Source organism: Stieleria varia (assembly GCF_038443385.1).
Taxonomy (GTDB): domain Bacteria; phylum Planctomycetota; class Planctomycetia; order Pirellulales; family Pirellulaceae; genus Stieleria; species Stieleria varia.
Map to the genome: position 1 here is coordinate 1 of NZ_CP151726.1, position 115,343 is coordinate 115,343.

The window sequence follows — 115,343 nt, forward strand, 5'->3', positions numbered from 1 at the left end:
GTGTCCACCGCAAGTCTGTCAAACGCGAGATCTTCGTCCGAGTTATCGGTCAAGACGTTTCCGCTGGAGCGTCCCGCGCTGCGGGTGCGTCATCGCGGTACGCGTTCGCGTTCGACACCAACCAACCTTGCGACTCAGCAGACTTCGGAATCACTGCTTCCTTATTTCGTCGCCGGTGACGAGAACCGTTTGGCCGCGTTCGTTTGCCAGAGTGACTCCGCTTTTTCCTACGGTCAGCCGTTGTTGTTGATAGGCGACACCGGGACGGGCAAGTCAGCATTGGCGTTGCACTTGGCTGCCCGTGAGTGTTCCGCCAAAGATTTAGGGGACTCGATCGGATCGGTGAAATACTACACCGCAGCGGACTTTGCCCGTGACTACGCCAGCGCCGTGGATGCTGACGATCTGATGCCGCTAAGGGCGATCGTTGATGGGGCACCGATCCTGATCATCGACGATTTACAAGGGTTAGCGGGCAAGGCTGCGGCTCAAGAAGAGCTAGCGATTCGCATCGATGGTCGCCTCGCCAGTGGCAAGCCGACCATTCTGACCTGTCGACGCTTGCCATCGGAAACCGCTGGGATCAGACCCCGTTTGGCCAGTCGGACCCTGATGGGCCTGACGGTGCCCCTGCGTCCTCCTGCGGGCGATACCCGGATCACGTTGCTCAGAGAGATCTCTGTGATGCGTGGACTGCAGATTTCGGACGACCTGTTGCGTCTGTTGGACGCCGGATTGCCGATGGATTTGCCCGTTCGTTCACTCGATGCGGTCGTCAAACAAATCGATTTGCTTTGTCGAATGAACGAGTGCCAAGTCGATGCCAAGACCGTCTCTGGGGCGATCGAGTCGCTTCGACAGGGTGACGAAGTTGAGATTTCCAAGATCGTTCGTGTCGTCGCTCGGTTGCTGGGACTTCGATCCAACGACCTCCGCAGCAGCACTCGCAAGCAGTCCGTTGTGCGTGCTCGTTCGCTGGCGATGTATTTGAGTCGTCGGATGACGACCAAGAGCTTGGACCAGATCGGCAAGTACTTCGGCGGTCGCGATCACTCGACCGTTCTGCACGCCATTCGCAAGACAGAATCTTTGCTCGCTACCGACGCCGAGTTGTCTCGTGCCGCCGCCGATGCGGCCGACAAGCTCTCCGGCTAGGTATTTTTCCTCACTATTTCCGACACTTCTCGCTGATCGCCACCCCGCTAAACGCTTTCACCACTGGTTCCCAGGCTCCTGCCTGGGAACCCTATGATTAGTAGGCTCCTGCCTGCCGATCTGCTGACAATTTCCAGGCTACGCTGATTTTCGCGAGGCAGAGCCTCCATGGCAGTGCGTTCCCTGGGGTGAGCCTGGGAGCGAGTGTTCTGCGGGGTGCCTATCAGCGAGAAGTGTCCTATTTCCACCTTTTTTTTCGGTGGAAAACCTGTCCGCTACCTGTTCATCTGGCGTCAGACTTTCTTCGTTGGACCTGTCGTTTTCTCCTCAAGGTCTGTCAATGAATGTTGGTAAGTGGCGTTTTGACGAACCTTCAATCAACGCCGCACTGACATGTTTTCCACTCTCCCGACTTTTTCCCAACTTGTTTCTCCGTCTTGACTTCCAGCCGCCAAAGTCGAGTTACTGACACGATTCGCCACGTCATTAAGACGACGAAGATAAAAAGAAATATCTTTATCATCATGCTGTCCCTGATCGCTTTGACTGCTGGCAAACAAACACGTCGTTCGGGAGGTGCGAGAAAGCCTGGCAGGCGTTAAAACATGCGTCGAACGTTCATCAACAATGCCGACCGATCGTAGGATCGTTTCTCGCTTCTGTGTTGCTCCATGAAAATCACTTGTTCTCGCGAACCGCTCACCGCTGCTTTCTCGTTGGCCGCCAGCATCGCTCCCACACGGTCTCCCAAGGAGATCCTACAGAACGTCAAGATCACTGCGTCGGGAGGCAAGTTGACGCTCACAGCGACCGACATGGAGGTCGGGATCCGGCTTGATATCGAGGAGGGTGTGGAGATCGAGGTCGAAGGCACCGCGTTGCTGCCGGTCGGCCGAACCAACGCCATTTTGCGAGAAAGCAATGACGAGACGTTGACGCTGGAGACCGACGACTCCGGTGTGATCGTTCGCGGCAGCCGCAGCAAGTTTCGTCTACCGGGAAACAACCCAGACGAATTTCCACCGGTGGGAGCGTTCGAGGAGGACAAGTACCACGTCATCTCGACGCGATTGTTTCGGACGATGGTCAAGCGGACTGTTTTCGCGACCGACACCGAGAACAGCCGCTTTGCACTCGGTGGGGTGCTGTTGGAACTCACCGGAGACGAAGTCATCGCAGTCGGCACCGACGGGCGTCGGTTGGCTCGGATGGAAGGCAAGGGCGAGTCAGTCGGTGGTCATGAGACCACCGGGACCAGCACCATCGTACCGACGCGAGCCATTCAGTTGATGGAGCGTGCCTTGGATGAAAAGCAAGACACCGTCGACGTGGCGGCCCGAGCGAGCGACTTGTTGCTCAGAACCAACAACGCGGTGATCCATTCGCGGTTGGTCGAAGGCCGATATCCCAATTGGAGACAGGTGTTTCCCAAAAGAGACGACGCGGTGATTTTGGACATGACCGTGGGTCCATTGTTCGCAGCTTTGCGACAAGCTGCGATCGTGACCGATCACGAGAGCCGCGGAATCGATTTCACGTTCGCCGATGGAACGCTGAAACTGGAGGCCAACACCAAGGATATCGGTGAGTCGCAGATCGAATTGCCGATCGCCTATGACGGAGACCCGATCACGCTGACGATGGACCATCGTTACGTGGCGGATTTCTGCAAGGTGCTGGATGCCGAAGCGAGCTTTCAGTTGGAAGTCGAGTCGTCAGCTGCACCAGCCTTGTTGAGTACCGACGATGGCTATGGTTACGTGATCATGCCGATGGCCCGAGACCGATAGTGTGTGAACGATCGTGGCCAAAAAACGCAAGCCGGTCGAGAAAAAGGAACGACAACCGATCCAAAAGATCGGAGCGTTGGTCAACCAACTGCTCGCCCGCAGGGGCTACGCGGCGATCGAAGTCAACGAGCAGTTGCACGCAGCGATAGCATCAGCAGTCCCCGGTGAATTGGGCGATCAAATCATCGTCGGGCGAATCAGCCGCGGCGTGTTGCAGGTTTTCGCGACCGACTCGGTGGTCTTGCAGGAAATCACCTTTCAGAAGCGGGCGATCCTGAAACGGATTCAAAAGGAATTGCCGCAGTCACAAATCACCGACCTGCGTTTTCGAATCCAAACCGCATGAAACACAGCAACGTGATCCGATGTGATGACGGAGTCAAACGGTGCTGGTGGTGCGTCAGCGACCCGCAGTACATCGACTATCACGATCAGGAATGGGGCCGACCGGTCACTGACGAGATCCGTTTGTTCGAGAAACTTTGTTTGGAGGGATTTCAATCGGGTTTGAGTTGGCTGACCATTCTCAAAAAACGAGAGAACTTTAGAAAGGCATTCGCCGGGTTTGATTTCGAAAAAGTGTCACGATACGGGGACAAAGACGTGACGCGTTTGATGGCCGATGCGGGCATCGTTCGCAATCGAGCGAAGATCGAGGCAACGATCAACAACGCACAGCGGGCGTCGGAGTTGGCAAACAGTGGTCGCTCGTTGGCGGGTCAACTGTGGCAGTTTCGACCGGCCCGATCACCGGTTTTGCGCAGTCGCGATCAAGTCCAGGCAACGACACCGGAATCGATAGCGATGAGCAAAACGCTTCGCAAACAAGGTTGGAAATTCATCGGTCCGACGACCTGTTATGCATTGATGCAAGCGATGGGAATGGTCAATGATCATCTGCGAACCTGTGATCATTGGCAGCAGGTCGAGCAAGAACGCAAGGCATTTGAACAGCCGTCATAGCATGGGCGGCAAAAAGTCGATACCGAATTTCTCGCCGATAGCAGCCATAGCGATCGGATCCGGTGGAGCATCGACCGGTATCTTGGCAAACTCAAGGACGAAATCTTCGAAACCGGCCGGGTGACATGTGATCAAGAGCTTGCCCGGTCGATCGGACGTGTTTCGAAACTGATGAGCGATCCCCGGAGGCGCGATCAAGAAAGAACCGGGACCGGCATGCACGGTGTCGTCGCCGATCGCAAAAACGAAGTCACCGTCAATCACATAGAACGTTTCGGACTCCCTGTGGTGTCGGTGACAGGGCGGACCGGCACCGGCGGGAACCACGGTTTCCAGAATCGTGCAAACACCATTGGTGTCCGCTGCAGTGGCTTTGATCGTGATTTGATCGCCGCCCAAGACCACGTAGTGATCGCCTTGCCCAGAGTCGACAACCAATTTTCGAGAAATCATGACCCGCTCACTCTAGATTGTTTTGTGGTTGGTGAGAGACCGTAGTACGGTAAAGGAATCATCGTAGCGGAACATGACAAGAAAGATTTGGATTCCCCATGAAAATCGAATCGATCACCTGGACGTTTGTCTGCCAAGCAGGGCGTTTGGAGAGGGAAGCCAGCGTGTTGGCAGCTAGTCTTCGTCAGTTCCTCGGTCCGCGGGCTCATTTGATCGCGACGCTGCCGCATTCGTCATCCGTGACACACGATGACGCATTTGAGTCGATCACCCCGGCGGTGCGAGCTTTCTTGCAAGAGTTGGGTGTGCGGTTGACACCTCAACTCAATCCGCTGCTCAAATCACCGGGCACACTGCCAGACCTGCTGATGAACAAAGCCTATGCGTTGAAAGCGGACCCAGCGGCAAAGGTCGTTGTTTTCTTGGACAGCGACCAGTTGTGTCACGGCGTGCCACAGTGGACTGATTTTGCTGTGCCGTTCTATGGGCGAGCGGTTTTTTTTTCAGGAGCCGCTGCGATGCAGGGACTGTGGGAACAAGCCTACGAAGCATGCGAGGTGACCATGCCGAATCATCGCATCGTGGTTCGCAAGCGAGACGGCACTCATCCACCGATCGTTTGTCCGGCATATTTCAACAGCGGATTTCAAGCCGTCCACCAACCATGGATTGAGCCGTTTGTACAGCAGTACGTGGATTGTTATCAGCGTCTCAAAGTGATCGATCTCTTGGGCGAGGCGAGATATTTCACTGAACAGGTAGCGATGGCGATCGCGGTGGCAAAAGTCGGAATCCCCTATCAAATGGACACGCAGCGAATCAACGAGAGCTTTCGACACTACTACAGCACGTCCATCTTGGCGTCGCTGCCCCAGCACTCACGATTGGTTCGACAACTCTGTCAAGTTTATCCACCGCTATTGAGCATCTTGCAACCACATTCAGAGTGGGACGGTGTTTTATCGGCGGATCACAGCACTTCCAGTGCGAGCTGATCGGCAGCCAATTGCAACTCCAATTCACTATCAACGGATGTTGCCGATCCACTTGGCGGAGTCGTCCGTTGTCGTCTGATTTCATTGACAACGAACAACGCGTCGTCCGCCGAGACACGACCGTCGGCATTGGTATCGAGCAGACCCATCTCTTCTTCGGCGTCACCAATGAGCTGATCCAAAGCCAATCGATTGATGACCGCCAGGGCATCCGAAGCGGTAACCACTCCGTCGCCATTGGCATCACCTGAGATGGGAGTGGCAATGGGAGCGGCGTTGGTGGCGTTGGTGCTGCCGTTGGAGAAAGAAATGCCATTTGGTGCGAGAGTGAAATTGAGAGGTCGCGATGACCGCGAGCCACTCATGTCCTTGAACAGGCCGGTGCCCGGATTGGTTAAATCGCTTGTATAAAGTTCACGGTCACCGCTAGCATCCAGAGCGCTAAACAGCAGTTGATTTCCGAGGGTGGTTAAATTCTCGGGCTCACCACTGTCAGAACCATTGAGGTTCTTGACCAACACGGTACCGGATTCTGTTCCATCTGTTTTGAACAATTCGCGTTGAACACCGGCGGAAGCCACGAAGACCAACTCGCCGTTGAATTCGGTCAGTTCAACGGGATTGGCACTGTTGTTGTTATTGAGATTCGCCACCATCACGGTGCTCGAGGACGGGCCAGTCGTGACGAACAGCTCGCGTTGATTGGCACTGGAGTTGGCGGCAAAGAACAGTTTGCCATCGACAACGATCAGCTCACTGGGGCTAGCGCTAGCAGAGCCACCCAAGTCACGAACAAGGCCAGTGCTGGCAGCAAAACCATTGCTTTTGAACAATTCGCGTTCACCGCTGGGCAGCATCGCGGTAAAGAATACCTGGCTGCCGTAGCGAGTCAGGTTTTGCGGATCAGCCGAGACGCTGCCCGAGAGGTTCTCGACCAACACCGTCCCAGAGGGAGTGCCATCGGACTTGTGCAACTCACGTTCTCCACTGGCCGTTACGGCAGAGAAAAAGAGGGTGTCTCCAACGACCGTCAAGTCTCTGGGGTCAGCATTCACGTCTCCAGAAAGATTAACGATCGGTTTGGTGCCGGCGACGGTTCCATCGCTAACAAACAACTCTCGTTGATTCGCACCGATTTGAGCGGCAAAGTAAAGCAGTCCACCCATCTCAACCAAATCGGTTGGCTGGCTGCTGACTGATCCAGCGAGATTCTCGACCACATGGGTTCCGGCAAAGGTTCCATCGCTGACGAACAGTTCACGTTGACCATCCGAGCGGTTGGCGGCAAAGAACAACTTGCTACCGACGCGAGTCAATTCTGTGGGATTACTGGAAACCGAGCCGCCCAAGTCGCGAACCAATTGTGTTCCAGCGGGGGTGCCATCGGACATAAACAATTCACGTTGGTTGGCAGACGTCATTGCCGAAAAGAACAACCGATCGCCCACGAGTGTCAAATACTCGGGTTGCGCGGAGATCGAACCGCCAATATTGGTAAGCGGTTTGGTGCCAGCTACGGTGCCATCGGAGGCGAACAACTCGCGTTGATTATCAGCAGTCACGGCGGTGAAAAAGTAGCTATCTACCAGCGGAAAGCTATTTGGGACGGCGATGAAATCACGTGGTTTGGAGGAAACATCACCACTGAGATTGGTGAGCATCTCGGTGCCCGCACTCGACAGGTCGCTAGTGAAGACTTCGCGTTGTCCGTCGCCAGTGGTCGCCACGAAAACCAATTTTCCTCGGACGGAAGTCAACTGCTGCGGTTGACTACTCACAGAGCCGGCAATGTTTTTGACCAGTTCCGTGCCAGTAAATGTGCCATCGCTTCGGAACAGTTCCCGTTGGTCACCGGACGAGGCAACAAAAGCGAGCATGCCATCAACTTCGGTCAGCTCGACCGGATCAGCACTGGCACCGCCGTTGAGGTCTTTGACCAACTGGGTGCTTAAAGCAGTCCCCGTCGTGACAAACAGTTCTCGCTGTGTGCTGCTGGAGTTGGCGGCAAAGTAGAGTTTTCCATCGACCACGGTGAGTTCGTCGGGGCGAGAGCTGACACCACCGCCAAGATTCGTCACGATTTCAGTGCCCGCAGCGGTCCCGTTGCTCTTAAACAGTTCACGTTCGCCGTTGGCCAAACTCGCCGTGAAAAAGACTCGGCTACCCAACCTAGTTAGGCCGACCGGATCAGCAGATCGGGAGCTGCCTAGGTTTTCAATCATCTTCGTGCCGCTAGCGGTGCCATCACTCTTGAATAACTCACGTTCGGTGCTGTTGATCCGAGCGGTGAAGAACAAGGTGTCACCCACGGCGATCAATTCTTGCGGATTAGCATTCAGATTGCCGGAAAGATTGACCAACGGTTTCGTACCAGCAAGTGTGCCATTGCTGACGTGCAACTCACGCTGGTTGGCTCCAATATTGGCACTGAAGTAGAGCTCTCCTTTGAAGGCGGTCAGCCATTTTGGATCACTCGCTACGGTGCCAGCGAGATTCTCCACCAGGCGTGTTCCGACCGAGGTTCCATCGGTGACGAACAGTTCCCGTTGGCCGTTGTCCATTTCGGCAGAAAAGAAGATTTGGTTGCCGACCTTCGTCAATTCAGCAGGTTTGGATGGAGCGTTTCCAGAGAGGTCCTTCAGTAGTTTAGTGGAGCTCGGGGTGCCTTCCGATACAAAGAGCTCACGGTCACCATTGGACGTCAGCGCGGTGAAGATGATTTGATCACCCAACAACGTCAGGTCGGCAGGATTGGACGCCGTGGCGCCGGAGAGATTTGCCAGCAGCGCGGTGTTGTTTCCGCTGCCGTCGGAGGCGAACAGCTCACGTTGTCCATCGGGAGTTTCGGCGGTGAAGTAGAATTTTCCGCTGCTGTTGCCATTGCCGTTGAATCCGCCGCCAGGATTGCCACCGCCGCCTCCGTTGTCCACAGCGGCGATAGCAGCCTCGGCGTTGACCAATCCGAATCCGGTGTCAAAGTCGAACCCGGGGGAAAGCATGTCGATCGCGGTGATCTGCAGCGCGGTGTTGATCTGGGCCGGAGTGAGCGAACCAGGTCCGCCGGCGGCCTCCAACATCAGAGCCGCGACAGCAGCAATGTGTGGGGCAGCGGCAGAGGTACCAGGAAAGTTGGGAAAACTGTCGTTGTCAGGATCATTGCCGGCAACGAAGAACGAAGTATTGGTGTTGTCCGGGCCGGTCACGATCGGCTGTTGTCGGACTTCAGGAGTTGCTAGGCGGTTGCCCGCAGTGTCAAACAAAATCGGTAGTCCACCGGCGGACGTCGTGGGTTGTGGCGAGGGTGGATTGGTTCCAAACGCTGGTGTGTCACGGTAGTCGGCAGCGGCGATACCTGCTCCGCCGATCGCTTGATGGTGTCCGTAGAGCGTGCTGCTCTGCGTATCAAATTCGCCGATGTCAAATCCAGAGCCAAACGCTAGGTATTTGACCACACCAGGTGTGGGACCGCCTGCGGGAAGATATCGCGCAAGTAAAATGTTAAAGAACCGAGCTTGACTGCTCATGTTCGAGATTTCAACGATTTCAATCGCGTCTTGGCCAGTGTTTTGCAAGTCACTCTTGGCGACCATCAACTGGGTCTGGAAATCGTAGACAAAGATGTCCATGTCGTTGGCCGCACCGGCTCCACCGGCCGAAGCAAACGGTTGGTCCCACTGAAAAATCAGCGTTGCGGATCCGCCTGGGGCGAGGGCGACAAGCTGAAACCCGTCAGTATTGGCCGAGGGGTCAAAATCGTGAGCTACAAAATCGCCATTTGGATCGGGGGTGATCACACCGGATGATGAAATATGAGCGCGAGTCCCATCGGTTCGGAACACACTTTCGTAGGAGTCACGCCCTTGGTTGCCTGCTGATGAAAAGAAGGGCACTCCCTGGGCGACCACTTGGGCGGCAGCCTGCGCGATGATCCCGTCTTGAAAGAAGGGTTGCGCGAAATTGGACACGTCGTCGACGATCACATCAGCCCCAGCCGCAGCAAGGTCCAAGATGCCCTGGGCAAAGTTCGCCGGTCCTGCAAACCCGGTGTGAAAAGCCAGCTCGGCAGCCGGCGCGATGTCATGGATCAGCTCCAACATCGCGCGGCCTTCGTCACTATGGTTGGCGTTAACGCCATTGGGTTCATCTTCTAAGACTTGTACCGGTGTGGTGAATCCGTTTGGGTTGCCAGGACCCGGCAAGTTCCCGCTGGCGATCCCGCCTGCGGCACCACCACCGCCCGAGTTCTTGTCAAAGCTGTCCGAGATCACGCCGATCTTGAGCCCCGATCCGTCCACGTTGAAGGTCGCCCGCGCGATGTCGGATCTCATTGCCGCGTCGGCTTGGTTGCTAACCGTCCCCACATTGGAGATTGACGGATAGATCGGGCGGATGAAACGTACCGACTCTAGTGCAGAAAGGTCATCCAGTTTGATCGGATCGATCGATCCGCTGAGGATCTTTCCAAAGAACCCGTTCTCGATGAATCCGGTCCCCAGCAGATCCATTCGCAACGAATCCAGATCGGTGTCGGCGATGATTTCGATCAACACATCGCCGTTTTGATTGACCAGCAGTCCTGACTGCTGCACTGTGCTGGAAAGGGTCTCGACGCGACTGGTCACATTGGGACCGAACGACCTGCCGGCAACTTGGTAAACGTCGAAAAGGTCTTGCCCGATGACACGAGCAACCGGATCGTGTTTGGTCGGGATGAAGTCCGGTGCCGCGTTCGATTCAGCCAACGGCGCCGAGTCGATCGCAAAATCGGCGGCCGCCAAGTCAGCCAGGCTAAGTGTCGTGGATTGCAGAATCTCCGATGAGAAGCTCAGTTCCGCTGCCAACAACAGCCGCGATTCCAGCATTTCCATGCGAAGCCGCGGGCCGGGTGACCGGCGAAGGGAGTTTTTGCGGGCGTGAGAACGGAGAATGGCTGGGCGTCGCATGGTGATGTGGCCTCAAAAACAGCACCGAGCTAATGGCTCAAATGCGGTTGGCAGTGGGACGTTTTCTGAAAGAGGGCAAGTGCTCAGATCGATAGCAAATGACCCCCCGCCTGGGAATGAATAAGCAAAATATTCCGCATAACCGGTACCTTCAAGGATGAAATCAACCAAAGCGGGGCTTTGGCGCAGGTTTCACAACTTCAGGGCCAGGCTTCAGTGTCAGGGGATACCAGAGGGGAACGAAGCAGAACGAGTGGGCTTCCCCAAAAAATCCGTTGGCCTTGCGAAAAATCGCTCCACAAGCCACACTCTGACCCTTCCAAAAATCGATGTGTGACCGCCGAAACGGGATTGGCCCGTTTCGGAGCCCTGCCGAGTCTTTGATCAGCCAGTGAACTGGCGAATCCATCGGCACGATCTTGGATCACACCCGGCGTCGCTGATTCTGACCTTTGTCATCTCCAGCGTCAGCCCAAACCCCCTACTGCTGCATCAGCGGCGAAAGAAAACGGATACGAAATGGCACGTTATACCGGTCCCAAAGCACGCGTGAATCGTCGTCTCGGAACGCTCATTTATGAAACCGCCGGTGCTGTTCGAGCACTCGATCGCCGCAACACGCCGCCCGGCATGCACGTCCGCGGACGTCGCCCCAGCAACTACGGTTTGGCATTGATGGAGAAGCAAAAGATCAAGCACTATTACGGCTTGGGCGAACGCCAACTGCGTCGTTATTTCGATGCGGTCGGTCGCAAAGCGGGCAATACCGGCGAGTTGTTGCTGTTGATGTGTGAGCGTCGTCTGGACAACGTGGTCCGCCGAGCCGGCTTCACCAAGACACGTCCACAAGCCCGTCAGGGAATCACCCACGGACACTTCTGTGTCAACGGCGTTAAAGTCACCAAGCCGAGTTTTCTGTTGCGTCCCGGTGACATCGTCGAAGTCCGCGGTCGTGAAAACCTCAAGAATCTTTACCGAGGCGTGATCGCCAACGCATCGCCCGATCCCCTGGACTGGGTGGCATTTGACAGCGAAGGCCTCAAGCTGACCGTTCTCGGCCTGCCCGGACCGACGGACATCAGCCTGCCCGTGGACGCCAATAGCGTCGTCGAATTCCTGTCTCGCTAGTCGCCGGCTTGCCAATCCCTGGCGACCATCTCGGGTCGCCCCGGTTTTGGCACGGCTTGCCAATTTGAACTTCGTCGTTCGCAAGACGGATGGTGCGATGACGATGGTGGCACGCATAATGGCGTGGGCGGTTTTGATCGTACAGGCGGGGGCGGTTGGAAAGTAACATTCCAGATCCCATCACATAGATTTGACCCACACAGATTCGACCCACACAACGCGAAGTTTTCTCTCATGCATTGTCCCGTCGTAGTTCTTGGTGGCGGACCCGGTGGATACGCCGCCGCATTCCTGGCCGCCGACGAAGGTTTGGATGTCACGATCGTCGAGGCCGAACCGCGACTGGGCGGTACCTGCTTGCTCAGAGGATGCATCCCCAGCAAAGCCCTGTTGCACGTTGCCAAGGTGATCCACGAAGTCGATGACCTACGCGAGAATTGGGGCGTCACCTACGACGGAGCCCCGAAAATCGATGTCGACAAAGTACGAGCACGCAAGGACCAAGTGATCAGTAACCTGACCGGCGGCCTGGCCAACTTGGCCAAGCGACGAAAGGTGAAAGTCATCCAGGCCCGCGGCAGCTTTGTCGATTCCACCACTTTGGCATTGGAGGGTGATCACGAATCCATCCCAGAAAGCCGCCGAATCACGTTCGATCACTGTGTGCTGGCAACCGGCAGCGTGCCCGCCATGCCGCCCGTGTTTGACATCGGCAGCGACCGCGTGATGGACAGCACCGGCGCACTGAAACTCGTCGACATCCCCGAAACACTGCTGGTCATCGGCGGTGGATACATCGGTCTGGAAATGGGCAGCGTCTACGCACAGCTCGGCTCTAAGGTTACCGTCGTCGAGTTAGCCGAAAGCCTGCTGCCGGGTGCCGACCCCGATCTCGTCAAACCGCTGGCCAAACGCATCGACAAGTTGTGCGAGGGCCGAGTGCGGTTGAACACCAAAGTCGGCTCGGTGGCCGAGGTCGGTGACAAGGTCGAAGTCACCTTCGAGGGACCCGCGCACTTCGGGCACGAACAATTCGACCGCGTCCTGGTCAGCATCGGACGTCGCCCGGTCACTCGCGGACTGGGTTTGGAAAACACCAAGGTCGTCGTCAACGCCCGCGGTTTTGTCGAGTGTGATGCCTCGCAACGCACAGCCGATCCTCACATCCTGGCCATCGGAGATGTCGCCGGCGACCCCATGCTGGCACACAAGGCCACCCACGAAGGACGCGTGGCGGCGGAAGTCATCGCGGGCAAACCAGTCACCTTTGACAAAGTTGCCATCCCCGCTGTGGTTTTCACCGATCCTGAAATCGCTTGGGCGGGTCTGACAGAGTTGGAAGCCAAGCAGCAAGGTCGCGCCGTCGATGTGGAGGTCTATCCGTGGGCCGCCAGCGGTCGCGCCCAAGCCCTCGGGATCACTGACGGGCTGACCAAATGGCTCGTCGATCCGGAAACCAATCGCGTGCTCGGTTGCGGCATCGTCGGCAGCGGTGCCGGTGAGCTGATCGCCGAAGCCGTGTTGGCGATCGAGATGGGATGCGAGGTACACGACATCACCGAAAGCGTTCACCCGCACCCCACGCTCAGCGAAACGCTGATGAACGCCGGCGAAGTCCACTTCGGCACCGCCACCGAAATTTACAAACCCAAACGCCACTGAAACGTGACATCAAAGGGGTCAGGCCTCTTTTCGCCGTCCCGTTTCCATTGCCTGTTATCATTGCCCAGCCATCGATCATGACCAAACGCGTCTACATCAAAACCGTCGGCTGCCAGATGAACGTTCTGGACAGCGAAATGGTCGTGGCGGATTTGAAACGCCATGGCTACACCATCGTCGATTCGCCCAAGGATGCGGACTGTGTTTTCTACAACACTTGCAGCGTCCGAGAGCACGCCGAAGAAAAGGTGTACAGCGCTCTGGGCAAGATCCGCGAAGCCAAGGATCGCAATCCCGACAAGCTGATCGGCGTGATGGGATGCATGGCGCAAAAAGATCAAGAGATCATCTTCAAACGTGCACCCTACGTCGACATGGTGATCGGACCGGGCCAGTTGCACACCATTCCCGATTTGATTGAAAAGGTTCGCAGCGGCCAAGGTCGCCAAATGGCGGTCTCGCTCGGTCGAACCGACGGCAAACAGGCCATCGTTGCACGTAGCCACGAAACCTTCGATCCGCTTCGTGATCCCACGATGCGGCCGACACCTTTCCAAGCGTACCTGCGGATTCAGATCGGTTGCGACAAGTTCTGCACCTATTGCGTCGTCCCCAACACACGTGGACCCGAACAGGGACGTCCGCCAGAGCAGATTCTCTCCGAAGCACGCATCCTTGCCGACCAGGGCTGCCGTGAAATCACGCTGTTGGGTCAAACGGTCAACAGCTACAAATACAAGGACGGCGATCACACGACCGACATGACGTCCCTGCTCGAGCAACTGCACGAGGTCGACGGAATCGATCGGATCAAGTTCGTGACAAATTATCCCAAGGACATGACCGAGCGATTGCTGATCGCCGTTCACGAGCTGCCAAAGGTCTCGCCGTACTTGCACGTGCCCGCACAAAGCGGTAGCGACGATGTCCTGAAGCGGATGAAGCGCGGCTACACGATTGCAGACTACATGGAGATGTTCGAAAGGATCGAGCGGTTGGTCCCCGAAGCCACCGTCAGCAGCGATTTCATCGTGGGCTTCTGTGGTGAAACCGAGGAAGATTTTGAAAAGTCCGTCGCCCTGATCGAGCGTTGTCGATTCAAGAACAGCTTCATTTTCCAATACAGCGTCCGACCGGGAACCAAAGCATCGGAGCGTTTGGTTGACGATATTCCTCGCGAAGTCAAAGCGGATCGCAATCATCGTTTGCTGGAAGTTCAAAACCGCGTCGCCCAAGAAGAAAACGACAAGCTGATCGGTCAAACCGTCGAGATCTTGGTCGAAGGTCCGAGCAAGAAAGGGCAAGACGCCGATCCCGACAGCGCGACCGTGCAGATGATCGGACGCACGCACTGTGACCGCATCGTCGTGTTTGATGGAAACCGTCGCCAAGCGGGACAGTTCCTCAAGATCCATGTCGACGACGCCAGCAGCCACACTCTGGTCGGCCGCGTTCAAACCGTCGATGTCGTGACAATCGGTATGCCGGGCTGACGCTTTCGGACACCGCTTTAGGCGTTGTCGGTTTTTAACTGAAATACGAATGAAAGTGTGAGCCGTGGGCCGTTAGGCACCGGGCCATTAGCCATCAGCCACTGGGTTGTCCGTTTTGCCCGCCCGCTTACGCGTCGCGGCTCAATCAATTCAAACGGACCGGTCCACGGCCGAGTCATCCCTTTCGAATCACCGCACGACCGCGATACCGAGCTACCAAACCGCCATGACCACCACGTCACCCGACACCAAGATCATCACCCGTCAGTTTCAAAACGGGATGACCGTTTTGATCCAGCCCATGCCTTGGCTGCGAACCGCGGCGTTCTCCGTTTCAGTCGGCGGCGGTTCGCAATGCGAGACGCCACAGCAAGCCGGCTTGGCTTCGCTCGTCTGCGAGATGGTGCAACGCGGTGCCGGGCATTACTCCAGTCGTGATCTGGTCGCGGTCCAAGACAACTTGGGGCTCGATCGCAGCGGTGGTGTCTCCACCGGCACGACCTCCTTCGGTGCCGCAATGCCAGCAGAATCGCTTCTTGATGCGATCGCCTTGTACGCCGACATCCTGCGCCGTCCCCACTTGCCCGCCGATCAACTGCCCGACGCGCAGATGATGATGATCCAAGAATTGCGGGCGATGGAGGATGAACCGACCCAGCGAGTCATGCGGCGACTCCGAGAGCTGCACTACGGCTGGCAACTGGGACACAGCAACCAAGGAACGATCGAGACCCTGCAGTCCTTTGGTCCCGACGACGTGCGTCAGTACTATCAACAACAGTACCACGCCGGCGGCTCCATCCTCTCCGTTGCCGGCAACGTCAATCCCAACGACGTGCTGGACAAAATCGAAGAAGTCTTTGGCGACTGGAAAACGCTGGAGGTTCAGCGCGATCCACCGGCTGCCGGCCAAGCCGTCTACGAACACATGCCGGCCGAAACAAGTCAAACACACATCGGTTTCGCGTTTCCCAATATCCAGTACGGTCACAAGGATTACTTCCGCATGCGTGCGGGAATCGGAATCCTCAGCGACGGCATGAGCAGCCGGCTATTCGATCGCGTCCGCGAGAAACGTGGTTTGTGCTACACGGTGTCCGCGAGCTGCCATTCGCTGCGCAACGTCGGTGGTGTCTTCGGTTATGCCGGCACCACGCCGGCGAGAGCCCAGGAAACTCTGGATGTGACGCTCGGCGAGATCGCCAATTTCACCAAGGATTTGGAACAAAGCGAGTTGGATCGCTGGAAAGTCCGCATCGAGAGCGGCTTGATCATGGAACAGGAGTCGAGCTCCTCTCGTGCTTCATCCCTGGCCAATGATTTCTATCAGATGGGTGCGCCGATGGAGACGGCTGAGCTGGAAGCGATCATCGAATCATTGACTCTCAGCGACGTCAAGAGTTACTGGCAAGATCACCCGCCCGCCGATTATCGCATCGTCACATCCGGCCCCGAACCCCTCAACGTCCCCACGAACTGACTGGTTATTGTCGCTCGACTTTCCCAGTCGACAACGCACGCGACGAATGACCCCAACATTTTCCACAACCTAACAGACAGAATATCCGATGCCCGATTTTCGACACGCGACATTGCCCAACGGATTGGAAATCGTTGCCGAAACCGATCCTCGCAGCTACTCCGCAGCGTTCGGCTACTTCGTTCGCGCCGGTTCACGAAACGAGTTGGATTGCCAGTCGGGCTTGAGCCATTTCCTGGAACACATGATGTTCAAGGGAACGGATCGCCGCAGCGCCGAAGACGTCAATCGCGAACTCGACGAGCTCGGTGGGCAAAGCAACGCCTACACGACCGAAGAACAAACGGTTTACTACGCGACGGTGTTGCCGAAGTTTCAGGATCGCATCATCGATCTGCTCTCGGACATGATGACGCCCAAGCTCGATGCGTCCGAATTCGAGACCGAGCGTCAAGTGATCTTGGAGGAAATTGCAAAGTACGAAGACCAACCGCCCTTTGGCGCATTCGAACGGGCCATGGAGGTTCACTTCGGGCCCCGAGGTTTGGGTCGTCGCGTGTTGGGCACCAACGAATCCATCGCGGCCATGTCGGCGGCACGGATGAGAGATTATTTCAATGCCCGATATCGTCCCGAAAACATCGTGCTGGCGGCATCAGGCAATGTCGACTTTGACGGTCTGGTCGCAACGCTGGAACAAAAGACGGCCTCCTGGGGCGATCGACCCGCCGGTGAGGACCTCGGTAGCGACGATACCAAATCGCTACCCGAAGGAATTTCGATGGATACCGTTTTGCCCATCAGCGACGCCGCACAAGGCTACTTGGTCCGCATCGCACCGGGACCCGCCTCCAATGACCCAGACCGATACGCCAGCCGATTGCTGGCCGCAATCTTGGGCGACGAAGGTGGCAGTCGGCTGTTTTGGGATTTGATCGATACGGGGCGTGCCGAAGTCGCAACGGTTTGGCCGCAGGAGTTCAGTGACACCGGCGCATGGTTCACCTACCTCGTCTGTGCACCAGAAGACGTCCAGAGCAACCGTCGCATCATCGACGAAACCATCGCCTTTTTGATCGACAAAGGAGTCGGCCAGGACGAACTCAAACAAGTGATGAACAAGGCGTCCGCGGCGATGATCATGCAGAGCGAACGCCCAAGCAATCGGCTGTTCGGTTTGGGCAGCCGCTGGCTGACCCATCGCGAGCACATCGGGTTCGACGAATCACTTGAGCGACTGCGAGCCGTCGACGCCGAAGCCATCGTCCGCGCCGCGAAGACCTATCTTGCACAAACGCCCACCGACATCCAAGCCGTCGCGCCACTGGCAACGAGCTGAAATTTGAACGTGGGGACAGGTTTGCAACCTGTCAGGTCCAAACGATTGACCACAAACCTGGGGCGATCAAAGTTTCGGGTAGCGGCACTGTGGCGCTCCGCAGGTTTTTGTCAACTCTCCCGGCGCAGTTGGGGAGGTTGCGTTGCGCAAACGGCACAAGGCGTATGATTTTTGTTTGGCCGTTTGGTGATGTTCGTTTTCGACTTGGAAAGTCGAACGACAATCGTCGCTCGACTTTCCAAGTCGATAGCGTGCCCCGCCATGCGTTTTACCATTCCCAACCATTGACTCGCGCAGACAGGCCCCCTCCCTAGCATTCGCCTCAGCGGCTAATCGCGACCTCCGCCAAGTTGGGGGAGGTGACAGTGGACAAGATCATTGACTGGTGCACGGGACTCGTAACCTCGTCCACTACGAACTGCCCGGCCCGATTGACTATTTCACTCAAGAGACGATCGCATCAAGATTTTCACCGACCACCATCCGCATCAGCGATCGCAAACGGTGAAGGAGCCAATCCCGCTTCCAACTCCAAATGCTGCTCACGCTGCTTTTGCATTCGATCAACTCTTCTAGCAAACCCGATCAAGCAGAATGGTGTGAGCAACGCACCGACCACACCGGGAATCAGTGACCAGGCAATCGCATAAAATTGAAAGCCCGAGATCAAAGTCGTCGGGAGGCATCCCGTGACGAATCCGCAAAAGGATGCCAACAACAAGACCTCGCGTCCCGAGATCGGATGAAGTGGAGAACGTTTGGAGGCAAAAATTCCATAGCTCAGCGGAGTGATCAGGACCGTGGGAATACCAGCCAGGATCATTCCCGCAATGAATGACCAGAAGCTCATCATGAGAAAGACACCCAAGACATCTGTTCCGATCCCTCCTTCGCTCAATGCCACCAGGGCTACCGTCGCTGCGCTGCCCAATCCAAAAACTCCACCGGCGAGCGTGACCGCCAGCATGATGCGACCTACGATCTGAGGTCCGGTCACGCCATCGACTTTGATCGCCCGCGATGGCGTACCCAATTCCGCTGACGGAGCGTAGGGGTTCGTTTCGAAAGGGTCAGAGGGTGGCATGACCCCAGTTTACCGCGTCAGATCCCTTGCGGAAACGAGATTTTGATCCCGGACCACTAGCGGATCAGAATCCTGGATGATCAGAAGACCGCCTGCTCGCTATAATCAAGGCGTTCTGGCAGCAAGACGCCCTTCTTTCTCACCCCTTTGCATCATGTCCTCCAACGACAAACGTTCTGATGTCGACCTTTTGCGGGCTCAATACGAGGAGCTGGCGGAACTGGCGGGGTCACTTGCTCATGAAATCAAGAATCCACTGTCGGTGATTCACATGAACATCGACTTGTTGAGCGAGGATCTGCTCGAAGCGAACTCATCGGACAATCGTCGATCGTTGGAACGAGTCGATATCGTTCGCGAGCAATGCGAACGCATGGAAGGCATCATCCGGGACTTTCTACGCTATGCCAGACTGCGTGACATCGATTTGGTCTCCGGAAACTTGAACGATCAAGTCGAAGCGGTGCTGCGGGCTTACCAAGCCGAGGCCGAAGCTCGAGAGATCGAGGTCGTGCGATTCCTCGACAACGATTTGCCCGTCATAGCGCTGCACAGCGATTCCCTGCAAGCAGCCCTGATGAACTTGGTCAAGAATGCACTGGAAGCCATGGAGAGTGGCGGACAGTTGCTCGCGCGAACCTACACGACCCAGAACAGCATCGCGTTGGACTTGATCGACACCGGTTCGGGTGTCGATAACAACACCGTGATGCACATGTTCGAGCCCTTTTACACAACCAAGGAAGGCGGTTCGGGTTTGGGCTTGCCGACAGCTCGCAAAATCATCGAGGCGCATGGCGGCCGGATCAGCGTTCAAAGCGAAGTCGGCCGGGGGACAAAATTCACACTCGAGTTTCCCGTCCCCAAGCGGATCGTCGTCGGGTGAGTCGCTTGTCTCTTGCAACGATCGTCCTGACCGCTGGTTGGTTTGTTTCATCCGTCTTGTTAGCACAAGACCAATCAGTCGATGCGGTTGTCCAACTGCACTGCGACGCGCTAACAGAAAGCAGCGGAATCGGATTCTCGCATCGAAACGCAGATCGATTTTGGACCCACAACGATTCCGGTGACAAACCACGCCTCTTTGCCTTTGACACCGCAGGCCGACAAACCGGCGTCTGCCGCATATCCGATGCCAAGTCGATCGATTGGGAAGCCATGGCGTCCTATGTCGACCAGGGGCCGCGATTGTTGGTCGCCGATTGTGGAGACAACGATGAAAAACGCAAGTTCATCACCATGTACTTGTTCGATGAACCAAATCCCGATCAGCAATCCAAGGTCGAGATCATGCAAACACTGCGCGTCCGTTTCCCCGATGGACCGCATAACTGCGAAGCTGTGGCGGTCGACACTCAACGTCGTCAGATTCTGTTGGCGACCAAGGAGCCTCTCTTGTCGCGGCTCTACACGGTGCCGTTGCCAGGTCGAACCAACCATTCCGCTACCAGCGAACAAACCGCATCCGCGGTCGGTCAGATCGTGATGCCGATGGTCACCGGGATGGATATCAACCGCCGGACCGGAGAGATCTGGATGACCAGCTACTTCCACGCCTGTCGTCTTCCTCGGCCATCAGCGACGGCAACGCTGGCGGAGCAGTTGGTGAAGTACCCGGCCATTTTTGAATTGCCCAAGTTGTCTCAGATCGAAGCAATCGGACTCGACTCAGAGGGCCATGCTTGGGTGACCAGCGAAGGATCACCTGCCAAGATAACTCGAATCAAGAAACCCAAATGATTGAAGTGGAGAAAAAGTTCCCCGTGACGGATCGCGATGACTTGCTGCAGCGTTTGAACGCGTTGGGATCGATATCCGGCGAGGTCGAGCAGCATAGCGATACCTATTACCAGCATCCATCACGTGACTTCGCCCAGACCCAGGAAGCCCTCCGGATCCGCCGAGTCGATGGAGTGGCAAGCGTGACGTACAAAGGACGCCGATACGTACAAGCTGACAGTAGTTTGAAAGCCCGCCAAGAATTGGAATGGTGTTTGGGCAGCGACGATCACGACGGCGCGAACATGGATCAACTGTTGATCGCACTGGGGTTTACCATGGTCGCGACCGTCAACAAACTTCGACAGTCGTTTCATTGGGCGACCGGCGAGTGGTCGGATTTCAGCGTGACGCTGGACGAAGTCGCCGCCGTGGGGCTCTTTGCGGAAATCGAACTACTCGTCCGTGACGAATCCCAGATCGCAGAGTCAACGCAACGAATCGCGGCTCTGACTGACGCGCTGGGTTTATGTCAACCTGAAACTCGCAGCTACCTACGCATGACCTTGGAACAACAATCGCTCAACTCACCAAGCAGCTAAGCGCGGATGGGTACGAAAAGAGTCTGCGCAAAGCAGCAGCCGCGCGATACCGACCGTTTTCTCACACTTCTTGCTTTCGTCGGGCTTGCCCTGGGCTGTCAAAACGTTGCTCTTGACATGCAACTTCAATCGGCCGGTTTTGTTCCTCCCTTTGGCGTAGGAATCAAGAAACTATTCTCTGAAACGTTGTAACGCTCGGCAGAGGGATAGGCGTATGACGATGGGGCAGAGACAACGTAACGAAATTGAATCTTTTCGTGCTGGTATTTGCCTACCATTGCATATCTCTGCACCAATTGACCGCCAGCAGAATGCCCGACCAAGACAATCTCGCGAACGTTTGGGAAGTTACCGCTGTCGACAAGGCGTTCTAACCATTCGTCGACGACGGCAAAGGCGCTAAGTGAAATCGCCTTTGCGTGGGGACCCATTGCAGATCGTGCCGAACCACGATACGGGCTGGACCTCCAAAACAACAAGCCATCTGTGATTGCGTCAGGAATCACGTTCTGCTCGTAAAATTGAGGTGCAACGATTAGAGTCTGATCGAGAACGCCGCGTACGGAACGAACGCTCCAGGATGAGACTTCACATCCTAACGAAGCGGTGCGGTCTCCAATGCAGTAGCGTCAGCGGACAGCAACGAAACCGCGAAAACGCATGTAATGAATGGCAACAATCTCATTTTGTGTATCTCGTTACGCTGTCAACGCTCAACTCAGAACGTCACGGATCAGGGGGCGGCGGCGAACGACTCGCGAGCAGGCGGAAAAACGCACCACGGCCGCTCCGTTGCAACCGATGGTTCATCCAATTCGGAAATAAGGTGCCGATACAAGTCGATGTCACGAGGTTCAAGTGGCTTTGGTTGCTTTACCAATTCTTCTTTCTGAGGCGACGCCGACGCTATCTCGACTGTTTTCGCTTCCTCAATCATCGGATCAACGCCGTCATCCATCAATCTCGTTTAACGCCGAGCCGCAGGCGAAATCGAATCCGCCGACACAACCAAGACCCAACGCCCAGACCATCAATCTCGTTTAACGCCGAGCCGCAGGCGAAATCGAATCCGCCGGCACAACCAAGACCCATCGCCCAGACCATCAATCTCGTTTAACGCCGAGCCGCAGGCTAAATCGAATCCGCCGACACAACCGAGAGCCATCGCCCAGGCCACCAACCTCGTTTAACGCCGAGCCGCAGGCGAAATCGAATCCGCCGACACAACCAAGACCCAACGCCCAATCCATCAATCTCGTTTAACGCCGAGCCGCAGGCGAAATCGAATCCGCTGACACAACCAAGACCCATCGCCCAGACCATCAATCTCGTTTAACGCCGAGCCGCAGGCGAAATCGAATCCGCTGACACAACCAAGACCCAACGCCCAAACCATCAATCTCGTTTAACGCCGAGCCGCAGGCGAAATCGAATCCGCCGACACAACCAAGACCCAACGCCCAAACCATCAATCTCGTTTAACGCCGAGCCGCAGGCGAAATCGAATCCGCCGACACAACCAAGACCCAACGCCCAGACCATCAGTATCAACACAGCAAAGATGCCGTTCCTCCAACACGACTCCCCCGACCGCGAAGTCGGTCACAGAAGGTAGCCGCCAATTGCGCCTAAGCGGCGGGAGAAAGAAGGCGCGGTGTGCGAATGCAAGAAGAAGTTGGTTGGCAAGGATGCCAACGCCTCCTTCCCCGCAAGGATGCGTACTCCTGACTTGCCCCGAAGAACGATCAGCAATCCACTGCCAGACTCTTCACAAACTCAACCAACAGAGAGCCGATTAAGTTCAACGCTAGCGATGACCGAGTCGCGGCATTGTGGTTTCCATTTCAAAAAGGGCCATCCGCGACTTCGGTCCAACGGTACGCCCGACATGGGCGTGAACTTGTGGGGTGCCGCTTCCTTCGGGAAGCCAGTCCCCGGTACGAAAACGAAGCTTGAAACGAATGGCAGTATACCGGCGGCCATAACCCAGTCGCCGAGGTTGATTCTGATGTAAGTAAACGCGAGATCGGCGACTTGGGTTCATGGCTTGGTTCGTCCGAGTCGAGAATCGATCGCTGCTGGATCACTACGGCAATCCAAGATTGCGACGACGTCTACAAGCTCTTCAGAAACCAAATAGTAGATCGCGTAAGGGAAACGTACAGACAGTGATCGGTGGAAACCGCGGTATTGCTCATGGATACCGACGCTCGACTGGAGTTTCTCGATGTCTTCTCGCAGGCATTTCAGAAAATACTGATCCAGATCAGCAGACTGTTCACCGTAGAAGATGGCACCGTCAACGAGATCATCACGTGCCTCATCCCTGATCTCGACGTGCATTCAATCGCTCCCTGACATCATCGAAGGCAGCATCGATCGGAAGTCTAGGCACGCTAGAAGGGTTTGCGATCCGATGAGCCAATATATCGCCATGCCAATCGGGCGAGGAAAGGCGAGCAGGATTCGCTGATAAATCCCGCCACAGGATGTCCATCGCGTTTAGCTTCTCTTCGGGCGTAAGTGACGCTAGCATACTCTCAAGTGACATTGGTCTTCCTCCACAGAGTATGATAGCGTGCACGCCGACACTTGGCAAAGGCTGCGTGAAGGACGAACGCGACCGTTCACCGGGCCGCGGCGAACGACTTTGATTTCACAAAACCGCGCGGCCCGCGGCTCAGTGTGCAACGGATTGTTCGTCGTCTTGATTGTGTCGTTGATTCATGACTTGGGGAAGTTTTCGCCCCAGTTCAGCTCAGGCAAAAATGCAACAAATTGATCGTATTGGTTTCGGGTGGCAAAGTACCATTCGTTGAATCCGAAATCGTATTCCGTTTTGACAAACCAATGCGTCGTCCATGATCCGGAGTGCGAATGGGGCTCATCCATTTCGCATGCGCGGTATTGCGAATGTTTTTGCGTGCAATGGCCATCGGCAGGGCCAAATTGCATCCAACACCAGTGGTTTGCAAAATCGAGTTCTGGGTAGGCCACCTGCAACATGACAGCGTGAGGAAACCGTAAGAGCCGTGCGTTTCTTTCAGCGTTTTGTTCGGCGCGATCTTCCGGCGTGTCGTCTTCACAGGCGAGATACGCTTCGATGCTGGAAACAATGGCTGTTTGGTGAGTCACGCTGCGGCTCCAAGGTACGCTCTTGTGATGATGCGTGCCCGTTGACGACGAACGTCCGCGTTGACCAATGCCGCGGCGAGTGATTTTCAATAGGGAAAACGCTAGCCACCGCGGCTTCGGTCGAACGCTTTGTTATCGGATTTCTGGTGGTGTTGGAGGAAGCGGGTTTGCACCATGGCACACAGTCAGAATGCGTATTTCGTTACCGTGGAGTTGATGAATGAGCCGGTAGGAATGCACGAAGACCTCCCGTACGTCGTCCCAGCAATATTCAGGAACTATCGACCCAGATTCAGGGAACATTTCCGCTGTGTCACGCGGTGAAGTATGCGATCAACGACCACGACCGCATATTGACGGGAATCCCTCGCAATATGGTCCTGGATCGAGATCAAGTCGTCCGTTGCATAGGTTGTCCATCTAACTCTCATCGGAGCGTCCGAGTCGACGCCGCACGTCGTCTGTGCTAATGAGATTGCCTGCCTCTGCGTCTGCTAGGCCGGCCTCAATCTTCTGTCGCACGTACATGCGGTAAATCACGTCGTCCCAAGTCGCATCGTCAGGCAGCGATTCGAGCGTCTCTCTAGCAGCAGATTTTACGAGCGATTTTTCAGTGTTGGCCATGATTGATTCTCCGTTCCAACAAGTGTATCAGCCAAACGCTGACTGAGCAACGAACGGCAGAGGAACGTGCGGTTCGACGAGAACTGAATCGGACAGAATTCCCACGGCTACTCGTGCCGCCCACATCCACGCCAAGACCCGTCAGGTTCGCGCGCAGCATGCAGCAACGTGGTACAGAAATCATATTGAGGCCGATGACCCTAGGTGAGCTGGCTGCTGACAGCGAAACCGACCCGGAAAAGCAGGGCACAGGTAGATGTGGCCCAACAAGCAATGAATACAGTGACGGGGACAGATCACGTGTCCGTGAAAATCGACGGTCTCCATCGACCAAACGGACGTCCCTTATTTGGGGAGGGCTTCATCCTGCGGCCGCTAGTAGAGCTTGCTCCAACGCGGGGTGGGCCGTGGTAACACGAACCCACGATCGAAGTCGGCAGCAGAAGGCATAGGAGTGACCCGCCGAGTCCCACGGCGACACAAAGGCCCGAACGTCACAAGACAAGGAACGAACCACCGATGAGTTTTGACGCTTCCTCGCTCTCCATCCGGGCTTGACCCGGTGGAAGCAAGACTGATGAGCTACAAAGAAGCAGTCGATTCGCTTGGCTCCCCTCCGGCCTCGTGCCGGTGGTAGCAAGGACGATCACTGGCCATCTCAAGTCGCGTTGGTCCCTTTGCCACTGGCACGAGGCCAGTGGGGAGATGGGTTGCTTTGGGCCTGCGGTGTCGTAGCCAGTCAGTCGGATTCACCACCGGCACGAGGCCGGTTGGAGTCTGGTCAAATCGAACGAATGGTAACAGCTATGCAGACGACTTTGTGATTTTCACAAAGACCGAAGCGGCGGCGCAGCGTGTGTACGCGAGCACCGAACGCTTCTTGACCGACCGATTGAAGTTGACCGTCAACCACGACAAGAGCAACATCCGCAAAACGGATGGGCTTGAGTACGTGGGCTATAAGTTTCGTGGCTACGGCGGCCAAATACGGGTCAGTGGTAAGAAGCTGAAGGCATTCAAAGAGCGTGCCTCGGAGATCTTTCGTAGAAACCGAGGCGTCTCGATGGAATCGCGTTACAAGGCTTTCGCATCCTACGCACGGGGTTGGTTAGGGTACTTCGCGTTGGATCAAGTAAAGACAACGTTCACCAACTTAGACAAATGCCCCAAAACTGATCAACGCAGGCCGTCGGGTACGCGCCTGTTACTGGAAACAGTGGCGGAAATCGAAGACCCGTCTGAAGAAACTGATGTCGTTGGGCGTGTCTTATCGTGTCGCTCGTGGCTTTGCGATGAGCGGCAAGGGCTCGTGTTGGTTGGCAGGCAGAGCGTCTTTCCACGACGTCAGGTGTCCAGTGAGCTTTATCCAACGAGTATCTGGCCGCTGAGGGCTTGTTTATTCTTGAAGAGTGCTGGCTATCGCTTGCATCCTTGAGGCGAAACGCACTGTATTCATCGATCTAGTGCGGACCCGCATGCTAGGTGTTGTGGGAGGGGTCCCGGGCAACCGGGCCCCTATCCCGATTGCGATTGTTCGTCGCGGTTTCGAGTTACGGTTGTGAGGCCATTCTACACGTTTGCGATCTGCCAATCGATGTTGCTTCGCCATGAATCATCGCCGATCAAGTATCGCGTAAATGTGTCAATCAAATCATTCAGCGTTTTGTAACCGTTGGCCCGGAAATGAGTGTTCGTGTCTCCAGCGTGGTATTCAAGTATCCAAGGATCGGAATCATTTTGCTTCAGGAATTGTCTGCATTCATCGGTCGGCTGCCAGTCGCTTGCGGCTTGAATGAACGACGTTTCGGAATCTGCGAGAATGGCGAACTTGCCGAAGACGTCGGATTCGAGAATCTCGCGAAGGACTTCCTGGGTCACGTCATCGATCGGATCCAGTTCTTCAGTTGTCAGCTGCATGGGATGACATCTCTTGGAGCGACGATCGCTGGCGATCACGCAGTCGCCGCCAAAAAACTATGATTCAAATTCGCGGCCGACCCGCGACTTGCGTGCATCGCTTTGTTCGTCCGCACTCTTTGAGCTGACCACGGTTTATTCTAACGGAAAGTCAGGGGATTCACAAACGATCGTGACGTCAACATCGTCCTCAAAAATGCTTCGAATCGTCTCATGAAGTTTGTCAACCTCGGCGGACGTGTCAATAGATCGTAGTTTTGTCCAGCTCCATTTCTTACCTTTAGGGGTGAGTACAGTCACGCAAAGATCCAGATCACCCGAATCATCGATTTGAATACCGTAAACTCCGATCCCACATGTGAAATCCAATCCCTTGACGTCCACCCACCATCCCCAATCTTCGCAGACGACGAAGGGGACGGAATAACCGCGACCCGCCAAACTTGTTTGCAGGTATTGGGCACACGCTTTGCCATACATGCCTTCGTTCACGAGCTCGTCATCCTCGCCCGGCAAAATTCGCAGCTTAGCTGATCGAATGTGAAGAAAGGGATTCGCAGTCATGTATTATTCGAACGGCAACGCGTGATGGACGAACGCAGAGATCACCCAGCCGCGGCGGTGGTCTCTTGTGGTATGGAAAGACAACACCCGCGGCTTGGGTGCAGTACGCCCAACATGGGCGTGATCTTGTGGGGTGAAAGTCCCCTGTACTTAGTTCCGGTTACTTTCAACACGAGGCAGTATACCAAATGTAACTCTTACGAAAGACAGTACGAGGCGAGGGCAACTGCGCACAAGGTGACAAACCGTGGGGAGGAAGCCTGCGGATGTGCTCGTAAAGATGGCTCTGGCCTGAGGAACGTGCGGTTCGACGAGAACTGAATCGGACAGAATTCCCACGGCTACTCGTGCCGTCCACATCCACGCCAAGACCCGTCAGGTTCGCGCGCAGCATGCAGCAACGTGGTACAGAAATCACATTGAGGCCGATGACCCTAGGTGAACTGGCTGCTGACAGCGAAACCGAACCGGAAAAGCAGGGCACAGGTAGATGTGGCCCAACAAGCAATGAATACAGTGACGGGAACAGATCACGTGTCCGTGAAAATCGATGGCCCCCATCGACCAAACGGACGTCCCTTATTTGGGGAGGGCTTCATCCTGCGGCCGCTAGTAGAGCTTGCTCCAACGCGGGGTGGGCCGTGGTAACACGAACCCACGATCGAAGTCGGCAGCAGAAGGCATAGGAGTGACCCGCCGAGTCCAACGGCGACACAAAGGCCTGAACGTCACAAGACAAGGAACGAACCACCGATGAACTCTGATGCTTCCTCGCTCTCCATCCGGGCTTGACCCGGTGGAAGCAAGACTGATGAGCTACAAAGTAACACGAACCCACGATCGAAGTCGGCAGCAGAAGGCATAGGAGTGATCCGCCGAGTCCAACGGCGACAGAAAGGCCCGAACGTCACAAGACAAGGAACGAACCACCGATGAGTTTTGACGCTTCCTCGCTCTCCATCCGGGCTTGACCCGGTGGAAGCAAGACTGATGTGCTACAAAGAAGCGGTCGATTCTCTTGGCTCCCCTCCGGCCTCGTGCCGGTGGTAGCAAGGACGATCACTGGCCATCTCAAGTCGCGTTGGTCCCTTTGCCACCGGCACGAGGCCAGTGGGGAGATGGGGTTCGATTGGCCTGCGGTGTCGTAGCCAGTCAGTCGGATTCACCACCGGCACGAGGCCGGTTGGAGTCTGGTCAAATCGAACGAATGGTAACAGCTATGCGGACGACTTCGTGATTTTCACAAAGACCGAAGCGGCGGCGCAGCGTGTGTACGGGAGCATCGAACGCTTCTTGACCGACCGATTGAAGTTGACCGTCAACCACGACAAGAGCAACATCCGCAAAACGGATGGGCTTGAGTACGTGGGCTATGAGTTTCGTGGCTACGGCGGCCAAATACGAGTCAGTGGTAAGAAGCTGAAGGCATTCAAAGAGCGTGCCTCGGAGATCTTTCGTAGAAACCGAGGCGTCTCGATGGAATCGCGTTACAAGGCTTTCGCATCCTACGAACGGGGCTGGTTAGGGTACTTCGCGTTGGATCAAATGAAGACAACGTTCACCAACTTGGACAAATGCCCCAAACTGATCAACGCAGGCCGTCGGGTACGCGCCTGTTACTGGAAACAGTGGCGGAAATCGAAGACCCGTCTGAAGAATCTGATGTCGTTGGGCGTGTCTTATCGTGTCGCTCGTGGCTTTGCGATGAGCGGCAAGGGCTCGTGTTGGTTGGCAGGCAGAGCGTCTTTCCACGACGTCAGGTGTCCAGTGAGCTTTATCCAACGAGTATCTGGCCGCTGAGGGCTTGTTTATTCTTGAAGAGTGCTGGCTATCGCTTGCATCCTTGAGGCGAAACGCACTGTATTCATCGATCTAGTGCGGACCCGCATGCTAGGTGTTGTGGGAGGGGTCCCGGGCAACCGGGCCCCTATCCCGATCGGCATTGTTATCGCTTCATTGTCCTAATGCGGCGAGCATGAAGTTGAGCTTGTTCTTCGTTGTTGGAAGCCCGCGTTCGGCCAAAAGATCATGAAGCGTCATGTCACAATCCCAAATTGTTGTCGCCGCCGCCAGTTGTGTCAAAACGTATATTTGGGTTGGACCAAGTGCTGCCCGATCAGCCCCATTCGTCGTGGCTAAAGGGATCGTCATTGCAAGCAGTGCGTGCATTGCCTCGTAGAATTGGTCATCGCGCGTGAACGTTGCCAGCAAGGGATCAATTGTCGGATTTGTCGGCGAGACGGGCAGATTGGTGAGAGCCTCGGTCACGTCCTGCTGCAAATCAGCGCCGTCAGCCATCTCAGCGTAATCGACCGAAATCCCGTTGTGGTCGTCACGAAGGCAAAGCAGTAGCGCTCCACCAAGCACGATAAGGTCATCCTCGGTTACTGCATTCGGATCGCGAAGCAATTGGCGAATCCGTGGTTCAACGTCAGCAGCTGTAGGAAGCATGGGACTCAGAGTGCGATAACGGTGCGGATCACGTGGTCGCCGCAAACGACTAACCACTTCAAAAAACTCAACTCGGCGACTCACGTGCATCCGCTGGTTCGCCCATTTCACGACGTATTCTAACCCGATCATCGAATGTGATGTGCGGACGGTTGATTGCATCTGCAATTCCCTGAGCCACTTGCCTTAGATCTGATTCAGCTCCCCCTAGCGTTGACACGAGGCATAGCGACGTCAATCCATTTCCGTTGGCAATTGATAGTTGAATTTCCGAAACAGAATCCCCGTCATCGTCCGAGAAGGTCGCATCAACGACGGCATGTACATCATCTAAGGGAATTGTCTGTTTGCCACCGAATAGACAAATCGATGCCGTGTTCTTGGAATACAACAGAAATGGACGATATCGACGAGTTGCAGCTCTACGGATGATCGGGAAATAAAAGGGAGCTGGGATAATTACCGAACCCAACACAATCACGCCCCACGGGATTGGTTCGGAATTTAGCTCAATGGCGGCGAAACCGAAGAGAAGGAACAGTGTTCCAATCAACAACGAGTATCCGAGCAAGCGAAACCAAGGGATAGCTACGAAATCAAGCTGCCAGGCACGCACGTCCTCTACCAACAAGTAGCGATCGCAGTAGTAATAACCACTTCGCGAAAGCCGGGTGAACGACAGTTGGCTGGCGACTGCTTGTTGAGGCTGCATCAACTCGTTGGGCGAACGACCGCGATCACCCCGTCGCGGCGAAAGATTTTCCATTGTCAAAACGCTCGGCTCCGCGACTGGGGTGCATCGCTTGGTTCCGCCTTCTTCTCCCGATTCAAGTCGCGTGCTCCGAATATGAACGGGTCCCTCCATTCGCCAACTTTCGTCTTTGTATCGGCGTCGTAAAGATCGGACACCGACGGAGGATTCTTCAACACCTCGATCGGATCATTGCCTTCGACGCGCACGAGAACGCCGTAGTCATAAAGTTTATGGTCGGTTGTCCAAACCCGCCATGCGTCGCCGCGCCATAAAATATCGCGCCCGTTTACTTTGTCTGGATGCCAGTAGTCGCCGCCCGCCGAGAACCAGCCGTCTGTTAACTCGATTTCTCCGTCGTCGGTGAACCCGCCCGTGCAGGCGAAAAGGAAGAATTTGTAATCACGTTTTCGAACGTGTAGATATGAAGTGTGGAATCCACGAATCTCGGAGACGTTGACATAGATGCCGGGCACTAGTTCGTTCTGCCGCTCCGCCTTCGGTGTTGATGCGATTAGCTTCGGCATCTGAGGTTCTTCAGATTCATCGATGATACCGTCGCCGTTCGTGTCTTCGATCTGCTGAGCGGTCGACAATGCGGACGCGTACAACGCGAAGATAAGCGAGGCAGTAGCAATTCGCATTGGAGTATCCATTCTCGTTGGCGGAACGGTAGTGTTGACCGAGATCGCGTCTTGTGTCTTCCATGTCAACAACCGCTACATCGCGATCTTCGGTCCAACACATGGTTACTCGCTATTCCGGTGCCTCGATCACGACCATCGTAAGTCTCAACCACCAATATTGGTATTGAAGCAACAGGTGGCTATCGCCGGAGTCATTTTCAAGCCATGACAGAGGTGTGTACAGCATATCAACACATGATTTGAGACGCGAGCTTTTGGCCAGTAGCGGGAAGTGATCGGGAAGGCAAAAGATGGCAAATAACGGGCCTGTCATGCCAATGTAAAAAAGGACGCACGCTAAGCAGAGGACGCACGCCCATGTTCGCGGTCGTCGCAAGAGAATGGAAGAGGTGGAATTGCGAGATGAAAACCAATGCGCAACCAGCAATGGAAGCGGCACGAGTAAAATACACGACAAAGTCAGCATCGGCATGGATCGGCAAACGCATATCGCGACAGCAATTCCAAGAACGATCCAGAGCAGCGTCGAGAGTCGGTACTGCATCTACACTCTTCAGTCGAGTAACGTCACGGATCACGCGGTCGCCGCGAGCGATCCTCCACTTCAAAAACCACGACTCGGCGACTCGTCGTGCATCCGATTGTTACGCGATTCCCACCGCGTTTTACGATCAATCATCCATGGCGATTGCCCAGTAGGCAATGAACCACAAAATGTTGAGTGTAGCCACCGCTGCCGTCGCAAGGCAAATGAATTCACCGATCCGGGATATACGTCCCAGGAATATTCTTGCAGCTGCGAAGAACGCGAGTAGCGAGATCAGTATGCCAGTCCAATTGAAAAGTGAAGCGTAATCAGCGAGTGGCCCCACATACGTTACAACCGTGAAGCGACTTGAGTGATCAAATCGAACAGGAATCACACCAAGTCGCAGCAGTGCCGAACCGACGATTGCAACGCCAAGCGGAATAGTTGCGTCCAGGACACTGCGATGCTTCGATGTGAAGAAAGGTGGCTCGTTGACGACGAACGGCGGCGGAGACTCAGTCGCGAACTCGTTCATCTCAGATGTGTCGTGTGGAGCCAAGCCAACGTCCCGAGTCATTCGCGTAACGGTAGCCGTCACCGAGCCGCCGGAGAAACGCTCTCCATTGGCAAACCGCGCGATCGGCGGCTTCGTGTGCACGGCATTGTTCGCCCCTGATGCCTTCGATGGGCAAAGCGACGACACATTGCATTCTAATGGATCCGAAAGCTGCATTGCCAAGAAACTTTGGCTATCTTTCGTCTTCGGTGCGATCGCGGCTGTGTATGTCAGGTGTTCCATCGCGATTGCGATCACGCGACAACGTGAACATGCATATCGCCAACAATAGATTCATTGAAATGAGAATTGAATTCACTTGCTCCTGTTCCGTCAGGTAGGGATCGAAAAACCAGTGAAGCACGGGGACGATAAATAGGCAGGCGATGATCGCGCAATATTGTGTTCGAGTCGAGAATTTCGGCTGAAGTTGGCCATCTATCGGAGTGGACGTTAGGCCTGTAATGAGAAGAGATGCCACCGCGATCACGACGAATGTCGCCAGGGTCAGAAACGCTGAAAATAAGATCGATTCCAATTCCATGTTTCATTTACTGGCGAACGGCGGGCATAACCGAGACGCGGCGAATGACTCACCACTTCCAAAAACCTCGACTCCGCGTCTTCGGTTCATGCCATGGTTCTGCCTCATCGCTATGGGAACGTGATGTGTGGAGCAGAAAATGTATCAACTTGCCGCACCAGTAGTTTAGCAGTCTCAAGTTTTGCGAGCGCGTAAGTTGCGGCAATTATGAACGACTTTTTTTCGTCGGTTAGCGTGATCGGAGCGGTCGAAATAGCATTCCGAATCACTTCGACATTTGGATGGGTTCTGGCTTGATTCTCCAATTCCTCCACTCGGTCGCGGTGTGGAGAAACGTTTAGATTCTGCCCCTCGTATGCGTGCGCGAAATCGTTCCGGATCTTGCGAAAGAGATGAAGGGCTCGCACGAGAGATGAGTCAATCACGCCAAGCCTGAATGCAAGATCAATCCGGTTAGAGAATGTGCCAAGTCCTCGTTCCGAATCGAGTAAATCGTCCTTTTTGGATGAACAGGGGAGCAACCGTTGCCGGACCAAAAAGCCAACAAGTTCGTCCATCTTGGAAGTTGCGACAATCACGGCCACGTGATCAGGCTGACCCAAGAACGTGGTCATGAACGTCGCCGCTGTGTGAACGGCTTCCTTTAGGCGCTGCGTAGCCATTGCGACCGCGGGATCATCAGATTTTGGCGAATCGGTCATGCAGATCTAATTAATGGCAGAACGTTGCCCATCAGCGGGCACGCGAGGTTGATTGACCACTGCCAAAACGCCCTATCGCGTGCTCCGTTGCATGGGATGGTTCGTCGGCATTGTATTGTGAAACGAGCGACCACCGCCGTTCTCCCATGGACTATTGTACGCTTTCCCGACGGCAACGACAAAGCTCCATTACATCGGAAAACGATCAACAGAGTGATTGGCGATTGTGTTGACGACTCCAAGTTGCAAGAGTCCGGCGGCTATCGCATATGTCAGGCAGCGGCGTTTCATCAGCTGATGACGTTGTCGGACATATATCGCCGTAACGATGACCGTAGTGCAACCGGTAACGATCGATATCAATCGGCCAATGTCTTTCTGGATCAGGAAATTCAGTCCGTCTTGCTGCCACATCAAAAACAGAATCAAGAGCCATCCGTAGCAAACAAATTGCGATGTCCTGAACGCTAACGAGATTGATTGCTCGGGTTGTGGCTCCGACAGTGGGAATGAGTCCGCAGGTTCGCTCGGTGGTTGGTACGGCGATTGAATCACAACTATACGCTGACACTTAGTCCGACGAACGCAGAGATCACCCAGCCGCGGCGGTGGTCTCTTGTGGTACGTAACGACAACACCCGCGGCTTGGGTGCATCGACATGGATCATCGCGGTACAAGGAGCGACGGCCGGAACCAGCGTCGCTCCATGCTATTGTACCCGGTCAACTCGATCGTGGGTTAATCGAGAACTCCGCTCCGTCTTTGCCTCCACTCTGCACTCGATCGCTAGCCGCGTTGATCGACACCGTTCACCGGGCCGCGGCGAACGAGGTTGATTTTTGAATCCGCGCGGTCCGCGGCTCCGCGTGCAACGGTTTGTTATGCGACACTTGCGGTGACGTTTATGCGAAACAGACTGCCGTTTTGTGTTCGATACTCAATCGTGCGGCCTCGAACAATGAAATCCAAACGGTCTTCTCGATCCACAACCCTTCTTCGGATTCGGAATCCTTGTTGATCTTGTCAGCCTCTGCATCGGACAATTGACCATCATCAAGTGCAATGCCTAGCTTCGGGGCGATCCGCACAAGTTCTTCTAACAAGCGATAACTTGAACCAAGGAGACCGCCGGGAATGCGATCCTGATCCTTGTCGTCAATCATAACGTCGTTGAAGTCGATCGGCAGGTAAAATCCTTCAGCGTCGGAGTGACACAACAGGTGGCTAGACATCATACACATTTCTTCGTCGAGAATAGGATCTTCGGCTGGGTCATCTCCATCCGGTGTGGGCGTAGGCATCCAGTCTGGATCATTTGTGACGCGGGCAAAAACGCGTCGCAAGTGATGCAAGAATGAGTACGGGTAGCTTAGGGTTGCAGCACGATTATGCATCCTCGGGAGGTGCTCAGGCTCATTGTGTTGCGGAAGGTTGTTTTCCGCGAGAACCTCATTGACCCTTGCAAGCGATTCGCGCGTCCATTCCGCGCCTTCGGGGTCATTTGCAATGAGGTCAGCGAGCATTCCAGTTTCGACGGCAAGTCCCATGTGCGGTCACCTCTTTGGCGCATAACGTCCGCCATCACCGAGGACGGCGAGTTGATTTTCCATTTGTAAACACGCGATGCCGTCCTTCGGTGGATGGCATGGTTATCCGCCTGCCTTTGTATCGGAGTCGAACCTAACCGATTCAAGAAACTCGCGAGTGCCGTCAGGGATTTCAGTCATTGAAAACGTTGTCGAGTACGAAACAGTGTACCAAATGGTGCCGTCGTCGACATGAATGCAGAAAGTCGGGATAGAGCTGAACCGATTGCTCGAGTTCACGACTAGGCCCTCCCATGCGGGGCGTCCGGCAAATGTCCGCGGTATAAACTCTGCCTCATCGAAAGTGGGTTTCTGCCCCAGTCGGCGGACAGAAATTGACGCGCCGGCAGCACGGTTCAAGTATTGGTAAGGACGCATATAAAAGAAGCTGTACTGGTCCGGATCGGTCGCTCGGGACAGCAATGAGTTGTCATGTACGTCCCAATACTGTGGTCGAACAATCGAAACACCGAGTCCAGTATCGATTCGCCGGTACTGGTCCGGCGATGTCGGGAAAAGTTCGCCGGTAGCGCTGGATGCATTCTGCAACGCGGGCACAATCAGGAGTGAAAGCACAACGCAGCACGCGACTCCAACGACGAGTTTCGCCACAAGGCGACCGACGGTGATTCGAGAATCTCGCTTGTCTTCAGAATGCGTTGTCACATCTCTTTCGGATAACGGCGGCGTTGACCGAGCGACGCCATTGTGGTTTCCATGTTCATCCGCCCGATGCGTCGCTTCGGTCCAACGCATGGTTCTGTCGTCTTCCGAGGCGGCACCGTACCGCCGGGATGCGACCATTGGATTGTATCGCATGCTCGGGCCACACTGCAATTCGAGCCCTGGATTCCGCTCCTGATTTTGCCCCGCCGACGATGTGGTCGAAGTCGAATGCTGAGGCCGGACCGTCACACGTGTTCCAATGGCAACAGATGATGATACGAATCCTGGATCGCCAGCACACGATCTCATGCACAACCGTTCGGCGAGAGGACGCGTTGCCGAAGTCAACAACATGCTGTCGGCCCCAAGATCTGCCAACTCATTCGACTGGTCGATCACTACATCGACACGCGACGATCGAGCACTGTAACGACAGAACGCCACCGATCACGGGGCGGCGACGAGAAAGTTTCCATTGTAAATCCGGCAGACTTCGCCGCTTCCGTGCATCGGATTGTTCGTCGATGGCGAATCATTGGACATTTCGGACTCTATTGATGTCAAGCACGTACTTGCCTTCACGGCTTGCTCCCGCAAGCTCCTCTTCCCAATAGAAGCCAATCAGCGTTCCTGTCCTTTTTTCGAGTTCATGGTGACGATTCTGCATCTCCAACATCATGTACGAGCACTCGTTCCCAATCTCGTGAAACGCAATTTCAAACTGCTGGACCTTTGCTGCGTCGAGGACGTAAATGTACGGACCATCTAAATTGATTGACGGTGCACTGTCTTTTTCGACGTCAATGCCGTTGACCTGCACTAGCGCGCCGGCTTCGAGTTCGTAGCGCCCCGGAGGCAACGACACAGAATAGCGAGCTAAGCCCATTACTGGGTCACCGATTGCGATCGAACCTGTCTCAAGCGTGAATTTAGACATGCAGGGTGTCCCTGTTCGACGAACGCAGAGATCACCCAGCCGCGGCGGTGGTCTCTTGTGGTACGTAACGACGACACCCGCGGCTTGGGTGCATCGACATGGATCATCGCGGTACAAGGAGCGACGGTTGGGAAGCATCGCCGCCCGTTGCCATTGTACCCCGTCAACTCGACCGTGGGTTAATCGAGATCTCCGCTCTGTCTCTGTCTCCACGCTGTACTCGAACGCTAGCCGCGCTGATCGGCACGGTTCAGCGGGGCCGCGCGAACGACTCACCACTTCAAAAACGTCAATTCGCGGCCTCCGTTGCAACCGATGGTTCCCCGCCCGAATCGCTAAATACGACCGCTACGTCCGGTCGTTTCTGCTTGAACGCGTTGAGACCAACGTCGGTCACTCGCGTACCCGTTAAACTCAAGCTCCTTAGTGAGGCAACCCCAGCAAGCGGAACTAAGGCTGCATCACCAATATTGGTATTGTCAAGGTACAGCACACGAAGATGCCGCAGTTTGCATAGTTCGCTGACTCCAGCGTTTGTGATCCCAGTGTTGTCGAGAAACAGCATCTGAAGTTTCGGGAATCCGGCAACGGTTAAGATCCCCTTGTCAGTGACGTCAGTGCCAATAATCACGAGGATTCGTAGTTTTCTCAACCCTTTGAGTTTCCCAATCCCTTCGTCCGAGACCCGCAGGTTTTCAAGATAAAGTTCTTCAAGGCTTTCGAGGTTAGCAATTGAGGCGACACCTTCGTTCGTGACGTTCGTATCAGATAGGCTCAGCTCCTTGAGTTTCTGGAGCGACGAAAGTTCGTCCAACTTCTGATCGGTAATCCTCGTGTTGTGCAGATGCAGTGATTGAAGTTCTGTAAGCGTCGCGATTGTTGGCAGGCACGAGTCCGTGATTTCGGTACGGCCTAGAGTCAGTCGCTGCAAAGAACGCAGATTTGATATTTCCACAACACCACTTGCCTCAATGGGTTGCCGGTTGAGATTCAACTCACGCAGCTTTGTATGGCTGGCCAGGAGACGCATGTCGTTGTTTTCGAAATCTGAAAACGCCGCGTTTACTTCGACGACTCGATTCCGGTCATCAACGCGCACAAAGGCACCGGTTTGGCGGATTGCTTCGACTCGGTCCTCCGCTGGGGCGACGCATTGCGTTAGAGCGACCGCAATAGCAACGGCGATTGATGGCCAATTCGATGGTACGCAACGAAGGAACATGTTTTCAGTCGGGGAACGACCGGCGTCACCGAGCACGGCCTATGTGGCTTCCATTTGTAACAATCACATGCCGTGCTTCGCGTGCACGCCATGGTTACCCGCATCTTCGATTGGCCCAATGCCATAAACGACAATGGATTCAATGTACGGGCAGCTAGTAAACGCGTGCGCAATCGTCGCACCCAAGATCCTGAGTTTAGCATTGTGTTGTGATCGATGCACGAGTCGATGGAATAACTCGTGGCGAAAGCCAGCGTGAAATTCAAACATGTTGTCGTCGTCCGCTGCGTCGTCGCTGCCGATCCATTGAACGTACAGGTGGCATTTCCACTGGTCAATTTTGAAGTCGGCGTACCACCCGTGGTCACATGGTTGTGAGCAATCCAAATCGGCTACCGTAGGGTCCGACCGAAGCAAACGGCACACTGCGGTCATCAATGGACGTGTTGCAAGGTGCTGCCACTCCTCACCGAAATCAACAGAGAAGAGAGGATTGGGTGCGTCCGCGATTTCGTCGTCGTCCGGTATGTCACCTGTCCAACAGAAGTCGCCGTGAATCATTGGAGCTCATCTGTCGGCGAAAATTGCGACCAACATCTGTCGGGTAACGTCCGGGATCAGCGGGTGGCGGGAGTTGACATTGATCTCACCAAAAAACGCACCACCGCCACTCCGTTGCATCCCATGGTTCGTCGTGTTTTGTGAGAGCGGCGAACGGCTCTAACGTAGCCAACCATCCCGCACGAGTTGTGACCGTTCTATTGTTTCACCGCCATTTGCAGTTAGCAAGTCTCGTACAAGGCCTGGCGGTATATTCGGGTTCAGATGAAAAACCGCGCCGTCAGCGAATGCGACCAGAGGGCCAATCTTACGTGGACTTGAGATACCTGGGCCGACGGGGTCGTTTACCACGAAAGTCATGTCTTCGAATCGTATGTCGATAGGTTGTGACCAGTATGCGTCAACCGAATGTGATTCAGCAATCACAATCGTGTTCTCGGCACCGTCGTGAATATCGGCGGAAGTAATCGAATGGTCGTCCGGCCACGCCGTTTCGTTGCCGACAATGGCAAAAAAATGAACACGGAAGCTAGACTTGTTATTCGTCTCTGCGTCGCGAAAAGGCCATGCATAGTCGATCGGCCCGTCATACGGCCCCATGGTTTTTATTAGTGGAGCTCCAGTGTCGTCGACCGGAGACGCATCAATGTGTACGTCAAGCCCGTGTGCAAGCCGAATATTTGAGGGACCATCCCATGGCTCATCCCATCGATAAAGTTGATCAACGGCGGCAAGGGATGGTGTAATCAGCGTTCGCCAGCTGTGTTCTGGTCGGCCGTTGTGATCGACAATGGCGTGTGGCGGAAGCTGGTCGTACGCAGCAGCATAATTCTGGATACCAAGCATCACTTGGCGAAGATTGTTGCGGCTGGACATGATGCGTGCGACACGCGAAGAGTGACCGACGGCCGTTGCGAAACCGATCGCAAGTCCACAAACGGCGATGATTGCGATGACCAGGAGATAGTGTCGAGAGTTTAGGCGTTTGATGAAACTATCCTCGACGAACGCAGAGATCACCCAGCCGCGGCGGTGGTCTCTTGTGGTACGTAACGACGACACCCGCGGCTTGGGTGCATCGACATTGATCATCGCGGTACAAGGAGCGACGGCTGGGAAGCATCGCCGCCCGTTGCCATTGTACCGGTTGAACTCGACCGTGGGCAAATCGATCACTCTGATCAGTGCCTGCCTCCACTCTGCACTCGATCACTAGCCGCGTTGATCGGCGGCGTTGACCGAGCGACGCCATTGTGGTGTCCATGTTCATCCGCCCGATGCGTCGCTTCGGTCCAACGCATGGTTCTGTCGTCTTCCTTGGCGGCACCGTACCGCCGGGATGCGACCATTGGATTGTATCGGATGTTCAGACCGCACTGCAATTCGAGTCCTGGATTCCGCTCCTGATTTTGCCCCGCCGACGATGTGGCCGAAGTCGAATGCCGATGCCGGACCGTCACACGTGTGCCAATGGGAACAAGTGGTTCGAGCATCCGGTCGACCACACTCCATTTGACGCGCAACGGTTCAGCGAGAGAACGCGCGGCCGAAGCCGACGTGCTGCTGTCGGCCCCATGATCTGCCAACTCATTCGATTGGTCGATCGCTACATCGACACGCGACGATCGAGCACTGTAACGACAGAACGGTAGACATCACGGGGGACGGAGAGTGAACTATCCATTGCAAGAAACGCCGCAAGCCGTCCTCCCGTGCATGTCATGGTTCTGGCTTTTTTGCGGCGGATACCTACCGACCATCGGACGGCACGTGCACCAATATATCACAGTCAATCTTCCTATGGCGTCGACGGCGTCCACGTGTTTCGACCGTCTTGATAGCGATATGGCGCGCCGCCAGCAGATTTCATGTTGTACGAGATGTAGTAGCTCGCGTATTGCCACCAATCGTGTTCATGGTCCTCATCTACCGTAAACGTCTCGACCGGTTCCGTTGTCTCTGAAGAGAATCGCCACCATCGAAACTCGCGAACAATCCGGCGGCAGTTGCCACACAAGTGACACGACTCAAGTCGCGTTTCCCGGTGGTGGGGTGTTGGCGGCATCAACGCCACAAGAACCGCGAGCATCACTCCGATGACGAGCCATTCGATTTTGGTCGGTCGGGCAAGTCGCATTGATGCTCACGATTTGTGGTCGGCTTACCTGCGTATCAGCCAGAACGTCAGCCGTCACCGAGGACGGGCGAAAGATTAACCACTTTACAACCGTCGACTCCCGTCCTTCGGTGCACGGCATGGTTCGCCACCCTGCCGTTAGTCTATGCGAACGTCAACGCCGCCAGCTACGAGCCGTTCAATAATCTGGTCATTCGCGTCGCTCGGTTTAACGTAGAATGAGTCCGCGCGGAACGTCTTCAGCGACCTGCATTCTAGCAGCAATGAAAGGTCAAACGCACCTTCGTTTGTGACAGCGTGCACCCAAATCGATTCTAAGTTCGGTAGCAGCACCAGATCGTCAAATCGAGAAATGTACAATTCGTCGTTTTCTGCCCCCCACTCTGGATCAGCGAATAGGTACACATCATCACCGCCATCGGGGGAAAATCGTGTGAGCTGGCGTAGTAATTCATCCGTTAGGACGACAGCTTCGAGCAATGCAATTCGGTCAGCAAACGCGTCTGACTCTGGCTCGTCGAAAACATCGGGCAAGTGCCCAACGCAATGAATTGCATCAATGCAAGCGAGTCGGAAGTTGCGGTCGGCAAACTGCATCGCGTCAAAGTATTCCCTGTAGGCGAACGGCGGCGTTGACCGAGCGACGCCATTGTGGTTTCCATGTTCATCCGCCCGATGCGTCGCTTCGGTCCAACGCATGGTTCTGTCGAATTCCGTCGCGGCACCGTGCCGCTGGGATGCGACCATTGGATTGTATCGCATGCTCGGACCGAACTGCAATTCGAGCCCTGGTTTCGTTTCTGTTTTCGACCCGCCGACGATGTGGCCGAAGTCGAATGCCGAGGCCGGACCGTCACACGTGTGCCAATGGCAACAGATGATGATACGAGTCCTGGATCGCCAGCACACGATCTCATGCACAACAGTTCGGCGAGAGGACGCATTGCCGAAGTCAACAACATGCTGTCGGCCCCAAGATCTGCCAACTCATTCGACTGGTCGATCACTACATCGACACGCGACGATCGAGCACTGTAACGACAGAACGCAGAGATCACCCAGCCGCGGCGGTGGTCTTTTGTGGTACGTAACGACAACACCCGCGGCTTGGGTGCATCGACATGGATCATCGCGGTACAAGGAGCGACGGTTGGAACCAGCGTCGCTCAATGCCATTGTACCCGGTCAACTCGACCGTGGGTTCATCAAGAACTCCGCTCCGTCTCTGCCTCCACGCTGCACTCGATCACTAGCCGCGCTGATCGGCACCGATCAGCGGGTCCGCGGGTTTGATTTTCCACTTCAAAAACGTCAGCTCGCGGACTCCGTTGCATCGGATCGTTATCCGCCGTTGTAAAGTCAACGTACATCAAGTCGGAGAACAGGTATGGATGACGAACCGTCATTTCCTACTACAACATATGGATCACCGCGGCTCCATTCAGTATGGATATAGCGAGAAGCGGGACTGGGCTCGAGGTGAGGTTGGTAGCGACCGGGCGAAATTGGGTGATGCAGTAGAGCGACACCATCGTCTCGCGTCAAAAATCGGTGAAACCCGCCGTCACCTCCGTCCGCTCCGATCAGTGTCATGCCAACAAATACGCCTGCGACTGGCTCGCCAGTATCACGGGCTACAACCTTGAGTAAGGGTGGACCGCTTGTTTTTGACATCTCGCGAACGTCTGCTTCATGCCGTTCAGCTGGCGACCACATTGATCGCGGAAGTGGCGGTGACGGCTGACATCCGAGCGTACAGAGCAAGCATGCTGAAAAGCCAATAATGTATTGTGCGGGGAATCGAAGCATTGAAATTGGGTTTGCTCAGGTCCAGTCCATTCAGTCGGATAACTACTAAGTTAAACCCTACTCACCCAGTGATATATTTGGATTTCGGGTAATATCAACTACTCAAGTAGCGGATAATACCTGAGAACGCTCGTCTCGTCAAGTTGAGTGATATGCATTAAGATCACCCTACTCGCGGCATGTCTTCGGTTCGGCTGCCGCGCCGAATTGGGGGACTTGCGTCCAGTTTCCTTCTCTCGTTTCGCTCCATCTAAATTTATAGGGTCAGCATGACGGTTCTTCAATTTGAAAAAGAGGTTTTGCTTTCAGCACAATTTGGGGAAAATGACAAGACTTGGTTTCCCAGGTGGGTAAGGCGATATTCGTTGACTTTGCGAAAAGGGCTTGATGGTGAGTTGGCGGTCAATCGGGGCTCCGTGATCCGCTTTTCCAAAGCTTTGCTTGCCAGCGGTGCCCCGGCATGGCAGCGTTGGCAAGCGGTCCGGGCACTTGAGTGCTATCGGGATCTGGTATTGAAGCGATCTGAGCCTGACCTGTCAGACATCGTGGCGACACTGGCACGGCTGGGAAAGCGAGAGAGAAATATCGAATTGGACGCACCACCAACCGCCGAGGAACTTGCTCGATTGCGGGGGAACGTCAATCGCTCTGAGCCGCTCTTGATCCAAACCATGCGGGGTGAAATGCGAGTCCTGCACTATGCAATGGCGACGGAGAGGGCCTACGTGCGTTGGGTCAAGCGATTCATGACGCACGTCGGTTCGGAGAAGTTGGAGCAGTTCAATGAACTCGACATTGCCACCTTCCTAACAGCCCTGGCAACACGCGATCAAGTGTCCGCGAGCACTCAAACGCAAGCGCAGTCGGGGATTCTGTTTCTGTATCAGTGCATTTTGGGAAAACGTTTGGGGTTCATTGACGCGGTAAGAGTGAAGCGTCCGGAGACGTTGCCGGTTTGGTTCAGCCGCGAAGAAATCGGAAAGCTGTTGGATCAATTGACCGGCATGCACCGTTTGATGTTCTTGTTGATGTACGGGTCGGGACTTCGGCACAAGGAGTGCCGTCGGCTGCGGATCAAGGACATTTGCTTTGACGCCAAGCACATCGTGGTGCGTGATGGTAAAGGGGAGAAGGATCGAGTGACGTTTTTGCCGGAGCAGGCGATTGCGGAATTGAAGCGTCAGATTGAAACAGCGGAGCGCATGCATCACAGGGACGTTGCCGACGGATTTGAGCAGGTGTATTTGCCGTACGCATTGGGTCGCAAGTATCCCAATGCGTGCAAGGAACTGGGTTGGAAATGGGTCTTTCCTTCTCGTCAGCGCAGTCGAGACAAACGCAGTGGTCAGGTTTGGCGGCACCATATCAGCGAGGAGCAGTTTGCCAATGCTTTGAAAGCGGCGCAGAAAGCGGCCGGGATTACAAAGAACGGGGTGCCGCACTCACTTCGTCACAGTTTCGCGACGCATCTGGTCGAGGACGGGACGGATTTGGCCACGGTGCAAAAGCTGATGGGGCACAAAGACATTGAAACGACGATGAAGTATGTGCATGTCGACGTGGGATTTGATGGCCGCTTGCAAAGTCCGATCGATCGGTTGATGCAACAGGGAGGTTGCCTTGGTGGTGGCAACGCAAGCCGTGTAGCGTCGTTGTGATGTCAGACGAAGAGTCGACGTGCTGGATGACGCGGGGTTTCTGAGAATTGGCTTGAGAACGGGACGCTCTCGAGAACGCGGCTGAATTGGGTAGGCGTGAGAACCGGACGCTATCGCGTGGCGGCTGATTTGGGTAGGCGTTTTTCGTGCCAGTGGGTGCTAGCTGTTTCACGCAAATGTGTTGTGAAGACTGTTGTGGGGCGCGTGAATGATCCGGGCGAGTGGTCTGTTTGCTTGCCGAGGACGCATAGGGGGACTGCTCGCTTTGCTCGTTGGGTTAGCGTCTCGGAGAGACGATGCTACGTGGTGTGGGGTGGGCGGATTCGTTGACGCCTGCGGCTTGGCGTTAAACGATGAGCTCCTACCCAGCCCTTCTCTCCCCAGATCCTGACTCGCTGGAAGCTCGCCAGGATCTGGGGAGAGAAGGGGGCTGTTTTTTCAGTGCTGAGCGGCTGAAGCCTGGACTCCAGCAGGGACTGCTCGCTGCGCACGTTGGGTTAGCGTCTCGGAGAGACGCTTCTACGTGGTGTGGGGTGGTGGTGGTGTGGGCGGATTCGTTGACGCCTGCGGCTTGGCGTTAAACGATGAGCTCCTACCCAGCCCTTCTCTCCAGACTCGGTCGCCGAAATCACTTGCTTGCGTGTCGTGCTCGTATTGGTGGCTGACAGAATGCTTCGTGGCGTGGGATTACTTGGGCCACTGTTTGACTTCGTTGGCCATTTTGTGCAGCAATTGATCCATGGCTCCGCTGACCGAGTGCGGGGTGGGGCTTTGACGACAGTTCAACAGTGCGACGAAATTCTTGCCGTCGTGGCGGCGGATCATGATGGTGGAGGTTCCCGGAAGCGATCCGCCATGCCAATGGTTCACACGGTTGTCGCCGATGTTGCGATTGCTCCAGCCGAGTGAGTAGTAGCGTGCTTTTTCACTGCCGTCCTCTTCGTGACCGGCACGTCCCTCGGGCCTCGCGTACATCTTTTCGATGCTGCTGCGTTTGAGCAGTGGGCAGTGATCGGGATCGTCAAACGCCATCGCGAACTTTGCCAAGTCCGTTGCCGTGGCAAGCCAACCGCCGTGCGAGTCCATCGCTTCGAGATACCATGCCCCATAAGGATGCGGAACACGTTCGTTCACGCTGCCGGCGAACACCGACTCGCCGGTGCCGGAGTGATAGTAACGCACTTCGTTCTCGGCACGTCCCTCCAAATGCGTCTTGCCGATCCGCATGTCGGTCACACCGATCGGTGCAAGGACGTGTTCTTTGACATAGTCCTCGTACTTTTGTCCCGTCAATGTCTCGATGACTTGGCCGAGCATGCAGTAACCGAGGTTGGAGTACGCGTATCGTTCACCCGGATCGAAATCAAGTTTCTGGGACAACATCGCAGTGATCACAGTGGTTTGGTCCGCCGGCGGCGCGACGCCAACTTGTTCTGCAAAGCGGACGGATTGGAACATTGCATCAAACGATTGATCTCGATCCCATCCACCACGATGCTGCAGCAGATGTTCGATCGTGATGTCACGCAAGCGTGGCTCGAAATGGTCGGCCTTGGCGATCGCATCTTCGTAGTCCAGGACGTCGAACACTTTGTCCTCCAGCTTCAGCTTGCCATGTTCGACCAACTGCAGGATTGCGACGGCGGTGATGGGTTTTGAAATGCTGGCGATCCGAAATAGGCTTTCCGGCTCGACCTGTTCGCGCTTGGCAATGTCCGCGTAACCGTAGCCTCTGGCAAAGACGACTTTGCCGTGATGCGTTACTGCGATGGACGCCCCTGGGACGCGATGCTCGGCCAGGAACTCTTTCATCGACCGATCGTAGTTTACGAATTGCGGATCGCCATCACCGGAGGCGAGGTTGTACGGGGCGATTTCCTCGCGATAGCCCGGCCCACGCAGCACGCGTCCTGGCGTTGCGTCGGTCATCTCGCCGTTCTTGAGGACCAAACGGCCGTTGACGATCACATGCTTCATTCCTTCGGAGACAGCGTGCGGAGATCGAAAGTCGGCTCGATCGACGATGTTTTCGTAGTCGAACACGATCACATCGGCGGCCAATCCGACGGCGATGCGGCCTCGGTCGTATGCCAGGATGTCGTTTGCGGCCGCCGCGCTGGCTTGAGAGACGGCGCGTTCCAACGAGATCGCACCCAGGTCGCGAACGTATCGTGACAGCATGCGTGGAAAGGCACCGTAGGCGCGTGGGTGGGACGCGGCGCGGTCGCCACCGGCGGGACCGACGTCGGTGCAGAACGAAACGAACTCCTGTTGCATGGCCAAGATCTTGTTCGCATCGCTCATGGTCTGGGGCAATGCAAAGGCTCCACTGCGGACGAGCGAGAAGAACGTGTCCCAGGGATCTTCTTGGCATGCCGTGGCGATGGTTGCGACCGATTCGCCGTCGTGCTGGGCGTACTTGGGGTCATTGCTTCGCCCGATCACGATGCGATTCCAGTCTTTGCCCGCATGTCGAAACCAGTTCTCCCATCCTTGTGTGGTTTCCATCTCGGCGCGGATCTCCGCTCTCAAGTCGGGATCATTCAGTTTTGCCAACAGTTGATCTCGTCCCTGCGAAAAATGACGCGGATGAATCAGCGCGGCGATTCCCAAGCCGTTGTTGATGTAAGGATAAATGTCGGCAGTGACCTGATGTCCGGCCGCGCGAGCCGCTTTGATGCGTGCAATGGCCAACTGCATTTTGCCCCAGTTGTGTTGACCGGCGGCTTTGAGGTGAAAGATATGAACGGGGGTGTTTCCTTCGCGACCGATCTGCAACGCTTCATCGATCGCTTCGAGCAACTGGTCTCCCTCGTTCCGCATGTGCGTGTAGTAGCGTCCGCCGTACTCGCCGGCGACTTGGGCGAGTGCCGCGATCTCACGCGTTTGGGCGTAAATGGCTGGCGGATAGATCAGGGCGGTGGAGACACCGATCGCGCCGGCCTCCATGGCTTCTCGAACCAAGTCCTGCATCTGGTGCAATTCCTCGTCGCTGGGGCGACGTTCGACATCGCCCAGGACCATCTTGCGGACTTGCGTGTGACCGATGGTTTGAACGACGTTGACCGGTAATCCGTGCGACTCGATGAGCGAGAAGTACTCGGCCATCGTGGTGTAGCCGTAGCGAAGTCCATCGTCGTCGCTCAGCGGTGCTGCCGATCCTCCTTCGCCGGCATTGATGGTGGTGATGCCTTGTGTGAGCAGGTTGATAGCGGTCTTTGGGTTCTCCACCATGGGCGAAGCGGTCTGCCCCATCATGTCGATGAAACCGGGTGCAACCACCAATCCGTTGGCATCGATCACTTCTGATGCATCTTGTTGAGGAATGTTTCCGATGCGCACGATCTTGCCATCATCGATTCCGACGTCCCCGAAATACCACGGCGCGCCGCTGCCATCGACAATGCGTCCGCCCTTGATGACAAGGTCCAGCGGTTTCTGGTCTTCGGCACTCAGCGGGTTTGCAACGACGATGATCATGAGCAGGAGGGGTACGACGGTGTGGAGTCGTTTTGTCATCTGGGCGGTCTCTAACGAGTTGCGGGCTGTTCAGGGAGCGTGCTGGATATCAAGGATGATTGACGACACGATGTGCGACCTCACGAAAGAAAACCGCATCTTCTGCGTCGACACCACGCGGTGCGAACTTGATTTGACGTGCGTCGTTTCCTGTGATCGTTTCGTACCAGACCAAGCCGGCCAGGTAGCAACCCGACGCATTGGCGTGTTTGAAATCCAGGCGCAGGGATGGTTTGCCGTCACGCGATGCCCATTGCCATCCGACCACCAAGGAGTGGCTTTCGTCGGGCAGATCGGGGTAACTTGGCGTTTTGTAGTCGGACGTCGGATCGGGGACGACGACCTCTCGGCCGGGCGTCGAACGGACTTGATGAAACGCCTGTCCAACAGGAATGACTTTGGCATCAAACTGTTGGGCCACGTCGGAGTAAGCGTTGACGAGTCGCTGTTGCATTTCCTCTTGCGTGATCGCCCAGTTTTTCAAGAGAGGCGAATCCGGCCGATACGCCCAAGTTTGGTGGATCAGGATCTTGGCTTGCGGTGCAAGTTTTCGAATCAAGACGACCAATTCGTCGATATGAGGATGATACGTCTCGGGCTGATGGCTCAGCGCGCTCATTTGTTGCAGCGTGACGTAGTCCCAGGGTTGAGCTTGCAGGTATTCCTGGAGATTCAATTTGGTGGAGCCGGTCTCCGAGCGATAGTTGTAGGGCTTGGTGTCTGGATCAGCAGCGGATTGCTTGGCCAACGTTGCGTGACGCTCCAAGGTGCAGCCGCCGAGATTGGCCGTTCCAAGGACCAGCGAGACGTCGCCGTCGGAGGCGATGGATTTCAGATTTTTGCACGCGTTTTCGGCAAAGCTGTTGCCGATGGTGAGCACACGAATCGTCGTTTCCGCGGACGCGTGGTGTGTGAAAAGACAGAGTGTCACCAACAGTAATAGGTATCGCATGTTTTATGCTTGGGGTTTGGGGGAGTTCTGGCGAATCCCATTACGGGGGTGGAGGTCAATCGATCGTTGGTTCAGCTCTTGGTCAGCAATTGGGCGACGGTTTGGCCGAATAGCTTTGCGGAGCTGTCGTCTTCGCCGGTGATGATTTTGCCATCGACGACGACGTCATCGGCGGAGGTCCTCGGGTCGCCGATGGATCGAGCCGGTGATAGCCTGGCTCCGTTGACTTCCGCGTTCCAACGTGACAACGGCTGATCTCTGCGACCGTTGTAAGTGCCCGCCGGACTCTGACGTGGTGAACCGACGGCGCGTTTGCCGTTAAGAACGCTTTTGCCATCGACTCGCGACCAAGCCAAGACGGAGACGCCATGACAGAGGGCGCCGACGTATTTGTCTTGGTCGACGAATTCATTGATCAGCCGGTTGACTGCGGCTTTGGTGCGTGAGTCGCCATTGTAAGCTTGGTTGGCGTACGATCCCGTGAAAGCGAATTGGTACATCGACGATCCCCAACCACCAGAAAACAAGATGGCGTCGTAACGCGACGGGTCCACATCGCCGATTGCCAAGTCGGGCATCACGCTGCCGTCGCCTTGCTGGCCGGAGTTGGCGTGTGGCCGACAAATCTGTTTCCGTGCGGCAGCCACCTCGACGGTGATGCCTGCACGCTCCAACTCCGCGCGTGGATCACCGTATTCGCGATAAAAGAAATCTTGGTTGGCGATCACCAGCAACACTCGCTTTCCCGTGGCGGGTGTTCTGCCGGACGTTGAACGATTTGCAACCGCAGAGCTGGTGGCCACAGAGTTGTTGGCCGCAGAGTTCACAGTGTCTGAGTCACGTGTTCGCATGGGTGGCGATGTCGGTATGTTGTTCGCGGCCAAGCGTTGCTCGCTGACCGGTCGGACATCGATGCTGTGAAACGTGGTCGCCGCTGAGTAGGCACCGATGCCAAGCGATGCTTGATCGGGCATCCTCCAGACATCGGGTACGGACAGATCAGAGCCGTCGGTTGGATGCTGTGCGATCAGCCTGTCATCGAGGAAAGCTCGAACGTGACCCTTGCGGACTTCCACACGCATCTCGTAGCGGCGGCCGTTTTCCAAGGTCTGGTTGTCCACACGGGTCGGATTGTTCTGTATGGATTGCCCATTGATCATCTGCAGCCCTGCGAGATGCTGGCCCCAGGCATCGACTTCGAACGTTGCCTGTCCACGACCGACGACGAACATCAGGGCAACTGAGTGGACACCGCTGGTGCGTGTGAAGGAAACACGAAAGTCGTATTCGGTGCTGGGGCGATATGGCAAAGTGATCCGTGATCCGGCTGTCGCGTCGGTCGTGATCGCCTCAGCGGACCTTTGCCAGTTGCCCGCGACGGAACCGTTTGAGATGTCAACGGTCTTGATCAAGTCGATCCAATTCGCGGACTTGTCTTCAGCGGCGACGCGGCTGGCGAGCCCGTGCATCATGCATAAACACGTGATCGGGACCAGTGCGTAAAGTGATCTCGTAAGACTCACGGTGCGACCTCTGTTTCGGGAGCTTGGATCTCTTGCCGAAAAACCTCCAGTTTCATGTTCCGAAAGCGGACTTCCGTCTTGCCGCCGCTGTGCAATTGGAACGCAATGATTCCTCGTGCAGCACCTTTGGGGTCGTTGAGGTCGACACAGAGATTGCCGTTGATGAAAGTACGGATGTGATTGCGCTCGGCGATCACTTCGTATTTGTTCCAATCGCCGAGTTTGACGTGTTGCTCACCGGACTTGTCCCACAGCAACGCGCGACCGTGTTCCTCGTAGAGCTTGCCCCACCAGCCGGCCCCGATGTCCGCTTGGTACCCGGAGACTTCGCCGTCGTGAGCCTTGCTACGGAATTGAATCCCGCTGTTGCCCGCGTTATCCACCAATTTGACTTCGACGGTCAAATGAAAGTTGTCCGCTGACAAATCGCTGACGATCCATTCATTGTGCTTGAGCCCGTCGGTGCGGCCGACCAGCTCACCGTTTTCTACCGACCACAGTTCGTCATCGCCTGACCAACCGGTCAAGTCCTTGCCGTTAAAGAACGAGGAGGCATTTTCGGGAGTCGCCAGCATGGGCGATTGTTCTTGACCTCGCAGGTAAGCGACCAGGGACCGAATCTCGTGCGGCAAAAACTGCTTGAGTTGGTCTTCGGGCATCATCGATTTGTCGCTCAACGAGCGTTCTTCGATTTCATCGATCGGGATGACCACCAAAGCGTCCGTGGTCTGCAGGGTCACCGAGTTCTTGTCTTCTGCTTTGACCAATCCGCTGACGATGCGACCGTTGACGGTCAAGATGATCGTCGGCTGGTATTCTTTGGCCATCACGCTGCTGGGATCGACGATGTTGCTCAGCAAGTAATCGAGATTGGAGCGGTTGGAGCCTGTCAAATCCGGACCGACATGGAATCCGGTGCCGTAGAGTTGGTGGCAATTCATGCAGGTCTTGGCAAACACGGCGCGTCCGAGGTCGACGTTGGGTTGGGGATGATCGGTCGACTCGATCAATGACTTGTATTCCGCGATCAGCGTGAGCTTGTCTGCGGCTGATTCACGAACGGTGCCCCAAACGCTTTCGAGGGCGGCGTCGATGTTTTTGTCCTTGAGGAACTGGAGTTGACGAACCAGATCAGCGGTCAGATCCGTGCTGAGGACCTGCTTGCCCGCGATGGCGTCGAGCAGTTGATTTCCGGAGCTGACTCGGGCGCTCAGCGTCGACAACGCCAGCCGTTTTTGCGTCGCGGTCAAATCGGCATAGGCGGCCAGGATTGCTTGACCGATCGAGTCGTCATCGTACTGGGCCAGTCCACGCAGAGCTGCTTCTCGCAAGGGTGCGTCGGCGGTCAGCAAACCTTTCAATGTGGGAACGAGTCCGGCGTCGTTGGCGTCCAATAGCGATTGCAGCGCGATCAGGCGTTCTTCGATCGGTGACGTTTGTCTCGTTACCTGGTCTCGCATTGCTTGGAGAGCTGATTGGTCATCAAAGGTCACGCCCAAGGCGACGGCCTGCAGGCGAACGTCGCCGTTATCGCTGTTGATCAGTTTCTTGGCGACGCTCGACCAGCCTGTCGGCGCGTTGACCTTTCGCTGACCCTTCAACGCCGAGCGGATGGCTTTCAAGTAAGTCAACTGCACCTCGGATGATTTAGCATCACCGAGGCCATGGACCAGAACGGCCAGGGAAGACCCGCTGTCGCTGCTGCCGATGCGTCGCAGCATGAACTCGCGGAGCAGCGGGATCTGCTCGCCCGCCGACATGGCCAAAGCCAACGCGCGTGTCGGGTCGACATCCGCGAGCGGTTCGGCAGCGTACCAATACATCAACGGCAAGTTGTGATCCGATGCGTCTTCGCCATGCGAGGTCAATGATTCCAGGATCTGCCAACGTGAGTTCAGTGGCAGCAATTGAGTTGCCGAGGTCACGTACAAACGCACCACGGGTGACGGGTCGTCCTTGGCCATCTCCGCCAACTGTGTCAGTTGAGCAGGCGCCGGATTGTTCTTGGTCGACTGCATCATGAGCTGGACCGCCCAGCCACGAACGTAGGGGCTGGCGTCGGCGAGCATTTGCTTTGTCAAATCGCCGTCCAACGCACCGATCACGTGCAGAGCCCAAGCGGCACGGAGTCGTCGGGTGTCGTCGGCGTGAGTGGTGGCGATGTTGGTCAAGGCCGCGATGGCGGCGGGTTCGATCGCACGACTCGCCGCACGTTCTTGGAGCAGTCGTCGGCTGTGTCGGACGTACCAGTCGTTCGGATTGAGTGCATGCTCGGCGAGTTCCCTGTCGGTCGCTTTTGCCAAGTCCACCGCCTGGAATGACGGTGTGTCGCCGTAGTTGATTTTGTAGATCCGACCGTTACTGCGATCGTGCACGTTTACGTCGCCTCGGTGACAAGCTTGCATGTCGTACCAGTCGATCATCCAAGCGTTGCCATCGGGTCCATATCTCAGATTCAGGATTTGCGAAGCATTGTCGCCGGTCAATAAAAAGTCTGGGCCGTGCGATCCCACGTACCCCGATCCGCGAGGATTCAAGATATCGACGTTCAAACGTTGTCCGTGAATGTTGTTCATGAACAGTTGATTGCGATACTGGGCGGGCCATCGATCGCCCAGATAGATCATCGCTCCCGAGTGCGCGTGACCGCCACCGGCGGAGTCGGACTTGCTGTTGCCGCCGTGTGGTGTGGCACCCAGGTAGTGCAGGTGGTCAGCGATCGTGACGATGTCGCGATAGGTGTGCGGGTTGAAGTGTTGTCCGCCCTGACGTTGATAACGTGCGCCCTGAATGATGTGATACAGGTGAGGGATGACGCAGGCCGTGATGAAAGCTTGGCCGTGATCGTTGAAGTCGACGCCCCAGGGATTGCTGGTTCCATGCGCAAAGACTTCGAACTCATGCTCGGTGGGATGGTATCGCCAGACACAGCAATTCAGGGGCACGCGTTCCGCGTCGGGGGTTCCTGGTTTGCCGACACGAGAGTGGGTGAACACCCCATGACATCCGTAGAGCCAGCCGTCGGGTCCCCAGATAAAGGCGTTGAGCGTTTCGTGTGTGTCCTGTAGTCCCCAGCCATCGAGCAGGATTTGTGGTTCCGAGTCGGGCACGTCGTCGCCGTCACGATCGGGAATGAACATCAGATAGGGTGCCGCGCCGACCCAGACGCCACCAAAGCCGACTTCCATGCCGCTGATCAAGTTCAGGCCTTCTGCAAACACGGTTCGCTTGTCCAGCGTTCCGTTTCCATCGGTGTCTTCAAAGATCAGAATGCGGTCGCGACCCTTGTCTCCTTTTGCACGCACCGGGTACTCGTAGGCTTCGGCAATCCAGACGCGGCCGCGATCATCCAGCGCCATCGCGATCGGCTGCTTGACCTCGGGCTCGGCTGCGCCGACGGTGACCGTAAAACCCTCGGGCAGCTTCATCGCCGCGGCGGCTTGTTGGGCATCGAGCCCCGAGTGGGGATACTCATCCGGTGTCAGGACCACCATCGCGGGCGTCGGTGGTGCTGGGCGACTGGCGTGGAGTCGAAAGTCGTCGAAATTGATGTGTCCCCAATGGCCTTTGTTTTCGTCGACGATTCGGATCACGACTTCTTTGCCCAAGTGACCGCGTAGATCAACGATCACGCGTCGCATCGTTTCGTCATTCGTCCCACTGACTTGAAAGAACGGTTTGTCGCTACCTTTGCGGATCAGCTCGACGCGCGTGCTGGGATGCTCTCCGCCGTTGGTCAGAAACGATGCGTAAGGTTGTGAGGCGATGAACGGTGCCGACGTCAACACACCAGTTCGCTCGTCACCGAAAAGCTCATAGCCGCCGATCCAGTAGTCACCCGCGTGATTGCTCTTCATATCGCTGCGACGTTTGTTGACCGTGTCGCCTTTGATCGGTTGGCCAGCGAACAGATCGCCGTCGGCGGTCCAATCATCGAGCGTTCCGTTTTCGAAACCGAAGTTCAAAACGCGACCATCGCTTGATTTAGGAAACTCACCCGGGACAGTTTTTTCCGCGACGGCTTTCTTGGTCGGCGGAGGTCCGGCAACGAACTGTCCATCGGATTTCTTGATCCGCAGATAGTCGATCGCGAACATGTACGACTTGGCGGCTTGAGGGTTGGTGCCGACGATTTGAGCGGTCAGCGTGTGTTTGTTGCCGACGACCGAGAGTTTTGGAAAGGACAAGACGCCGGTGGTGATGACCTCTGGGTCATACAAATCGATCGGCTGGCCGAGTGGCTTGTCGTCCAACGCCAGTTGCACCACGCCGTAATCTTTGGCGCAGGTCAGGACGATCTCCAAGTCGACCACGCCGGTGAAGGGAGGCAGCTCCAGCGTCAGCGTGTCGGCCGGTTTTGCTCCGGTCCACCAGAGTTGTGACTTGCCGCTCCATTTGTCGGCGCTGAACTTGGACATGTCCTGTGGCTTCGCCGAGCCGCCGGTGGTCTTGGCGGTCAGCGATTCGCCTTCGATGGCCCCCTCGACGCGGTTTGTTTTCGCATTGATGTCGGACTTGGGGCCACGGATTGCTCTGGCATCGGTGACCTTTGGCAGTTGGGGACCCTGATAGATTGTGGGTTGGGCAGCCTGCCATTCTTCTTTGCTGACCTTTTGGGTTTGGTGAATCAAGACGTGAGCGCCCTTCATTCCACCGACGACCATGTCGGGCAATCCGTCGGCATTGACATCGGTCACCGAGAGTTGTCGACCGATCCCGGCTTCGCCATCGGCCTTGTAAGGAATCCAGTCGACGCCATCGGCGTCGCGGACCAGTTTGAACCAGTAGACCACGGCACCCGCATCCCACATCGGGCTTTGTTTGTGGTGGGACCAGTAGGTTTTGCCTGTCACGATGTCTTTGAGTCCGTCGCCGTCCATGTCGGCCAACGCGACCGAATGGAGTTCGCTGAACAGGACGCCGTATTTGTTTTCTGACGGATGCGATCCCATGATGAGGTGTCGTTTGAAAGTCACGTCGCGTCCGTCGGCGACTTGCTCGTACCACGACAGACCGAAGTCGTGTGCCGCGTCGCTGGTGATGACGTCGTTGTCGCCGTCACCGTCCACATCGTAGGCGTACATTTCGGCGCCGCCGTAAGCTGTCGACAACTTGGCCGCATGAGGCATCCAGCGTGATGTCGTCGGATCGGATTTGGGTTGTTCGTACCAACCGGCGGAGTGAATGATGTCTTGTCTGCCGTCACCATTGATGTCGCCGATTCCCAGTCCGTGGCCGAACTTAGTTGCCGTGACTTTTTCGGAGATCGGATGGAACTGCCAGGTTCCCAAGGGATCGTCGCGGTTGATGGTCGCGAAACCAAAGAAGCCATCGCGGGTGCACACCAACTCGGGCTGTTCATCGCCGATCAAATTGACCAGTTGCGGTGACTCGTTGGATACCCAATCGAATACTTGGTGCTTGGGCCAATGAGCGTTCCAGCCGTCTTGTTTGGGGTTTTCGTAAACGTAGGCCGGTGTGCTGGGAAAGCCGACCACAAACACGTCGTTCCAACCATCGTGATTGAAGTCGTGCACCCAAGAAAAGAAATTGTCGGCGTAGCCGTTCACGTTTTGAGGCACCGGTGCATAGAGCTCATGCTTGGTCTGATAGTCGGGGCCGGCGTACCAGTAAGGTCCATACACGAGATCGGCGACACCGTCCCCGTTGAGATCGCCTGCATTGGCACCTTCGGAGTAATAGACGTCCGTCAGTTGCTTGCGTTCAAAGGAATGCAATGTGTGGTCCTGGGAGATCCCCCAGTGGTCTGCCAGCAAGAGAATCACAACACACAGGCTGCCGAGTCGGGAAGTGGGGAGGATCATTTTCATGAGAGGGGGCTGCAGTACGTTCGGTGAAACGAGAGATGCGGAGGGACACCCAGTCTAATCCCTGGACAAAGCCCGATGGGGGCCGTTGTTTTTGATTTGGCGATTCCCCGGGTCGGATCGGTAGGTGGGAGTCCCCGTATCGTCGCTCGGCTTTCCGAGCCGTTGGCGTGCCCCGCCAAACGTTAAACCAACGCCGAACGCGGATCACCGCGCACGTTTCTTTCGAAGGAGCGCCGCCGAACGACTTGGCCACCGCGTCTTGCGTTTGCACGCTGTCTGACGCGGATACCTACATCGCTTCGGATTCGCTATCGATTTGGAAAATCGAGCGACTTTTGTCGCTCGGCCCTCCGAGCCGTTAGCGTGCCCCGCCATACGCTGAGCCAACGCCGAACGCGGATCACCGCGCACGTTTCTTTCGAAGGAGCGCCGCCGGACGAATTGGCCACCGCGTCTTGCGTTTGCACGCTGTCTGACGCGGATACCTAAAACGCTTCGGATTCGCTATCGATTTGGAAAATCGAGCGACTTTTGTCGCTCGGCTCTCCGAGCCGTTGGCGTGCCCCGCCAAACGTTAAACCAACGCCGAACGCGGATCACCGCGCACGTTTCTTTCGAAGGAGCGCCGCCGGACGAATTGGCCACCGCGTCTTGTGTTTGCACGCTGTCTGACGCGGACACCTAAAACGCTTCGGATTCGCTATCGATTTGGAAAATCGAGCGACTTTTGTCGCTCGGCTCTCCGTGCCGTTAGCGTGCCCCGCCAAACGTTAAACCAACGCCGAACGCGGATCACCGCGCACGTTTCTTTCGAAGGAGCGCCGCCGAACGACTTGGCCACCGCGTCTTGTGTTTGCACGCTGTCTGACGCGGATACCTACATCGCTTCGGATTCGCTATCGATTTGGAAAATCGAGCGACTTTTGTCGCTCGGCTCTCCGAGCCGTTAGCGTGCCCCGCCAAACGTTAAACCAACGCCGAACGCGGATCACCACGCAAGTTTCTTTCGAAGGAGCGCCGCCGGACGACTTGGCCACCGCGTCTTGTGTTTGCACGCTGTCTGATGCGGATACCTAAAACGCTTCGGATTCGCTATCGATTTGGAAAGTCGAGCGACTTTTGTCGCTCGGCTCTCCGAGCCGTTAGCGTGCCCCGCCAAACGTTAAACCAACGCCGAACGCGGATCACCGCGCACGTTTCTTTCGAAGGAGCGCCGCCGGACGAATTGGCCACCGCGTCTTGTGTTTGCACGCTGTCTGACGCGGATACCTACATCGCTTCGGATTCGCTATCGATTTGGAAAATCGAGCGACTTTTGTCGCTCGGCTCTCCGAGCCGTTGGCGTGCCCCGCCAAACGTTAAACCAACGCCGAACGCGGATCACCGCGCACGTTTCTTTCGAAGGAGCGCCGCCGGACGACTTGGCCACCGCGTCTTGTGTTTGCACGCTGTCTGACGCGGATACCTAAAACGCTTCGGATTCGCTATCGATTTGGAAAGTCGAGCGACTTTTGTCGCTCGGCTCTCCGAGCCGTTGGCGTGCCCCGCCAAACGTTAAACCAACGCCGAACGCGGATCACCACGCACGTTTCTTTCGAAGGAGCGCCGCCGAACGACTTGGCCACCGCGTCTTGTGTTTGCACGCTGTCTGACGCGGATACCTAAAACGCTTCGGATTCGCTATCGATTTGGAAAGTCGAGCGACTTTTGTCGCTCGGCTCTCCGAGCCGTTGGCGTGCCCCGCCAAACGTTAAACCAACGCCGAACGCGGATCACCGCGCACGTTTCTTTCGAAGGAGCGCCGCCGGACGAATTGGCCACCGCGTCTTGTGTTTGCACGCTGTCTGACGCGGATACCTACATCGCTTCGGATTCGCTATCGATTTGGAAAATCGAGCGACTTTTGTCGCTCGGCTCTCCGAGCCGTTGGCGTGCCCCGCCAAACGTTAAACCAACGCCGAACGCGGATCACCACGCAAGTTTCTTTCGAAGGAGCGCCGCCGGACGACTTGGCCACCGCGTCTTGTGTTTGCACGCTGTCTGACGCGGAGTCCTACATCGCTTCGGATTCGCTATCGATTTGGAAAATCGAGCGACAATGGTTCCTACGGCTTGGCGATGTGGCGGTACTGGCCGCCGTTTTGTTTCGCGATTCGCTTCATCCGGCTTTCCCCTTCGCGGCTGTGGTACCCGATCGTGTGAACGATGCTGATCGGGCCGTCGTCGCCGAACAAGTTGTCCTGTCGATTGATTTCCTGTAGCAGGTCCTCGATGCCTTGCGGAAACTCGCCATCGGACAACAGAAAGATCACGTCGGGTCGCAGTTCGATCGCGAACTTCAGCGGATCATAGGGTGCTCTGCCTCGATCCTTCTTGATCGTCATTGCCCAACGCTCCAAAGCTTGCTTGTTCTCCGGCGACGCTTTCAAGCTGCGAGTTTCATCTTCACTGGCGTTGGTCAATCGCATGTAGTCAGGTTCGATGTCAAAGAACACGACGTAGAAACGTTGGTCAGGTTTAAGCTGAGAAATGGAGTGCAGCAACTCGCTACGAGCGCTTTCAAATGCGCTGCCCATGCTGCTACTGCTGTCGACGAGATAGACGAAGTGATTGCCGCCGCCTTCGACGCCACAGAACTGCATCGTCGATTCCGAGTCGGACTTCATCGACATCGCCGCCGCGCTGGCGGACGAGCTGGCGAGCATTGATTGCATCGGCGGTGCGGGCGGGCCGACGATTTCGCTGGGTTTGAACTCCGTGATCGCCATCTGTCCGACTTCGCTGATCTCGTACTGTGTCTCGCTGGGCGTCGGCTCTGAAACTTCAGGCTGGATTTCTTCCGTTTCAATCGCGAACGTTTCCATCACGGGTTCGTCAGGTTCGGTCGCCGACGCGGTCAAGGCGACTTGGTCCTTGGGCGCGGGGTTGGACAAAGTGAACGCGGCGGCGAGCAAGAGGATCCCGATGTGTGCGATCAAGCTGGCCATCCAAGCGGCCGGTCGTGGTTTCTTGCGAGGTTCATCCGACGATTCCTCCAAGTCGACGGACAGAGATTCTGAATCCGCAATAGGCTTCGGCCCGTGCTTCGTGTGATCTGACGAAGCAGAATCTGAACGTGTGGCAAAATCGAACGAAAGGGTTGTCGGACGAGCGGCAACTGGTTTGCTGACAACTGGTTTGCTGTCGACCGGTTTCGGCTCGTCGTTGGTTTCAAGTTTGTCCGGCTGGATGTCAACATCGGGATCGTTGACCGGATCCGTGGCAATGCCCAACGCCGCCATCCGCGGTCGTCTGATTGGTTGGGGTGAATCTTGGCGAACGTGGATTTCAGATGGAGTGGTTGCGGACCGACCATGGTTTTCATCGCGGTCAGCGCGCGACTCAGCGGGAGCGCGGCGGTCATGGCTTTTTGTTTTCTCGCTCGTTGCCGTCCGGATCGAGTCCCAGCTGTCGAAACGTGGTGATGGCGAGAGAGACGGTGCTTCGCCAGTGAGTTCTGTTGGAGTGAAAGGACTCGGAGCAGAGGGAGCGACAGCAGTTTTCGCCGACGGCGTGTACTGCTCTGCCATCGCGCTGAGCACCTTTGCCAAAGTCTGGCGGGTCAGGATGGGCTCCGCCGCTGTTTCACTGGAGGGCTGCGGCGATTTGGGAGCAGGCGGCACCTGCGTTTCGGCCTGATGGATCGCCCGCAACTCTGCCGACTGCGATTCCGTTGATGGGGGAGTCGTTTCGGACGTGGAGGGGGGCAGGAACTGGCGAATCAGCAGTTCCAGTTCGGCCGCTCGGGCTTCCAGCCGGGCGACTTTCGCCTCATTGCGAGTCTTGACCAGCTCCAGCTCAAGGGATCTTAGCCGCTGCAGGTCGCTCAAGGCCGGTTCGTTCTGACGTGCCGCGTCGTCCATACCATTGATCACCGACAGCCATTATTCCCTCTACTGGGAGCCCTGGTTATGGGCGGCTTGCCGACATTTACCCCCATCGCGTGACAAATTGAATGCCACGGTTATGGGGCGTTGAGCCCACAATTGCAAGCAACTTTTTGGAATTTAACGTTTCGAAATCGTTGTCTTCCACGAGCAATTTGGCTGTTTTTCGCATGATGTTCGACCAACCCACGGCGGATCGCCGATACCAGCGACGGGGATCGCGGGGATGATTGCCCAAACAATCGTTGGCACATCTGCCTAACCTGCCCCGTTAGCCCTTCCAAACGAAGTCTCATTGGGCTATCTTTCGCGATTCCTCGCGGCAGGAAGCTGCGTTCAAAAACCATCCCAACGAACACTGAACGAGATCATGGGAAACAAGATCAAAACCCATAAAGGGATCAAAAAGCGTTTTCGTCTGTCCGCAACGGGCAAGGCGATGCACCGCCAAAGTGGTACCAGTCACTTGGCACAAGGTCTCACCAAGAAACGTCGACGCAACCTGCGTGGCACGACCTCCCTTGACACCTGCATGGAAAAATCCATTCAAGCGTCGCTGAACGGTCACAGCTACTAAGTCGCAATCGCGTTTCCCCAACGTTACTCCGCCGCTGTTGGCGGTCTTTTTCCACTCCCAATTGGCTAGGTAAAACGCCGGCAATCCCATTTCGCCGGGGCCTGAGTCAACCATCCCAAAAGGATCGCACCGATGCGTGCACCCAAAGGCGCCGCCCGTCGGCAATCAAAGAAACGTCTTTTCAAACGAGCCAAGGGCTTTCGCGGCGGACGCGGAAAGCTGACCCGGACCGTCAAGGAAACACTGGCACGTAGCGGCGCGTACGCGTTCCGTGACCGTCGCGTCAAGAAACGCGATTTCCGTCGCCTGTGGATCATCCGGATCAACGCCGCCACTCGCGCCCATGGACTTCGCTACAGCGAGTTCATCAACGGGCTCAAGAAAGCCGGAATCGAGCTGGATCGTAAGACCCTCTCCGAAATGGCCATTCACGACGAAGCCGGCTTTACCGCGGTCGTTGAGAAGGTCAAAGAAGCGTTGGCCGCCTGATCGGCAAAGCCCCCGCTTGCGAGATACGCTCTCATGTCACTCCAGGATTTCCTGAATTCGCTCGACTCGCTGCAAAGCGAGGCGCTTGCCGCATTGGATTCTGCCAGCGATGCCGAATCATTTGAGGCCGCGCGTGTGCAGTTTGCCGGGCAGAAAAAAGGCGCCCTGCGCGACATTCAAAAGCAAATGGGCAGCGTTGCGGGCGAAGACCGCAAGGCTGCCGGGATGCGTCTCAACGAAGTCAAAAAGTCGATCGAGGACGCCGTCGAGGTAGCTCAGCGACGATTGACGGGCAAGGACTCCTCGGGCGCCGATTCGATGTTCGATCCGACCCTGCCGGGCATCCGACCGATCGTCGGACATATCCATCCGATCACGCAAACCATCACGCACTTGACCGAGATCATGGGGCGGATGGGTTTCGAGGCCGCGGAAGGCCCAGAGGTCGAAGACCCTTGGCACAATTTCGTCGCGCTGAACATCCCCGACGACCACCCGGCACGCGACCCGCTGGATAATTTTTATCTGGCAACCGCTCAGGCGGCCGCCCGTGGCGAAGAAGGTACGCGTCTGCTGCGAAGTCAAACCAGCACCGTCCAGATCCGCGTGATGGAAGAAACGCAACCGCCGATTCGGGTCATTTCGCTCGGTCGGGTGTATCGACCAGACGATCCCGACGCGACGCACTTTCCGATGTTTCATCAAATGGAAGGCTTGTTGGTCGACGCGAACGTCACCATGGCCAACCTGAAAACCGTGTTGCGAGTGTTCGCGGCGAACTACTTGGGTGACGACGTCGAGATCCGCTTTCGCCCGTCGTTCTTTCCGTTTACCGAACCGAGTGTCGAAGTCGACTTTCTGTGGGACGGAACTTGGATCGAGTTCGGCGGTGCAGGAATGGTCGACCCCAACGTGTTCACGGCAGTCGGTTACGATCCCGAGAAAGTCTCCGGATTCGCATTCGGCCTCGGCGTCGAACGGCTGTGCATGCGTCGTCACGGGATCAAAGATATCCGCGATCTGTACAGCGGCGACCTGCGATTCCTCAGCCAGTTTTGATCGGCTGAGAATCACTCGCTGTCCGCTACATCGGAATCGTCGATCGGCTTCACCGCCCGCGTTCTGCTATCCGCTCTCCGTCAGCCCTCAATCAAACGCTAAACGTCAGCAAGTATCATGCTCGTCTCATGGAAATGGTTGTCCCGCTACGTTGACCTGCCATCGGATCGCGTGCAGCTCGAACAACGACTCGCGCTCAGTGGACTCAACCACGAATCAACCGAAGCGATCGGTGACGATTTTCGCATCGACCTGGAGGTCACCAGCAACCGTGGCGACTGCCTCGGTCACATTGGCGTCGCTCGCGAAATCAGCGTGCTGTATCAAACGCCTCTGCGGACACCCGAGCCGACGCTCAAGCCATCGGCGACTCATGTCGATCAGTTGTTGAGTGTTGACAATCAGTACATCGACGCTTGTCCACGCTACACCGCGCGAGTCATTCAGGGTGTCAAAATCGGCTCCAGCCCGGATTGGATCGTGGCGGCACTCAAAGCGGTCAACATCGGGATCGTCAACAATGTCGTCGACATTACCAATTATGTGATGATGGAATGCGGTCAACCGCTGCACGCATTCGATCACGCCAAGATCAACGACCAGAAAATCATCGTGCGACCGGCACGCTCGGGCGAAACGATCACGGCGATCGATCATCACGAGTACGCCCTGGACGAATCCATGTGCGTGATCGCAGACGCCAAAGTCGCAACAGCGGTTGCCGGAGTGATGGGCGGTGCCGATTCCGAGATCGACGAAAACACCACGGACATCGTGTTGGAGGCCGCTGATTTCACGCCGCTGATCGTGCGCCGAGCCGCGCGGTCGCTGAAGTTGCACAGTCCGTCATCGTTCCGTTTCGAGCGACGCGTCGATCCGGCTCGAATCGATTGGGCCAGCCGCCGTGCTTGTGAGCTGATCTGCGAAATCGCCGGCGGCCAAGTTGCCGACGGCGTGATCGACACCGCGCCGGAGTTGCCGCCGCGCACACCGGTTGTTTTGCGATTGAGTCAACTAAAACGGATCTTGGGAATCGAGATTCCCCCGGAGACGGTCTCGCGAATTCTCACCGACCTGGGCTGCACACCGGGCGACGCACCGGGCGAGTACCTCCCGCCGACTTGGCGACACGACCTGACTCGCGAGCCGGACTTGATCGAAGAAGTCGCGCGGATCCACGGCTACGACAAGATCCCCGAAGACGCGCCGATCCCCGTTGCACCGAGCAGCAAGCGTGTGTTCGATTCCGCGATGGAACGAGCCCGCGGCGTGATGACCGCAGCAGGACTCAGCGAAGCCATGACGCCCAGCGTGGTCACCGTCAATCTGGACGAATCACTCAGCCCCTGGACCGATCGACCCGCCCTGCAAACGCAAACCGCGATGCTCAAGGGTGCGAAGTCACTACGTCGAACACTGATCCCCAGCTTGCTGCAAGCGCGTGCGAACAATTGGGCTTGGGCGTCCATCGCCGCCAACCTGTTCGAGATCGCCCACATTTACTTGCCCGGCAAAACCTCAGAGGACCTGCCCGAGGAACTCTACACCTTGGCAATCGTTTCCGGCCAAGATTTCTTTGTCGTCAAAGGCGTCATCGAAAAACTGCTGCAAAGCATGGGGATTCACCAAACACTCTCGGTCCAGCCGGTCGAGCGTCCCGGCTTCATCCCCGGCCAAATCGTGCAACTGGCTCTTCAAGGAGACGCTGAGAACACCATCGGTTACCTCGGCACCGTCGCGCCGAAAACTCTCAAACGATGGAAACTCCCCGAGCCGGTTTGTGTCGCCGAGCTATCGCTGCCCGCATTGATTCAGCGATCTCAATTGGTGCCGCAGCAACAGCTCGTCAGCATGTTCCCCACTGTCCAGCGAGACTTGAATTTCATCATGAGCGAGTCGGTGCGTTGGAGCGAACTGGAGTCGGTGGTCCGATCCGCCGTCGGCACGCAATTGTCTGACGTTGCTTATCGCGAAACCTATCGCGACGCAGAGCGTGACGGCAAAGATCGCAAGCGGGTGCTACTGAGTGTGGAACTGCAGAAAGACGACGGTACTCTCAGCGGTGATGAAGCCGACGCGTTGATCCAAAGCATCATCGGTGCGTGCAAAGACAAGCTGTCCGCCGAGCTGTTGAGCTGACCGATGGCCATCCAAGTCACCGCGTACTGTACTCATCGCAACCCACCCGAAATCACGTTTCCTCTGGACGCGATTTTGACTCGCGACCGCAGTGACCCCGGTTTGGTCAGCCATCTGGAAGACGTCATCGGCTACATCATGCAAGACGGCCAGCGAGAGATGACCGCGTCGCTCTACGGCGTCTTTCGTCATCTGCAACGTTGTCAGGTGCAGTATCAGTTCACCGTGGAGGGCGAGAACATCGAAGCGGTCGCGCCCTGGGCTTGGAAAGCCAACGCGATCGTGATGTTGCCCGACGGAGCCTTGCGTGATCCCAACGGCGCGGTCTTGATCGATCCGGATACCGGCTTACCGGATGATGAAGCGCAGATTCCGTTCTTGCCAGAAGCCCGACAGCGGAAAGCACAAAGCGAGGTCTTGCTACGCAACAGGTTGATCGAATTGCCTGACGCGTTGCCTCCGGTCGTGTGTGAACACGAAGTCGTTTTGAAATCGGCAGACGATGTCGCGTGGCGTGCGATCGCGTTGTTCATCGTCGCGGTACGCGCAGAATCGATTGCGTCGGGCAAACCGATCGACCCGGCGCGTCTGCAGGAGAAGTCGCCGCTTGCCTTTCAAGCCTTCACGCCGGCCGAGAAAGAGTTTGTGTTTTCCACCACTCCTGATCCGCAAACCGTCATCAACTTTGCGTGGCGGTACGAAGCACTCTTTGTGTTGCAGTGGGCGCTCGGATTGCATCCGCAATTGCCTTTTCCCAATGAAATCTGCGATGTCCCCTTGGTCGCCCAAACCATGATGACTCAAAGCAATCGAGATCTGATACAGAACGCGAAACTGCGAGCGGTGTCCGAGATCTTAGATGCGTTGGATCAGAATTATCGTCTTTTGTGGGCGGCGCGAGACGCGAGCGGCCGACAAGTCGACCCGCCATCCCAAATCGACGGCGGCGTGATCAGCGAACGTCAACACGCCTTGAACTGGATCACCGGTTTCGAAGACGCCCCCTGGGACGACGTCGACATCCCGTCGTGAGTTGGCAGGATATACAGCACGCAAACTGATTTGAATTCTAGGAACAAGTATTTGTCGATGTGCAATCAGAGCAAGTCAGCTAAGGTGACGCTCGGTAGCGTCCAACAAATCGAAAAATCGGCTCTCCTTGTGATCCATCGCTCTGCGTCAACTCTTCCATAAAAAACACCTTGACATCAACAACCGACGAGTCATGTGACTCATTCCATCGGTCACCAAAGTACTTGCACATCGCATCATTCAAGCGATCGGAATTCCTGCCCCAAACTGCCTGGGCATAGGACCTTCAATAGCGATTCTTCATATGCGTTCTCAGGTTGTGCGGTTTTTCAAGGATGACAGTGTTATTTGTCCACAGATCAATCTCCGAATCATTATCCAACTTGGCAGCCAAGATAATCCAGCGATCAGATATCATCGGCGACGGGGCAAACATCTTCCATCTTTGACCAAGCCCCAAAATCAACTCAAGCCTAGAAATTTCTGCTGGGTACCGATCGGGCAACCAAATCGTGCGAATGTTCCCGCCAACAACGAGGAGCATTGAAACCACTAAGATGCAACGCTGCAAAAGTGTGATGTGCTTAGAATCGTCTGCAAATGAGAGTGGCTGAACGCAGAACAATGTTCCCCATGAATTGTCAGGAATAAGCGGGATCCAAGCAATGCACATCACGATTGAAAAATTCCACAGACTCAATGTCAATCCAATTCCAATGTGGAAGCTCCAAAACACAAGTACAAGGATTCTTCGCAGGTTTCCACGGCATACGGGCACAAAGATTAGAAAGGCTCCGATTCGCTCTATAGCCAGGGTTGCTACTGTAAGAGCCGTTGTCAGTGTTGACTGTTTGCTGAGCCAACTTCCGAAAGGTGACGTAATGTGCTCTAACAACAACGAATCTCTTACTGCTGTGAAATCAGTTGTCCAGGCAGTTCCTGATTTTGTCATGCCATTCGAGAAGTAGATCAAGAAGAGCTGCATCAAGAAGGCACCAGAAGCCAACTTTGACAGACGTTGAGTACCATCAAGTGGGAGAAATATTGCCCAGAAGAAAAGCAGACGCAGGACGCTATCTCCTCCATTGATGGTAAATGGACAACGGCAATGAAGTGAAAGATAGAGAACAAAGAGTGCAACAGCACTGGCTCGAGGATAATAGCCAATAGCAAACGCGATGCTAATTGCCGCCATTATTAGCAGCATAGAATACGCGAACGCAACAGACCCTCCGCATAGCCAGACAGAGACGCTGGCAAGGTCATGTGCCTCACTTTCAAGAAGCACCGATCGAGGCAGTACGCTTTCATCCGAACAGAATGCCGTGATCGATGAAATCCGTGACAATAGATCGCAGCAAGAGAATAAACCCAACGCAATTCGAAAGACGATCAACGATCTTTGGCTGATGTCAAGTGGACTTATCATTTACGCCACCGGATTGACACGACGGGATTCTCCTCACTCTCTTGCTGGAGATTCGACCTCGTTACTCACTTTTGTCACTGAGGCCACTCGCTCCTGCCTCATTCGGATCTAGCAGTTTTCGGAACTCATCAGCTTGATCGATCATCGAAAAATCGAATACGGACTCTGTGAGCGGCTGATTCACTGACACCCAATGAAATCGCTGGTCTCGTTGGACCATTACGTCCATGAAATTCTCTTTCAGAAAAGCACGAATCTTTTCTGCCCGGTTCTCACCATCAATCTGCTCGACTTGTTTGATCAGGTCGTCAGGCGGGAGACGACCTTGGCGATCCAAGTATTCACCAACGACTTTCTCGGGCAGAAAAATTCCCTTATGTGACTCCCAAACGATCTCGTCTCTTCCAAGTATCGTCGTTTCAGTGTTCTGAGGAGACCTCCTTCTCCATTGAACTTCGACTGGCATCAATGAGTCCTTAGAGAAACTCCACCGAAAGCCAGAATCGTTGTCAAAGAATGCCTGTAGAACAACGTTCTCGCCTTCCTGGGCGATTGCCGATACGTCGGTTGCGGTTCGAGGATAGACATCAATCAGGTTTGCCATATCTTCTGTCCATGTTCGAGTGCTCCCCCAACCTAACTTCATGAAAAGCAAGACGCGAAAATCAGGTACGGTATGATTGTCAAAAACCACTCGAAAATCCTGAACTTCTCGTGGCGGCAGATGGCGTTCAGGTGTGTCGAAGGTTCGGAACTTGCCCTCTTTAACGATGAATCCCGTCTCAATGGACTGCTTGTAAGGACGATCTCCAAGCGACTCTTTCACTGATGTCTTGGCGTACACAAAGCGGTTGGCGTCCCAATCAAAGATGAGACGTTCGTACGTCGTTCTTGTGAAACCGGCAACAATCGCCGGCTCTCTGATTTCGTCCGTGCGAACCAAGACATCGAACTGCTTCAACGGCAACCAGTTGGTGCCTTGCGCTTGCAAGAATGAGTCCAACTCCTCGCGAACGTCTCCGTAGGCGGCCGTGGGGGCGTGTGCGGCGTAGATCAAAAAAGCCAATAGGAATGCAGCGTCGACATAGAGCTTTCCCATTGTGTTCCATGAAGCGTTTAACATGTTTTGCATTTTGACGATCTGTATTTACGTGTTTCTGAATGTGACGTCCAACAGCACGCCTCAATCCTGTTCGCTGACACACTGAACTGTTGCACCCGAACTGAAGCTTGACTGACCAAACGAAGTGTGATCGGCAACGGAAACAGGCCCTCTAAGGATGCGGTTCTTATCAACGGGACATCGGGCACCGAGGTAGATGCCCAAGACTGGATCATACATATCCTGGCAGTCGACACCGTTGCATCCATACGAGCTTAAACCCGTAAGTTGTGTGCAAGTGGCTTGGCCTGTCGTGTAGCAGGTCTGACCACTTGCGATTGAAGTTCCCAGAAAGAAAAGGGTGCCCATAAGCACGAAGATTGACTTGGAATTCATTGTTTTGATGAGCCTTTTGACAGGAAGAAATATGCGAGCTTGTTACTCGCCCTGACTCTGTTGAGAAAAATGGATTGGCGAACTCACTTCATACGCACCGTCCTTTGTCTTGATATTCCAATGAACCAAACGTTGTCCTTGCTCTAAACTCCCCAGATTCTGCTTAGCGATTGTCAGCCTTACTCGAAGCACTCCAGGCGACAGGATCTGAACCTGCGGACGCAAGGTCTTTCCGCCAAAACTCGCGTCAACGATTGCATCAAACTTGCCATCATGTTCGGCTTTCTCACTATTGATGCGAATCAGTGCTGTGACTTCAAAAGCGATGTCTGACGTAGCGCGGGCGCGAAGGATTCCAGGATATACACTCACAGGCAAGACTCGCTTCATTACGCAAAAGCACACCGTTTCAATTCCAGTGAGGGTGTCAATGCACGATATTTCTCCAGACTGTTGCGAACCCGCCATTTTGGTTTCATCAACTTCGAGCTCCAGATAGACAGATCCATCTTTTTTGACGATTGCAACCTTGATGTCACCTAAGGACTCCGCAACATGTGTTGTCAGGTTCTCAGCGGCCACGGGAGCAGTGACGAGTAGTGGTAGAGTGAAAAAGTTTTTCTTTTTCTCAGGGTCGACATCAAGTACTACTCGCGCGTCTTTGAAGGTCAGAATTCCGCCGATGTTGTACGAGACTTTTACCTGGATGCCTTCAAGACCGGATGGCTTGCTAGACTCAAGGAAAACAACCCAAAATGCCGAGGGTTTCTTCATCTGCTTTTCAACAGGGGCAGTGAATTCAAGCAGTAGATCTGATCCTGCATCTAGCTTGAGAGCGCTCACGTCGGCCCCAAAACACGAACAGCTCGTTTTTACACCCTTGAATTCAAGGTTGTTATTCGTCGCATTATGAATCGTTAGCTTAATGCGGTATTTTTTGTTACGATTAAGCTGTCCCGCATCTAAGTCGATCAGGTACTGGCCTGACCGGTACTCTGGCGTCGCAGTGAATTCAAGGGTCTCGGCTTCTTCAGCATCTTTTGATGCTGAGAGAGTTCCTGCTAAGAGCGTCGCAAAAAGGATTGGCGACAGAAGTAGGCGCAGCAGTACTGAAGACGGTTTCACAATGTTTGCCCCGGATGAAGTTGATCTGACTTGCCGGTGGCCCCATCTCAAGAGACCACACGCCTCGATCTCGATGTTACGGGGGGGGGGCACGTGTCAACAAATAAGTTTGTCTTTTCATATTTTTTTTGGGTGGTCTTGTGCGGGTAGGTGCTTCGCTGTGTTTTGGTTCACCGCGGCTTCATCAAGTAGTGAATTACAAATCACACCGTTGCCATGCCACTGGTTCCAGCAAAACGAATAGAGCAACATTTGCGTTTTTTGACTTGGTCGCCCAAACCATGATGACTCAAAGCCATCGAGATCTGATGCAGAACGCGAAACTGCGAGCGGTGTCCGAGATCTTAGATGCGTTGGATCAGAATTATCGTCTGTTGTGGGCAGCGCGAGACGCGAGCGGCCGACAAGTCGACCCGCCATCCCAAATCGACGGCGGAGTGATCAGCGAACGTCAACACGCCTTGAACTGGATCACCGGTTTCGAAGACGCCCCCTGGGGCGACGTTGATGTTCCGTCGTGAATTAAAACGTAGGTCATGCGGAGCATGACACAATGTGGCTTGCCGTTTGACCCGCAGCCGAAGGCGTAGGAGACACTACCAACCGGATGACACGGCAGCGTCGGATGCCGCTTCCGCCTACGCCTTCGGCTACGGGTCAAACACTAATGAGGTCAGTGACGCCCGGCTGGTTTGCCGAGGTGACCGGATTGTGTCATGCGGAGCATGACCTACAGGCTGCAGGCTTCACGCCGTTTGACCCGCAGCCGAAGGCGTAGGAGACACTACCAATCGGATGACACGGCAGCGTCGGACGCCGCTTCCGCCTACGCCTTCGGCTACGGGTCAAACACTACTGAGGTCGGTGACGCCCGGCTGGTTTGCCGGAGGTGACCGGATTGTGTCATGCGGAGCATGACCTGCAGGCTCTCGTCCCAACCTGTCATTCGCGAGATTGTCGCTTGACTTTCCAAGTCGATAGCGGGCACCAATATGTTTTCGTGCTTCGTCAAATCTTGGTGAGTCGCTGATGCAGGTCATTTTCGCGACTGCAAGATGTCGATCAATGTCGTGACGTCACCCTCTGCAACAACCCAGACTCGCATCCAGTGGGGATTGTAGTAAACCCAGCCGGATTTCGAGCCCCCACGCGACCATTGCAAGAAGATTAAATCGGCTTGCAAGTTGAGACGACCGTTGTTGTACACCTTGTTGACGTAGTGTTCGTACACTTCGTCTTTGCCAATCGCCGAGGCACCTTCTGTGGGAAAAATCTGAAAGTCATATTTGACTCCGTAATCCGTCACATTCGGCTCGTCCTGGCGCTCAAAGACCTCTCGAAAGTGGAAGGTCGCCAGCCCACTTTCATGTTCAACCAGCAACACACTCCCTTCGTAGGGAACAGAAGCTGCAACATTTCCATCAAATGAAATGGGATCTGAATCGGGTCCCTTAAAACGCTTTTCCGCCTCCCGATACTGTTTTTGAATCTCAGCGTCTGGAGTCAGAAAGCTTGCTAGGTCGACAGCTTTCTGATTCTCCTCGTCAAGGAACCGATGCGCTACGACAGGATGCAAGGACAGCTCGTGAGCGTCGAAAACGAGCTCACCTTTCCCATCTTGCAAATAATGCCAATGCAGTTGATACGGACCGATCGATATCTCCGAGCCACTCGCTTCAACTTTTCCGTCCTTCAGTTTTGCAAACAGCTTGCCGTTTCCGGTCGTCTCTGACTTGGCTCCACGTTCCAGATAACGCCATTGGAATGGCACCCATACGATCCCATTGCCGGTCGCGTTTGCCCGTTCATCAATATTTTCTAACAGCAATGCGGCAGTACCTGCGTCTCCTGTGATCACGTAGAGACGCTGCCTGATTGGGTCGGCGTGAGTCGGTGAGTGAATCAATCCGGGGGACGTTTCATCAGCTTTGCTGTTCGTTCCCCGCAAGGCCATCACAGTGATGCAGCTCGAGATAACGAGCCCAAAAAGGAAAGGCTGTTTTGTGACGGCTTGCATTGGTAAAACTCATTCGTTTTGCACGGGGCGCTACGTGGCTCCGATTTGGATCAACGCCCGAGACATGTGTCCACGCATTGCAACATTGTATCTGGTGCTGGATGACTCGGCTTGCCACGATAGAAATCGAGCCGCCTGCTCGGGGAGATTACGTTCAATCCCTAGTAGCTCAACGTCTCTAAGCGGATGACGCTACCAAACGCCGTGACGCGTGAGCGGCCGGGTATTGCGCGCACTGAACCCATTTCATTCCGTGAAACCCGTGACCTGACAGTCAGCGGCTTAGAAAGCAACGGTTTCACGTTGAATTTCACGCAAAATACCAGCACGACGCGCAAGCGAGTGAATGGAGGAACAGTAAGACGATTCACTCGCTTGCGCGTCGTGCTAGTAAAGACGAGGAAAATGGTTGAAGCGATCGAAGTACTAAGCCGGACGCTATTGCGTTGCGGCTGATGTGCCACGGTAACGTCCTCATTTCAACATAAAACAAGTTACTACGACCACTCACGTCGTAGAGGAGGACATCCCACACAATATCCGCGGCTTGCGGCCTGTTGATTTAATCGAAATTGGGAACGCAAGGGTGAGCCGTGGGCCGTAAGGCACCGGGCAATGCGGTAGGCCCGGCCGCTTACGCGTCGCGGCTCACTAAATCAACAGAACACTTGCCATGGGCTTCGTCAATACCATGAGGCCCGCGGCTAGTGCCTTGCGGCTCACTCAATCAGCGGTCTCGTTCGGTGACGCTAGGCTGGTTTGTCGAGGTGACCGGATTGCGTCATGCGGGGAACGTGAAAAGAATTGTTGCTGCATATGACCGCGAAGCGGTCTCAGACGGTAGCCGGCGATAGAGCGCAGCGATCATCGCCGGTTGAGTCGGCCTGTCGCGAACCGACCCCGCAGGGTGTCGCAGCCCAGATTCCGAGAAGTCTGCGACACCCTTCGGGGTCGATTCAACAGGGTCGTCGCATACCACGGGTGCGCCTTCGGCGACCCGTGGCTACCATCTGCGATCCCTCGCGGGATCCAATTTCGCACTCACGAATCAGTACTCATACAGATGGGTAAACAAAGACGTCAGCAAAACATTTCACGTCCCGAGCATGACCTACCCATTACAGCCGGATGACCTGTTGGTCGGCAACCGTTTCGGCGTTTTGATGGCAGCGAGCGGCAAGCTCTAACTTGACGTGCCAGCAACCGTTTTCGTCGCCGGTGATCCACCAGTGCGGCAGCACACAGACGCTTTGGTGCACCAACTCAAAACCGGCTTCGCTCTGGCTGACCGTTTCGATCGGGAACGCCCAGATGCTGCTGGGACGATCCAATCCCAACGACACGTCGATGTCTAGCCAGCGGTCTGAAAGGTTCAATCCGGACACGTCGTGCAAGTCCAGTTTTTCACCGAGTTGCCCCATCCGATTGCCGGAGACATCGCTGAAGTAGCGATCGTCCGCACCGGAGGGCAGTCCCGAGAAATTCATCTCGATCGCGAAGTGCAACTGTCGGTCCCGCGGCAGGTTTTCCAGCAAGTAAGTGATCTCCAGACTTTCGCTACCGGCAAGCATGGTGACCGCCTTGGTCAACTTGATCGGAATGCCCCACGCATTGCCTTCGCGGTGCATCTGAACTTGCACGCGATCTTCGCCGCGGCGGAGTTTGGTCTCAAATGGCAGGGCAACGAAATCGCCCCGCTCGGGAGCCTCACCGCGCGAAACCGTATCAAGCGACGCGTCGTTGTCGTAGAAGTGATCCATCAGGCTCTTGCGGGCGTAGCGATCGTACTGCAGGCGTTGATCCAGGCCCTCTTGTTTGAACACCACGCGGTCATGAATGCTGGCGACGTTTTCGCCATCGACCGACGGCCCGGCGAGCACTTTACGGTGATAACTTTCAGGCCGCCGTTGCAAGGTTGCGAGCAGATTGTGACTGATTTCTCGCACATCCAACTCATACATACGGCCGCCCATGCCTGGTGCCACCCAAGCACACAGCTTGTCGTTGCTCAAGCGGACTTCCTGCAATCCGTCAAAGTTGTAATCGTCCGCCGTGGCGTGAAGCGCGCCGTGGTTGCCGCCCCCGATCCGCTCCAGCAAGTTGTCCGCGGCGATCAAATGCTCGTAGACAGCGTTGCGCAAGTGCGGCAGGTAGATCCCGCCGAACGCACCGTGCCAGTACGGACAGTTGCATTGACCGCGATAAAGATGATCGCGAATGACGGCCAGCTCACCGGCATCGACGCCTGCCGATTCGGCATCCGCCAATCGACGACTGACGTGCATCATGCGAGCGTACATCTCGTTGGTTTCGGGATACTTTGTCTTGAAGTTCCGCCAGAATCCGCCGCGAATGAATGTCTTGAGTGTCTCCCAGTGCTCATCGTGCTCCATCGCGTGCACGACATCGTCGAGCTTGTTCTGCGATTCAACCGGCAGCGCCCACTCGGTCATCTCGCGATAGCTGCAATCGGGCAAGTAGACCTTGCCAGCGGCGGGAGTGCTCTCGACGGCTTGCGACAACGTGATCGTGTGCAACCATTCGGCGTTCTCGGTCAGCGCACCAAAGAAATCACGCAGCCAGCCTTTCTCATAGACGTGCACCTTGGTGTCCGGCCATGTGCCAAATTTTTCACCGTCGTCACCGAACGTCAGCACACCACCGGGAGCCTGATGCGACATTTCACGACAATGGTCGATCGTTGCCGCAACGCTCTGGAACGGAATCGTGTAGCGAAGGTGCTCCGAGCCCGGGAATACCCTCAGCATGCGACCTTGGTCTTCTGTGACATAGTATCCGGTGAGTTGGTCAGCGGGGATGCCTGCGGCGCGAAAGTGATAGTCATCCAACACCGTATACCGAATGCCCGCATCCACGACATCGCTCGTCAGACCGGACTCCCAGACGCGCTCGGGAGTCCACATGCCATGCGGACGAACGCCCAAATTGCGTTCCAACCAAGCACCGTACGTTTCAATCTGGCCGACGCGATCGCGACTGGGCAACATGGTGAGGATCGGTTCGTACTGAGGTCCGCCGACGATCTCGATGCGACCCGATTCGATCAGCAGACGCAGACGATCCAGGTACTCCGGGTGACGCTGGGCGATCCACATCATCAGCGGACCGGAGGTGTGCAGCGAAATGTTCAACCGGTCAAAAGGCTCGAACACATCCAGAAACGGCAGATAGCTGTCCTGATAGGCCTGCTCGAAAACACCGTCGAAATTTCCGATCGGTTGGTGATTGTGCAGGACCAAGCAGAGATGGATGTGCGGCATCATGTTTGTTCTAGCTGACAGCGTGAAAGGATTGATTGCAAAAGGCGTGCGTTTCCGTTCGAACGTCGATTCTACGCAACGCGGGCACTTTTCCGAATGACCACAACGCCTTGCTTGCAGCGATCGCACCGAATGGGGCCGGTCGTTGTGGTAAAGGTTCACCCAGCGGGATCGCACTGCCCAACCGTTAGACTCCATCGATTAGAGACGTATCGGCAGGGTGAGGCCACCGAGTTGACTTGATTTGCCGGCCCGAGTTTCACAAAGCGGAAACAGGGGCAGATTGAGTGCCACAGTTTTTCAGCATTGGATTTCGGGAGACTTCGCCTGGGCTGTTCAATGATTGGGATTGGCAAAGCGTTTGGCGGAGCACCCTATCGACTTGAAAAGTCCAGCGACGTTTACGCAAGATTCATTCCTTGCTTCCGCCGGGCTTGCCCCGGTTCGGAGCAACAACTGGCAGCTACCATCAACAAAAGCACATTCACCGCCCCCACGGCCCGCGAATCGCCGAAGGCGATACGCTGGCCGTGGGGGATTTCTGTTGGCGAGTGAAGGTAGCCGACAGTTGTTTCCTCCGCCGAGACAAACTCGACGGAAGGAGCTGCGCGGAACAAAACTTGCGTAACAAGAGAAAAGAAGTGTGGAAGTGCAAAAACAAACTCAATCGACTTCAATCGATGTCAGCATGTAGTCGGTCGACGAACGTCCTTGCTGACGTAGACGTTGTGCCGCGCGCATTGCCCTCGCCTCTCGTAACGCTTCCGCCCGGGCCAGGCGAGTCGGCAAGGCTTGCTGCTCCCGTCTCAGCATTGCCAGTCGCTGACGCTGGGCATTCTGGTGCATGTAGCCAATCATTTGTCGCTGTCGGATGATGCGATGAAGGCCACCGGACTGAGGGTAGGATTTCCGCGGCGTTTGATTTGACATACAACTCGGTTGTCCACAGTTCATTCTCGTTCGATCAAGTCCGTCATGCGTATCGTTTCCTTGCTACCCAGTGCGACCGAGATCATTTGCTGCCTCGGCTTACGAGAATCGCTTGTAGGCGTGACTCATGAATGCGACTATCCGCGGGACGTGATCGAGTTGCCCAAGGTGACACGAACGTTGATTCCTCACGACGCAACAAGCCATGAAATCGATGAGCTCGTTCGCCAGCAACTGCAAACCGAAAAGGCTCTCTACAGCCTGGACATGGAGGTGCTCCATTCGGTTCGCCCTGATTTGATCGTGACCCAAGCACTGTGTGATGTTTGTGCGGTCGCCGAAAGCGCGGTTCAAGCCGCCGCCTGCTCGTTGCCTGGTCAGCCCCGAGTGGTGAATCTGGAACCGACGTGTTTGGAGGATGTTTTCCAGTGCATCTCGCTCGTCGGTCGAGCTGCCGGGCGTGAATCGGATGCCGATCACTATTTGGCGTCCCTACGTTCCCGCGTGGACGCGGTCGCCAGACGCAGTGAATCCGTCGCCGAACGACCGTCGGTCATGTTGTTGGAATGGATCGACCCGCCGTTCAGCGCCGGGCACTGGAGTCCCGAACTTGTCGAGATCGCCGGTGGCCGAGAGATCATTGGCGTTGCGGGCGAGCGTTCGGTCACCACACCATGGGAGAGGATTGTTGCGGCGGACCCTGACGTGATCGTCTTGGCCTGCTGTGGTTTTGATGTCGACCGCACGCTGCAAGACATGCCGATTCTGAAATCGTATCCAGGTTGGTCGGACTTGCGATGCGTGCGTTCAGGTCGTGTTTACGTGGTCGACGGCTCGGCTTACTTCAGCCGACCCGGCCCGCGTTTGGTGGACAGCTTGGAGCTCATCGCACACGCGTTGCACCCAACGGTTCATCCGCTGCCGCCAGGATTGCCGGCAGCTTATCGGATCCCAAACCTACTTTGAGGCAGCCTCGGCTTTTTCGTCAGCCGCTTTGTCGTTCTTTGCGGGTGCAAATGTTTTTTCTGCAGCTGGTTTGGTCTCTGCCGGTTTGGCTTCGGCTTTGTCCTTCTTTGCTTCTGCAGGTTTCTCTTGCTTTGCGTCGGGCTTCTTATCTTCTTTGTCCGAGGCGGCGCTAGGTTTCTGCTTTTCCGCAGACTGCTTTTCAGTTGATTTCTTCTCGGGCGATTCTGGTTTGGGATCGTCTTTTTTCGTGACCGGGAATTCCACCGTGGTCAATCCACGGTCGATTACCCACATGTTTCGGAACCGAACCGGATCGCCGTGGTTTTGAATGTGGATCGGCAAGAGCAACGGTGCTTCTTCTTTGCCAGCACCGGTCTTGTTCGGCAAGGAAACGTTGTCTTGGACTTTGACGCCGTTGATCCAACTGGTGATATGAGCGCCACGAATCTTGCTGCCGTCGGAGGCCCAGCGGGGCGCGGTGAACTGAATGTCGTAGGTTTGCCAGACCAGCGGCGGCAAGCACATGTTCAGATCGGGTGCCTTGAATCGATACAACGCTCCGCATCCATCGAACACCGGTTCGGTGGCAAAGGAATCCAGGACTTGGCATTCATAGCGGCTTTGCAAATACAAGCCGCTGTTGCCTCTCGATTGGCCGGTAGCCTGAGGCATGTACGGCAGTCGGAACTCGACGTGCATGTTGAAGTCTTGCAGCATGGGACGAATTTCGGCACCCTCCATCAACAGCCCATCGTCCGTCATGCGTGCGCCGACGAACTGATCAACGTTCGTGCCATCAAATAGCACCAACGCTCCCGCGGGCGGTGTGGCGCCCAAGGTCGGGCTTTGACGTTCGACTCGGTCGAGGTGTCCCAGTTTGTCGCCTTTGCGATCCACGATCAGGCAATGATCTTTCTCGACAAAGATTGCCCAGGGTCCGCCGGACAGAACAACATAGTCGCCGCTGCGGATCCCGATCATCTTCGTCATCTCGGGCTTGTGCTTTTCTTGACCGGGCAAGCCACCCCAGAAGGAAATGGCTTCGAACTGATCTCCGCCGATCGGTCGGATCTGTAGTGCCAAGGGCTCGTACTGGTTTTCTCCGGTCTTAATCGCTCCCGCAAATTCACCCAGCAATGCGTAGTTGGGGTCGTCGGTTGGCGGAGACGTGAACGCGGGTCCCTTGCCTGATCGTTGTGCCATTGCGCTGGTTGAGCAGACGGCAACTGCTGCGAGAGCGAACGTCAACGCCAAAGATGATTTCGGAACGAATCGAAAGATCGAGAGTGGGGAGGGACGATTGGGCATGAGTCTGTGAGGCTCGAGCGGGGGTGATGGATTCGTGAGGCTGACCGAGGCGGGATTTTGAGTCTAGTGCATCGTCCAGTCTTGATTTTGGGGTTAGCCACGGTTGTGTCACGAAAACCGTGGCTAACGCCAAAACGGCTCATTTATCGAACCCACGTTCTAAGACTGGACGATGCACTAGGCACAGCACAAGCCTAATTGCGGGCTGTTGCCGAGGCCAGCATGGGGCTCAAAAAACCCACGATTGCCCCCCAAGCGACGTTTGGGGCGTGACAGGCGTTACGATTAGAATGCGTTTCTGCGAATCACCCGCCCATCCATTCCCCCCCTCCCAGCTCACAAATTGCTCCCATGATCCAGATGCTTCATTCGACCCGATCGATGATCGCTGCGACCGTCTATGCGGCGATCGCGATGCTGTCCGTCCACGCCTTTGCGGCCGATCGCCCCAACATCGTATTCATCTTTACCGATGACCATTGCCAGCAGGCGCTCAGCGCATATGACCCGTCACGCGTCAGCACACCCAACATGGATCGCATCGCTCGCGAAGGCATGCGGTTTGATCGATGCTATGTGACCAACGCGATTTGTGGTCCCAGCAGGGCCGTGATTCAAACAGGTAAGTACAGCCATCTCAACGGATTTGCCACCAACCGAGATCGATTCAACGGCGATCAGCAAACCTTTCCCAAGCTGTTGCAGGCCGCAGGATATCAGACCGCCATCGTCGGCAAATGGCACTTGGTTTCCACCCCACAGGGATACGACTACTACGACATCCTGCAAGGTCAGGGACCCTACTACAATCCGCCGATGATCACGGCCGGCGAAGACGGCAAGCCGGTGACGCGTCGGCATACCGGTTACACGACCGAAATCATCACCGAAAAAACACTGTCGTGGCTGAAGGAGAAACGTGATCCGAACAAGCCCTTCATGGTGATGTATCAACACAAGGCACCGCACCGAGATTGGAGACCCGCGCCAAAGTATCTCCATTGGCTGGACGACGTGACGGTCCCCGAACCCGAAACGCTTTGGGACAACTATGACGGGCGCACGCAGTCGGCAGGTCGTCAGTCGATGACGATTAAGGAACACTTGACTCCGAGAGACCTGAAACTTGCCGGTTACGGCAACATGAACGATGAGCAAAAGAAGGTTTGGGATGCTGCCTACGGTCCCAAGAACGAGGCCTTCGAAAAAGCCAAGCCCGATATGACGGAAAAGGAAATCATTCAGTGGAAATATCAACGCTACGTGAAAGACTACTTGCGTTGCGTCAAAAGCGTTGATGACGGGATCGGCGAAGTCCTTGATTATCTCGATGAAGCGGGACTGGCGGACAACACGGTGGTGATGTACTCATCCGACCAAGGTTGGTATCTCGGCGAACACGGCTGGTTCGATAAGCGTTGGATGTACGAAGAGTCACTCAAGACACCTTTGCTGGCCCGTTGGCCGGGCACCATCGCACCGGGATCGACGAACAACGACATCGTTTCCAACCTCGACTTCGCGGAGACTTTTCTCGACATAGCCGGCGTTCCCATCCCCGGTGACATGCAGGGACGAAGCCTGGTGCCGATTTTCAAAGGCAACACGCCGAACGATTGGCGTCAGGTTTTCTACTACCACTATTACGAGAACCCGGGTGCCCACAACGTCGCCCGACATTTCGGCGTGACGGATGGAAAGCACAAGCTGATCCACTACTACGCCCTGGAGGGCAAGGCGATCAACGACTGGGAACTGTTCGACTTGGCCAGCGATCCCAACGAACTGCAAAACGTCTACGGCAGCAGCGAGCACATGAGCCAACAAAAACGTTTGGCTGACGAGCTGGAGCGTTTGAGGAAACAGTTCGCGGTTCCTGAAGACACCGACTTGGGTGCCAGGCAACGGAACCAACGCAACAAAAAGTGACAAGTACGTCAGGCTTTCTAGCCTGACGTACATGGGGAGTAGGTCAGGCTGGAAAGCCCAGGGCTTTTAACATCTCTGTACTGAACATGTCTGTACTGAGCGTCAAACCATGAAGAACACTGGATTGACTCGTTGCAAAGGAGTTGCAGACATGTCATGGATGGCTAGGTAGGCATCACGCTCAGCCGTGATGCGGTGCGACCAAGCGGTTTGCAATCCAGAAAACGTCGTCGGCCCTTGGGTGTCAAACGAAGCTGCTACCGGCATCTCCAACCCTCAAATCAACTGTTCGACACGATCGACTGAGATTGCGAAATCTGTCGTCGAGCGTCATCCTGCGGGGGACGTGCGGAAAATAAGTGTCGCGAAATCCACGTAGCAATCATCGCTTCGCGTGATTTTGGCAACGGGAGAGGACACATATTCTCCAAACCGACCACGAAGTGGTAAAACAACATAGCCTGGGGTCGCGGCGAAGCCAGCGCACCCCGAGTTAGCTCCGATAGCTGCGGAGCAGCGACAGCATACAGCATGGGGTGCCAACCCCATGTTTCTGCAAGCGAGTCCGCCCAGAAGCTGCGGAGCAGCGACAGCATAAAACGTTTGGTGCAGCCCACAGCACGCGGTGGTCCGGATGCAATCTGTCGCCGCTCCGCGGCTTGTTGGCGGCATCGGGCGGTGTTCACCTGGGGCTCGCGCCCTCTTTATCCTACACATCTCCGATGAGCCTTTTGTAGGCGAGGAAAGCTTCGTGGTACGACTCGATTTTCCGCATTCCTCGCCAGATCGTTGTGGAGCCGGGCGGGCCTTGGCCTTTCTTGTCCAGATAGCCGCCAAGCTTGGCGACCACCAGCATCCATTCGCCGATCGTGGGAGGTGTTTCGGGAACCTCACGTCCGGCAAAGACCACGAGGTACGTCGCCTTCCAAAAACTGGCATCGTAGAAACGCTCGCAACTGACTTGCGGACAAACTCGATTGGCGGTCTTGAGTTGCTCGACTCGAAACCCAGTGATCATCAAAAGCGTCACCGCACGCACGTATGTATCGATCTGCTCGTACTTCAGCTTCTCAATCTTCATGCCGCTCTTGAGCGTCTTGAAATACAGTTCGATGTCCCAGCGGCGACAATAAGAACCAATGACTCGTTCGATTTCCGAGATCGTCGAAATGGGGAGCGATGTAAAAAGTAACCAGCGGATCGGCTCTTCGCCTTCGGGTGCGTCCGTTTCGACGGCCTCGACAACATTGATCGTCACGTCGGGAGCACGACCACCAGGGCGTGCCGGGCCGCGTAAAGTGACCTGCCGGGCACGAATCGAAATCGATGCTACCCGGGCACTGCGACTCATCCGACGAGCACGCGTTTCTCCGATAATTAATGACTTTCGCTCGCTTAAATCGATTTCACGCTGAAACTGAAACTCCGTCTCCTGCATCACTTCGGAGATCGTCCTGGTTTCACCTTGATCGAGCACTGTGCGATCTTGGCAACCACGAATGACGTAGTCATAGTTGGCCGCCAGATCATCGGTTTGCGCTAGCAATTCATAAATATCAGACTCGCTGTCCGAGACGCCAATGTAGTGCGTCTGGGGATGAGCCAGTGCGATTTGCTCGCCACTTTGAAACATCTCCAGCCAACGGTAGCTTTCTTTTTCTTCAAAGGCTTGCTGGCGTCGCAGGTTGACTTTTTCTGTTTTGTTCAGATCCGTCTTGATGTCATCACGCGTCCAAATGCACTGATCGACCGTGCCCAGAACAAGTCCATCCTCGGTGATCGCATAGAGTGGGTGCAGAAAGAAACCGAATTTGTCCCGACTCTCCAACGGCCCGGCCCCGCGGACTTGCCGCTGTGGTTTGGTGAGATCACAGACGGTGGTATCCTGGGATAGGATGACGACCGGTTGCTCGGCGGTGCGAGCGATTGAAGCATCATTGTGGGCTTTGAGAATGCCGTCCACAGGGATATTTCGATTGTTTACCAAACGGTAGGTTGCCTCAAGTTTCGCGTTGTCCTTACACGCACTGGGCGTAGATTCGGCAATCTCGGACTGTTGCTCAAGAATCAGGGCGACACGTCGCTCCCGCCGCTTATCACCTAAATCCAAAGTCCGAAGCTCATCTTTTATCCAGCTTGCCATTGTCCCGATCCCTGGGGAAGTGTTTTGTCGACTCCAACCGACCAAAGGGTAGAAAAAAAGATGTGTAGGATAAAGAGGGCTCGCGCCCCAGGCTGTATGCTGTCGTCGCATCCGCGACTGACCTGACGTGTGTGAGCCGGCAAGCCCGGTGTGGCTTACTCGTCCGACGGAGTCGTCGATTCTCCATCGGTTTCGATTGCCGGTGCATCGGCGTCTGCAACCGTCGCTCCATCAGCTTGCCCCTCAGCGGGCGGTGTTGTGGGGATGTCGGCAAGCGGGATTTCTTCGCCGGTGTCTTCCTCCGGTGGAACACGGACGGCAGCGATCACGGAGTCGCCATCATCCAGGCTCATGATCCGCACGCCTTGTGTGTTGCGTCCGATGACGTTCACGTCGGCGGCTTTGATCCGCTGCAGCTTGCCCTTGGCGGTCATCAAAAAGATTTCGTCGTCGTCGGTCACGTTTGTGATCGCGATCACCGGTCCATTGCGTTCGCTGGTGCGAATGTCGCGCAGACCTTTCCCGCCACGCCTTTGTGTTCGGTACCGTGCCGACCCGCTACTGCTCTCGGATTCGTTTTCGGACTCACCCTCTTCCGTGATCGCATTGGGTCCGAACAGGGTGCGTTTGCCGTAGCCTTTTTCGCAGACCGTCAGCAACGTGGCCTCGGGATCGGCGACCACCATGCCGACGACGCCATCGTCTCCGACCAGGGTGATGCCTTTGACACCGGAGGTGTTGCGGCCCATCGGGCGAGAGTCGGACTCTTTGAACCGGATCGCCATTCCGCCGTGGGTCACGAGGACCAGTTCGTCGCCGGGGCCGACGACGCGTGCGTCGACCAACTCGTCGCCTTCACGCAATTTGATCGCGATGATGCCACCACGTTTGGGACGGCTGTACTGTTCCAGCGGTGTCTTTTTGATCAACCCGCTGCGGGTCGCCATTGTCACGTAGAAACCATCCTGGTTGAAATCACGCACGGGCAGGCAGGCGGCGATCTTTTCGTTTTCGTCCAACGACAGCAGATTGACGATTGCGCGTCCTTTGGCATCACGGGGCAGTTGCGGCAGGTCGTAGACCTTTTGCCAGCGGACTTTGCCAGTCGTGGTCAGAAATAGCAGGTAGGCGTGGGTACTGGCGACGAACAAGTGCTCGATCGGATCTTCGTCGCCGACCTTGGCTCCCTTGAGTCCTTTGCCGCCACGGCGTTGTGACTTGTAGACGCTCGACGGAGTGCGTTTGATGAACCCTTCGTGGCTGATCGACACCACCATCGTTTCTTCGGTGATCAGATCCTCCAAATCGATGTTGCCGAGTTCCTCGTTGGTGATCTGTGTGCGTCGTTTGCTGCCGAAGCGACGCTTCATCTCCTCCAGGTCTTCCTTGATGATGGCGTAGACCCGAGCTGGCTTGGCCAGGATGTCCAGGTAATCGGTGATCTCGGCAAGCAATTGAGCGTGCTCTTCGGTCAGCTTTTCTTGTTCCAAGTTGACCAACTGGCCCAGACGCATGCGGAGGATTTCGTCCGTCTGCACGCTGGTCAGAGTGTAGGTGTCGGATTCGCCGCGTTCCATTTGGAACTGCCGGAATCCTTCGTCGCCCAATGCTCGTTGCATCATCGATGCAGGGCACTCGATGCCCATCAATCGCTCTTTGGCTTCCGCCTGCGTGCGACTTTCGCGGATCGTACGGATGATTTGGTCGATGTCGGCCAGGGCCAACAACAATCCTTCGACCGTGTGTTTGCGTCGGCGTGCTTTGGCCAACAAGAACTGTGTTCGTCGGCGAATCACACTGACTCGGTGACGAATGAACTCGGTCAGCATTTCCTTGAGCGTCAACTCGCGGGGTTTGCCATCGACCAAGGCCAAGAAAATCAGTGAGAACGTGTCCTGCAGCGGCGAGAATTGGTAGAGCTGATTGAGGATCACATCGGGATCTTCGTTGCGTTTGAGTTCAATGACCAAACGCACGGGTTCCTTCAAATCGCTCTCGTCGCGAATCCCCGAGATGCCTTTGATACGATCGCCGTTGACCAGAGCGGCGATCTTTTCGACCACGCGGTCGCGGTATTGTTGATAGGGGATTTCGGAAACGATGATTCGATGCCGATTTCCCTTCATCTCCTCGACGCTGCACTTCGCCCTGACGACGATCGTGCTGCGACCTGTTTTGTAGCCGCGACGGATACCTGCGCGACCGCAGATGATGCCGCCGGTGGGGAAGTCCGGACCGGGAACGATGTCAAAGAGTTCTTCGTTGGTCGTATCGGGTTCGTCGATCAGCTTGATGACCGCGTCACAGATCTCGGTCGGGTTGTGAGGCGGAATGCTGGTCGCCATGCCCACCGCGATCCCACCGCTGCCGTTGATCAGCAGGTTGGGGAATTTACTTGGCAGAACCGTCGGTTCCGTCCGTACTTCGTCGTACGTCGGGATGAAATCGACTGTGTCGAGTTTCAAGTCATCCAGCATTGCCGCGGCGACGGCGCTCAAGCGAGCTTCGGTGTATCGCATGGCCGCCGGCGGGAGTCCGGCGATGCTGCCAAAGTTTCCCTGTTTGTCGATCAGCAGGGCACGCATGTTCCATTCTTGTGCCATCCGAACCAGCGTCGGATAGATCACACTTTCACCGTGCGGGTGATAGTTACCGGAGGTGTCACCGGAGATCTTTGCGCATTTGACTCGTTTGCTGCCGGGGCCGAGATTGAGGTCATTCATGGCGACCAGGATTCGACGCTGCGACGGTTTCAATCCGTCACGCACGTCGGGTAATGCTCGGCTGACGATGACGCTCATTGCGTAGGTCAAATAGCTGTCCCGCAACTCGTCTTCGATGGGCAAATCGATCATCCGCAGCGCCCCAGCGCCGCCGTTGCCGTCGCTGCTGCCGCCGAAATCGCCGGAGGCCGCCGGAATGTCCGTGCCGGAGCCTCCGTCGTCGGAACCGCCGCCCGCGCCAGGGGTCAACGCACCGTTCTCTTCTTCGTCTTGGTTGCCATCGACGGGTTCGTTTTCGTCAGCCAACGTGGTGTCCTAGCGAGGAGGTCAAAACGGCCCAAAAGGCCGTAAAAATAGCGTTCATTTTGAACCAGAGATTGTACCATTTGGCGTGCATTGTCACAACGAGGGCACGCTCACCGCTGGCGTTGCCCAGATGCCCTTGGTGAGCCACAATGGGACCGAACCTATGACTCCATTTCGACCGGTTTCGTCGCTTGATCACCATCCAGTCCATCCAGATCGGCACGGTTCGCAGCGAAGGCGATCCGGAAACGCGTGACGTGACTCAATGCCACTGGACCAGCGCGTTTGACAAGCAGCCGTTAGCCGGCAAGGTCACCGTGTCCCCGACGGGCATCATCGGGGATGAAGTCGCGGACACGAGAGTTCACGGCGGGCCCGAGAAAGCGATCCTGTGTTACGCCGCGAGCCACTACGAGAGTTGGTCGGCTGAACTGCCCGGTCATCCGTGGGCTGCTGGCGGTTTTGGCGAAAACCTGACCCTCGCCAGCGTCGACGAACACTCGGTTTACCTAGGCGACGTCTACACCGCAGGCGACTGTGTCCTTCAAGTCAGTCAGCCGAGACAACCTTGTTGGAAAATCTCACGCCGTTGGCAAATCAAGACGCTGACCAAGCTGGTCGCGCAAACGGGTCGAACCGGTTGGTACGTTCGAGTGCTGTCGCCAGGAACCTTGCAAGCAGGCGATACACTTTCGTTGACAGATCGTCCTCACCCTGATTGGACGGTCGCGCGAGCCAACGATGTTTTGTTCGGCCGCGAGTCGGAACGTTTGTCCGTCATCGAGTTGATGAACATCACCGAGTTGTCGGATGAATGGAAATCCAGCTTGGCCTAAACCGCTATCGCGGCCGCGAAGAAATCCTGTCGCGTGGCGAGTCAGCGTCCAAACCCGCGACATGAGCAAGGTTTAAACCCGTCAATCGCTGGTCCACCAGCCGAATCTGTGCATCGGTCATTCGATGCGCCACGTGTCGCCAGTGTTCACGATCGTTGGCCAAGCTGGACGCAAGTGACGCCGGGGTGTCATCCTCAACTGACAGGATCTGAGCGAGAACTTCCTGGATTCGTTCCCGTTGCTCGATCTCCAGATCATTCGACAACAGGACCTTGCGCAACATTGGCGCAGCGGGCCGTCCCAACTGCAACAACTGTTTCATCGCATGTCTTCGCGACGATGCGCGGTCCGAACGCAAACCTTCGATCAGTTCATCCACCGCTGTGTCCGAGATCTCAGGAATGTTTTCCAGTTGTCCCATCAACTCGACTTGAGTTTGATGATGGATCTGCATCAGACATCGACCGTCGAGCAGCTGTCGAAACAGATCGCCGCAATGCAGCTTGATCCCGGTTGAATCTTGCGCCAGCAGGTGAATCAGCGACGCACCGCGATACTTCTCGTTCAGTTGTCCACGCTGTACGGTCCAGACCAGTTCGCCATGATGTGGCTGTTCCAAGATCGCTTGCTCACCGGTCTTTGTGAGTGTTGATTCGATTCGCATCCACGTCGCGTCTTGAACCGACACACTGATGCGTTGTTCGGGATGATTCACGCTGTAGTGCATGGACGGTAATCCGCGTGCCGCCATCACGGAGATCGTTTCGGTGAACTCTTCGTTCTCTGGCGGGACCGCGAACTGAGCGGAGCCCTTGCGATAGCAAGACCGATCCAAGTGCAGTCGGCCTGATCGCAGCCGAAATCGTGCCATCCCGTTCTCGGCAAAGAAGTCTGAACGGGGAGGTTCCTGACGCGTGAAGTCAAGACCCTCAGCGGGTGGCGTCCGTTGTGCACGAGACGTCGAGTGAAACAGGAGAACGCCGAACAAGGCGGCGAAAACCGAAATCGTTTTCATCGCTGAACCCTCCCTTTTTCGAGCGAATGGGTCGCTTCGCAAGGTCCAAGAGTAAATTATCGGCAGGAAATCCTTGCGAATTGACCAAGTTTGCCGATCCACTGTTCGATTACGAAAGATTCTTTTTCACAGCAATGGCAGCATTCAGGCGATTGTGGGAACGCCGACCAATCAGCCGTTACCCCCCGATTCGGGCGCTTAGTCACTTGTCAACAGGTGACCATTTGACTGAGAATAGCAAGGTGCCGTAACACTTAAGCGGCTTGGCCGCTTAGCCAGACCGAAAGCAGGTCTCCATTGGGCCGCTCCCGTTCTCTCTTATCCTTACAATAAAGGCAACGTTCCATGCAGTGCTCCATTGTCGGTCTGGGCACAGCATTGCCAGCGGGCGCGGTTGCGCAAGAAGACGCGTTGGCGATGTCCAGTGAAGTGATCTGTGATAGCCCTAAGCAAGAACGCTTGCTCAGGACTCTCTTTCGCAAGTCCGGTGTGAAAACGCGACGCACCGCGATTCCGTGGCAAACCGGTTACGAGTGGGCCAAGGGGGCTCATGTCGAATCCGACGGCGGTTCGGTGGCAACGGCCTTTGAAGTGTGCAATGGTCCGCCGACCGGACATCGCATGGACCTCTATGCCAAGTTTGCTCCGCCGCTGGCCGAACGTGCCAGTCGCGCCGCGCTGGACATTAGCCCCGTCTCCCCGCAAGACATCACGCACTTGGTCACTGTTTCTTGCACAGGGTTTTCTGCTCCCGGTGTCGACATCCACTTGTTGCAATCTCTCGGATTGCCCGGGTCGACGCAGCGTGTGCATGTCGGATTCATGGGATGTCATGGTGCGATCAACGGACTACGCGCCGCGCGTGGACTCGCCGCCGCTGACCCCGATGCCAACATCCTGATGTGTTGCGTCGAACTATGCAGCCTGCACTATCGAATGACTTGGGACGCCGAAGCCATGGCGGGCAATGCTTTGTTCGCCGATGGAGCCGCGGCCGTTGTGATCAACAACCAGTCCAACAACGAAATGCATCCGCTGACGTTGGCCGATACCCAGTCGTGCCTACTGCCCGACACGACAGACAAGATGTCGTGGATGGTCGGCGACCACGGTTTCGAGATGCGACTCAGTGGTGCCGTGCCCGATTCGATTCATGAAAACCTGCGTCCTTGGTTGCAGGCTTGGTTGGCAAAACACGATCTGACTCTCGATGACGTCCAAGATTGGATCGTGCACCCCGGCGGCCCTCGCATCTTGGATGCTGTGGTCGACTCGCTGGATTTGCCGACCGACTCGGTGACCGTGTCTCGCGAAGTGCTCAGCGAACTGGGAAACATGTCTTCACCGACGGTGCTGTTCGTCTTGCAACGATGTCTTGCTCAGCAAGCCGCAGCCGGTGAAAAACGCAACGGACCTCGCGTGCTGCTGGGATTCGGACCTGGTTTGGTTGCCGAAGCCGCCTTGCTGAAGTAGGGGCCGCTTTGCGAAGTCGGAGCCGCCTTGCTGAAGTAGGGCCGCTTTGCGAAGTCGGGGCCGCTTTGCTGAAGTGACGGTACGTGTCTCTCAGGCAACTTTTTGAGAACGCTCTGCAGACACCTGCAGACCGTGCTCGGTTCGTGTTCTGCCTGTTCGCTGCGTCTCGTCGCGGATTTCACGGTTTCGCCTCAGATCCGCATCGTTGACGTATCCTCGTGCGTGATCCAGGTGCAGGCAAACGGTCTGGTATCGCACGTGTTTGCCGCGAATGCCCGCGTTCTCCAATCGCTCGCCCAACTCGCGGTCTTCGCCGCCGTAACGCATGCGTTCATCAAAACCGCCGGCGGCAACGATGTCCGTCGTCCAGCCCGACGCGTTGTTTCCATTCCAAGTCGGCTTGGTCGTCGTGACCCGGTTCAGAAAGTCAGCCCAGATTCCTCTCGCGTTCAACCTCAACCAACGAGGTGAGAACGGCAACCCGCTGGAACGCAAGAAAGACACCGAGAACGCTCGACCGCTACGAATGTCGTCCACGGAAATCGCTTCACTGACCGACATCGGCAGCTTGTAGTATCCGCCTGAGAGAAAGCGTCCGGGACAAGCTGCGGCGTGATGTTGGGCGAGAAAATCGGGACGCGGGATGCAATCCCCGTCGGAGAACACCAAGTAGTCGCCCTTGGCCGCCCGTATCGCCTCATTGAGGATCGTGCATTTGCGAAACCCATCGTCGAGATGCCAAACGTGCCGGATCAGCATCTGCGTCTGCTCGCGGATTCGCTCGATCATGTCGCGGGTTTCGGATCGCGATCCGTCGTCGGCTATGATCAATTCAAAATCATGATACGTCTGCATCGCGTATCCCCACAGGGATTTTTCTAACCATGCAGGCGCGTTGTACGTGCTGAGCACCACGCTGATCCGACGAGGTTTTCTGTCGTTGGTTTGATCGTCAGTCACAATGAGCCTGTTGGTTTGCTGAGTTGCGATTCATGCCACTTGTCGAGACCGGGTCTTGCCGGGTGACGATTGGGGCGGTGATGATCTGCCCAGCGCAGGGACAGCTTCATGGTCATAAAGGTTGTGTTCATGAAACGGCACGCAGATCAGGCCGCCGGAGAGGTCGATTGTTTCATCACACAAGGCTTGCATGAATCGTGAACCGCACAAATGTTGCTCGTAGTACGCGATGGCTCCCTGCCGCAGTCTCGCGATCTGTGCCGATGACATGCTCTCGATGCGATCGATCGCAGTGACCAGCCCATCGGTGCCATAAAAACAAACCGCGTTGACGTCGTCCTCCAGCGGCGGCGTCATTCGGTCTCCATACTCAATCAACGGGATGGTTCCCACGCTCATCGCTTCGATCAAATGATGGCAGGTCGGTTGTGCCGCACCCGGGCAACACAAAAAGAACTCGGCCGATGCGATCGTGGTCAGCCAGTTCGAGGCGGGGATGCTGTGTTCCCGCGAGTCGACCAAAACGATTCTGTCGCGTACCGGCAACCCCCGCGGGCAGGTCGCGTCGTCGTCACACGGGCGTGTTGCGATGTGTGGGGCGAAATTCTGTTTCAAAGTTTGCAAGAGTTCCAATCGTGGCACGACGCCGAACTCATGCTGCATCTTGTCATCGCCGTACTTGCGTTTCTGGTTTCCGGCAAAGAATACTCCGCAGCGACGTGGGGTTGCTCGCAGTGATTCCAAGTCGGTTGTCGCAAGCTGCTGTAATGTCGCTGGGTGCATCGGATAGGGCATCACCGGGATCGAGCGATCAATGTCGCGTCCGATCAGCATTTGCAATCGCGTCACACCCGAATCCAGATGGTTACCAACGCGTGACGCGGTTGGCTCCGCATCGCAGAGCACCAGAGCACCGGCGGGAATCTGATTTTCACGATCTGTGCTCGATGGGTCCAACCACCGCACCGCGGTCTCACTGAGCAATTCCCGACCATGGATCTTTCTGGCAACCGCTGACAGGATCAGTCGTGAGCAGCGGATCGAAAACGGTGACCCGATCGCCTGTGCCCAGCATGCCAGTGTCATCAAGTGTCGACCACAGTCGATCAATAAATCCGTGGTTGTCAGATCCAACACGACCGGACGTCCCCCGGTTCCGACGCCGGAATCCGTCGACCGGAGTGACGGGTGGAGCAACGCGTCGGGGCGAGAGGCGAGCATTCGACGGGCCCGACGAATATCGATGGGATACCGGATCAGCGTCTTGAGGTGCATCCGCGGGCCGTTTTCTGCCAAGATGGGGTGAGGGTGGACGAAATGACGGTGGTAGCCGATTTTTGCCAGCGGAGTCAATATTTCCCCAGCAAACTCTGCGTTGCCGTGGAGCTCGCCAGGCGCTATCCTTTTGATAATGCTGCGCCCTGTGATGCGGCACAATGCTGCCATAATCATCTTTCAGACTTCCCAGCTTCTCCAAAGGCTCTCCCGATGCGTTGGATCGTTTTGCTTCTGTTTGTTTTTGCCTCCATTGCCGATGCAGCCATGGGGCTGGCGCAATCCGCAGTCGCTCCGGTTGCCGAAAAAGAATCCGCGACGGAAAAGAAAGCCGACGGCGGCGATCAGGCCAAGGCGGACGCGGCGAAGAAAGAGTCCGAACTGTATCTGCGGATCGAAAACGACGCAAAAGGAAAGCCACACGCGTTGCAGACTGCGATCGTTCGATTCGAAGGCCAGCCGGGGAGCCGACATGACGGGGCGGTGGTCGACTTGGTCGGTGTCGTCCATATCGGCGAAAAAGACTACTACAAGGATCTGGATCAGCGGCTGGGCACCTATCAAACCGTGCTCTACGAACTGGTCGCTCCCGATGGCACGCGTATTCGTCCCGAAGATCTCAAAGGCCGACGCGGAATGCTCGCCTCCATGCAAACCGGCATGAAGGACATGCTGAACTTGCAGTACCAACTCGAACGCATCGACTACATGGCGGAGAATTTCCGTCACGCCGACATGAGCCCCGAAGAATTTTCCGAGGACCTGGAACGCCGCGGCGATGCCGTCTGGAAAATGGTTGCACGAATGATGGGCGCTGGTCTTGCCTCCCAGTCGTCCAGTAGCGGCGATGTTGGGATGCTGTTTGCCATGTTCAGCGACAATCGCAGCCAAAAAATGAAACAAGTCATGGCGCGTCAACTGATCGACATGGAATCGGTCACCACCGGCATCAATGACGAAAACGGCGAAAACACCCTGATCAAGGGACGAAATGCCAAAGCCTTTAAGATCTTGAAGGAAGAGTTGGATGCCGGCAAAGAGAATATCGCCGTCTTTTATGGTGCCGGTCACCTGTCAGACATGGCCAAGCGTCTGGAGCAGGATTTCCAAATGAAAGCAACCAAGACCACTTGGTTGACCGCTTGGGATCTGTCCAAAGATTGAACCGGCTGTGGGCGGTGCATCACTTCGTTTGCCCCGTAGCCGCAGGCGCAGGAGACGCCACCACACGGTTTGCCTTACGGGATCATACGCCGCTTCCGCCTGCGCCTTCGGCTGCGGGTCAAACAGGGCCTTCCGCCGTTGGCTGTTCAAAATTTGGGGTTGTGGCACTATGGCGCTCCGCAAGTTTCTGTCACCTCTCCCGGCGCAGCTAGTGGCCCCCAGTGAGCCTCAGGCGCTAGCCGTGGGCCTGAGGCTGTTGGCCCCCAATGAGCCTCAGGCGCTAGCCGTGGGCCTGAGGCGGATTGTGGTGCCGGCCCACGGCTAGCGCCTGAGGCTCACTCTGATTGCGATGCATGGGACAAAAACATGGACTGAAAAAACAATGTCAACACAAAATTATGAACAGCCCAGCCTTCGGCCTTGGGCCGCGCTTCAGCCAAGCGGAGCCTGGTTGGATCGCCCAGTTGATTGAGTCGTGAAATTGCTCGCCACGGAGCATGTTAAACTGTAGCGATTCTGGCGGTGGCGGAAACTGTCCCGATGCGAGATTCTGTATCGCTCGCGGCCAGATTGGCAATCGTCGCGGTCGTGCCGGACGCGTCGTTCTTTTCGATGACAGGCGGTTTTCGGACGCCAGTGAGGACTTGCAAGTGCGAGTCGTCCGAATGCCGAAACCATGCAAGGAGCGCCACTGAATCCTCGTTTGATCAGCGCTGCCACCTCCGGGGACCCAGTGTCCCGAACACAATCCAGCCATCGGGTTTCCCGTTGTTCATCCCACAGGCGGAAGGAACTGCCAAGCCATGCGACGCATGAATTTTCACGGACGAATCATCCTTGCCCTGGTCGCCCTCAGCGTGGTCTCGACCTCAGCGATGGCAGACTGGCATCAATTCTGGCACAACATGCATGTCGGATTTCACCGCAACAACGCATGGCCCGATCCCTACAACGATGTCGATGCACGCGATGTGATCGCTCCGTTTGAGATCATGAAGCACAACGGCTGGCGGTTGAACAACACGATGGGCGCCCAGTTGTTCCGCGAAGGCGATGGCGCTTTGCTGGCATCGGGCCACGAAAAGCTGTATTGGATCGCGACCCAAGCTCCACCGAATCGCCGCAACGTCTACGTCCTGCGTGGCCGAAACGAACGCGAAACCAACGCTCGCGTGGCATCGGTTCGTGATTCGCTCGCTAGATACGATCGCAACGGTGTTCCGGAATTGTTCGTGATCGATCGTGAGCCCTCAACGGGATCGGGTGCCCGTGCCACCGCCGTCAATCGTATGTGGATGGACGCCATGCCGACACCAAAACTGCCGTCACAGAGTGCGTCGGGAACCGCCGCAAGCACCGCACCGTAGTTGATAAATCGCGTGTTGGACTTTGATGCCAGCACGACGCGCATGCGAGTGATACACGGCGTTTTATTCACTCGCTTGCGCTTCGTGCTGGTATTGGCAGGGTTTGACAGCAAAGTATTGAAAAATCACGGCGGCCTGGGCATCAGCTCAGGCCGCCTTTTTTCATGACTGACATCTTTTATGCGTCAGTTGCAGATCCCACTGAAGTCATCGCGTTAATTCGTCCGATTGATACAACCGGCAGGTTTGATTTGATCACTCCTCCGTGTGCGCCTCTGCAATAAACCGCAGTGAATCGGAATCGTCGTCGGAAGCGGCTGGCAGCAACCAGCGATGACATTGGATCCTGATTCCAACTCAAACGACTCAATAGCATCATCCATGTCTTTGCTCCACCAACGATCGTCGGTCGCCCGCAAACAGACCACGCAACGAAAGACCTTGGCGCTTCGGAAAGCACTCGCCGCATCGATCCTCGGTGCGTCGCTGGTTTCGATGACCGGTTGCTCGATGAGTCGGCCATCGTTGGCATCCCTGAATCCTTTTTCGAGAAAGGACACGGCGTCGCAACCACTGGGTAGTGAAACCAAGTCGGCCCCCGTGGCCTTTGCCAGCACGGTGGTCAACGGTACCAAGTCGGCCGCGACGAAATCACGCGACACTGTGGTGGGTTGGTTCAAGTCGGATGATGAGTTGGCGGGCAAGACCACTCAAGTCGAATCACAGCCCGATCCATTGCGATTGGACAACAAAGTCGAAGTCAGTCCGGAGGTGTTCATCGCCAACGGCCGACTTTGGGAATCAACAGGTAACCTTGAGAAAGCGATGACGAGCTACGCTCAAGCCCTGGAGAAGGATCCCGACAACGCCGACGCGCTGTCGATGGTGGGACGTTTGCACTTCCGTCAAGGAAACCACGAGCAAGCCGTCGATTTCTTCAGCCGCGCGGTCAAGCGAAAACCGGATGAAGCCGCTTTGCAGCACGACCTGGGTGTCGCGATGAGCCGGATGGGTAATATGGATGGTGCCTCCTCGCACCTGACTCGCGCCCTGGAGCTGGAACCAGGCACGTCGCGTTATGCGAATAGCTTGGCCAGCGTTCGATTCGATGCCGGCGACGCCGCAGGTGCACTGGATGTGCTGTCCAAGAACAACAAACCTGCCGTTGCCCACTACAACATGGCATTCTTGCACTATCGCAAAGGGCAAACCGTGCAAGCCAGTGAGCAACTCAACTTGGCCATGAAGTACGAGCCGCAAGCCGCAGGTGACTTGTCGACGCGTCGTGCGGTCGATCGATCAAAACAGTTGCTCGCACAATTGCAGTCGCCCGCCGGTCCAGCCGTCGGCGGCCCCGGAACCGCGATCGTTCAATCGGTCAACGGGACTCCTGGAGTAGCACCCGTTGGTACAGCACCATCTGGCGCGGCGACCACTCAAATGGCTGCCAATGGCCAAGCGACAACAACACCGTCTACCGGGGTACCCGCAACGGGAGTTCCTGGAAACGCGACCACTCCCGTGTACCAAATGGCCAGCACGAAGATGCAACCCGGCTACGCGACTTTGCCGACCGGCACAGCACCGCAAGTGACTGGCGCAAGCTCGACGCCCGGCACTCAGCCGACTTACCAAAGCGCAACGTATCGTATGCCGTCATCGACGCCGCCGGTCGGTGCAACGACGAACACCCCGAGTGCAACACTGCCTGCGGGCACGGCAACTCCGCCGGCAACGCAGACTCAGCAGCCGACTCCAACTCAAACGGCACCCACTCAAGCCGCGCCGACCACAAGTGGTCCGATGACGTTGCCGCCGGGATTCAACTTTCCGTTTCCGGAAGAAAACTGATCCCTGCGGTTTGATCGCAAGCCGCATTCTTTGACTTGCTCAGAGTGTCCTTTTTAGGGCGTCCTCTTCACTGCGGCGCCCGCCTCGCCAACCATTCTGCTCCAGCCAACCGGCGACCAGATAGATGGTGAGGAACAGGGGACCAATCGTGAACAAAATTGCAGGAACCGTTCCGGCGGAGAAAATGGAGAATTGAAACACTTCCTGCAAGATGGCACCGCTTACTGGGATACTCAGTAGCAGGAACACTTTCACGAGGTCCAGCAGCCACCAGCCCGCTAAGTGTATGCGAAGCATGATAGCGGTGACGAACAGAATGACTGTCATCAAGACGGCAACTACTGCAAGTTCTTCCCAGTACTCTCTGATCGCGCGGACCGCAGCCAGCTCGACGCCAACGACGAGCGTGATCCACATCAGATCTCCGATGCCCCATTGGCGCGTCCGCTTTGTTGGCGGTGAAGGACCAATCCATCGACTGCGTCGTCCTGATGGCAATAGAAAGAATCTCGCAGCAGAAAGAGCGGGTGCAGCCAATATGACGATGTACAAAAGCGACGCTTCCCACGTCGTGTCGATTCGAAACATCAGGGTCTGAGCAATTGCGTCAGTTGCCGTCAAGATGAACGAACCCTGCAGGAGCGTCGCCAGAAAAGACTGTCCTGACGTTATCCCGACAGAGACCACCACGAGCGTAATGGATGTCAGGAGCACGCAGTAGGCAGTCATGCACAGGCCGGTCATCGCCGCAAACACAAACCCGTCAAGGTCTGAGAATGGGCTGACGGTAAAGTGTTGGAACAACCATGAGTGAGCGATGCGCACTGCGACTGCCGCCAGAACCAAGCCACAAACCGTTGGCCAGCCATGCTTCCTTACGACGCCTTTCTCTCGCTCGATCGAGGAAAACCTCAATCTGTTCTGGAACGTTATTCCAACCGCAGGTTCTGGATTCATCTGCCAGCCCGTACGGCTGAGAAAGATCGATATGCCGATCGTGGAGAGCATGCCTGTCACCGCGATGATCGCCATTTCGTAACGGTACATGAGCCAATCGGATGTGGTGAAGGCACCTATGGCCAACAGCCCCATCACAGAGCATGTCACGGTAGCGACGACTGATCGCACCCAATGCTCGCGATGATCAAGGGTTCCATGGAGACAGATGATTGCAATGCCAAAGCCAACCAACCCCGTGGCGAAAGCACAAGCTTCCTCGCCACCCACCATCGACCGATAATAATGACTGGATATGTCTCCCCAAACATCAATGACAGTTTCCTGCGGTAGAATGATCGCGACCGCAGCAAACGCCAGCCAAACCAAGAAGGGCATCCACACATTCCACCGCCCTGGTGGGCCAAGCACCAGCATTCCTGACGCCTGCAAGTAACGCTCGCCAGCCAGATTGCCCCGCGTTGCCTCTCGCCAAATCAACACACCCGACACCAAACCGAACACAAACCAGTCTCGGTATTCGATGAATTCACCCAGGGACACGCGAGCACCGATGGCTGTCGTGTAGCAGGACGAGACCACCAGCACCAACACAACTGCCACCGACACTCTGGCCTTCAGCAGCAATGCGACGACGATCAGCATTGCAAATCCGCTGGTTCCGGCGGAAAGCAATCCCAGCATCACCAATTGCATCCAATCGCTGTCACCGGCAACACTGAACGGCTTGTATTCAAGATATCCGGCGCCAAGAAACGTCATTGCCCAAGCGAACAATAACGCCAGCAACAGGCTGCGGTACCAACGTCGTCGCAGCAGTCGGATCATTTTGGCTCATCTGCGTCTTCGACGGCAGGCTTCTCTTGTTCTGGTGTGTCTTGGTCTGGCGTGTCTTGGTCAGATTCTGTTGCCTGGTCGCCCGTCGCTGCTTCGCCTGCCGTCTCTGGTTCCGACGTCACCACGGGTCCGCCATCATTCCAACCGATCGGCAGCTTTCCATCGCGACGATCGGCCATCTGCGCCAAGATTCTCTGATCTGTCGATGAGCTGAAAAAACGGACTTCGCCTGCACAGGTCAGCGTATGCGCACCCGAAGGATGGTCGCTTGCCAAGCCGCCGACGTACAGCGGTCCCTGCGGTTTTGCACCGGGCGCACGTATCGCCTGTCGTTCGGCATTGATCGGATGACCCGCCGTTCGCAGTGTCGATCGGGTTCCCGACATCCATCCCAAGTCGTCGTCGAAATCCACCAGATGCTCGCCCACGATCAGCGTGTAGGCCAAACCGTCGGTCACATCGCGTTGTGTGACCGGCTGATTCAACCGAAACATCCCATTGGTTCCTTCGTCAATCGGCGTCTCGATCGACGAAATGATTCCAGCGTACGCGCTCGTGTAGTCGCGGACTTCTGCAGCCGACGGGCACCGAACCATGGGCAGGGTTAGCGCGCGGACCGGCGCGTTATTCTCGTGATACACACTGACATCGGTATCGATCTGGTTGGCCACCACTTTGGCATCCAGTTGAGGCAACAAGGCGGCGATCCAATTGTGGTGATATCCTTGAGGCACGGACTGAATCGGTCCGGTGGGATTGATGCTGCCAGCGGGATAGTGCCCGGTCTCCATCGAATAAGCCGACAAGGCGAGCGCCAACCCTGCCAAATTCTGTTGGCACTGATTTCGTCTTGCCAGTTCCCGCATGTTTTGTACAGCGGGCAACAGCATGCCGACCAGGATGCCGATGATCGCGATCACCACCAACAACTCGACCAACGTGAACGCGAGACGAAGACTTCGCTGTGCACTTCGTCGCGTGTCAGTGAGACTCTTGGAATGGCAAGTCATCGATTGAGAAGTCATCATTGTCTTTTTCATTTGTCATCATCCGAAACGTTCTGTTCTCGATCTCGCGAAAGCTCAGCGAGCACTTGGTCGTCACTCATCCACCGCGCCGTGATTCTGTCGCCATCATCGCTCAACGTCAGTGTCACCCACTGGCGATTGTCATCGATCGCCAAGCGAACCGGCGCAACAAGATCCGAAGCGGGTAGCTCCGACACCGTTGCGATCGCAGACTCCAGCGTCTGCAGTCGTTCGCTTTGCATCCAGTGGTTTTGAGATCGCACGGTCCCCGTCACCAACGCTTGTCCGGCAAACACGACGACCAGCATGACGATCGCAACGAGCAGCAGCATGGCCGCGCCGACGCGTCGGGTACCTTTTACGGAGCGTTTGAGGGTCGAGTTCATGGGGTACGCCTCGCCTGAATGATCCAAACGGCCAACCACTCATTCTCCGCCGCCGAATCGCCCGACAGTTTCAGCTTCACTGCCTCGTTCCCGACGGCGAATCCTGGTTCACAAGTCTCCGTCAAACAATACGTCTCCAACTGCCCCTCGGGTTCATTTCGAATCAAACGCTCGATTCGTTTGGGTCGTTGACGCACAAAATACTCGATGATTTTTCCGCCTACCTGGATTTTGAGCTGACCGGGTGCGGTGGACTCAATCGTCTCCGCCGCCTGAACATCGGAGCGCAAGTCATCGGCCAGCCGCTGAATTTGGTTGACCGCCAATTCGTTCTGGGCGACTTCCTTGCCGACCAGTGCGACTCGTTGCAGCAATGTCGTGGCGGTCACACCGATGAACAGCAGACAGCCCAAGACAGCAACCACCTCCACCAGCGTGAGTCCATTTCGACGAGCAGGATCATTCATTGTCCGCTCCCTCCCTTTCGGTGTCGGCCTTGATCTCAACGCTCGATGTCTCTTGCTGTGGCTCAGCCCACCAACGCACCGATTTGCGGGTGGTCCCCGCTGGATGCATCGCAGTCACAATCGCTCGAACGACGGGACTTTCACCGATGGAGGCATCACTGGTCCCAATGGTCACGACACAACCACAGGTCAGTTCGCGATCATCGGTCCATCGCTTCACAGAGGCAGAGATGTCAGAGCTAGACATTCCCTGGATCTGATCCATCACGTTCTCGACCGCCAATTGGGTCGCCAACGCTTCGCCGCTGCGGGTTTGCAGCGAGCGAGCAGACCAAGAGAGTTTGCCGACGGCAACGATGGTCGCCACCAGCAACGCCGACGCCACCGCGACTTCGATTAGCATGCTGCCCATGCGACGGCAACGCGCTCGACTGTAGCCGTACCGACTGTGTCTAATGCATCCGCTCATGCAGCACCCCCCAATATCCAACTGCTCATGAATCCCACGATCCAAATCGCGTACATTGCCACACACAGACCGACGCAGCAGACGATCACGGGATGAACGATTGCGGTCCACCATCGCAAACGATGAATTGCGCCTCGCACGCCGTCGATCGCAAACCCGTCGAGCAAATCGGCCGCACGCTGTGCAGAACTTTCTGTTAAACGGCTTTGTTGATCCGAGTCGATCCAGCCAACCTTGTGAAACGCATCCGCGGGGCGCGTGCCATCACCCAACAGTTGCAATGCCTGATGAATCGCCCTTTGCCCTTTCTTGTCGCGGGTGTTCGCCGACGCGATGGTGAGCACTTCGTGAACAGGCATCGAACGTCGCAAGCCCGCGGCCAAGCCGACCAGAATCTCAGCGTTCTGATACGCCCGGTTGAGCGACCAACCAGCCATCTTGTTTCGCGGCCACCAAGAGAGGAACAATCGCGGCCCAAGCCACAAGATTGCTAGACACACCAACAGCAAAAGAATCACGGGGCCATGGATTCCACCGGGGATTTCGGAAAGTCCTCTCATCTGCGTTTCTTCGGAGACTTTGTTGAACGTCGGCACAATGAAAGTTCCAATAAACATCATCACAAAACTGCAGGCCAAAACGGTCACGGTCAGGTAAGCGTAGCGAGCCTGGATTGACGATTCGTGATCGGCTTGCTGAGCGATTGCCAGCATCGGTGTGTCGGTTTCGTCTTCCATGGCGGTGCGATTGGATGGTTTTTCGCTCTGACGTGCTCGCATGGCCACGGCGGTTGCGATCTCCAACGGTAGCTTGGAATGATATGCCGCCGCGACGGGTTCCTCGCCGTATTCCAGTCTCTTTGCCATCTCGTAGCATTCTTGTCGCAGCGAGCCGCTCGTCGTCGCCGCCCCCAACAACGCTTGCACCGATCCGTCGCGATCACAAACCAGTCGCAGCGCAGCGTTCAATGCGATGGCATCGGCGCGACGCTGCAATCTGGTCCATTTCACGATCATGAAGATCACAGCGATACTCAACAACAGACCCAAGATCGATGGAACAACGAATCCAAACAATCCCAACGCTATCAGGATCGATACGACGATCAATGCGATTTGCAGACGGTAGTTCAAGATGGGGATGTTCATCCAGGAATCAAAACAAAGAGTTGTTGCTAAAAGAATTGATGATCTCCAACACCTGATACCAAATCCAACCCATCGTGGTGGCCATCGACAGCCACAGCAGCAGTCCAGAGACCAGGACCGCGAACACAGGAAACAGAGCGAGCGTCAGTTGCCCACGTCGGTGCGACACTGAGTCAAAGTGATCCCGCGCTGCCTGCCATCCGATCTGCGGTTGATCGCCGGAGTGGTCCACCAGAACCGTCAGCAACGCTGCGTCGCCCGACAAAGGCACCCCGGCTGCTCCTGAGATCGCCCCGCCGTACCCCGACTCGATGCGTTGTGCTGAACGCAGCAGCCATTGTCGGACGTGTCCTGTCTGGCAAGTCCGAGCGACCAACCGGAATGTTTCCGGGTACGTCTTTCCATGATCGAGCAACCGGGCGACAGCGTCGGCCGTGTTCGCCCAGTCGATCGCCAACAAGGCGTTATCCGCACCCGGCAATCGCTTGCGAAGAACCGCCACCACTGCAATCGCGACCAACAGCACGGCGACGGCACCCAGCACCGGCGCGGCCGCCAGTGACGTCCACGGCGGTGTTGATGGCGACGAAACGGAAAACCAACTGAAACCGTCATCGTCCCGATTACTTTTCAGTATCTCGTGCATGAAATGATTCATGCGAAGTGCAAAGAAACAACCGATGGCTGCCGCGGTGGTCATCATCAACCAACCGCCAACCCAACACCACCAAAGTCGACTTCGCAATTGCCGTCTTTCTTGGCAAGCAACCAAGAATCCAAGCACGTTCGGGTCCGCTGTCGGTCCATCCTGATCGGCGGGCGTGGCGTTGTCCTTGCCTGCCATCAAGACCGCAGCGATTGTTGGTTCGAGACCCATCATGGCGATACTGCTCCGCCATCGAAGGTGGTCGTCGCGATCGACAGGTAAACCGGACCGATCACAAAATACAAATAGCCCAGAATCAGCGAGCCGCCAATCAGCAGACTCGCCACGCCGGGAATCATTCGGGTCCAGATGTAATGGTGACGCCGCCCAACAAACTCATGACGAGATGCCATCGACCGAAACGCCGCAATGATCCCCTGTTGATTCTCCTCTTGTCGCCCCCGGACACCGAACTTTCTCAACCAGTCACCTATCGGAGAGTCCGCCAACGTTTCCGGCGGATGAGCGGCTAGATGAGTTTCACCGGCAATTGCCGCAGCGGCTTGGATCGCCGGCTGGTCTGCGACGCCGCACTGAACTTGATCCGCCAGCGCGCTGCAGAACAATTGTCGACGGGCATGAAAAGGCAATCGCTGGCGTCGCCACACCATCCACACGATCCCAACGATGGTGAACAGAGCCAGCCCCATGCCGATGAACACAACGTTTTGACGGATCCATTCTGCGACCTGCTGTGCACCCGATGGCAGCGTCGAAATGTTGGCCAGCGAGATTCCCATGGCGGACGCCAAAGTCTTGCTCATGGGCAATACCAGCACGGCATACCCGACCCACAGCAACAGAATCGGGTACACCCAAGCGATCCGTGAATCGCGATTGAGCGAGTGTCGACGTCTCAATTGCTGGGCAACACGATTCAGCAAGGCAGGATCGCCCGTGGTCTGACAAACATTCATCGCCGCGGCACATTGCTTGCCGAACACGTCATCCATTGACTCCAGGACCGAAGCGGCCGTGCGACCTTCGGACAAGGCATCGGCAAAACGATCCGCGGTCTTGGCGATCCAGCCGACCTGTGTCCGCTGCAAGCGTTTCATGCAATCGGACAACGGTGTGTCCGAACGAACAGCAGCGGCGATCTCGTCGAGGAAGTCCGCCAGTCGTGTTTCCGTTACTCGGCTCACTGGTCCGTCTCATGTCGCGGTTCGTCACGGGTGCGGTAGTTCGTAAACCGCGTAAGTTTCGTTGATTTCGTCCGCCATCGGATAGACTCGAATCAACGGCAAGTTCGCTCCCGTGATGCGACGGTCAACGAGCATGAATCGAACACCGTACCGCGAGTGATACTGTTGCAATTTGGCGTAGTTGATGGTGACGCGAGCGTTGGGCAACACTTCGCGAAAACGCCGATCCCATTCGATAAGGCTCGCCGCATCTTGCGGAACGTCTTTCCAGTTTACCACTTCCGCCCGCTCGGCGTACCATTTGAAAGATTGTTGGTGACGAGGCGTCAAAAGGACTTCGTTTTCTGGCATCGCGACCCGAATCCACTGGCAAACGGCCAGCCAGTCCGCGTACGCGGCACGCTGCTCGGTTACCGAGGAATCGGCATAGGGTCGGAGCAGTCGGTCGCTGGCCGACGGCGGAATTCCGATCCGACCCCGCTCATAGGTCGACCAGCCGACCAAGCCGATGGCCCCGGCAATGATCCAATGGGCCACGCGGCGGACGGTTTCCTGGCTCTCGGCTCGCAAATCCTGCAAAGCATAAGAGCCCCGCAGTAGCAACAAACCGACGACCAATGGCACCACCGCATCGGTCAGCCGGAACCAATAGAACCGCAACAGTTTGGCCGCCAAGTCCGGCATGACGGAGGGCAGCATCCCGATCAGTAATCCGACGGCCGCAATGCCGGCCGCCCCACAACCGAACCAAAACAGTCGCCGTGAGAGCGTGTCACGCATCGCCCACCCCAAGCCCAACATGGCCGCAACCAGAACGCCATGCCGCGCATACCAAGACCACGGAAACATTGCCGGCGTCAGGTGATGACTGATTCTCGTGTAAGAATAGATTTGTGCCGCGGCAACGGAATCCTCCGCACTGGCAGCCGATGTCAACCACAACGCCGGCAACAGACCGAACAACGCCAGCGCCCCGCCGATGAACAATCCGGGACAAAGCAGACCTTGCCACTGCCACTTTGTTCTTCCGTCGTCGACTCGGCGAAGTTCCGTGACGGCATAGCAAACCATGGCGGCGATCACCGACCATCCGCCGGTCAACACATGAAACGACGCGGCCGCTCCCATCCAAGTCCAAACCCAGTTCCATTGCCGGTGCACCAGGGCCGCCAAACCCAGCAACACCAATCCATACGCGGGCACCTTGGCTTCGATGCCGCCGACCACCCATTCGCCGGCCAGATTGCCATACTCAACTCCCGCGATCCAAATCACCGCCACGACAAGCGACGCAAATGGAATCGGGATCAATGCCCGAGTCAACTTGCACAAACCGATCGCCAACATCAACCAACCGACGATCCGACCGATCCAAGCCGTCGCGGCGAGCGATACGAACCTCGTCGGCCAGCCGAACAAGAAATAGAACGTCGTGTGCGCTTTGCCCGATGCGGCAAAGAGATCTTGCTCACACCATGTCGCGTCCCAATAGTTCTTGGCCTTGACCAAATAGTGAGCTTCGTTCACGTGCGGTGCCGGATCGCCCGCATAGACGTAGAACAGCAACATCAACAAGGCGATCTCGATGATGACTCCCGTCCAGAGGAACGTCTCACGAGTTTGCGTCCGGAGGAATGTCTCGCGGCCTTGTGTTTCGTCGTGAATCAAGATTCCTTACCAAGTGTGTGCAACTGGATGGATGGCGGCTCAACCCACCAAATCGATCGCCATCTCGATCGCGCGCTGCATGCTAGTGCTGCGTGCCTTTCCCTGCCAAGCGATGTTCATGGCGGTACCGTGATCGACGCTCGTTCGTACGATCGGCAACCCCAGTGTGACGTTCACGCCGTCATCAAAGGACAACGTTTTCAGCGGGATCAAACCCTGATCATGATACATGCAAACGTACACGTCGACTTGGTCACGCATGGCCGGAGTGAACGCCGTGTCCGGAGGCAAGGGGCCGACGATGTCAAACCCTTCTCCTCGGGCCTGCTCGATCGCCGGCCCGATCAATGACTCTTCTTCGCCGTGACTGAGCAAACCGTTCTCACCGGCGTGGGGATTGAGCCCCAAGACGGCGACCCGTGCGGGACGTTTCAATCGGCGAGATAGCGCCGCGCCGCCCAAACGGATCGCCCGAACGATCGACTCTCGCGTCAGCGATCCGACGACATCCGCCAGCGGAATGTGAATCGTACACAAAACGCATGAGATCACATCGCTGGTCAGCATCATGCTGTAGTCGCTCGTCCCCGTCCGCTCAGCCAACAACTCGGTGTGACCGATAAAGGGCACGTTCGCAGCATGCCAGGCTTCCTTTTGGATCGGGCCGGTGACAATCGCATCGAGTCGACTAGCAAGTGTCTCGGTGATCGCAGCGTCCACGGCGACAAAGGACGCGAGGCCGGTGCGGTGATTGAACTTTCCCGCGGTCACTTCGTCGCACTCGATCTCACCCACATCCCAGCATGCCGCGCTGACGCCATCCCATTGGGAGGAGCGGAAGTCTGATGACGGCAAGGCGAGGTCCAATTGCTCGCTGATGCGTTGCAAGATCCTCCGAGGTCCGATCAACACCGGGGTGCAACGTTCGGTGACTTCCGGTATCGCCGCACAAGTGAGCGCCAATTCCGGACCAACCCCAGCGCAATCACCCACGGTGATTCCAATGACAGGTCGAGGTTGTGGGGTCGATGGAGACAAGATTTCTGCGTCAGGTCGGAGGGATCGCGTCGAAGCCCAGAGATTTTAGCTGCCCAACGCCACTTTGTCGTGAGCCGTGGGTTGGTCGTGTTCCAGGTTGGACGATTCACGCGACTCATTGCAGACTTCGCAACGCATTTGCACAAAACGACTTGCGGGGATTGGTGCGATAACCATCGGTATCTATCAGCCGCCACGCGATAGAGAGCGTCCGGTTTAGGTCGACGTCACAGAACATGGCTCCCCTCTCCCCACAAAGTAAGGCAAGTGCTGCTTGCCTTACTTTGTGGGGAGAGGGGCTGGGGGTGAGGGGCTGAAACCGATCGAAACTGATGATCTGATTCACTATGAAATTGTCTGCGAGGTATCTCAAACCTACTCTTCGGCAAGCATACTTTTCAGTACACGTTGCCCCCTCACCCCCTGCCCCTCTCCCCCAAATCCTGGCTCGCTTAGGCTCGCCAGGATTTGGGGGAGAGGGGAGCCATGATTGTTTTGAACGCACCTCCAGTCGCTCACTTGCGCGTCGAACTGGTATTTTGTCGAAGATTCGTCGACCTAAGCCGGACGTTCTCGCTAGGGTCCGGTTCTCACTCCTTTACGCGGGAACCGGACACGGCTGGTGAAGAATCCACGGCTCATTGATCGAACCCGTGTTCTAAGACTGGACGATGTTCCCTGGGGGAGGTGTCCCAAAAGTGATCTTCGGTCCAGCGGGACGGTCGGGGTACAATAACCGTGGATGACTTTTCTGCGGTTGCTGTCATTGTGCTTTTTGGCCGTCTCACTTTTCACGAAAATCGAATGCCCCATCGATCCGATCCAACAACGCTTGCGATTTCGAACGCCTGGATTGCCGCGATTGCCATGCTGGCTTGGGCCGTATCGCTCGTCGGGACGCCTTGCCGAGCGCAAGACGCAGAAAAAATGGGCGAAGAACCGGTTGTTGCCCTGGTCGTCTGCCCGCCCGAGTTCGACGCGGCGATTGGGCCCTGGATCGAGCATCGCCAATCAGACGGAATTCGTGTCGTCAAATTGCCGTCGCAGTCGACCGCGGAAAAACTTCAGGCATCGATCCGGGAGGCAGCCGACGATCAAACACGCTACGTGGTGTTGATCGGCGACGCGCCGGCAATCGGCACGCCCTGTGATGTTCAATCGCAAATTCCCACTGGGTACAGCAAGTCTGTCGTCACGGCCAAGTGGGGCAGCACGCCGACCTTGGCATCGGATTTGTCGTTCGGCGATCTCGACGGCGATGGTGTCCCGGAACTTTGCGTCGGACGCCTGCCCGTCGATGACGCGGGATCACTGACAAAGTTAGTCGATCGCATCATCGCCTACGAAACCTGTGTCGACTTCGGTGACTGGCGAAACCAGGTGCAACTTGTCGGCGGCGTTGGAGGGTTTGGTGCCTTTGCCGACTCCGCGATCGAATCGGTCACACGATCAGTCGTCACGGGAGTCTTGCCACCTGAGACCCGTACGATCGTTTCGTATGCCAGCGAAGGACACATGTTTTGTCCGGTCGGCGATTCGTTCACTTCCGCGGTGGTCGATCGCTATTGCCGAGGATGCCGGTTTTGGGTCTACGCCGGCCATGGATCGGTCACCAGATTGGATCGCTTTCCTCGTACGGCCGAGGGCATGCCGATTTTGGATTCGATGACGGTTCGTCAATTGCAGAACAAGCAAGGCGTTGCTCCGATCGCCATGCTGTTGTGTTGCTTCACCGGTGCCTTTGATGCGTCGGAAGATTCGTTCGCCGAACAACTGCTGCTGCACGATGGCGGTGCGATCGCTGTCCTGTCTGGCAGCCGCGTGACGATGCCGTACGGCAACGCGACTGCAGCGGTCAGTTTGATCGATGGAGTTTACGCACAACGATTGCCACGACTGGGGGACGCATGGCTGGTCACGTTGCGACAGATCATGAAAGACGACGAAGCGAATCGGTCGTCGATCCGTGTGATGATGGACGGCTTGGCCACCATGATCAGCCCTGCGGGGACGAAGCTGATCGACGAACGATCCGAGCACGCTCAGTTGTACAACTTGCTCGGAGACCCGATGCTGAGGCTTAATCCACCCCAGCCGGTGCAGATCAAAGCCGAGACAGGTTACCAACCCGGCACCCCGATCACGATCGAGTTGACTTCGCCGATCGACGGTCGCTTGACACTCAGTTGTCATCATCCCTTGGGGGCGAGTTCAGCGGAGGATCCCAACGAAACGCAAGTTGCAGTGCAACACGCGGACGTTGCCGCGGGACTCGGACAAGCCTTTGCGATCACGTTGCCGGAGAAGATTTCGGGCCCGATGATCTTGAGAGCCCACGTATCAGGCGTCGCAGGTTGGGCGTCCGGTGCTGCTCGCACGAATGTGCGACAGTGAGCATGACTAGTGCATCGTCCAGTCTTAGAACGTGGGTTCGGTAGATGAGCCGTTTTGGCGTTAGCCACGGTTTTCGTGACACAACCGTGGCTAACGCCAAAACGGCTAACCCCAAAATCAAGACCGGACGATGCACTAGCTGGGCAGCTCGCATTTTGCGTCAGCCCGTTCTTGACCAAAGTCCGTTCCAGTTGAGTTTGACCCGCAGCCGCAGGCGTAGGTGGAAGCTGCGTTTGGTTCTGCGGTGCCATCCGGTTGGTAGCGGCACTGACGCCTGCGGCTAGGCGTTAAACGATCCGAGCTCCCCCAGTTGCGCCGGGAGAGGTGATAGAAACCTGCGGAACCACAACCCCACTGATTCCTCCGCCCAACGTTACCGTAGCGGCTGGTCCGTCGACTCCGCTTGATCGGCCCACTCGCCGGCCAACTGCTCGGCCAGCTCGATCGGGTAATCGGAGTCCAGTTCAGCAGCTTTGAGCGCCTCGGGACCCGTGACGCCTGAATCCGCCAATGCCAAACGACGACGGGCGTCTTGCATTTTGACCCAGCCCTCGTACGCAAACATGCCGCACAACGCGAAACAGGCAATCATTCCCAGCGGTTTCAGGATTCCCGAGAGCGCGCCCGTCATGTTGAACAAGAAGTAGATCGCAACAGCCATACACAGTGGCAATAAGGCAATGCCGAACTTCGTCAACGCTGCCCACTGCAGCTTTTGTGCTTGCAAGCGGACGCTTCGCTCGACCGCGTTGCGAGCAGACTGATTGGCCAATTCTCGCATTGCAGACATGTTGCTGTTCCGCTCCGGGGCTTGGCTGCGAGGAACCAGCGGTGCGTCGTAATCAATGGGCACCGTTTGAGCGGTTGACTCGGACAGCGACTGAGTGCTCTCGCCGATGTCGTTGCTGGTTTGAGTGTCCTTGCTGAGCGTTTGACTGATCTTTTCAGTCTGCCCCGTCGACGTTGTGGTTCCCGCTGAGTCACCTTGAACTCGCTGCAACAAGCGATTCATGTAGGCTTCGATGGAGTCGTCTTCCGGATCATCGACGCTCGCAGCTGGTTCTTGCTCGACAACCGGTGATTCGACTTGTATTGGAGTCGGAACCGTGTCGCCATACTCCATTTCGTCGTCGATCGTGTCGGCTGGCGAAGCATAATTCCATGATGACGCCTCGGCCTCGGGCTCGTCTTGTCCGTACGATAATTCCGCAAGCGACGACAATTCCGCAAGCGACGACGGAGAATCCATCACGAACGTGCCATCGGGCGACTCATCCGAGTCGGAATGGTAGGACGAATAGGGGTCGGAACCGGTGTGCGATTGCATCGATTCATAAGAATCTGCCTCGCTGTATCCCGTTTCGCTGTATCCCGTTTCGCTATATCCGTCTTCGCTGTATCCGTCTTCGCTGTATCCCGTTTCGCCGTATCCGTCTTCGCTATATTCGGCCGGGAACCCATAACCACTAGGGCGAGAGTATGAATCGTCCTCTTTCAGGGCTGACACAGCAGAGTCATGGCCGGCACCGAATGATTCCGGTTCGCCGAAATCGTGATCATTTGACTTCGCTTGGTCCAAGTCCCGGATCAACTGTTCGGCGAGGCTTCCAGCCTCAATGTTGTCAGGCTTGGTCAACTCCTGGACGGTTGGCCGTTCGGTATCCGTCGGGGATGGCGATTCCGTTTCGACGAAGGAATGACTTTCTGCGTGCCGTGCCCAGTGATGGCTATCGCTGGCGATGGGCTCGTCCACTGGCAAATCGTCCACTGGCAAATCGTCCTCAGCGGCCAACGCCTGATCAAGTCCGTGCTGGATTTCGTCGATGGTGTCTTCCACGGCGATTTCGGGTGCCTCATCCTGCCAACTCACACCGGCGTCCGTCGTCTCGTGATTCTCCGAAACGCGTTCTGCGATCGGCGTGGACCAGGTGGATTGATAAGTCGGCCATGCGTCGGCGGGGTCGTCCGCATGCTCGATGGATTGATCCTCGCCCAGTGGTTCGGTGTGTCCCAGCGAAGTCTGTTGGGCAGTCTGCTGGTTCGTCTCCTCGGTATCCAATTCGTCTGCCGCTTCCCTGACGAAACTCACTGGATCGGAGACGACCAAAGTAGACTCGACGGGAAACTCATCTTCGTTACTCGTTTCCACTTCACCCGACTGCGAGCCGGCCAATGATGGCCACTGCGGAGCAGAGTCGTTCAGCCGAGCAGGGTCGTTCAATCGGGCGAGCGTCGCGTCGTGATCCAACTGGATCTGTTCCAACTGACGTTTCGCCGATTCCAGTTCACTGCTGAGTGCGCCCCAAGCTTCCTGCGTCGGGCGTGATTCGGCATCGGCTTGGGCATCGTCTCGCTCGCGGCTGGTTGTCTCCAGGTCACGTGTCAGAGACGTGTTGACTTCCTTGAGTTGTGCCAGTTCCGAATTGGCTTGGGCCAAATCGACCGACAGTTGCTCAATCGTTTGACGCAGCTCCTCGGCTTCGGAGAGCCAACTCTGATAACCGGACTCGTTGTTCGACTTGGTTTGATCGATCAGCAGTTCCAGCTGTTTGATCGATGCTTCGGCCCCCTCGTAATCAGACCGCAACTGCGACGCTTCTTTGTTGGCCGCGGCAACGGTCGATTGCAGACGCTGGATTTCAGCGTTGAGTTCCTTGACAAAGGTCTCATTGGCCGCACGGACGGACAAGTGCGACTGTACCTGGCGTTTCAGATCTGCGATCTCTCGATCGCTTTGCTGTGTCCTCGATTCCAACGCAGTCGCTGCCGCTGCGGCGCGTGACTCGGCATCGGCCAGTTGCGTCCGCAATTCCGCGAGCTGCTTTTCCGATTCTGCTTCAGCGTCGGCCAATTCCTGAATCAATCGGGAGATTCTTTGCTCGGTTTGGGCACCTGCTTGCGCGCTTTCGCCGAGTTGCTGCTCAAATTCCCAAGCACGTTGCTCGTTTTCCTCCGCGCGTTGTTGAGCGGCGGTCAACAACTCCTCGGCTTGAGCGACATTCAGCTCCAACTGCTCGATGCTGGCCTTTGCTTCGGCCTGTTTGGATTCCAATTCCTCTTGCGTTGCGGCCAGTTTCTCCTGGGACACCCCAAGATCATTCGCAGCGGCCAGCAGTTCTTCCTGAGCGACTTGCAGTTCCGTGCGAGCGGACGCCAGCTCAGCCAGAGCGGACTCATGCTGCTGTTGGGCTTCCAGCAATTCGCGTTGGGTCGTTTCCAGTTGGGACCGAATTTGTGTCAGTTCGCTGGCAGACTTGTCACGTTGCTGGGTCAACGAATCCAGTTCACGACGCGCCTGGTCAAGTTCAAATGACAAGCTTTCGCAACGCGCTTGGGCTTCGCCGCGTTGGGCCTCGCACCGCGCGTGCGCGTCGATCGCCTGATCACGAGCGACCTCCAGTTGTTTTCGCAGTCGCGAGTGTTCGTCACGTTGCTGCTGTTCGCGGCGTTGCAGTTCGTCGTATTCGCTGCTGACACCGGCAAGTCGTTCATTGAGCGAGGCGAATTGATCTCGCATCGTTTGGACGGCAGCGGTCGCCGACTCCGCCTGTCGTTGCGACTGCGCCAGTTGCTCGGCGGCCTCGTTGATCTTTTCCTGGTGTTCTTCCTGCAGCAGACGAAGCTCTTCTTTTTGAGCCTCCAGCTCCGCCCTTCGCTGCTTGAGCAACTCGTCCTTGTTCTTTATCTCATCCGACTGCTCCAGATTGGACTGACGCAGTTGTGTCAGTTCGTCTTGGCTGGTGGAGAATTCGTGCAGGATTTCACGGGCTGCGTTTTCCTGTGCGACCAGTTCCGATTCACGGATGCGTAGTTGCTCGGCGCGATTCCAGAGCTCGCTTTCGCGTTGACGCAAGGTCATTTCACGGTCGTCGCAGCGATTCTCCCTAGCTTCGCACTCTGCATGCCGCGCGTGCCATTGCTCCGACAGGTCAGCTATCTTGGATCTCAGGTGACGATCTGTCACTTCTCGCGGCGTTTCGAACTCGGTCAATGATGGCGCGCGACGCGGACCGTCCGACTTTGGCTCTGGTGCGGAGAGCAACTCAAATTTGTAGCTGCCCATTCGGATCACGTCGCCGACCCGCAGTGTCGATTCGGTTGCCCGCGCACCATTGAACTCCAGCGGTACGGAGTAGGCTCGCAGCAAGACGCGGTGGGCGTCCCGCAAGAGCACCGCGTGCATCGGACGCAGAGTGTCGTCGCTGAGCTGAATCGAACATCCCTCGCCGCTACCGAAGGTGTATCGATTGCCCGTCAGACGCAATCGGCGCACGGGGGCTCCCGGCTGCATCACACGGAATTCGATCGCCGCTGACCCGAACGAATCTCTGTCCGATGCATCTCTGTCGGATGCATCGTTTGAGGAGAACGTCGTTCCGCTCAAAGTACTGGAAGCACCAAAGGGGGAGTGGCTTCGTTCGTCAGCGAGGTCGGTTTGGTCTGTGCTCACCGCAGGCTTCCTTGCTTGCATTTCATCAAAAAATCCATACGAACTGAGTCGAATGGACAATGTCACTGTCTGTGTTTCGGATGATCGGGTGGGTGCTGTGAACCAAATTAGGCCGGTCAGAGGGGTTTTGTCGGCACGGTCCTGGATTCGGGCGAACTGGCGAATCTGGGGGAAGTCCGTGGTAGGAAGGGCGCTCAAAACGACGCCAACGGCACGTCGCTGCGGGAAATGTCCGACCCGCTGGGGACAAAATCAGCCAATTTCCCACCCATAAAAAACGCGTCATTCGTCATCTTTGGCGTCATCAGGGTGATTCGTGGGCAAGAGGCCGTGGATTTCCGCGCTGACTTTGCTGGACCGCTTCCTAACATAACGATGCCAGCAGACCCCACCCCTTTTCTGACCACCACACTGGTGGGGTGCATCAAACCGGAAATCCTGCAGTTGCGTATGCAGTGAATGTCTTGCGTCGATGTCTGGCGGTGGTCGATTCAGTAAGCGAACCCAAGAGGTCCCTCCCATGACACGTAAACAAGCGATCGAGAAACTCAAGGCAACGTTGATCCAACGACGCGAAGGATTGCGACGCACGGTGGCGGGTGACCTGAAACTGCTGCAGAAAATGCATCGCCCCAAGAGTGGTGACATCTTGGACGCGGTTGCCGACTCCGTTCAGGACGAGTTGAACAGTCAACTGCTGGAGGCCGAAAGCAAAGAGCTCCAGGCGATCGACGATGCGATCGCAAGAATGGACAATGACAGCTATGGCATCTGTGAGGGTTGTGGCAAGTCGATCCCGCTGACACGTCTGCGTGCCGTCCCGCATGCGAACGATTGTATCGAGTGCCGGCGACTGCTGGAGCGAAAACGAAAGCACCCCGCGGCCAGCATGAATCGCGTGTTCGACCAGTACGAACCTGACCCCGTTTGAGTGAAACCTCGCAAGAGCTTGATTCAACGCCGCATTTGTAGCAGTGCGTCGGGCTGAATGATCCGTACGGGTCAACACGATTCAGTAACCAGTGACAAACATGACGACCGAGCATCCCAACCTGTGTTGGATTGTTCGGTCGTTTTTTGATTTGCCATCGATGCGGGTTCTGTCATATGCCCCGCGCAGGGATGCCAACACAATGTCTTAAAAAGTGGACGAGCGATTTCGACGATGCGTAGAATGCGACGCACTCCCTCGTCGATCCTCCCTTCCCATGTTTCATTGACTCGTCCTATGGCACTACTGCAGACTTCCATTCCGCGCTGGGCGCAGCGACTGGTTTGTTCGCTGACGCTCACCGCGATCACAACAGGCGTCGGTTCATCGCTCGTTCATGCCCAAGACGCCGATGCGTTTCGATCTCGGTACCCGATGCCTCACGGTTCCGCCGACTTGGATGAAACTGGAGCCAACAGCGATGGTCGCTCTGTCAGTGTTCGTCGCCCCCCTGTCACGATATCGCCCAGAAACGCAACCGAAGCGTTGGTTGATCAGAATCGTGAGCAATTGTTCAACGAGCTGGCAGAGGAGTTCAACGCATTCGATCGCTTGGGCAACCTCGTTCGTCGCGTTTCGCAATTGGTCAAGCCAAGTGTGATTCACATCGAAGCCCACAAGACACAACGCCACGAATCCTATGATGAAGCCGGCAGCGGAGTGCTGGTCAGGCTGGGTGGCGGCGACTGGGTGTTGACCAATCGACACGTGATCCTGGGCTCGAAACCCAATGAAATTCTGTTGCGTACCGCGGACGGTCGCGAGTTTCATCCGACCCGCATCGAGGCCGATCCCAGCACCGACGTTGCTGTGATGCAAGTCGTTGGGCTGCATGTGCCTGCGGCCCGCGTCGGTGATAGCCGAACGGTCGAGATCGGAGACTTTTTAATCGCGATCGGCAGTCCGTTCGGTCTTAGCCACAGCGTCACCTTCGGGATCTTGAGCGCCAAAGGACGTCGTGATCTTTCCCTAGGTGAACAGAAGATCGACTTGCAGGATTTCTTTCAAACCGATGCCGCGATCAACCCGGGCAACAGCGGAGGTCCGTTGTTGAACCTGCGAGGCGAAGTCATCGGACTCAATACGGCCATCGCCAGCAGCAGCGGTGGCAGCGAAGGAATCGGTTTCGCCATCCCGATCAACATGGCGATCAAAGTGGCAGACGAGTTGATCGAGCATGGTGAATTGCGACGCGGTTACTTGGGTGTCACCCTGGATCCAGATTATCGGCCCGGCAGCGGGACATCTTTGCCGGGCGGTGCCTTGGTCAAGGATGTTCGACGTGGCTCGCCAGCCGAACGAGCCAACTTGCAACGCGGCGACGTGATCATCCAGTTCAATGACACGCTGGTGGACAACGACGATCATTTGGTTGCCCAAGTCGGCATGACAGAGATCGGCTCGCAGGTGCAGATGATCATCTATCGTGACGGCAAGCGTTACCGAACCGATGTCACGCTGACGGACGTCAACTGAACTGGACCGGGCTGGACCGTGTCAGACGGGTTCGTCGAGCCCCAACAAACGCGTCAAAGCGGTGTCCACCTCAGCGAAACCGCTTTCTGTGGAGTTTTTGGCTCGGGCAATCGTTTCCAGACAATCCCGTTGCCGCCTGTTGAGCGGCACGGGCTCGCCCGTCGACGGCGGTTGCGGAACAAGCCTTGCGATGATCTTGGCCATTAGCTCGGGTATACCGACTGCTGTGGTGGCAACCGTGTACAGCACGTCCGTTTGTTTACGCAGATCTGGGCTCCCTGCGAGCAAGTCGACTTTGTTGAGGACATGCAGGATCGGCAGCGGTCGCAGCGCCGCGACTGTGCTCGACTCTAGCCATGCAAGCGAGTCGCTGGTCGGTGGGGGAGATCCGTCTTGTGCTTGCCGTACAGCAACTACCAAGTCCGCTTCGGCGATCGCCGATTGGGCTCGCCGCATGCCTTCTCTCTCGATCGACTCGCCGCCTTCGTGCAAACCTGCGGTATCACGAAAGCGGATCGGCCATCCGTCGATCACCGTTTCACAACTCAGCACGTCACGCGTGGTGCCGGGCTGATCCATCGTGATCGCGCGGTCGTAGCCGATCACCGCGTTGAGCAAACTGCTCTTGCCCACATTGGGCGGCCCCGCCAGCACAACATCAAACGGCGAGACCAAATGCAATCCGACGTTGGCGTGTCGCAAGATCGCAACGGCTTGCTCGCTCACCTCGCCCCAAGCGTCTCGATCGCTGCGGAGCCGTGTTCTGCTATCGATCGCCCAGCGTGTCATCCCGCCACGGACTTGATCCAACGCGATCGCCGCGGTTCGCTGTGTGGGGCAACGAATCAGAACCTCAAGAGCTTCGCGGACCAGTCGCCCGGTTTCCGAGCTGTCTCCATCCGTTGCAAATTCGTCAGCCAACACTTCGATTGAGGAAACAATTTGACAGCCCAGGGCCGCTAGATCGTCCAGGATCCGCCCGACAGCGGCTTGCCCGCCGTGGCAGTGAATTTCCATGCGGCCTCGGTCCAGCGGCAACACCACGACGGATTCCCCGTGAGTCACTGAACCCCCTGGCTTCGTAGCAGCACTGTGGGTCGCTTCGCTGTGCTGTTCTTTGTGCTGCTCTGGAGGTCCCGTCCACACGCCGTAGCGAATCTGATCCGCTTTCATCGGCGTTGCCGATGCGGATTGAAAGCAAGCTGCGATCAGACGGTGGACGTTGTCACTGGACTGCAGTCGATCACGCAATGCGACGACAGCCACAGCCGATCGACCGTCACCCGTCAGCCGACAACATTCGATGGAATTGCAGTCGGGGCGTGATTCGTGTTTGCAGCTTTCTATCATTTGGGGTAAAGACATTACACGGTGGTTGAATAGACTAGCGCGGCAAACATGTCGGATGCATGTCGCAATCAGAATTCATTGGAACATTCCGCACGCTACTGAGCTATGCCAAAGCAGCGACCAGACCTATCGTCCATGACAGACGAAGAGCTCCTGGACATGCGGTTGTGTGACTTGAAGCTGACGATCCGCGACACGCCGCTGGAGGCTCGGATCGATCAGCTCAACGGAGAGCTTCGTGATCGAGAACTCCATTTCCGTCCGCACTGTTGGCTGAGCGACGATTGGTACTCTCCCGACGGCATTCCCGGGATCGCGATCCCGTTTTATCTCGCTCATCCGCGTCTGATCCGGTTGGAACGCAAGCAGTTGTTGGAGGTAGAGGGTG

Annotated in this window: 95 protein-coding genes (1 of these 95 running past the window's edge); 35 read left to right on the forward strand and 60 right to left on the reverse strand. The window is 56.2% G+C overall.

Annotated features, from left to right (window positions below):
• The 4 genes from Pla52nx_RS00005 (at nucleotide 1) to Pla52nx_RS00020 (ending at nucleotide 3,908) form a co-directional block, all read left to right on the forward strand.
• On the forward strand, nucleotides 1–1,155 hold the full coding sequence (locus Pla52nx_RS00005) for a helix-turn-helix domain-containing protein (RefSeq protein ID WP_146522998.1): 1,155 nt from the start codon (nucleotides 1–3) through the stop codon (nucleotides 1,153–1,155).
• A gap of 671 nt (nucleotides 1,156–1,826) precedes the next feature.
• Entirely contained in the window at nucleotides 1,827–2,945 is a 1,119-nt protein-coding gene (gene dnaN / locus Pla52nx_RS00010; protein WP_146522997.1) for a DNA polymerase III subunit beta, read from the forward strand.
• A gap of 13 nt (nucleotides 2,946–2,958) precedes the next feature.
• On the forward strand, nucleotides 2,959–3,291 hold the full coding sequence (locus Pla52nx_RS00015) for a DUF721 domain-containing protein (protein ID WP_197455033.1): 333 nt from the start codon (nucleotides 2,959–2,961) through the stop codon (nucleotides 3,289–3,291).
• Nucleotides 3,288–3,908, forward strand: a complete 621-nt coding sequence (locus Pla52nx_RS00020; RefSeq protein WP_146522995.1) for a DNA-3-methyladenine glycosylase I — start codon at nucleotides 3,288–3,290, stop codon at nucleotides 3,906–3,908. Before Pla52nx_RS00015 ends, Pla52nx_RS00020 begins: the two co-directional genes overlap by 4 nt.
• Here the strand turns inward: Pla52nx_RS00020 and Pla52nx_RS00025 are convergent.
• On the reverse strand, nucleotides 3,903–4,361 hold the full coding sequence (locus Pla52nx_RS00025) for a cupin domain-containing protein (protein ID WP_146522994.1): 459 nt from the start codon (nucleotides 4,359–4,361) through the stop codon (nucleotides 3,903–3,905). The two genes, Pla52nx_RS00020 and Pla52nx_RS00025, sit on opposite strands and share 6 nt — an antisense overlap.
• 98 nt (nucleotides 4,362–4,459) lie before the next feature.
• Here Pla52nx_RS00025 and Pla52nx_RS00030 point away from each other — a divergent pair, with 98 nt between their 5' ends.
• Entirely contained in the window at nucleotides 4,460–5,356 is an 897-nt protein-coding gene (locus Pla52nx_RS00030; RefSeq protein WP_146522993.1) for a hypothetical protein, read from the forward strand.
• Here the strand turns inward: Pla52nx_RS00030 and Pla52nx_RS00035 are convergent.
• Nucleotides 5,332–10,299, reverse strand: a complete 4,968-nt coding sequence (locus Pla52nx_RS00035) for a dockerin type I domain-containing protein (protein ID WP_146522992.1) — start codon at nucleotides 10,297–10,299, stop codon at nucleotides 5,332–5,334. The two genes, Pla52nx_RS00030 and Pla52nx_RS00035, sit on opposite strands and share 25 nt — an antisense overlap.
• A gap of 519 nt (nucleotides 10,300–10,818) precedes the next feature.
• On the opposite strand from Pla52nx_RS00035, the gene rpsD reads away from it, so the two are divergent.
• From rpsD to Pla52nx_RS00060, 5 genes are all read left to right on the forward strand, one after another.
• The gene (gene rpsD, locus Pla52nx_RS00040; protein WP_146522991.1) at nucleotides 10,819–11,427 is read left to right on the forward strand and encodes a 30S ribosomal protein S4; all 609 of its coding nucleotides are present in this window, start codon (nucleotides 10,819–10,821) and stop codon (nucleotides 11,425–11,427) included.
• Nucleotides 11,428–11,661: 234 nt separating this feature from the next.
• Nucleotides 11,662–13,089 (forward strand): dihydrolipoyl dehydrogenase, encoded by a 1,428-nt coding sequence (lpdA, locus tag Pla52nx_RS00045; protein ID WP_146522990.1) that lies wholly within the window; start codon nucleotides 11,662–11,664, stop codon nucleotides 13,087–13,089.
• Between the two features lie 77 nt (nucleotides 13,090–13,166).
• Nucleotides 13,167–14,582 (forward strand): tRNA (N6-isopentenyl adenosine(37)-C2)-methylthiotransferase MiaB, encoded by a 1,416-nt coding sequence (miaB, locus tag Pla52nx_RS00050; protein WP_146522989.1) that lies wholly within the window; start codon nucleotides 13,167–13,169, stop codon nucleotides 14,580–14,582.
• Between the two features lie 226 nt (nucleotides 14,583–14,808).
• Nucleotides 14,809–16,062 carry a M16 family metallopeptidase gene (locus Pla52nx_RS00055; RefSeq protein WP_146522988.1) on the forward strand — a complete coding sequence of 418 codons (1,254 nt, stop codon included), beginning with the start codon at nucleotides 14,809–14,811 and terminating at the stop codon, nucleotides 16,060–16,062.
• A gap of 88 nt (nucleotides 16,063–16,150) precedes the next feature.
• Nucleotides 16,151–17,401: a M16 family metallopeptidase gene (locus Pla52nx_RS00060; protein ID WP_146522987.1), complete on the forward strand. Its 1,251-nt coding sequence runs from the start codon at nucleotides 16,151–16,153 to the stop codon at nucleotides 17,399–17,401.
• Between the two features lie 469 nt (nucleotides 17,402–17,870).
• Here the strand turns inward: Pla52nx_RS00060 and Pla52nx_RS00065 are convergent, their stop codons facing one another.
• Nucleotides 17,871–18,485: a hypothetical protein gene (locus tag Pla52nx_RS00065; protein WP_146522986.1), complete on the reverse strand. Its 615-nt coding sequence runs from the start codon at nucleotides 18,483–18,485 to the stop codon at nucleotides 17,871–17,873.
• 154 nt (nucleotides 18,486–18,639) lie between these two features.
• Between Pla52nx_RS00065 and Pla52nx_RS00070 the strand changes: the two genes are divergently transcribed.
• The 3 genes from Pla52nx_RS00070 to cyaB are packed head-to-tail and all read left to right on the forward strand — an operon-like array spanning nucleotide 18,640 to nucleotide 20,806.
• A complete protein-coding gene (locus Pla52nx_RS00070) occupies nucleotides 18,640–19,371 on the forward strand; it encodes a sensor histidine kinase (protein WP_231742639.1) in 732 nt (243 codons plus the stop codon).
• On the forward strand, nucleotides 19,368–20,225 hold the full coding sequence (locus Pla52nx_RS00075) for a hypothetical protein (RefSeq protein ID WP_146522984.1): 858 nt from the start codon (nucleotides 19,368–19,370) through the stop codon (nucleotides 20,223–20,225). The genes Pla52nx_RS00070 and Pla52nx_RS00075 overlap by 4 nt, the downstream gene beginning before the upstream one ends.
• Nucleotides 20,222–20,806, forward strand: coding sequence for a class IV adenylate cyclase (gene cyaB / locus Pla52nx_RS00080; RefSeq protein ID WP_146522983.1), 585 nt, complete (start codon nucleotides 20,222–20,224; stop codon nucleotides 20,804–20,806). Before Pla52nx_RS00075 ends, cyaB begins: the two co-directional genes overlap by 4 nt.
• A gap of 125 nt (nucleotides 20,807–20,931) precedes the next feature.
• On the opposite strand, the gene Pla52nx_RS00085 is transcribed toward cyaB, so the two are convergent.
• The 7 genes from Pla52nx_RS00085 to Pla52nx_RS00105 all read right to left on the reverse strand — a co-directional run bounded on the left by Pla52nx_RS00085 (nucleotide 20,932) and on the right by Pla52nx_RS00105 (nucleotide 24,565).
• Nucleotides 20,932–21,312 carry a hypothetical protein gene (locus tag Pla52nx_RS00085; RefSeq protein ID WP_146522982.1) on the reverse strand — a complete coding sequence of 127 codons (381 nt, stop codon included), beginning with the start codon at nucleotides 21,310–21,312 and terminating at the stop codon, nucleotides 20,932–20,934.
• Nucleotides 21,313–21,539: 227 nt separating this feature from the next.
• Nucleotides 21,540–21,764: a hypothetical protein gene (locus tag Pla52nx_RS00090; protein ID WP_146522981.1), complete on the reverse strand. Its 225-nt coding sequence runs from the start codon at nucleotides 21,762–21,764 to the stop codon at nucleotides 21,540–21,542.
• A gap of 1,082 nt (nucleotides 21,765–22,846) precedes the next feature.
• Complete coding sequence (locus Pla52nx_RS00095; protein WP_146522980.1) at nucleotides 22,847–23,149, reverse strand: type II toxin-antitoxin system RelE/ParE family toxin; 303 nt, start codon at nucleotides 23,147–23,149, stop codon at nucleotides 22,847–22,849.
• Nucleotides 23,127–23,357 carry an addiction module protein gene (locus tag Pla52nx_RS32835; RefSeq protein ID WP_146522979.1) on the reverse strand — a complete coding sequence of 77 codons (231 nt, stop codon included), beginning with the start codon at nucleotides 23,355–23,357 and terminating at the stop codon, nucleotides 23,127–23,129. Before Pla52nx_RS32835 ends, Pla52nx_RS00095 begins: the two co-directional genes overlap by 23 nt.
• Before the next feature lie 173 nt (nucleotides 23,358–23,530).
• A complete protein-coding gene (locus Pla52nx_RS00100; protein ID WP_146522978.1) occupies nucleotides 23,531–23,941 on the reverse strand; it encodes a hypothetical protein in 411 nt (136 codons plus the stop codon).
• A gap of 132 nt (nucleotides 23,942–24,073) precedes the next feature.
• Nucleotides 24,074–24,244: a type II toxin-antitoxin system RelE/ParE family toxin gene (locus tag Pla52nx_RS32840; RefSeq protein ID WP_146522977.1), complete on the reverse strand. Its 171-nt coding sequence runs from the start codon at nucleotides 24,242–24,244 to the stop codon at nucleotides 24,074–24,076.
• 117 nt (nucleotides 24,245–24,361) lie between these two features.
• A complete protein-coding gene (locus Pla52nx_RS00105) occupies nucleotides 24,362–24,565 on the reverse strand; it encodes a hypothetical protein (protein ID WP_146522976.1) in 204 nt (67 codons plus the stop codon).
• Between the two features lie 697 nt (nucleotides 24,566–25,262).
• On the opposite strand from Pla52nx_RS00105, the gene Pla52nx_RS00110 reads away from it, so the two are divergent.
• Nucleotides 25,263–26,000 (forward strand): group II intron maturase-specific domain-containing protein, encoded by a 738-nt coding sequence (locus Pla52nx_RS00110; protein ID WP_342190308.1) that lies wholly within the window; start codon nucleotides 25,263–25,265, stop codon nucleotides 25,998–26,000.
• A gap of 134 nt (nucleotides 26,001–26,134) precedes the next feature.
• On the opposite strand, the gene Pla52nx_RS00115 is transcribed toward Pla52nx_RS00110, so the two are convergent.
• Nucleotides 26,135–26,482, reverse strand: coding sequence for a hypothetical protein (locus Pla52nx_RS00115; RefSeq protein ID WP_146523610.1), 348 nt, complete (start codon nucleotides 26,480–26,482; stop codon nucleotides 26,135–26,137).
• Between the two features lie 135 nt (nucleotides 26,483–26,617).
• The gene (locus Pla52nx_RS00120; RefSeq protein WP_146523611.1) at nucleotides 26,618–27,046 is read right to left on the reverse strand and encodes a hypothetical protein; all 429 of its coding nucleotides are present in this window, start codon (nucleotides 27,044–27,046) and stop codon (nucleotides 26,618–26,620) included.
• Nucleotides 27,047–28,156: 1,110 nt separating this feature from the next.
• Between Pla52nx_RS00120 and Pla52nx_RS00125 the strand changes: the two genes are divergently transcribed.
• A complete protein-coding gene (locus Pla52nx_RS00125; protein WP_342190309.1) occupies nucleotides 28,157–28,846 on the forward strand; it encodes a group II intron maturase-specific domain-containing protein in 690 nt (229 codons plus the stop codon).
• A gap of 153 nt (nucleotides 28,847–28,999) precedes the next feature.
• On the opposite strand, the gene Pla52nx_RS00130 is transcribed toward Pla52nx_RS00125, so the two are convergent.
• The 8 genes from Pla52nx_RS00130 to Pla52nx_RS00165 form a co-directional block, all read right to left on the reverse strand.
• A complete protein-coding gene (locus tag Pla52nx_RS00130; protein ID WP_146523613.1) occupies nucleotides 29,000–29,455 on the reverse strand; it encodes a hypothetical protein in 456 nt (151 codons plus the stop codon).
• A 109-nt stretch (nucleotides 29,456–29,564) separates the two neighbouring features.
• A complete protein-coding gene (locus tag Pla52nx_RS00135) occupies nucleotides 29,565–30,209 on the reverse strand; it encodes a hypothetical protein (RefSeq protein WP_146523614.1) in 645 nt (214 codons plus the stop codon).
• Between the two features lie 56 nt (nucleotides 30,210–30,265).
• On the reverse strand, nucleotides 30,266–30,844 hold the full coding sequence (locus tag Pla52nx_RS00140) for a hypothetical protein (RefSeq protein ID WP_146523615.1): 579 nt from the start codon (nucleotides 30,842–30,844) through the stop codon (nucleotides 30,266–30,268).
• Between the two features lie 722 nt (nucleotides 30,845–31,566).
• The gene (locus Pla52nx_RS00145; protein ID WP_146523616.1) at nucleotides 31,567–32,082 is read right to left on the reverse strand and encodes a hypothetical protein; all 516 of its coding nucleotides are present in this window, start codon (nucleotides 32,080–32,082) and stop codon (nucleotides 31,567–31,569) included.
• A gap of 91 nt (nucleotides 32,083–32,173) precedes the next feature.
• The gene (locus Pla52nx_RS00150) at nucleotides 32,174–32,524 is read right to left on the reverse strand and encodes a hypothetical protein (RefSeq protein ID WP_146523617.1); all 351 of its coding nucleotides are present in this window, start codon (nucleotides 32,522–32,524) and stop codon (nucleotides 32,174–32,176) included.
• Between the two features lie 110 nt (nucleotides 32,525–32,634).
• Nucleotides 32,635–33,108: a hypothetical protein gene (locus tag Pla52nx_RS00155; protein ID WP_342190310.1), complete on the reverse strand. Its 474-nt coding sequence runs from the start codon at nucleotides 33,106–33,108 to the stop codon at nucleotides 32,635–32,637.
• A 1,020-nt stretch (nucleotides 33,109–34,128) separates the two neighbouring features.
• A complete protein-coding gene (locus Pla52nx_RS00160; protein ID WP_146523620.1) occupies nucleotides 34,129–34,773 on the reverse strand; it encodes a hypothetical protein in 645 nt (214 codons plus the stop codon).
• Nucleotides 34,774–34,875: 102 nt separating this feature from the next.
• Nucleotides 34,876–35,631 carry a hypothetical protein gene (locus Pla52nx_RS00165; RefSeq protein WP_342190311.1) on the reverse strand — a complete coding sequence of 252 codons (756 nt, stop codon included), beginning with the start codon at nucleotides 35,629–35,631 and terminating at the stop codon, nucleotides 34,876–34,878.
• Nucleotides 35,632–35,737: 106 nt separating this feature from the next.
• Between Pla52nx_RS00165 and Pla52nx_RS00170 the strand changes: the two genes are divergently transcribed.
• Nucleotides 35,738–35,908, forward strand: a complete 171-nt coding sequence (locus Pla52nx_RS00170) for a hypothetical protein (RefSeq protein WP_342190312.1) — start codon at nucleotides 35,738–35,740, stop codon at nucleotides 35,906–35,908.
• 102 nt (nucleotides 35,909–36,010) lie between these two features.
• Here the strand turns inward: Pla52nx_RS00170 and Pla52nx_RS00175 are convergent, their stop codons facing one another.
• The 7 genes from Pla52nx_RS00175 to Pla52nx_RS00205 all read right to left on the reverse strand — a co-directional run bounded on the left by Pla52nx_RS00175 (nucleotide 36,011) and on the right by Pla52nx_RS00205 (nucleotide 41,097).
• Nucleotides 36,011–36,415, reverse strand: coding sequence for a hypothetical protein (locus Pla52nx_RS00175; protein WP_146523622.1), 405 nt, complete (start codon nucleotides 36,413–36,415; stop codon nucleotides 36,011–36,013).
• A gap of 289 nt (nucleotides 36,416–36,704) precedes the next feature.
• Nucleotides 36,705–37,673, reverse strand: coding sequence for a leucine-rich repeat domain-containing protein (locus tag Pla52nx_RS00180; RefSeq protein ID WP_146523623.1), 969 nt, complete (start codon nucleotides 37,671–37,673; stop codon nucleotides 36,705–36,707).
• Nucleotides 37,674–37,700: 27 nt separating this feature from the next.
• Nucleotides 37,701–38,198 carry a hypothetical protein gene (locus Pla52nx_RS00185; RefSeq protein WP_146523624.1) on the reverse strand — a complete coding sequence of 166 codons (498 nt, stop codon included), beginning with the start codon at nucleotides 38,196–38,198 and terminating at the stop codon, nucleotides 37,701–37,703.
• A gap of 159 nt (nucleotides 38,199–38,357) precedes the next feature.
• Nucleotides 38,358–39,290: a DUF1559 domain-containing protein gene (locus Pla52nx_RS00190; RefSeq protein ID WP_146523625.1), complete on the reverse strand. Its 933-nt coding sequence runs from the start codon at nucleotides 39,288–39,290 to the stop codon at nucleotides 38,358–38,360.
• Nucleotides 39,291–39,379: 89 nt separating this feature from the next.
• The gene (locus Pla52nx_RS00195) at nucleotides 39,380–39,691 is read right to left on the reverse strand and encodes a hypothetical protein (RefSeq protein WP_342190313.1); all 312 of its coding nucleotides are present in this window, start codon (nucleotides 39,689–39,691) and stop codon (nucleotides 39,380–39,382) included.
• A gap of 305 nt (nucleotides 39,692–39,996) precedes the next feature.
• On the reverse strand, nucleotides 39,997–40,335 hold the full coding sequence (locus Pla52nx_RS00200) for a hypothetical protein (protein WP_146523626.1): 339 nt from the start codon (nucleotides 40,333–40,335) through the stop codon (nucleotides 39,997–39,999).
• Nucleotides 40,336–40,473: 138 nt separating this feature from the next.
• Nucleotides 40,474–41,097, reverse strand: a complete 624-nt coding sequence (locus Pla52nx_RS00205) for a DUF6892 domain-containing protein (RefSeq protein ID WP_146523627.1) — start codon at nucleotides 41,095–41,097, stop codon at nucleotides 40,474–40,476.
• A gap of 105 nt (nucleotides 41,098–41,202) precedes the next feature.
• Here Pla52nx_RS00205 and Pla52nx_RS00210 point away from each other — a divergent pair, with 105 nt between their 5' ends.
• Together Pla52nx_RS00210 and Pla52nx_RS00215 are read left to right on the forward strand one after the other, a co-directional pair.
• The gene (locus Pla52nx_RS00210) at nucleotides 41,203–41,373 is read left to right on the forward strand and encodes a hypothetical protein (RefSeq protein ID WP_342190195.1); all 171 of its coding nucleotides are present in this window, start codon (nucleotides 41,203–41,205) and stop codon (nucleotides 41,371–41,373) included.
• A 1,040-nt stretch (nucleotides 41,374–42,413) separates the two neighbouring features.
• Entirely contained in the window at nucleotides 42,414–43,802 is a 1,389-nt protein-coding gene (locus Pla52nx_RS00215; protein ID WP_342190314.1) for an integron integrase, read from the forward strand.
• Nucleotides 43,803–44,489: 687 nt separating this feature from the next.
• Here the strand turns inward: Pla52nx_RS00215 and Pla52nx_RS00220 are convergent.
• The 5 genes from Pla52nx_RS00220 to Pla52nx_RS00240 form a co-directional block, all read right to left on the reverse strand.
• A complete protein-coding gene (locus Pla52nx_RS00220; protein ID WP_197455142.1) occupies nucleotides 44,490–47,321 on the reverse strand; it encodes a serine hydrolase in 2,832 nt (943 codons plus the stop codon).
• A 49-nt stretch (nucleotides 47,322–47,370) separates the two neighbouring features.
• On the reverse strand, nucleotides 47,371–48,273 hold the full coding sequence (locus Pla52nx_RS00225; protein WP_146523655.1) for a DUF4886 domain-containing protein: 903 nt from the start codon (nucleotides 48,271–48,273) through the stop codon (nucleotides 47,371–47,373).
• A gap of 71 nt (nucleotides 48,274–48,344) precedes the next feature.
• On the reverse strand, nucleotides 48,345–49,796 hold the full coding sequence (locus Pla52nx_RS00230) for a DJ-1/PfpI family protein (RefSeq protein WP_231742843.1): 1,452 nt from the start codon (nucleotides 49,794–49,796) through the stop codon (nucleotides 48,345–48,347).
• On the reverse strand, nucleotides 49,793–55,627 hold the full coding sequence (locus Pla52nx_RS00235) for a PVC-type heme-binding CxxCH protein (RefSeq protein ID WP_231742844.1): 5,835 nt from the start codon (nucleotides 55,625–55,627) through the stop codon (nucleotides 49,793–49,795). The genes Pla52nx_RS00230 and Pla52nx_RS00235 overlap by 4 nt, the downstream gene beginning before the upstream one ends.
• A 2,105-nt stretch (nucleotides 55,628–57,732) precedes the next feature.
• Entirely contained in the window at nucleotides 57,733–59,529 is a 1,797-nt protein-coding gene (locus Pla52nx_RS00240; RefSeq protein ID WP_146523656.1) for a vWA domain-containing protein, read from the reverse strand.
• Between the two features lie 394 nt (nucleotides 59,530–59,923).
• Here Pla52nx_RS00240 and rpmI point away from each other — a divergent pair, with 394 nt between their 5' ends.
• The 5 genes from rpmI (at nucleotide 59,924) to Pla52nx_RS00265 (ending at nucleotide 64,849) form a co-directional block, all read left to right on the forward strand.
• On the forward strand, nucleotides 59,924–60,130 hold the full coding sequence (gene rpmI, locus Pla52nx_RS00245; protein WP_146523657.1) for a 50S ribosomal protein L35: 207 nt from the start codon (nucleotides 59,924–59,926) through the stop codon (nucleotides 60,128–60,130).
• 132 nt (nucleotides 60,131–60,262) lie between these two features.
• Nucleotides 60,263–60,619 (forward strand): 50S ribosomal protein L20, encoded by a 357-nt coding sequence (gene rplT / locus Pla52nx_RS00250; RefSeq protein WP_146523658.1) that lies wholly within the window; start codon nucleotides 60,263–60,265, stop codon nucleotides 60,617–60,619.
• Between the two features lie 33 nt (nucleotides 60,620–60,652).
• Nucleotides 60,653–61,678, forward strand: a complete 1,026-nt coding sequence (pheS, locus tag Pla52nx_RS00255) for a phenylalanine--tRNA ligase subunit alpha (protein WP_146523659.1) — start codon at nucleotides 60,653–60,655, stop codon at nucleotides 61,676–61,678.
• A gap of 117 nt (nucleotides 61,679–61,795) precedes the next feature.
• Nucleotides 61,796–63,817, forward strand: a complete 2,022-nt coding sequence (pheT, locus tag Pla52nx_RS00260; RefSeq protein ID WP_146523660.1) for a phenylalanine--tRNA ligase subunit beta — start codon at nucleotides 61,796–61,798, stop codon at nucleotides 63,815–63,817.
• 3 nt (nucleotides 63,818–63,820) lie between these two features.
• Nucleotides 63,821–64,849, forward strand: a complete 1,029-nt coding sequence (locus Pla52nx_RS00265; RefSeq protein ID WP_146523661.1) for a DUF4272 domain-containing protein — start codon at nucleotides 63,821–63,823, stop codon at nucleotides 64,847–64,849.
• A 286-nt stretch (nucleotides 64,850–65,135) separates the two neighbouring features.
• Here Pla52nx_RS00265 and Pla52nx_RS00270 read toward each other — a convergent pair whose 3' ends face one another.
• The 3 genes from Pla52nx_RS00270 to Pla52nx_RS00280 all read right to left on the reverse strand — a co-directional run bounded on the left by Pla52nx_RS00270 (nucleotide 65,136) and on the right by Pla52nx_RS00280 (nucleotide 68,901).
• Nucleotides 65,136–66,044 carry a hypothetical protein gene (locus Pla52nx_RS00270; RefSeq protein WP_146523662.1) on the reverse strand — a complete coding sequence of 303 codons (909 nt, stop codon included), beginning with the start codon at nucleotides 66,042–66,044 and terminating at the stop codon, nucleotides 65,136–65,138.
• 295 nt (nucleotides 66,045–66,339) lie between these two features.
• Nucleotides 66,340–67,401, reverse strand: coding sequence for a hypothetical protein (locus Pla52nx_RS00275; protein WP_197455143.1), 1,062 nt, complete (start codon nucleotides 67,399–67,401; stop codon nucleotides 66,340–66,342).
• Nucleotides 67,402–67,818: 417 nt separating this feature from the next.
• Nucleotides 67,819–68,901: a hypothetical protein gene (locus Pla52nx_RS00280; RefSeq protein WP_197455144.1), complete on the reverse strand. Its 1,083-nt coding sequence runs from the start codon at nucleotides 68,899–68,901 to the stop codon at nucleotides 67,819–67,821.
• A gap of 281 nt (nucleotides 68,902–69,182) precedes the next feature.
• Between Pla52nx_RS00280 and Pla52nx_RS00285 the strand changes: the two genes are divergently transcribed.
• Complete coding sequence (locus tag Pla52nx_RS00285; RefSeq protein ID WP_146523665.1) at nucleotides 69,183–69,422, forward strand: DUF4272 domain-containing protein; 240 nt, start codon at nucleotides 69,183–69,185, stop codon at nucleotides 69,420–69,422.
• Nucleotides 69,423–69,937: 515 nt separating this feature from the next.
• Here the strand turns inward: Pla52nx_RS00285 and Pla52nx_RS00290 are convergent.
• The 4 genes from Pla52nx_RS00290 to Pla52nx_RS00305 form a co-directional block, all read right to left on the reverse strand.
• Nucleotides 69,938–70,918: a hypothetical protein gene (locus tag Pla52nx_RS00290; RefSeq protein WP_146523666.1), complete on the reverse strand. Its 981-nt coding sequence runs from the start codon at nucleotides 70,916–70,918 to the stop codon at nucleotides 69,938–69,940.
• Nucleotides 70,919–72,036: 1,118 nt separating this feature from the next.
• Complete coding sequence (locus tag Pla52nx_RS00295) at nucleotides 72,037–74,202, reverse strand: alpha-amylase/4-alpha-glucanotransferase domain-containing protein (RefSeq protein WP_146523667.1); 2,166 nt, start codon at nucleotides 74,200–74,202, stop codon at nucleotides 72,037–72,039.
• Nucleotides 74,203–74,600: 398 nt separating this feature from the next.
• Nucleotides 74,601–74,876, reverse strand: a complete 276-nt coding sequence (locus tag Pla52nx_RS00300) for a hypothetical protein (RefSeq protein WP_146523668.1) — start codon at nucleotides 74,874–74,876, stop codon at nucleotides 74,601–74,603.
• Nucleotides 74,863–75,045, reverse strand: a complete 183-nt coding sequence (locus Pla52nx_RS00305) for a hypothetical protein (protein ID WP_146523669.1) — start codon at nucleotides 75,043–75,045, stop codon at nucleotides 74,863–74,865. The genes Pla52nx_RS00300 and Pla52nx_RS00305 overlap by 14 nt, the downstream gene beginning before the upstream one ends.
• 129 nt (nucleotides 75,046–75,174) lie before the next feature.
• Here Pla52nx_RS00305 and Pla52nx_RS00310 point away from each other — a divergent pair, with 129 nt between their 5' ends.
• On the forward strand, nucleotides 75,175–76,095 hold the full coding sequence (locus tag Pla52nx_RS00310) for a cobalamin-binding protein (protein ID WP_146523670.1): 921 nt from the start codon (nucleotides 75,175–75,177) through the stop codon (nucleotides 76,093–76,095).
• On the opposite strand, the gene Pla52nx_RS00315 is transcribed toward Pla52nx_RS00310, so the two are convergent.
• Complete coding sequence (locus tag Pla52nx_RS00315; protein ID WP_231742845.1) at nucleotides 76,087–77,298, reverse strand: 3-keto-disaccharide hydrolase; 1,212 nt, start codon at nucleotides 77,296–77,298, stop codon at nucleotides 76,087–76,089. The genes Pla52nx_RS00310 and Pla52nx_RS00315 overlap by 9 nt on opposite strands.
• A 456-nt stretch (nucleotides 77,299–77,754) precedes the next feature.
• Here Pla52nx_RS00315 and Pla52nx_RS00320 point away from each other — a divergent pair, with 456 nt between their 5' ends.
• The gene (locus tag Pla52nx_RS00320; protein ID WP_342190315.1) at nucleotides 77,755–79,332 is read left to right on the forward strand and encodes a sulfatase family protein; all 1,578 of its coding nucleotides are present in this window, start codon (nucleotides 77,755–77,757) and stop codon (nucleotides 79,330–79,332) included.
• Between the two features lie 102 nt (nucleotides 79,333–79,434).
• Here Pla52nx_RS00320 and Pla52nx_RS00325 read toward each other — a convergent pair whose 3' ends face one another.
• From Pla52nx_RS00325 to gyrA, 3 genes are all read right to left on the reverse strand, one after another.
• A complete protein-coding gene (locus Pla52nx_RS00325; protein WP_197455145.1) occupies nucleotides 79,435–79,599 on the reverse strand; it encodes a hypothetical protein in 165 nt (54 codons plus the stop codon).
• A 442-nt stretch (nucleotides 79,600–80,041) separates the two neighbouring features.
• Nucleotides 80,042–81,475 (reverse strand): IS4 family transposase, encoded by a 1,434-nt coding sequence (locus Pla52nx_RS00330; RefSeq protein ID WP_146523889.1) that lies wholly within the window; start codon nucleotides 81,473–81,475, stop codon nucleotides 80,042–80,044.
• Nucleotides 81,476–81,630: 155 nt separating this feature from the next.
• Nucleotides 81,631–84,330 (reverse strand): DNA gyrase subunit A, encoded by a 2,700-nt coding sequence (gyrA, locus tag Pla52nx_RS00335; RefSeq protein WP_146522227.1) that lies wholly within the window; start codon nucleotides 84,328–84,330, stop codon nucleotides 81,631–81,633.
• Between the two features lie 365 nt (nucleotides 84,331–84,695).
• Here gyrA and Pla52nx_RS00340 point away from each other — a divergent pair, with 365 nt between their 5' ends.
• Nucleotides 84,696–85,340 (forward strand): MOSC domain-containing protein, encoded by a 645-nt coding sequence (locus tag Pla52nx_RS00340; RefSeq protein ID WP_146522226.1) that lies wholly within the window; start codon nucleotides 84,696–84,698, stop codon nucleotides 85,338–85,340.
• A gap of 4 nt (nucleotides 85,341–85,344) precedes the next feature.
• Here the strand turns inward: Pla52nx_RS00340 and Pla52nx_RS00345 are convergent, their stop codons facing one another.
• Nucleotides 85,345–86,355: a hypothetical protein gene (locus Pla52nx_RS00345; protein ID WP_146521888.1), complete on the reverse strand. Its 1,011-nt coding sequence runs from the start codon at nucleotides 86,353–86,355 to the stop codon at nucleotides 85,345–85,347.
• 345 nt (nucleotides 86,356–86,700) lie between these two features.
• Between Pla52nx_RS00345 and Pla52nx_RS00350 the strand changes: the two genes are divergently transcribed.
• Nucleotides 86,701–87,828, forward strand: a complete 1,128-nt coding sequence (locus Pla52nx_RS00350) for a type III polyketide synthase (protein ID WP_146521887.1) — start codon at nucleotides 86,701–86,703, stop codon at nucleotides 87,826–87,828.
• A 90-nt stretch (nucleotides 87,829–87,918) separates the two neighbouring features.
• On the opposite strand, the gene Pla52nx_RS00355 is transcribed toward Pla52nx_RS00350, so the two are convergent.
• Both Pla52nx_RS00355 and Pla52nx_RS00360 read right to left on the reverse strand, forming a co-directional pair.
• Nucleotides 87,919–88,788, reverse strand: a complete 870-nt coding sequence (locus Pla52nx_RS00355) for a glycosyltransferase family 2 protein (protein ID WP_146521886.1) — start codon at nucleotides 88,786–88,788, stop codon at nucleotides 87,919–87,921.
• A 30-nt stretch (nucleotides 88,789–88,818) separates the two neighbouring features.
• Complete coding sequence (locus Pla52nx_RS00360) at nucleotides 88,819–90,084, reverse strand: hypothetical protein (protein WP_146521885.1); 1,266 nt, start codon at nucleotides 90,082–90,084, stop codon at nucleotides 88,819–88,821.
• 192 nt (nucleotides 90,085–90,276) lie between these two features.
• Here Pla52nx_RS00360 and Pla52nx_RS00365 point away from each other — a divergent pair, with 192 nt between their 5' ends.
• Nucleotides 90,277–91,227 carry a hypothetical protein gene (locus tag Pla52nx_RS00365; protein ID WP_146521884.1) on the forward strand — a complete coding sequence of 317 codons (951 nt, stop codon included), beginning with the start codon at nucleotides 90,277–90,279 and terminating at the stop codon, nucleotides 91,225–91,227.
• A gap of 500 nt (nucleotides 91,228–91,727) precedes the next feature.
• On the opposite strand, the gene Pla52nx_RS00370 is transcribed toward Pla52nx_RS00365, so the two are convergent.
• Entirely contained in the window at nucleotides 91,728–91,919 is a 192-nt protein-coding gene (locus Pla52nx_RS00370) for a hypothetical protein (protein ID WP_146521883.1), read from the reverse strand.
• 111 nt (nucleotides 91,920–92,030) lie between these two features.
• Here Pla52nx_RS00370 and Pla52nx_RS00375 point away from each other — a divergent pair, with 111 nt between their 5' ends.
• Together Pla52nx_RS00375 and Pla52nx_RS00380 are read left to right on the forward strand one after the other, a co-directional pair.
• The gene (locus tag Pla52nx_RS00375) at nucleotides 92,031–92,594 is read left to right on the forward strand and encodes a hypothetical protein (RefSeq protein ID WP_231742244.1); all 564 of its coding nucleotides are present in this window, start codon (nucleotides 92,031–92,033) and stop codon (nucleotides 92,592–92,594) included.
• Nucleotides 92,595–92,975: 381 nt separating this feature from the next.
• Entirely contained in the window at nucleotides 92,976–94,445 is a 1,470-nt protein-coding gene (locus Pla52nx_RS00380; protein WP_197454861.1) for a tetratricopeptide repeat protein, read from the forward strand.
• Nucleotides 94,446–94,484: 39 nt separating this feature from the next.
• On the opposite strand, the gene Pla52nx_RS00385 is transcribed toward Pla52nx_RS00380, so the two are convergent.
• The 11 genes from Pla52nx_RS00385 to Pla52nx_RS00435 all read right to left on the reverse strand — a co-directional run bounded on the left by Pla52nx_RS00385 (nucleotide 94,485) and on the right by Pla52nx_RS00435 (nucleotide 104,471).
• Complete coding sequence (locus Pla52nx_RS00385; protein ID WP_146521881.1) at nucleotides 94,485–96,230, reverse strand: hypothetical protein; 1,746 nt, start codon at nucleotides 96,228–96,230, stop codon at nucleotides 94,485–94,487.
• Complete coding sequence (locus tag Pla52nx_RS00390) at nucleotides 96,227–97,267, reverse strand: DUF1559 domain-containing protein (RefSeq protein ID WP_342190316.1); 1,041 nt, start codon at nucleotides 97,265–97,267, stop codon at nucleotides 96,227–96,229. The genes Pla52nx_RS00385 and Pla52nx_RS00390 overlap by 4 nt, the downstream gene beginning before the upstream one ends.
• A gap of 8 nt (nucleotides 97,268–97,275) precedes the next feature.
• The gene (locus tag Pla52nx_RS00395; RefSeq protein ID WP_146521880.1) at nucleotides 97,276–97,653 is read right to left on the reverse strand and encodes a hypothetical protein; all 378 of its coding nucleotides are present in this window, start codon (nucleotides 97,651–97,653) and stop codon (nucleotides 97,276–97,278) included.
• Nucleotides 97,650–98,120 (reverse strand): type IV pilus modification PilV family protein, encoded by a 471-nt coding sequence (locus Pla52nx_RS00400; protein ID WP_146521879.1) that lies wholly within the window; start codon nucleotides 98,118–98,120, stop codon nucleotides 97,650–97,652. Before Pla52nx_RS00400 ends, Pla52nx_RS00395 begins: the two co-directional genes overlap by 4 nt.
• Nucleotides 98,113–98,523: a hypothetical protein gene (locus Pla52nx_RS00405; RefSeq protein ID WP_197454860.1), complete on the reverse strand. Its 411-nt coding sequence runs from the start codon at nucleotides 98,521–98,523 to the stop codon at nucleotides 98,113–98,115. Before Pla52nx_RS00405 ends, Pla52nx_RS00400 begins: the two co-directional genes overlap by 8 nt.
• A 62-nt stretch (nucleotides 98,524–98,585) precedes the next feature.
• Nucleotides 98,586–99,737 carry a hypothetical protein gene (locus tag Pla52nx_RS00410; protein WP_146521877.1) on the reverse strand — a complete coding sequence of 384 codons (1,152 nt, stop codon included), beginning with the start codon at nucleotides 99,735–99,737 and terminating at the stop codon, nucleotides 98,586–98,588.
• 7 nt (nucleotides 99,738–99,744) lie between these two features.
• Nucleotides 99,745–100,617, reverse strand: a complete 873-nt coding sequence (locus Pla52nx_RS00415; RefSeq protein ID WP_146521876.1) for a hypothetical protein — start codon at nucleotides 100,615–100,617, stop codon at nucleotides 99,745–99,747.
• The gene (locus Pla52nx_RS00420; protein ID WP_146521875.1) at nucleotides 100,614–101,588 is read right to left on the reverse strand and encodes a type II secretion system F family protein; all 975 of its coding nucleotides are present in this window, start codon (nucleotides 101,586–101,588) and stop codon (nucleotides 100,614–100,616) included. Before Pla52nx_RS00420 ends, Pla52nx_RS00415 begins: the two co-directional genes overlap by 4 nt.
• Nucleotides 101,589–101,612: 24 nt before the next feature.
• Nucleotides 101,613–103,256, reverse strand: a complete 1,644-nt coding sequence (locus tag Pla52nx_RS00425; protein ID WP_231742238.1) for a DUF6798 domain-containing protein — start codon at nucleotides 103,254–103,256, stop codon at nucleotides 101,613–101,615.
• Nucleotides 103,257–103,295: 39 nt separating this feature from the next.
• Nucleotides 103,296–104,249 (reverse strand): 4-hydroxythreonine-4-phosphate dehydrogenase PdxA, encoded by a 954-nt coding sequence (gene pdxA, locus Pla52nx_RS00430; RefSeq protein WP_146521874.1) that lies wholly within the window; start codon nucleotides 104,247–104,249, stop codon nucleotides 103,296–103,298.
• Between the two features lie 90 nt (nucleotides 104,250–104,339).
• Nucleotides 104,340–104,471 carry a hypothetical protein gene (locus Pla52nx_RS00435; protein ID WP_261344267.1) on the reverse strand — a complete coding sequence of 44 codons (132 nt, stop codon included), beginning with the start codon at nucleotides 104,469–104,471 and terminating at the stop codon, nucleotides 104,340–104,342.
• Nucleotides 104,472–105,098: 627 nt separating this feature from the next.
• Here Pla52nx_RS00435 and Pla52nx_RS00440 point away from each other — a divergent pair.
• A complete protein-coding gene (locus tag Pla52nx_RS00440) occupies nucleotides 105,099–106,688 on the forward strand; it encodes a C25 family cysteine peptidase (RefSeq protein ID WP_146521873.1) in 1,590 nt (529 codons plus the stop codon).
• 373 nt (nucleotides 106,689–107,061) lie between these two features.
• Here Pla52nx_RS00440 and Pla52nx_RS00445 read toward each other — a convergent pair whose 3' ends face one another.
• Nucleotides 107,062–111,138, reverse strand: a complete 4,077-nt coding sequence (locus tag Pla52nx_RS00445) for an FHA domain-containing protein (protein WP_197454858.1) — start codon at nucleotides 111,136–111,138, stop codon at nucleotides 107,062–107,064.
• A gap of 520 nt (nucleotides 111,139–111,658) precedes the next feature.
• Between Pla52nx_RS00445 and Pla52nx_RS00450 the strand changes: the two genes are divergently transcribed.
• Both Pla52nx_RS00450 and Pla52nx_RS00455 read left to right on the forward strand, forming a co-directional pair.
• Complete coding sequence (locus Pla52nx_RS00450) at nucleotides 111,659–112,069, forward strand: TraR/DksA family transcriptional regulator (protein WP_146521871.1); 411 nt, start codon at nucleotides 111,659–111,661, stop codon at nucleotides 112,067–112,069.
• A gap of 297 nt (nucleotides 112,070–112,366) precedes the next feature.
• Nucleotides 112,367–113,605: a S1C family serine protease gene (locus Pla52nx_RS00455; RefSeq protein WP_231742237.1), complete on the forward strand. Its 1,239-nt coding sequence runs from the start codon at nucleotides 112,367–112,369 to the stop codon at nucleotides 113,603–113,605.
• A 21-nt stretch (nucleotides 113,606–113,626) separates the two neighbouring features.
• Here Pla52nx_RS00455 and Pla52nx_RS00460 read toward each other — a convergent pair whose 3' ends face one another.
• Nucleotides 113,627–114,970, reverse strand: a complete 1,344-nt coding sequence (locus Pla52nx_RS00460) for a GTPase (RefSeq protein ID WP_146521870.1) — start codon at nucleotides 114,968–114,970, stop codon at nucleotides 113,627–113,629.
• Between the two features lie 120 nt (nucleotides 114,971–115,090).
• Here Pla52nx_RS00460 and Pla52nx_RS00465 point away from each other — a divergent pair, with 120 nt between their 5' ends.
• Nucleotides 115,091–115,343: the start of a putative zinc-binding metallopeptidase gene (locus Pla52nx_RS00465; RefSeq protein WP_231742236.1), read on the forward strand. Its footprint extends 740 nt past the window's final position; the window shows 253 of its 993 coding nt (coding positions 1–253); it begins with the start codon at nucleotides 115,091–115,093; its stop codon lies beyond the right edge, outside the window.

What these genes read in the sequence shown, in the direction of transcription:
- Pla52nx_RS00055 (WP_146522988.1), top strand. Translation starts at nt 14,809, where the DNA reads ATGACCACCACGTCACCCGACACCAAGATCATCACCCGTCAGTTTCAA.
- Pla52nx_RS00090 (WP_146522981.1), bottom strand. Translation starts at nt 21,764, where the DNA reads ATGGATGACGGCGTTGATCCGATGATTGAGGAAGCGAAAACAGTCGAG.
- Pla52nx_RS00380 (WP_197454861.1), top strand. Translation starts at nt 92,976, where the DNA reads ATGTCTTTGCTCCACCAACGATCGTCGGTCGCCCGCAAACAGACCACG.
- Pla52nx_RS00325 (WP_197455145.1), bottom strand. Translation starts at nt 79,599, where the DNA reads ATGCCGGTAGCAGCTTCGTTTGACACCCAAGGGCCGACGACGTTTTCT.
- Pla52nx_RS00410 (WP_146521877.1), bottom strand. Translation starts at nt 99,737, where the DNA reads ATGAACATCCCCATCTTGAACTACCGTCTGCAAATCGCATTGATCGTC.
- Pla52nx_RS00120 (WP_146523611.1), bottom strand. Translation starts at nt 27,046, where the DNA reads ATGACTGCGAATCCCTTTCTTCACATTCGATCAGCTAAGCTGCGAATT.
- Pla52nx_RS00065 (WP_146522986.1), bottom strand. Translation starts at nt 18,485, where the DNA reads ATGCCACCCTCTGACCCTTTCGAAACGAACCCCTACGCTCCGTCAGCG.
- Pla52nx_RS00365 (WP_146521884.1), top strand. Translation starts at nt 90,277, where the DNA reads ATGCGTTGGATCGTTTTGCTTCTGTTTGTTTTTGCCTCCATTGCCGAT.
- Pla52nx_RS00305 (WP_146523669.1), bottom strand. Translation starts at nt 75,045, where the DNA reads ATGCACCAGAATGCCCAGCGTCAGCGACTGGCAATGCTGAGACGGGAG.
- Pla52nx_RS00315 (WP_231742845.1), bottom strand. Translation starts at nt 77,298, where the DNA reads ATGGCACAACGATCAGGCAAGGGACCCGCGTTCACGTCTCCGCCAACC.
- Pla52nx_RS00405 (WP_197454860.1), bottom strand. Translation starts at nt 98,523, where the DNA reads ATGCTAATCGAAGTCGCGGTGGCGTCGGCGTTGCTGGTGGCGACCATC.
- dnaN (WP_146522997.1), top strand. Translation starts at nt 1,827, where the DNA reads ATGAAAATCACTTGTTCTCGCGAACCGCTCACCGCTGCTTTCTCGTTG.
- Pla52nx_RS00060 (WP_146522987.1), top strand. Translation starts at nt 16,151, where the DNA reads ATGCCCGATTTTCGACACGCGACATTGCCCAACGGATTGGAAATCGTT.
- Pla52nx_RS00375 (WP_231742244.1), top strand. Translation starts at nt 92,031, where the DNA reads ATGCGACGCATGAATTTTCACGGACGAATCATCCTTGCCCTGGTCGCC.
- Pla52nx_RS00030 (WP_146522993.1), top strand. Translation starts at nt 4,460, where the DNA reads ATGAAAATCGAATCGATCACCTGGACGTTTGTCTGCCAAGCAGGGCGT.
- Pla52nx_RS00460 (WP_146521870.1), bottom strand. Translation starts at nt 114,970, where the DNA reads ATGTCTTTACCCCAAATGATAGAAAGCTGCAAACACGAATCACGCCCC.
- Pla52nx_RS00095 (WP_146522980.1), bottom strand. Translation starts at nt 23,149, where the DNA reads ATGCACGTCGAGATCAGGGATGAGGCACGTGATGATCTCGTTGACGGT.
- Pla52nx_RS00190 (WP_146523625.1), bottom strand. Translation starts at nt 39,290, where the DNA reads ATGATCAATGTCGATGCACCCAAGCCGCGGGTGTCGTCGTTACGTACC.
- Pla52nx_RS00160 (WP_146523620.1), bottom strand. Translation starts at nt 34,773, where the DNA reads ATGGGACTTGCCGTCGAAACTGGAATGCTCGCTGACCTCATTGCAAAT.
- Pla52nx_RS00385 (WP_146521881.1), bottom strand. Translation starts at nt 96,230, where the DNA reads ATGATCCGACTGCTGCGACGACGTTGGTACCGCAGCCTGTTGCTGGCG.
- rpsD (WP_146522991.1), top strand. Translation starts at nt 10,819, where the DNA reads ATGGCACGTTATACCGGTCCCAAAGCACGCGTGAATCGTCGTCTCGGA.
- Pla52nx_RS00295 (WP_146523667.1), bottom strand. Translation starts at nt 74,202, where the DNA reads ATGATGCCGCACATCCATCTCTGCTTGGTCCTGCACAATCACCAACCG.
- Pla52nx_RS00135 (WP_146523614.1), bottom strand. Translation starts at nt 30,209, where the DNA reads ATGCAGCCTCAACAAGCAGTCGCCAGCCAACTGTCGTTCACCCGGCTT.
- Pla52nx_RS00390 (WP_342190316.1), bottom strand. Translation starts at nt 97,267, where the DNA reads ATGATGACTTCTCAATCGATGACTTGCCATTCCAAGAGTCTCACTGAC.
- Pla52nx_RS00350 (WP_146521887.1), top strand. Translation starts at nt 86,701, where the DNA reads ATGCAGTGCTCCATTGTCGGTCTGGGCACAGCATTGCCAGCGGGCGCG.
- Pla52nx_RS00435 (WP_261344267.1), bottom strand. Translation starts at nt 104,471, where the DNA reads ATGGTTATCGCACCAATCCCCGCAAGTCGTTTTGTGCAAATGCGTTGC.
- Pla52nx_RS00020 (WP_146522995.1), top strand. Translation starts at nt 3,288, where the DNA reads ATGAAACACAGCAACGTGATCCGATGTGATGACGGAGTCAAACGGTGC.
- Pla52nx_RS00285 (WP_146523665.1), top strand. Translation starts at nt 69,183, where the DNA reads ATGATGACTCAAAGCCATCGAGATCTGATGCAGAACGCGAAACTGCGA.
- miaB (WP_146522989.1), top strand. Translation starts at nt 13,167, where the DNA reads ATGACCAAACGCGTCTACATCAAAACCGTCGGCTGCCAGATGAACGTT.
- rpmI (WP_146523657.1), top strand. Translation starts at nt 59,924, where the DNA reads ATGGGAAACAAGATCAAAACCCATAAAGGGATCAAAAAGCGTTTTCGT.
- cyaB (WP_146522983.1), top strand. Translation starts at nt 20,222, where the DNA reads ATGATTGAAGTGGAGAAAAAGTTCCCCGTGACGGATCGCGATGACTTG.
- Pla52nx_RS32840 (WP_146522977.1), bottom strand. Translation starts at nt 24,244, where the DNA reads ATGTTCCCTGAATCTGGGTCGATAGTTCCTGAATATTGCTGGGACGAC.
- Pla52nx_RS00170 (WP_342190312.1), top strand. Translation starts at nt 35,738, where the DNA reads ATGGCAACAGATGATGATACGAATCCTGGATCGCCAGCACACGATCTC.
- rplT (WP_146523658.1), top strand. Translation starts at nt 60,263, where the DNA reads ATGCGTGCACCCAAAGGCGCCGCCCGTCGGCAATCAAAGAAACGTCTT.
- Pla52nx_RS32835 (WP_146522979.1), bottom strand. Translation starts at nt 23,357, where the DNA reads ATGTCACTTGAGAGTATGCTAGCGTCACTTACGCCCGAAGAGAAGCTA.
- Pla52nx_RS00035 (WP_146522992.1), bottom strand. Translation starts at nt 10,299, where the DNA reads ATGCGACGCCCAGCCATTCTCCGTTCTCACGCCCGCAAAAACTCCCTT.
- lpdA (WP_146522990.1), top strand. Translation starts at nt 11,662, where the DNA reads ATGCATTGTCCCGTCGTAGTTCTTGGTGGCGGACCCGGTGGATACGCC.
- Pla52nx_RS00400 (WP_146521879.1), bottom strand. Translation starts at nt 98,120, where the DNA reads ATGAATGATCCTGCTCGTCGAAATGGACTCACGCTGGTGGAGGTGGTT.
- Pla52nx_RS00225 (WP_146523655.1), bottom strand. Translation starts at nt 48,273, where the DNA reads ATGCGATACCTATTACTGTTGGTGACACTCTGTCTTTTCACACACCAC.
- Pla52nx_RS00275 (WP_197455143.1), bottom strand. Translation starts at nt 67,401, where the DNA reads ATGTTAAACGCTTCATGGAACACAATGGGAAAGCTCTATGTCGACGCT.
- Pla52nx_RS00220 (WP_197455142.1), bottom strand. Translation starts at nt 47,321, where the DNA reads ATGACAAAACGACTCCACACCGTCGTACCCCTCCTGCTCATGATCATC.
- Pla52nx_RS00395 (WP_146521880.1), bottom strand. Translation starts at nt 97,653, where the DNA reads ATGAACTCGACCCTCAAACGCTCCGTAAAAGGTACCCGACGCGTCGGC.
- Pla52nx_RS00455 (WP_231742237.1), top strand. Translation starts at nt 112,367, where the DNA reads ATGGCACTACTGCAGACTTCCATTCCGCGCTGGGCGCAGCGACTGGTT.
- Pla52nx_RS00175 (WP_146523622.1), bottom strand. Translation starts at nt 36,415, where the DNA reads ATGTCTAAATTCACGCTTGAGACAGGTTCGATCGCAATCGGTGACCCA.
- Pla52nx_RS00450 (WP_146521871.1), top strand. Translation starts at nt 111,659, where the DNA reads ATGACACGTAAACAAGCGATCGAGAAACTCAAGGCAACGTTGATCCAA.
- Pla52nx_RS00115 (WP_146523610.1), bottom strand. Translation starts at nt 26,482, where the DNA reads ATGCAGCTGACAACTGAAGAACTGGATCCGATCGATGACGTGACCCAG.
- Pla52nx_RS00185 (WP_146523624.1), bottom strand. Translation starts at nt 38,198, where the DNA reads ATGATTCACGGCGACTTCTGTTGGACAGGTGACATACCGGACGACGAC.
- Pla52nx_RS00165 (WP_342190311.1), bottom strand. Translation starts at nt 35,631, where the DNA reads ATGCGATACAATCCAATGGTCGCATCCCGGCGGTACGGTGCCGCCTCG.
- Pla52nx_RS00200 (WP_146523626.1), bottom strand. Translation starts at nt 40,335, where the DNA reads ATGCGACTTGCCCGACCGACCAAAATCGAATGGCTCGTCATCGGAGTG.
- Pla52nx_RS00235 (WP_231742844.1), bottom strand. Translation starts at nt 55,627, where the DNA reads ATGAAAATGATCCTCCCCACTTCCCGACTCGGCAGCCTGTGTGTTGTG.
- Pla52nx_RS00105 (WP_146522976.1), bottom strand. Translation starts at nt 24,565, where the DNA reads ATGGCCAACACTGAAAAATCGCTCGTAAAATCTGCTGCTAGAGAGACG.
- Pla52nx_RS00070 (WP_231742639.1), top strand. Translation starts at nt 18,640, where the DNA reads ATGTCCTCCAACGACAAACGTTCTGATGTCGACCTTTTGCGGGCTCAA.
- Pla52nx_RS00320 (WP_342190315.1), top strand. Translation starts at nt 77,755, where the DNA reads ATGATCCAGATGCTTCATTCGACCCGATCGATGATCGCTGCGACCGTC.
- gyrA (WP_146522227.1), bottom strand. Translation starts at nt 84,330, where the DNA reads ATGATCGATTTGCCCATCGAAGACGAGTTGCGGGACAGCTATTTGACC.
- Pla52nx_RS00195 (WP_342190313.1), bottom strand. Translation starts at nt 39,691, where the DNA reads ATGCTCGAACCACTTGTTCCCATTGGCACACGTGTGACGGTCCGGCAT.
- Pla52nx_RS00415 (WP_146521876.1), bottom strand. Translation starts at nt 100,617, where the DNA reads ATGATGGGTCTCGAACCAACAATCGCTGCGGTCTTGATGGCAGGCAAG.
- Pla52nx_RS00210 (WP_342190195.1), top strand. Translation starts at nt 41,203, where the DNA reads ATGGCAACAGATGATGATACGAGTCCTGGATCGCCAGCACACGATCTC.
- Pla52nx_RS00025 (WP_146522994.1), bottom strand. Translation starts at nt 4,361, where the DNA reads ATGATTTCTCGAAAATTGGTTGTCGACTCTGGGCAAGGCGATCACTAC.
- pheS (WP_146523659.1), top strand. Translation starts at nt 60,653, where the DNA reads ATGTCACTCCAGGATTTCCTGAATTCGCTCGACTCGCTGCAAAGCGAG.
- Pla52nx_RS00290 (WP_146523666.1), bottom strand. Translation starts at nt 70,918, where the DNA reads ATGCAAGCCGTCACAAAACAGCCTTTCCTTTTTGGGCTCGTTATCTCG.
- Pla52nx_RS00205 (WP_146523627.1), bottom strand. Translation starts at nt 41,097, where the DNA reads ATGCGATACAATCCAATGGTCGCATCCCAGCGGCACGGTGCCGCGACG.
- Pla52nx_RS00310 (WP_146523670.1), top strand. Translation starts at nt 75,175, where the DNA reads ATGCGTATCGTTTCCTTGCTACCCAGTGCGACCGAGATCATTTGCTGC.
- Pla52nx_RS00440 (WP_146521873.1), top strand. Translation starts at nt 105,099, where the DNA reads ATGCCCCATCGATCCGATCCAACAACGCTTGCGATTTCGAACGCCTGG.
- Pla52nx_RS00240 (WP_146523656.1), bottom strand. Translation starts at nt 59,529, where the DNA reads ATGGACGACGCGGCACGTCAGAACGAACCGGCCTTGAGCGACCTGCAG.
- Pla52nx_RS00150 (WP_146523617.1), bottom strand. Translation starts at nt 32,524, where the DNA reads ATGGAATTGGAATCGATCTTATTTTCAGCGTTTCTGACCCTGGCGACA.
- pheT (WP_146523660.1), top strand. Translation starts at nt 61,796, where the DNA reads ATGCTCGTCTCATGGAAATGGTTGTCCCGCTACGTTGACCTGCCATCG.
- Pla52nx_RS00270 (WP_146523662.1), bottom strand. Translation starts at nt 66,044, where the DNA reads ATGGCGGCAATTAGCATCGCGTTTGCTATTGGCTATTATCCTCGAGCC.
- Pla52nx_RS00345 (WP_146521888.1), bottom strand. Translation starts at nt 86,355, where the DNA reads ATGAAAACGATTTCGGTTTTCGCCGCCTTGTTCGGCGTTCTCCTGTTT.
- Pla52nx_RS00265 (WP_146523661.1), top strand. Translation starts at nt 63,821, where the DNA reads ATGGCCATCCAAGTCACCGCGTACTGTACTCATCGCAACCCACCCGAA.
- Pla52nx_RS00330 (WP_146523889.1), bottom strand. Translation starts at nt 81,475, where the DNA reads ATGGCAAGCTGGATAAAAGATGAGCTTCGGACTTTGGATTTAGGTGAT.
- Pla52nx_RS00215 (WP_342190314.1), top strand. Translation starts at nt 42,414, where the DNA reads ATGACGGTTCTTCAATTTGAAAAAGAGGTTTTGCTTTCAGCACAATTT.